This window comes from Heyndrickxia camelliae (assembly GCF_002844575.1).
GTDB classification, from domain to species: domain Bacteria; phylum Bacillota; class Bacilli; order Bacillales; family Bacillaceae_C; genus Margalitia; species Margalitia camelliae.
Genome location: NZ_PIQO01000001.1, coordinates 346,028 through 461,370, shown reverse-complemented (window position 1 = coordinate 461,370; position 115,343 = coordinate 346,028). Strand labels below are relative to the sequence as shown.

The following is a 115,343-nucleotide window of genomic DNA, read 5'->3' as shown; positions in this document are numbered from 1 at the left end:
AAAACAAATTAGAAGAGCATGGTTTATTAAGACAAACCACGCTTCACGAAATACACGAGGATGATGTGATCAAGTTTAGAAAAACATCTGTTACCTTTTTCCGAACAACCCATAGCATCCCCGACTCTTACGGAATTGTTGTAAAAACTCCGCCAGGAAACATTGTGCATACCGGAGATTTCAAATTTGATTTCACTCCAGTTGGTGAGCCGGCAAATTTGACTAAAATGGCGGAAATCGGTAAAGAAGGCGTACTATGCCTATTATCCGATAGTACCAACAGTGAAGTTCCAAATTTTACGATGTCAGAAAGACGTGTTGGAGAAAGTATTCAGGACATTTTTAGGAAGGTAGATGGGCGTATCATATTTGCTACATTTGCTTCTAACATACACCGACTTCAGCAAGTTGCACAGGCAGCAGTAGCCAATGGACGTAAAATTGCTGTTTTTGGACGCAGTATGGAAGCAGCTATCGAAATTGGACATGAACTAGGTTATATTCAATGCCCAAAGGATACGTTCATAGATGCTGGACAAATTAATCGTCTACCTGCAAATAAAGTGACGATTCTTTGTACAGGTAGTCAGGGTGAACCAATGGCTGCCTTATCGAGAATTGCCGGTGGTACACACAGACAAATTCAAATCCAGCCAGGTGACACGGTAGTCTTTTCATCATCGCCTATTCCAGGTAACACTATTAGCGTAAATAGAACGATTAACTTATTATATCGTGCTGGCGCCGATGTAATTTATGGACCATTAAATGATATCCATACTTCTGGTCATGGCGGTCAACAAGAACAAAAATTAATGTTGAGATTAATTAAACCAAAATTCTTTATGCCTATTCACGGAGAATACCGTATGCAAAGAATGCACGCTCAACTTGCTATTGATTGCGGTGTTCCAGAAGAAAATTGCTTTATCATGGATAATGGCGAAGTTCTCGCACTCGGCAATGATGTTGCACAGGTAGCTGGAAAAATACCGTCTGGAAATGTTTATATTGACGGAAACGGTATTGGAGATATCGGTAATATTGTATTGCGCGATCGCAGAATCCTTTCAGAAGAAGGACTTGTAGTAGTTGTTGTTTCCATTAATATGAATGAATTTAAGATTGCATCTGGTCCGGATATCATTTCGAGAGGTTTTGTCTACATGCGTGAATCCGGTGATTTAATTAACGAAGCACAAAGTTTAATTACAAAGCATTTAAATAAAGTGATGGAAAGAAAAACATCGCAGTGGACGGAAATTAAAAATGAAATAACGGATACACTCGCACCGTTCCTATACGAAAAGACAAAACGTCGACCTATGATTATGCCGATTATTATGGAGGTTTAATCAGGCGAAAAAAAATGGCAGCTACACTGCCATTTTTTTATTTATCTAATAATAGATCCTTTTCAAAGCGATTAATATTTTCTATTTCACCAATGACGATTAATACATCATCTCGCTCTATTACATTATGGGCTTGGGGTGAAACTATGACAGAGGCCCCTCTTCTTATAGCTACGATTGTAATCCCATATTTTGCACGAATATTAAGATCAAGAATAGTATTTCCTGCTAGTAAATCATTGGATGCAATTTCCACTATACTATATTTATCGGAAAGCTCAATATAATCTAAAATACTTTTGGAAACAATATTATGTGCGATTCTTTTTCCCATATCTCTCTCTGGGTGCACAACATTATCTGCTCCAATCTTATGCAGAACTTTTGCGTGATAATCATTTTGTGCCTTAGCGGTAACTCTCTTTACCCCTATTTCCTTCAGCATTAAGGTAGTAAGAATACTTGCTTGTATATCTGCACCAATCGCTACAATCACATGATCAAAATTACGGATCCCTAAACTTTTTAGGACTGTTTCATCTGTTGAATCTGCAATAACGGCATGTGTAGCAATTGAAGCAAATTCATCAATTCGTGCTTCATCGCGATCGATTACTAAAACTTCCATTCCCTGTTCTATTAACGCCTTACATATACTTCCCCCGAATCGACCTAAACCAATCACAACAAATTCTTTTTTCACTGCCATTCCCCTTTTCTATTTCTTCTACTATTCTAGCAACCATTATATAAATATAATCGAAATAGTTGGTATTTCATTATTTCTTCCTTTTATTATAATCCGCATCAAATAGAAATAGTTTCATTAATAGGTATAACGCAGGAATAAGTAGGCATAGACTTGCAATAAACGCAAAGACAAGCGCAGTTCCCATTGATGGGTTTGTTACACTAGCATGAATCGTGATGAATGGATAGAGAATGTAAGGCAAATGTGATGCTCCATACCCGAAAAAGGCAAAAAAGAACTGCAGCATAATCATTATAAATGCTGTTCCAAACAGTTTACGTTTATGGATTAAAAAAGAAGCTATCATGAAAAATATAAGCGATAATCCAAACATCCACCATAAATGCATTGCCTTTTCAAAATGTTTGCTATTATGTTCGTTCAAAGCAATAAAAACAAGAAAACTCGCGATAATAGTGGGAGTACTCCAAAATAAAGCAAACTTTCTTAAAATTTCTCTTGCTTCAATATCATTTGCCCGATCTGCATAAAAGGTTAGAAATCCTGCACTAATAAATAATACGGAAACAATAGCAAGAAATACCACACTCCATGAATATGGACTCAAAAACAATTGCTTCGCCAAAAAATCTACATGGACGCCTTTTTGAGAAAGAAAGCCTCCCTCCGATATCGTTAAAGCAGTCGATAGAGATGCAGGTATTAACAGTCCTGTTGCCCCATATACAAATAAATAAGGAAGATTATCTTTTGATCCGTAATTTCCAAATGCATAGAACGAGCCTCTAATCACAATTAACAATAATGCAATACTACCTGGAATCAGTAATGCCGTTCCAAAGTAAAAAGCCGTATCCGGAAAAAATCCAACCAATCCTACTAGGAAAAAGACAAAGAAGACATTTGTTACCTCCCAAACAGGCGATATATACCTTCTAACCAAATGGTTTATAATATGGTCCTGTTTAGTCCATTTCCCATAAAAAGCAAAAAAACCAGCGCCAAAATCAATCGAGGCTACCATTAAATATCCATATAGAAATATCCAAAGGGCTGTGATTCCTAATACTTCTAAACTCATGTCCTCCACCCTTTCCAAAACAACAACACCAAATTGATGAAGAAGGATTTCTTATTTCATTATATCTATTTTATCAAAGAAAATAATCTTTTCCATTTTTGCATACTCATTAATAGGATGGAAAGTTTTCAAATTATTTGAGGTGAAATGACTTGAATGACCTATGCAGAATATTAGAACAAGTGGAGAGATGTGAAAAGGATAAATTAGCACTAGCTACCATTATACGTATTCATGGATCTTCTTATCGAAAAATTGGTGCAAAAATGCTGTTTTGGGAGGATGGGAGGCGTTTTGGAAGCATCAGTGCCGGCTGCTTAGAAGATGATTTGGCTATTCACTCCATTGAGGTTATGAAAACCCAACGCTCCAAAAGAGTCATTTATGATTTGCAGGATGAAGAAGATTTTACATGGGGTGTTGGATGCAATGGGAAAATAGAAATTTTTATTGAGCCGTTTATTTACGATTCCAATATATCTACACTCAAAAAAAATTTATTTAATGGTAAAAGAATCATTACGATTAAGCCTCTTATAAATAAACAGAAGCATGAGACATATCTCTTTACATGGGAGGGCCAGCAGATCACTAATGAAAAAAAGAAATTGGACATCGATATTTCACGACTCCTTTATGCTTTTATACATTCAACTGATAAAGTAAAAATTGCCACAATTTCTGGGGACGACTTTTTACTTGAAAAAAATTATCCCAAAAACCAGTTATATATTTTTGGAGCTGGACCCGATGCAGAGCCTCTTGCAAGGCTTGCTTCCAGCTTGGATTTTTCGGTAATAATGATTGATCCCCGTGAAAGCCGATGTAATCGAGACTTTTTTCCAACTGTTGAAAAGTTAATAAACGATCATCCATCTGTATTTTTTCAACATCATACAATAAATGACTCCGATTTTGTTATTATTATGAACCATCACTTCCAAAGGGATAAACAAATATTAGAGAACTTACCATTTGAGAAAACCGCATATATCGGCATCTTAGGGTCGAAAAAACGGACTGAAAGATTAATAAGTACGTTAAATTCAGCACAGAAAAAGAAAATCCATTTTCCCATTGGATTAAATATTTATGCAGAGGGTCCCGATGAAATTAGTGTAAGCATTATGGCACAAATAATTGAGGTCCGTCATCAATTATTAAGCATATAGCTGTTACGATTCTTTAATTAATTGATGTTTAAATGCGTAGATAACAGCTTGTGTCCGGTCTTGCACCTCAAGCTTGCTTAAAATATTACTTACATGTGTTTTAACTGTCTTTAGCGCTATAAACAATTCATCTGCAATTTCTTGATTGGATTTACCTTCTGCCATTAATAGAAGGATTTCAATTTCGCGATTTGTTAGATCATCATGCAGCGGGCGTTTATTCCCTTGCTTCATTCGCGTCATCATTTTTCCGGTTACCTGCGGTTCCAAAACAGATTGCCCCGCATAAGTTGAACGAACTGCTTCGGCAATTTCACTTGCCTTTGAGGTTTTTAACATGTAACTTGTAGCACCTGCTTCTAAAGCAGGATAAACTTTTTCATCGTCAAGAAAACTAGTTACAATAATTATTTTTGCTTCCGGCCATTCCTTCAGAATCGCTTTCGTTGCTTCAATACCATCCATACCACCCATTACTAAATCCATTAAGATTATATCAGGGCGTAAGGTCAGCGCTAACTCCACGCCCTTTTCCCCGCTATCTGCTTCTCCAACAACTTCAATATCCTGTTGAATGGATAAAAAAGCAGAAACTCCAATTCTAACCATTTCATGATCGTCAACTAATAATACCTTTATCATCTTATCCCATCCTTTCCGCTTCAATGATCGGCACTCTTACTTCAATACTAGTTCCTTTTTGCGGAAAGCTAATCATTTTTACTGTTCCGCCAATTTCCGCTGCCCTTTCACGAATATTTTGCAATCCGTATGAACCTGCTTTTTCCTTACCCATTTCATAACCAATACCATTGTCAATTATTTTAAGCAGTACAAATTGCTGACGATTTATTAAGTGAAGCTCCAGTAATTTTGCCTTTGCGTGACGAAGTGTATTAGAAATTGATTCCTGAACAATTCTGAATAAATGATCTTCCACTCCTTTATCCAAGTGTACATCATCGATATTATATGTTACCTTCATTGGAAGTTTAGCGGTTAATTCAAGAAGCAACTCTTCTATCCCTACTTTTAACGCTTTCCCTTCCAATTGTATTGGTCGTAAATGCAAAAGAAGTGCTCTCATTTCGGATTGAGATTCACTAATGATTTCTTCCACTAAGTTCATTTGCTTTTTTATTACTAGGGAGTCAGGGTTTGGATTTTGATTTATAGCTGACAAAAGCATATTAGCAGCAAACAATTGTTGGCTAACAGAATCATGCAATTCTCTTGCTAGACGATTTCTTTCCTGAGACAACACTTCCTGCTTCATTTTCTCACTCCAATCAGCTTTTTCACTCGCTAATTTTTGTGATGCTTTCACTTGATTCTCGAATCTCTTCTGAATAGCGGATAACCTTTCGTAAAGATAGGAAATCTCCTTTATTTTCTCTTGTGGGAGTCCTGAAGCATGAAAATCCCCTTTTTCCAGCTCCACTAAATTGGAACCTACTTCCTCCAGTTTCTTTTTCACAAAGAATCCTATTACTAATCCAAAAATGCCGCCGACAATTAAACTCGTTAATAGGATAAAAACGACAACTGGAATAAGAAAAATTTGCGTAAAAAAAAGCGCCTGATACCAATCAGTCTGGACGGATATACAATAGATGACTGTCGTGAAGGTAGCAATAATAATGGAAAAGGAACAGAAATAGTATATAAAGGATCTTTGTATACTCATATATGTTTCACCTCAATATCTCCAAAGGAAATTGAAGTGATAATTTTCACTTTTCTAGTTGCATCATTAAAGTTATCAGAGTAGCATATAATATTTTGGTTTAGTAATTTTTCTTGTTTACCGTGCAACTTTATGTTACCTGTAAATGTTGAATGATTGATGGAATACCCCACATCATATGGTATAAGTAATTGAATGTTACCAATGAGCCCTCTTACAATTACAATGGATTCTCCTAATGGAAGCATTGTCATACTTAAGTCGATTACCGTGTCTCCAATCCCTGTTTGAATATTGATATCATCCCATTCAAAGACATGATTAACTACCTTCTGACTGCCGAACAGCTTATTCGTGATAAATGGCTGTTTTCTGTACATTTTTCTTTCAGATAATGGCTCTATCGTTTCAACCTTTATCGTTTTTGCTAGTTTCTTCTTTTTCCTGTACTTAAAAAAATAGAAAATTAGTAAACAAAAAAGGATGAACTTAAAAAAGAAGGTAGATATAACGATAATGACCGCAATGGAGATGCCTACGATGAGACAAATCATTCCTGTGGTAGTCCCGCTCTTTTTGTTTGCGAAATAAATTAAAATTGCGGCAAAAGCGAGTCCAAATAAAGAATCAGTTCGAAACGATATTTCAAATAATATTCCAATAATGGCAACAATGATTATCCAGGAAAGAGATGTATGTTCAAATAGTTTTTTCATTTGCTGCCTCCTTTTGCCTCTTTAAAAGAATACCTTCGATAGAAATAGCGTAATCTCCCTTTATTGTAAAGGGAGATATGATATTCTGAATATACCCGTCTTTAATATTACCATGTACACTCTATTCATTAACAGATATTTCTTGATTTTTTAGTTCCTTTTCTAATTGGCTAATTCGAGCATCCAACACGCTTTTCTCATATCCGGTATTGATACGGGTCTCAAGATGTTCCATATACCTTTCTGTCTCCTCAAATCTTGATGCTGCCTTCCCCATAATGGAGTCATCTAGAACATAATGAATCTTTTCATTCACCTTTATTACATTTTCACGACCCATTAGCTCTAATCTTTTAATGTTCATATCTTTCAATTTGAGCTTCATTTCTCGATGTTTGCGTTCTAAATTTTCTAATTGAGTAACTGCTTGTTCATATGCAAGCTGAAGCCTCTTCGCTTGTTCTCTATATCGGCCCTCTTCCTCTAATGCTACATCATGCAATTCTGGTTCATTTGCTAATTTTGCTATCTCCGCTTGCTTTTTGCGCTTATCTGCTAAGTATTCTGCTTGCTTCCATTCCTTTATAAATTCTTCTTTTAACATATACTGGCGCTCGATTAATCCCGCAACTTTTTTTGTTTCATTTTCGCTTTCCCTTAAATATTGATTTAAGAGTGAGATTGGATTTTTCTGTTCCCTCTTATCTAATACCTCATGTAAGTCAGCCATTACAGTATTTTTAATTCTTTCTAATAGATTTGTCATTTTTATTCTCCTTTGCATTTTTATAGTCTAACTACAGAGCCTTTCGACTAGTAGATTTCATCGCGGTCATAGGGAAGACTTTTCAAATTTAATATTTTTTCTTTAGTTCCTCCCACTGACGATCAAAGTTATCAAATGGGCTTTCACTTGTCTGTACTACATTCGCCTCTTTTTTCCAGTGTTTATATCCAACATAAAGCAGATAGATAGCTAATATCCCGGCTAATGCTGGTAAACTTGCTAAGACTGCAGCTAATCCCACGACTCCAATTAAAGCCCAAAGCAACTTACCCCAAAAAGAATGTGATTTTAAAAATTGTTTAAATGAGATATACACGACAATTAAGCTAATCGCAAGACCAATGATATGGCCTAGACTAGATAAAGCAACAATAGCTAAAATCACCGCCAAACTAAACATCAATACCTTTTTCATGTTATTTCCTCCTTTCGATATACTTATCATAAAAAATATCGACAGAATCCATAACAATCTCAGGCTTTATTTTTTATTAGGACTTAAGACGTATAAGAAAACCGCAGTAGCCTTGCACATCAGAGTTTCCTGGGCTATTGTAATTTAAAGTGCAATAATTTTACCGGACGTTCACTTTTCGTAGGGAGGATAGACGTAGCATTACGCAAGAAGGTAAGCCCTGAGCTAGAAAAATAATTTTAATAACACATAAAAAAAAGGGAACAACCGTGAAGTCGTTCTCCTTGTTTCTTACCTATTTTTCTTCTAATACTTTAAATTGTGCCTTAACTAATCGGAAATATTCCCCTTGATATTTCATTAATTCATCATGATTTCCCTCTTCAATAATGTTTCCGTGATCAAGAACGAAGATCTTATCTGCTTCGCGAATCGTAGAAAGCCGGTGGGCGATAATGACAGATGTTCTTCCTTGTAATAAAGTTTTTAAGGCTAATTGAATTTGAACTTCTGTCTCTGTATCAATACTTGCTGTTGCCTCATCTAAAATAATAATTTTCGGATCTGCGAGTAATGCGCGAGCAAAGGATAATAGCTGACGTTCCCCAACTGAAAGGATATTTCCTCTTTCCTCTACTTGTGTTTCATATCCGTTCGGAAGTTTCTCGATAAAATGATGCGCACCAATTGCTTTTGCAGCATTTATTGCTTCCGCATCTGTTGCATCAGGACGGCCAAACTTTATATTTTCCATAATGGTCCCTGAAAAGATAAATGTATCCTGAAGCACTACACTAATTTGATTTCTCAAACTGCGTAATGTAATATCACGCAAATCATGACCATCTATTTTCACACTTCCGCCGGTCGGATCATAAAAACGGCTGATTAGGTTAGCTATCGTTGTTTTACCAGAACCAGTGTGACCAACAAGCGCTATAGTTTGACCCGCCTTCATTTCAAGATTTATACCATTTAATGCTTTTCGTCTTTCATCGTATGCAAATTCAACATTTTCAAATACAATATGTCCTTTAATATCTGATAATGATTTTGCACTACCTCTTTCATTTACGAGCGGCATTTCATCTAAGTATTCAAAAATTCGTTCCGAAGAAGCCATTGCTTGTAATAACTGGTTATATACTTGCCCCATTCTGGATATTGGCTGCCAAAACATGCCTAAGTAAAAGGCAAAGGAAACAAAAGCACCTAATCCTAGTTGGCCACCTTGAATTAAATGAACCCCATACCAAATTAAAACCGCAGATCCCACGGCGTTTGTTAAGTCTACCATCGGGCGGAACATTGCCGATCTTCTTGTGGCATTTTTCCATGCCTCATAATTCTCGTAATTTACACCATCAAAGAACGCCATGTTCTCTTTTTCTTGTGTAAAAGCTTGGGTCACACGAATTCCTTGAATGCTTTCATTTAAATGCGAATTTAGCTTTGATTGCTTTAATCGCATATATTGCCAACCCATACGAATTTTTTTTCTAAGCTTTGTCGAAATCAAGAACATAATCGGCAAAATAATGATAATGGCCAAGGTCATTTGAGGACTTAAGGTAAATAGAATGACAATAACTCCTACCAGCATTAACATATCCATTAATAAATTGATGACCCCGTTTGTAAACAAATCCTGCAAGGAGCCTGTATCATTCATAATCCGCACGAGAATGGAACCGGCAGATCGTTTGTCGAAAAAATTATGGGATAATCCTTGCACATGTGTGAATAAATCTTTTCGTATATCATAAATAACATTTTGTCCAAGCCTATTTAACCAGCGAATTCGTAATATCCCGGCAATATAAGAGAGTATAAATAGGACCGAAATAATCACAATAATGGTAGTTAAAAACGAACCATCTTTTTTATCAATTCCTTTACCGATTGCGTATACTCCTATTAGGGTAGGAATAATAAGACGGATTATGGTATTCAATAATACTGTTATAAATGATTTTAATACTAATGTTTTTAAGTATGGTTTAACATAACCCAAAAGGCGAAGCATCTGTTTCCAGTTAAATGGTTTATCAATTAGTTGTTCAGATGAATAGTGAAACCTCTCCATCACTTTTGGATTAAGTTTTTTTGTTTTTTCCACCTATTTCACCTCACCCTGTTTGTGCTTGAAGTATTGCTTGTTGGTCTTTGTATTGTATTTTGTAAATTCTTTCATACGGTCCGCCATTTGATAGTAACTCTTCATGTTTTCCTCTTTCGACAATTTTTCCATCTTCAAATACAAGAATTTCATCTGCGTGTTTTAGCGATGAGATTCTATGTGCAATGATAAAGGTAGTTCGATCCTTCATTACTTCGCGAAGTCCTTCTTGTATTTTGAACTCTGTATCCATATCTACGGCACTTGTAGCATCGTCCAAAATAAGAATACTAGGATTTAGACAAATCGCACGGGCAATGGCAATTCTTTGTTTCTGTCCTCCTGATAATCCAAGCCCACGCTCTCCAAGCATAGTGTCATATCCATCAGGCAATTCCATGATAAAATCATGTGCTTGTGCAAGCTTTGCTGCATGAATAATTTCTTCCATCGTTGCATCTGGCCGACCATAAGCAATATTTGATTTTATTGTGGAAGAGAATAAAAAGGATTCTTGCAATACAAATCCAATATTATAGCGCAGGGAATGAAGGGAATAATCTGAAACAGGACGACCATCAATGAGAACCTGACCTTCAACCGGTTCATAAAAGCGTGTCATCAGCTGTGTGATAGTTGTTTTCCCAGAACCTGTCGCTCCAATAAGACCGATTACTTTTCCTTTTTCTGCTTTAAAATTAACATCTTTTATTGCTTCATTGTCATCTCCAAAATATTTAAGCGTAACATGTTGAAATTCAACATCTCCATTCAAATGTTCTACGTTTAATGCATTTTCCTTATCATATATTTCCTCGTCGGCTTCTAAAATCTCTAATAATCGCTCCCCGGATGCTTTTGATTGGGAGAACATATTAATAGTAAAACCAAGATTAATAATTGGCTCAATGACATATCCAACTAAACTATAAAATGCAACAAGCTCTCCTGGCGAAAGCTTATCGTGAATAACTAGGTAACCTCCATAAGCTAAAATAATGATGATGCAGGCATTACCTATTAGTTCCATCAACGGAAAGAACTTAGCCCATATATTGGATGTAGTAATTTGTCTATCTTTATAATCCACATTGGACAGGTTAAATTTCGAATTTTGAAACTCTTCCCGAGATAAAGATTTAACAGTATTGATACCACTAATATTTTCTTGTACATTCGTGTTCAATTTACCAAATGATTTTCTAATTCCTCGAAATGCTGGATGGATTAATTTATCAAAGCGGTAAACAACTGCTGCCAAAAACGGTAAAGAGATCATAGTCATAAATGTTAATGAAACAGAGTAGTAAAACATGACACCAAAGCAGATTGCCAGTGTGAAAATAAACCTTAATAATTCACTGAATCCAAAAGATAAAAAGAAACGAAATCCTTCAACGTCAGATGTTAGCCTTGACATTAAATCTCCTGTTTTTGCGTTATCATAATATTTAAATGGTAAGAATTGCAGCTTTTTATAAAGTTCATTCCGCATACGGTAAACGGAAGTAATTCCAAACATATCACCCGTATATTGCTGAATAAATGTAGCTACCCCTTTCACAATCATGATACCGATGAATCCTAATGCCAAATATGGTATCCAGCTGTATTTTTTTCCTACAACCCCTTCGTCAATGGTTATTTGCAGAATGATTGGATAGACAATTGTAATAGCATTAACAAACAATAGGAAAATCATTGATGTTATAAACAAATGTTTGTAAGGCATATAAAACTGTTTAAGCTTTTTAAATGTCTCCACAAAATTCCCCCCCGATGTAAATTTTTAATTGAACGTAATTATAAATATATCGGGTTTCGAAATATTTTTCCACATTTTTATCCCAATTTTTTAAATTTTTTTAGATATTGATATGTTCCGTTTTTTTAAAAACCAATTTAGTTCTTTTCACTTAGATTTTTTTATTTTCCTTGGTTCATTTCGTAAAGTTTGTTGCTTTATACTTAAAAGAAACACAAGGAAAAAAGAGCTAAAACTTAGCTCTTTTTGGTAATTTGAATCACTTAAAAGCAACTGTTCGGATTTAGTCGATGACTCCAAAAGAACACTTCCTATCCTTATGTCCCTTTTAAGGTAATATGACTAAAAAAAGATAACTGCATTCAGTTATCTTTAAATCTCTTTATATTCCAGCATCCATTTCATCGAGTACACGGTTTACTCGTTTTTCTAGCATCTTCATCCCGCTGCCCCCTGCTTGAAAATGGCGAAGATTTCCCTCTTTATCAAATACATAATAAGCAGGTACATATTGATTTTCAAAAACGTCAGTTAGTTTATGTTCACTGTCTACAAAAATAGGCTGTGTTATTCCATGTTCCTCTGCCACATGCTTAATTTCTTCTATATTTAAATCGTCTTCAGAGCGTGGCATATGCACAGCAAGCACATTTAATGTATCCTTATATTTAACACGAAATTGATTAACATGCGGCATTGCTTCTTTACAAAGATGGCAACTAATAGACCAAAAATGAATTAATGTGGGTTTCTCCCCAACCAGTTCAGAGCGAGTAACTTCCCCATTAATCCAGGCAGTTGCCCCTGTTAATTCTGGCATTGGTTCACGAAGCTTCATTCACCATTCCTCCATGTTAGCATCCCTTTTTATAAGACTCTTTTTGTATATTTGATTACGAACATAATTTAAATCCTATATTAGACTTAGTTTCGAGATATCTTTTTCTAATCTGCAAGTAGGAAATTATATGCTATTCTACACATGTGCAATCAAGTTTATAATAAAGAGCCTTTATGCACCATTAAACATTTAAAGTAGCTTGTCCTGGTTTCCAATTTGCTGGGCAAAGTCCACCAGTCTGCAGCGCCTGAAGGACACGTAATGTTTCTTCTACAGAACGACCAATATTATTATGGTTCACCACTTGGTACATTAATTCACCCTCTGGGTTAATGATAAATAGTCCTCGAAGTGCAACCCCCTCCTCTTCTATAAGAACACCATAATCGCGAGATACCTTATGATTGTGATCTGCAGCGAGCGGATAATTTAAATCACCTAGACCGTTATCTTTACGATCTGTTATGATCCATGCCAAATGAGTATGTATCGTATCAGTAGATACACCAATTACTACTGCATCCAGATCTTCAAATTCATCGTAGCTGTCTGATAATGCAGTTATTTCTGTCGGACAAACAAATGTAAAATCCATTGGATAGAAAAATAACACTGTCCATTTATCATTTTTCATATTTTCTTCTAAACTAACTTTACCAAATTCTTTATTTGGCATTACCGCTTCCATTTCAAAGCGCGGGGCTTGTTTTGCTACCATGCGTTCCGCCATAAAGCATCCCTCCATAGTTAAAGATATTGGAATTACTAGGTAAAATAATAAAATTCTTATTGCTGAAATTTCGCCAACATCACTTTTTGTACCCTTATGTTTTTCCCGTTTTTATTAAAAAATAAACAAATATATTAAATGATAGTTAAAAACCATTTATTCCATAAGTAAATGTTGTATGATAATGTGATGAATATATCCGTTCTCATTAGTAAGAGAATGGACAACAACGGAAATGAGAGAGAGGAAGAAATAGATGGATTTTATAGTACAGAATGTAATGAAATTTGATTGGATGGCACTGTTAGTAAAAGTAGGAACACTCGTACTGAAAGTCATTGTCACTTATATCATCTACATCATTATTAAGGCGATTGGTAGGAAAATTATTCATACAGCTTTTATTAACCATGCGAAAAACCCGCTTGTCTCTACCAGCCGTTCAAAAACATTGGAAAGTTTATGTGAAAATTTATTTTCCTATGTATTGTTTTTTATTTTCTTTGTAACCGTGCTTCAACTATTTGATATAGAAGTTACCGCACTATTAGCAGGTGCAGGCATTGTTGGATTAGCGATAGGTTTTGGCGCACAGGGATTAGTAAGCGATGTGGTTACTGGTTTCTTTTTATTGCTGGAGAGACAAGTAGATGTAGATGACTACGTGACAACGGGAAGCTTTTCAGGAGTCGTCGAACAAGTCGGTCTACGGACTACAAAGTTACGCTCGATGGATGGAACTCTTCATTTTATTCCAAACCGTTTAATAACAAGCTTAAGTAACCATTCTAGGGGTAATATGCAGGCATTAGTAGATATTACGGTTAGTGATAATCCTAATATCGATGATGCAATGAATATAATTCAAAAAGCATGCGACACTTTAAAACTCCATGATGAGGATATTGTAGAAGGACCCAATGTTTTAGGAGTTCAATCCTTTAGCTCATCTGATATTGTCCTCCGTGTTATTGCAAAAACAAAGAACGGAAAACAAGCGGATGTGGAAAGAAAAATAAGGAAGATCATTAAAGAAACATTAGATGAACAAGTAGCAGAAGCATAATATTTTCAAAAAGGACTAGGCATAGAAAAAATGCCCAGTCCTTTTTGCTAAGAGCCCAAACAATTTATTTCCTGCTCCTTATAATAACTAAAAGGAGTGTGTGTCATGGAGATAATAACGATTTATTTATTATTCGGGATTATGATTAGCGGATTTTTTATGATAATTGCTGATTTTCACCCATGGAAGCTTTTTGCCATTGTATGTATCGCATGGCTGCCCTTTTTCTTTATTGGAACAATGATTACTGCATTTATAGATTTAAAAAGAATCTCCAATAAATTAAACAAATAAACGTACAGATCCAAGAAATGAAACCGAAAACAATCACAATCATATTTTCCGACCAGCCGTATTTTAACCCGAAATGAAAATGAATAGGCGTCATTCGGAAGATTCGTTTACGAGTCAACTTAAAATAGCTTACTTGCATAATCACCGATAGTTGTTCTGCAAAATAAACAAAAAACAAAATGGGAATAATGATTTCGACTTTTTCATAAACAGCTAAAAAAGCAAGTGAACCGCCAATTGCTAAAGAACCTGTATCCCCCATAAATGCTTTTGCAGGATATATATTATAGATAAGAAAGGCAAGGACACAAGCGATCATCATCAAACAAAAAATTTGCACTTCGATACTATCCGTGATGATGTAAAAGAAAAAATACGTTGGAATACAAACAACACCTAAAAGTCCGTCCATACCATCTGTAAAATTAATAGCATTTGCTGAACCTATTACAAATAACCCAACAATGATTATATAGACGATCATTGGCAAAGAAATAACTAGATTACTTGTTATTCTGATGTTTGTATCAATGCCTAAAATAGATACTAAATAATAAAGTAATACTCCAGTAAATAAAAATTGAAAGACTAATTTCGTTTTACCAGATATCCCACCAGGATCTTGTCTGGATGCTTTCCAAAAGTCATCCCAAAAACCAACTAAACCAAATAAAAAGTAGGTAATAGCAAGAAATATCATCAATGGAGAATGGTTAAATAATAATGCAATCATTACACCTATGGAAAAAATACTCCCTGTCATTAAGGGGGTTCCCTTTTTTAATTGATGGTCTGCTGGCAGTTCTTTTCTAATTGGCTGCGTTAAGCCTAATTTTTTTAATAAAAGAATGAAAAATGGGCAAAGAATGGATACAGACGCAAAAGATAAAATTGCAGGCATAAATGAACCTACCACTATAGGTCCTCCTTTTTCTATATATTCACATTTATCAGCATACAGTAAATAGTTGGAACTTTCTACTTTTATTTTAAACAACCTCAAATATTATGATAATATGCAATTAACGTTAAAAAAGTTCATTACAATGAAAAAAACGAAGCAATTTCGCTTCGTTTTTTTCTTAAAATAAGCTATTAATTTCTACATTTTCGGGAAGTTTGAAAGGATTTTGCTTATTAATATGATCGTAAAACATGATACCATTCAAATGATCAATTTCATGTTGAGCAACAATAGCCGCAAAACCGCTTAATTTTAAGGAAACTTCCTTCCCTGTCATATCTATTGCCTTGACTTTTATTCGTTCATATCTCGGGACATATCCAGGGACATCTCTGTCTACGGAAAGACAACCTTCTCCATTAGTAATATAAATCATTGAAACAGAGTGGCTGATGATTTTGGGATTCATCAGCCCGTATTCATGAAGATTACCTTTTTCATCATGAAAATAAGCGGCAAACATCTTTTTATTAATACCAATCTGATTGGCGGATAAGCCAACCCCAGATCTTAATTTATATTTTGCTGCTATTTCTGGGTTCTGACTATTTTTCAAAAATTGCAGCATACATTTTAATGTATCCAAATCTTCACTTGTTGGCGGAACGGAAACATCTTCTGTCACCTGACGTAAAATCGGATCCCCTTCCCGCACAATATCCTTCATCGTTATGATATATTCCTCATTAAATTTACTCATAAATAAACAACTCATCTACCTTTACATGTAAGTTCTGGGCTATTTTGAAAGCTAGATCCAAAGTCGGATCATATTTATCATTTTCCACACAATTAATTGTTTGCCTAACGACTCCACAATTATATGCTAAAGTTTCTTGTGTTAAACCAAGCTTTCGTCTTAATTCTTTAATCTTATTTTTCATAGCCGTCACCATTAAAAAGATTTATATAAATTAAAGTACCATGTATTTTTTAAAATGTCCAATCTATTTGACATAAATTTAGAAACGCAATGTTTCCATAATAAAAGAGACTTCCAATAAATCGGAAGTCTGATTTTTGTTAGCGATACATTGTCCATTTCCCAATATCTTCAAATCCCAATCGTTTATAAATTCTTCCTGCTTCAGGATTATCGTAAAATAAACACAATGTTTTTCCTTCTTCCAAAATATCTGCCATTAATTTTTCCATTACGAGGCTTGCATACCCTTGTTTCCGATGTTCTGGAGCTGTACACACTCCAACTATCATGGCTGATATAGAATTTTCAGCAGTTGTAGAGGCCGAAGCAACCATCTCTCCTTCTGCATCTATGTAGTATGTTCTGGCCTTTCCTATTTCCATTCCTTTTATCATCATTTCTTTTGCATGTGGATTTGGAACAAATTCCTGTATCTTCGTCCGTAACTCTAGGATTCTATCAATATCCTCTAAATTAGCTTTCTTTACACTGGAAAGGTTCGCACTTTCACCTTTGAATTGTGCTTTCCTACACTCACAAAAATAGGTTACTTGCTTTCTGCCAAGGTCCCCTTCAATTGCTTCTTCAAATCTGTCTATAATCCTTTCTATACCTGAAAGTTTGAATTCTGGGTCTCTTGTCAAAATATCTACAAATCCATTTAGATCAAAATTGTCTTTTCCATACGGAATATAAGAGTGGTAATAGCGCAGCAACACTCCTCTAAGTTCCCCAGTTTCCGCAAAGTCCCCCCATATATCTTGGAAATCACAATCATATCCGAATGCTTCAATATCTCCGATAATAAATAAATTCAAAGATGGTTCATCCATTAAAAATTTCATTACTTGCTCGTGGTCTAATGTTGTCAATTTTTTAATCATTTAAACTCCTCCAAGTGAATTTATAGACTATCATAAACAATCGCTATTAAAATATCAATCTAAATATTTTGAAAGTAATTTCGTTAGATTAAACCTCTGCTCTATATGTTTTTCCTAACGGTTTCCCTAATCCAAAGTAGTGCCGGAAATTATAGATTAACGGATTCCATTTTTCTGGATCAATATGATGATCTCCTGCCACTAACTCTTTTTGCACATGGACTTTTAATACTTTCGTTTCAATTATGCCAAAAAATGGAGTATGATCTGGTATTCTTATATCTTTAACCTCTACTTCTATTTGAATCGGGCATTCATTAATTCTGGAAGGTTTAACAATATAAGATGCTTGCTCCGTAAAATGCCCTGCACTATATTTATTCTTTTTATAGGAAAATCCAAGTTGTTGTTTTTCCTCCGGAACAGGATTCTTACCTGTAAATGGAGCCAGTGCCTCAACTTGTCTCCAAAGTGAGAAATCCGGGATGTTTAACACACATTCCTTATGTTTTTGAAGATTTTCCATTGCTTTTCCTCCTAAACCAATACCTAAAATAATACAGTCCCCCAATGCCCACGAAGACGAGATCGGCGTTATATTTGTCGTACCGTCCTCATTAAGTGTATTTAACAAGATTACTGGTGTCCCATAGTATAAAATTTTTGGTGTAATAGACATATGATTTACTCGTCTTTTTATTTGATTCATTTCAGTCATCTCAGTCATCTCCTCTTCCTTTATCGTTTTTATTGTAAAGCAGGAATATTTCCATTAACATCGAAATATGAAATACATTAAAAGGAGTTGAAAGAAAATATGAGTATAAGTCCTAATATTGCAAAGGTTGCTTCCCTTGTTAGTGAAACTTCAAGAGCTGCAATTTTAACAACATTACTGGATAACCGCTTCCATACTGCTAGCGAACTCGCTTATCAAGCTGGAATTAAGCAGCAAACAGCAAGCTTTCATTTAGCAAAATTAGCGGAATTAAATATGGTTACTATAGAAAGCCAAGGACGACATCGTTATTATCGGCTTGCAAATTCGGAGATTGCTCAGATTCTAGAGTCATTGCTGGCACTTTCACCCCCCGTAGAAATTAAATCCTTGAGACAATCTACCGAAATGAAAGCCTTAAAAAGTGCTAGAACTTGTTATGATCATCTTGCGGGAAAATTAGGAGTTAACCTTACTAAAAGTTTGCTGAATATGGGATATATCAAAGAAGATTACAAAGAGTTTATAGTTACCGAAAATGGCAAGCAATTTTTTTCTGAATTTCAAATTGATATCGAACAATTAAAACGAAAAAAGCGAAAGTTTTCTTTGAAATGCATTGATTGGAGTGAGCGTCACTATCACTTAGGCGGAGCACTTGGAAATGCAATCTTGGAAAGGATGCTTGAATTAAATTGGATCAAGCGACATCCAACATCACGGGCAATCATTATAACTGAAATTGGCAGTAGGGAATTAGAAGTTGTTTTTCCTTCTATTAATTTTGAAAAGTAACACATAATGAATTAGTCGACTCCAAGGGTCATAAATTCTAGGAAATGACCTTGACCTTGTATTACGACTTTTGCGGAAATAGGTCAAAGTTATTGTTATAAAATCACAGAGAAATGAAATTGCTGCTTTAATGCTATATATAGGAAAAGAAATCCACGAATTTAATAAATTGTCCCCGTTTTGTCACAAATAAGGAACTGAAGTCCACCATCCAACCTCTAAAACTTGGGAAAACCGAGGGAAGTGTGGGAACTGATGAAATCCTGAGTGCGTGTGGAAAAATGGGGGATATCTGAAGAAATATCCGAGGAAAGTGTGGAATTATGTGAGGAAACCGCGGTAAAAATAGCGGGTACTTATGAAATCCTGAGTGTGTGTGAAATAATAGGGGATATCTGAGGAAATACCCGAGGAAAGTGTGGAATTATGTGAGGAAACGTGGAAAAAATAGCGGGAACTGATGAAATCCTGAGTGTGTGTCAAATAGTAGGGGAAATCTAAGGAAATACCCGAGGAAAGTACGGAAAAAGGTTAGGGATCCGCGGTAAAAATAGCGGGAACTGATGAAAACCTGGGTATGTGTGAAATAATAGGGGAAATCTGAGGAAATACCAGAGAAAAGTGTGGAAAAAAGTGAGGAAACCGCAGAAAAAATAGTGGCAATTGATGAAAACCTGAGTGAGAGTAGAAAATGGAGCAAACATGAAAAAGGCACATCCTCCAAAAAGGTTGTGCCTCTTCCCTTTTTATATTTGTGAAATGTATTCCGATACTACATTGATGGCAAATTCAATTGCTTTTTCATCAGGATTTAACATGGAGTGATGCAATCCGTAAGGGGAAGCAACCCCTAGCCAGAACATAAATCCCGGAATTTCTTTAAGCATATAACCAAAATCTTCGCCAGTCATTGCTTCCTTGCAAATAAATACATTTACGCCTTCTTTTTTCTCTAGATATTGTATAAAATCCCTTGTTGGCTCTGCATGATTATATACTTGATGATACATCGCCCCATAGTCAATCACTGCTTCACACTCAAAGCTTGTACTGATTCCTTTTATAATAGCCTCAATTCGCTGCTTGACCTTCTGCATTGCTTCCGGTGACAATGTTCTGATTGTTCCTTCGAGCCTTGCTGTTTCTGCGATAATATTTTGTACGGTGCCACCAGTTATTTTTCCGACTGTAATAACCGCACTATCTAATGGATCGATGTTCCTCGATATAATGGATTGCAGTTGGGTAACCAAGTAAGAAGCTGCTACAACCATATCTCGTGTTTGGTGAGGATATGCTGCATGTCCACCTTTTCCTTTTAAATCGATAAATAATTCAGAGGTATTGGCAAATAACAATCCTTCTCTGATAGCAATTGTTCCGACCGGATATTCAGGAGCAATATGTAGGGCGAAAATTAGCTCAGGTTTCCATTCTTTCATAATGTCGCTTTTTAGCATCGGTTCAGCCCCACCTGGTCCCTCTTCAGCCGGCTGAAATATGAATAATATATCCTCTTGTACAGGATGATGGACAATATGTGTTAACACACCTAATGCTATACTCATATGAAAATCATGACCGCAAGCATGCATTCGACCTTCATGCTGGGATTTAAATGGCAGGCCTGTTTGTTCCTCAATTGGCAGGCCATCAATATCAGTACGATAACCAATCATTCTTTTCGGTGATGTACCATGAACTTTTACAAATAATCCTGTCTTCCATTTTTTTATTTCGAAGCGTTCTTGTGGCAGTGTTTCTAAGTAGCGTAATAAATATGCTTGTGTTTTAAATTCCTGATAACCCAATTCAGGTATTTGATGTAACTCGCGCCGAATTTGTACAAATGGATGTATGTTCTCCATTTTCATTAACTCCTTTTTGAAAAAGCCTGGCTGCAATGTGCCAGGCTTGGAAAAATTTACAGCTTTCTTAACTCTTGTTTAATTTCAATTTTGGACTTTGTTTTCTCATCAATTTCTTTAATTATTTTAGCAGGAACACCAGCAACCACTGTATTTGGCGGAACATCATTAACTACAATAGCACCCGCTGCAACAACAGAACCTTTCCCTACCGTTACACCTTCTAAGATTACAGCATTTGCGCCAACTAGTACATCATCTTCTATGATAACCGGTTTAGCAGAAGGTGGCTCAATCACACCTGCTAAGACAGCACCTGCACCAATATGACAGTTTTTCCCTACAGTAGCTCGTCCACCTAGTACTGCATTTAAATCAATCATCGTTCCTTCACCAATCACGGCACCAATATTGATGACTGCCCCCATCATGATAACTGCATTATTGCCGATTTCTACTTGATCGCGAATAACTGCGCCTGGTTCAATGCGAGCGTTAATTCCTTTAAGATCTAATAATGGTATCGCAGAATTACGGCGATCATTTTCAATCACATAATCTTCAATTTGTTCTTTATATGTATTAAGTACCTCAGATATCTCAGACCATTCTCCAAAAACGACACCTGTATTCCCATTGATGAAAGTTTGAACACTGTCACCAAAAGCTATTCCTTCTAAATTTCCTTTTACATATACCTTAACAGGCGTTGATTTTTTACTGTTTGAAATAAAAGATATAATTTCGTTCGCATCCATCATTTTCATTGTTGTATTCCCCTTTCAAAATTTCCATTTGTATAAATTCTATTTCTCACATTACTTTAACAGACTAAATCATACTGTACAAGTATATTCCACTAGATTGTGTGTGGTTGGGTTTTTAAAAAATCATTCACCACACCGATAAATGCCTGTACTTGTTTTAACTCAAATGCTGACTCGTATCCAAGCAGCCATGTATCACGTTTTAATCTCTGATCACGTCCGCCAATTAAAGGTATTTTCTTCATATTTTTTGCGGATTCATTTAACGTAATAGAAGGTAAAATGGCATAACCAATTCCATTAAAAGTCATCTGTTTGCATGTTTCAATTTGATCAACCACAATGGTATTCTTTGGAGTAGTCTGGAATTCACGGTGCCACCAATCTTGAATTTCTTGATAGTAATTGGAATCACTTTTAAATTGAATAAATGGACGATCCGTTTTTAACACGTCTTCAATTTTATCAATTTCCTTATCAACTAGGTATAATGTGTCCTCAAACAAATGAATTTTTGGTCCTTTCCAATCTGTTGAACCACGCAAAATTCCTATATGTACTTCATCTTCATATAATGATTTTAGGATTTCACTGCTCCAACCCGTTATTAAAGAAATCTTGGCCAACGGATACTGATCAACAAAGCTCTTTAATACCTGGGGAAGCCAATTTTGACCAACAATAGATGCACAGGCAATTTTCAATGTTCCATGAATCTTTGAATCCAAGGACTGCAATTCCTCTCGAACCTTTTCTTCCTTTTCCAATACTTCATTAGCAAAACGAATGACTAATTCACCAGATGGAGTTAAGGTCAGTCCCTTTTGTGTACGAATAAAGAGCTTTGTCCCCCATTGCTTCTCAATATTTTGTAATCGCTGGGAAAGAGCCGGCTGGGAAACAAATAATCGTTCAGCTGCCTTTCTCATATTCATCTCTTGTGCCAGTACTGTTAATAATTGAAATTCAGTCGTTGACATTTTTCAACCTCTATAAGTTTTTCTTATATTATATCTTATTAGTACTAAAATTACATTATAAAGCAAAAAAGCCCCTAAATGGAGCTTTAAAAATGATTCAGTTTGTGTATATGGTGATTCAGTTCTTTCAACAAAGCTCTTCTAGTAAAAATACCTGCAAAATAACCTTCATCATCCTCGACACATAGAAATGGATGGTCAATTAGTAATCCAAGTGCTTTTTCAAATTGATCGTCTAATTTTACGCGAGGAATTCTTTTCGTCATTACATTTTCAACTTTATAATCACTTAATTTTTCAAATTCGATTCTTTCCAATCCAAGAATAGATTCTGTAATCAGAGACGAGCTGATTAAGCCGTGCAATTTAAATTTCGCATCTAAAACTGGAATAGCAGAATAGCCACTCTTTGTTAATACTAATAATGCATGCTCCAGACTATTGCCGACTTGCACATGCGCAACCTTCTCCGATGGGATCATAAAATCACTAATCTTTGGTTCTAAAAATTCATGGCTTTGCAAGGAAATCATTATAAAACTCCCTCATTTATATTTATATTCCCCTACATATTCTATCATATATCATGGAAATAAGAACTAGATTTTCGGCTATAGATCATGTTTATTTCGTCTGTATTTTCTTTTTAACTAAGTCTTTTACATCCGCTATTTCTTTTCTAATGTTCATTAATTCTGCAACCATTAGCAGCATAATAAGTGTTTGAATTCCCAGGATGATGTATAATATCATTTACTTTCTCCTCCACCCTTTGTTATATTGTCCCATCACTCATTATAACCTTTTTGAAACAAAAAAAAGAGCCATATTAGGCTCTAGGATGGATTTCTTTCTTCTTGTACTAAATCAAAGATTTCAATGGATGTGATATCAATATCATCAAATTGGTACTTATTCGTTTTTTTATCATCACCATATACTTCCAATTCAAATGTTTCCGTTGCTGGAAAGTATTTTACTTGGCAAAGTGTTTTTCCATTTACTTCAAAACGACGTTGCTGAATATCACCTGCTTCATTACCTTCCTGCATTGCTTTTAATCTTTGTATAATACCTAACAACTGAGACATATATAAACTCCTTTCAACAATCAAGCATAATCTGCTCGCTCTTGCAATTTACCTATTTAGAGGTACTCACATTTACTTTTCTAATTTTATCATTCCCGAATGTTCATTTCTAACCATCAAAAATCGATATTTATTTACGATTAGCCTAAGCAATTTTTGCAAGCAATAAAAACATTATAAGAGAATATAGATAAGGATTGCAATGAAAAAACTCAAAATAAAAACCTCACAGGTAGATGAGGTTACACTCCAAGCTTCATAATAAACATCTAAAATGGTTGAATATTGGTTGGTAAAATGAAGGACTCATAGGGGTTAGAGATAGTATCTATATTATCCTTTACACTTTTTTCTTTATAAAATAAATTTTGATGTCTCTCTGTTTCATTAGATGGATGTATGATATTTTCCGGAACAGAGTAAAGAATCTCATAAATTCTCCAACAGCCGCCAGCTTTTTTTAAACGTACACCCTGAAAATCACTTTTAAACACAACTGGGCCTTCATCTTATTTGCTCATATTTTCATAAATGTATAATCTATTACCTAATTTCTTCACTTTGGCAGTCTCATTATAAGAAAAGAAAAGAATGTAATATAACGGAAAATCCTTTGATTTCGTATAAAGGTCGTGCTTTTTCGCTAAGTGCAACTTGTGTAACAAAAACCTTCCTTTACAAATGGCTTGTAATCTACATGTTTTCCTTTCGCCATAGCATTGCAATTAAAACTAAATAAAATACACTCATAACAGAGATAATGATTGATTTTTGCAACATTCCTTTCTCCTTTCCGATGCTTGACTCTCTTTTCTCATTGTAACAATAGAAACATGTTGATATGCATAAAATGATTCGCAAAATTTCTTTAGAAACAGACATGCCGTCGGAATTATTGATAATTCTTTCTCCTGCCATTTATATAGGATATTATCAAGATCACTACAAATTGTAGGTTTCTATCTTGCAGCTATTTTTGTTCGACAAACACATGAAAAAATCCTCGCCAATAAATTAGCAAGGATTTTTCATTTAATTATGAAGCAAGTACTTCGGCACATTAATTCTTATTGTTACTAACGGGTTGACCAGTTGGCTAATTTGAATATCACACAATGCACTAAGTAAGCGGTATGCATCATTAAATGTCAAGGATTGCTTTTTTTGAATGGCTTCTACAGCAGCAACCATACCTTTTTCTGAAGCCTTCTCTACGGTTTTTTCTGATGCAATAAACATAAAAGATTCCTTTGTTTCAACAATCGGTAAAGATAGCGGCTGTTTTTCTTTTCTTGTTACTTTTAGGGTAACTTTGCCGCCAATTTCGATACCAGAACCATCTAACTCGCCATCCCCCATTGCTGCATGTAAATCACCTAATGCTAAATAAGCACCATCATGATAAACAGGTAGGTACAACTTATTTCCGGAAGTGATATATTTTGTATCCATGTTCCCTCCATGGTCCCCAGGTGATTCACATAATACCTCCCCATTTAACGGAGCAACCCCAATAACTCCAATCATTGGCTGAACTTGGAATTGAAGATGTTGCGAGAAGTAAGCGGTATTTTCTACAATTGGAATAATCTTTGTATCTTCTACCTTTACTTTATCACCTAAAGTACCCATTCCTGGGTAAAGAACCATTACACCTTGGGAATCTAATTCTATATTTTTCACTTCAATACAAAGGATATCCCCTTTTTTTACATCATTGATATATATGGGACCAGTTGCTGGATTAATATAATCAATGCTCACACTTGTTCTCAATTGGCTTTCATTGGTGAAAGCTCCTCCATAACAATCATGCGTTTCGACCTGAAATGTTTCCCCTAAATCAACAAAGAATTTTGGTTTATTCTTTGCGGAAAAACTTGTAATATAATGCTCTTTTCCAAAAAGCTTCAATATGTACGGCCCCCAATCATTAAAAAGGATACTGATTCAACCATTGACCTCCATCCATTGTTATGCATTCTCCATTTATATAAGAGGATTTTTCTGAAAATAAAAATGCTGCTAAGTTTGCAATTTCCTCCGGGTTCCCTAATCTGCCCAATGGAATGCTATTTATGGTCCTCTTTGCCGCTTCCTCCGATTCCCATAACTTTTCTGCTCCACCTGTTTTATCGATTGGGCCAGGCGCAATCGCATTTACACGAATTCCATATTTTCTTCCCCATTCCACCGCTAAGGTTCTTGTTAAAGCAAGTACACCAGCTTTAGCAGATGCGGAGTGAATGACTCCCGGTCCTGCATTCCATGCATATGTTGCAACCATATTAATGATACTTCCCTTGATGCCTTTATCAATCCAATAGTTACCGACTGCATGGGAACAATAAAATGTTCCATTTAACACAATGTCTATCACGGAATTCCAGCCGTTAATGGACAGTTTTTCTGCAGGACAAATAAAATTCCCGGCAGCATTGTTGACAAGGAAATGAATATTTCCAAAACGGTTATGCGTATCCTCAACCATACGTTGTACATCATCTGGTTTTCTTACATCCATTTGAACAGTAAGAATATTTGAATGTATTTTCTCTAACTCTTCTTTCACCGTTTGCAGTCTTCCAGCATCTCTGCCAGTAATTACAACCTTTGCACCATCCTCTGCAAACCTCTTAGCCATATATTTCCCCATTCCACTTGAACCACCTGTGATAATCACTACTTGATCCTTCATTCATTTCCTCCCCCTTCACTAATGAATGATTAGTCATTCATTTTTTTGATTGTTTATCTCCCTTCATTTTAACATGAAACCGGAAGTTTAAAAATATTCAAATTCTTTAGATGCAAAAAAAGGGCTTCATAACCCTTTTTTGATCTCTACTTATCTCTATTTTTATTAAGCAATGAATCATTTAATCTAGAAATCGATTTAATAATTGCCTTCTTTTGATTATATCCTTTAACAGATACCGTAATATCATTGTATTCAGTAAAAACCTGACCCCATGATTCGCCAGATGAAAAACCGTATGAATAGATTTTTATCATTCCGGACCTTGTCGGTAAAAAGAAAACGTCCATATGCTCATGTTTCTGCATGAAAATAACCCCTTTCCTATCTATTCACGATATTTCTAAAACTTTTCTATCTTATAAATTATTATTCATTTAACATCGCAATATAAATAGAATATACATTTAAATATTTAAGATTTCAATAGATAAGGCGTGAAGGAGAGAAGCATATCGCGATTCAAATGGAAAACTTATCAAATATTTTATGTGGCTTCATGAAAAAAAATGAGTAATCCCATATCCCGAAGACGGTTCTTGTTAAATACAATTAGGTATTTCTTGGCATTAATTGGCTTTAGTTATGGCGGATATTTTTACAGCCGTTATCTCGAACCCCATCGTCTAGAAATAAATCAAGTTACAATACAGCATAAGAACATTCCGAAAAGCTTTCATGGCTGTAAAATCGTTCAATTTAGTGATACACATCTTGGTTTTCAGTATAATTTGGAACAATTAAAAAAACATATAGCAACTATAAATAATTTGCAACCGGATATTATTTTTTTCACAGGCGATTTAATGGACAAACCAAATCAGTATCCCTTCAAAAAAGAACTTTGCAATACATTACAACAATTAAAAGCACCCTATGGAAAGTTTGCGGTTTATGGAAATCACGACCATGGTGGTTATGGTACAGAAATATATTTGCAAATGATGAAAGATGCAAACTTTTACGTCTTAAGAAATCAAACAGCTTCGGTTGAATTAGAGGACGGCAATAAAATTTATATTGCAGGAATTGATGATGCTATGTTAGGAAAACCTGATATTCCAAGAACACTCAAGGGGATACCCACAAATGCTTTTTCTATTCTCCTATCCCATGCACCGGATATGGCAGATGCAGCATCTGCTATTGGTGCAGACATTCAATTAAGCGGACATAGCCATGGCGGACAAGTAAAATTACCGTTTTATGGGCCATTGGTTACTCCTCCATATGGAAGAAGATATATTGAAGGACAATATCTTATAAATAAAAATGCACCCCTTTTTTTATATGTTAATCGTGGTCTAGGAACAACTCGATTACCTTTTCGTTTTTTATCCGTACCCGAAATAACAGTCTTCTTTTTGCAATCAGAACAGAGACAAAAATAACCGCTTCCATTTTTTAGAAGCGGTTATACTATGATTAGGAATGAAATCTATATTATACACATAGTACATTTTTTTCTATTTCATCCGCACTTACCGGACGGCTGAAATAAAAGCCTTGCGCTTTAAGACATTGGGCAGAGATGAGGAATTGTACCTGATCGCTTTCCTCTACACCCTCTGCAATTACCTCCATTCCTAGATTATGGGCAAGATTGATAATTGTTTTGGTAATGGCAGCATCTTTCTCATTTACTTGTATTTCTTTTACAAATGACTGATCTATCTTAATAATATCTATCGGAAATTTTTTCAAATAATTTAATGAAGAATAACCAGTACCAAAATCATCAACAGAAATTACTAGTCCAATATCTTTCAAACGTTTCAACATAGTTAGAGCATTCTTCGTATCTTCCATTGCCCCTTCGGTGACTTCTATTTCAATGGAGGATGGCGGTAAATTATAAAATAACAATGCCTTCTTAATAGCAGATGGCAAGTTTGGATCCAGCAATTGTTTTGGTGAGATATTAATGGCAACACGAATATCTTCAAAACCCTTCTTTCTCCAAATCGACAGTTGTTCGCAAACTGTGTTAATAACCCATTCACCAATCGAGATTATTAAACCTGTTTCCTCTGCTAATGGTATAAATTGCGCAGGAGAGACGAAACCAAATATACGGTTATTCCAACGAATCAAAGCTTCAAAACTCTTAATATTGCCGTCAAGTAAATTGACTTGCGGCTGATAGTGCATAATAAATTCGTTTTTCTCAATTGCTTTTCGTAAATGTGATTCCATTAATATGTAGTTTGGAAATGCTTCACTCATTTCGGTGCGATAAAAACGATAATGTCCCTTCCCTTTTTCTTTCACCTGTATGAGTGCACTGTCAGCATTTTTAATCAAACTTTCAGCGTCGATCCCGTCTTCGGGAAAAAGACTAATTCCAATGGATGGTGTCAAGTAGTAGTCTTGATCATAGATATTAAATGGTTCATGAAACAATGCAAGGATATTCCCTGCAACACGATCCGCTTCCTTCTTCTTTGTTCGCGGCATAATAATGACAAATTCGTCTCCACCTAAACGATATACACGATAATACGGAACATTTAAGGTTAATAATCGGTCGGAAGTTTGCTTTAACAATTCATCCCCTGCTTGGTGTCCTAAAGTATCATTAAAATATTTGAAGCGATCTAAGTCGATATAAAAAATAGCAAATTCCTGTTCTTTAATCATTGATTTCGTAATTTCCGCTTGTAGATGCTCCAATAAAGCAGGACGGTTCCACAATCCAGTTAAATGATCGTGCATCGCCATATAATTCATCTTTTCGTTTGTTCGCCATTGCTCTGTAGTATCACGAATGATGACATATATTCCTTGAATTTCACCATTTATTTCAATAGGAACCGTTTTTAGCTGCGCATATAACTTAACCCCATATTTATTAATAAATGTGCAGTCATTCGTTTCCTGGGGCTCTCCAGATAGCGTGTTAGACATTACTCTGAATATTTCCCGAACACCGCTCTTATCTATTAATTCGTAAATAGATCGATTAATAAGTTCTTCTTCTGTATAACCGATCATCTTCATACTTGCAGGATTTGCACTTACTATTCTACCGTTTTTATTAACAGAAAAAATGGTGTCCATATTATGATCCACTAAGGATTGATATTTTTGTCTTGTTTCAATTAAATCTGTAACATCACGCGTAATGCCAACAATATAGGAAATAGCATTTTGATCATTTATTCCAGTAAGACGGGATTCAAACATTCTGTTTTCATTTTCATTAACTTGAATATAATCGGTAAAAATGACCGTTTCATTTGTTTCTAAAACTTGTTGATAATATATATTTAAATGAGCGGCAGTTTCTTCCGGCAATACTTCTTCCATAAGACAGCCAATATGCTCTTCCTTAAGATTTGCATGATCCAGTCCTTTTTGATTTACAAATACATATCGAAACTTTGGACCAGGTTCTACTTTCATGATAAAAACCATATCTGAAATTTGATGCAAGAAAATATCACGAAGCATTTTTTCTTCATGTGTACTTTCAGGATGTACCAATTCTTTCTTTGTATGTATCCTATTTGTCTGCTTCATATAACCATCCCTTTTTATCCCCAGGTCCTCTTCTATTCAAAAAAATTGTCACTATTTATCTATTTATGTCTATTTTACTAATTATCAGTATAAACGAATAGAACGAAAGATAAAATAATTAATTTTAACTAATTACATCTTGATATCAATGCCTTTTGTTTAAAAAATATAATACCCACAAAAAATGTCAGACTCATCCATTTTATAAGAGTCTGACACTAAAATAAAGGATATATATTATTTTCTATTTATTCGATATAAATGGCCACCAATTTACTTTTCCTATTGCTTTTACCATTACGGGAACAAATAGAGGAAGCACTATGAAGGCATAAAATAATAGCCCAGTTAAAACTAGAGTAGCAATTTGCAATAATGACATTACACCTGATGGAAGCATTGCTGCAAATGTTCCTGCAAGTATAATCGCAGCCGAGATAATAACAGTCCCCATATTTTTCATCGCTATTAAAATACCTTCTCTTACTTGTAAATTTCGATATTCTGTGAACCGATCCATTAAAAAGATAGAGTAATCAATTCCCAATGCCATTAATATAACAAATCCGAAAAATGGAACCGCCCAGCTAATTCCGGAGTATCCAAGAATATGAACAAATACCAACTCTGTCATTGCAATAGAAGAATAATAGGTTAGTAATAAAGATAATATTAAGTAAATCGGCATGATAAGAGACCTCAAAAGAATGATTAGGATAATCCCTATTCCTGCAAGCATGAACATAACTGTTCTACTGTAATCTGCATTAGACATATTATTCAAATCGCGATTCATACTTGTAACACCTGATATCCCTATATGGACATTTTCTAGTTTCGTTCCTTTTAATGAAGTTTTTAACGCTTGATTTATATGCTTAATCGTCCGCATTGCTTCATTTGAATAAGGATTTTGATTCAAGATTAAATCAAAACTTGTCATTTTCCCATCTTTCGAAATATAAGTATTTAATGCCGTTTGATAATCAGTATTGGTTAATAATTCATCTGGAATATATACACCTGATTGATTAGTATCAACTGCCATCTTACTTAAATAGTTACTAGCATCATTTAATCCTGACTCAATTTTCCCTAATCCGTCTGTACTTTGTTGAAGTCCATTTGTCAGCTCTGACAGTTGCCCGTCAATAGACCCAAACCCTTTTTGCAGCTGTGATTGGCCATCTGCAATTTTTTCTAATCCATTTGAAACATCTGGAAGCTTTTGAATAACCTGGGCTTGAGCATCAGCTGCCTTAGTTATACCTGATTCCAATTGGTCTAATCCAGCTATTATTGGATCAAATCCCTTTGCAAATTTGGATATTCCGGATAAAACATCACTTAAGCCTTTATTAGCTTGCTGAAAACCATCATTAATGGTTGACAGATTTTTATTTAATTGAATCATTGCTCCACTGCTTCCCTCAAGGCTCTGAATAGCTCCTTGTACCGTATGCTTAATGGTTTGATAGTCCAGATCCTCTTTCAGTTCACTATATTTGGATTCTAGCTGGACAAAATGGTTGTTTAAATTAACTAGACTATTTTGGATGGAGGTTATTCCATTAGATAATTGGTTATAATTAGTCTGCAATTGCTGAATTCCTCGATGCATCTTTTGATAGTTTATCAGCAGCTGATTTACTCCAGCTTTTAATGTGTAGGTTTGTTGGCGGGCCTTGATAATTCCATTCTTTAAATTATAAGCTCCATTTGATCCACTACGAATCCCATTTTCTATTTGCTCAAGCGCCGTTTGTAAATCTGTGATACCTGACTGTAATGATTTTGTTCCCGACTGAAGATTACCAATACCAGCTGTTACGCTTTTGAGTTTTGGTTCATTTTTGCTTAAAGACTTAGCAGCGGTATCCAAGCCGGATTTTATATCTCCGATGCCCTTCGTTCCTTTCCCAATTCCTTCACTGATAGTACCAGCTTGATTTCTTACATATAATTCTTTCATCACATCTCCAACAGGACGTGTAGCACTGCGCACCTTTTCGATATGATCTACCTTGGATAAATCACGGCTGATATTTTCTATTAATCCCAAATATTCCTTAGATTTCATCGATTCATCATTTTCCAGGAACACGGTAACCGGCATTATTTCCCCAGATCCAAAACTGTCCGAAACAATATTGAATGCCTGAACTGATTCATAGTCATTCCCAAGTTCATCCAAGGAATTAAAAGAAAGTTTTCCATTATAGCTTATTAATAATGGAATTGTAATAATAGCAACAATCCCAAGTGCGATGAAAGGACGTGTAATGGCCAAGTTCCCTGCCCATCCCCACAGCCTACTTTCAGAATGAGAAATATTTCCTTTAAGTGGCCAAAAAATGACCTTTCGAAGCGTTGCCATAAAAAAAGGAACAATGGATAGCAGAGCCAAAAGAAGAAATATTACTCCTACAGCAACTGCAGATGCAGATTGATATAGCTTAAAGCTCGCAAAACCTATAGATGCAAAGCCAATCATAACTGCAATTCCACTAAACAAAACTGTTTTCCCTGCAGTTCTGTAAGTGGTTATAATCGCTGGAACCACTTCGTTTCCCTTTGATAATTCTTCCTTAAAACGACTTAGTAATAAGATGCAGTAATCTGTTCCTATTCCAAATAAAACGGCGACTAAAAAAATCTGTGTGAAATTCGATAATGGAAAATTTACTTTTTCTACCAAAAACGCAACAACCGATTGACTTACTAAATAAGTTAATCCAACCGTTATTAGAGGAATGATTGGAGCTACTATGGATCTAAACACAAGAATAAGAACAATTAGGATAAAGGCTACAGTAATTAATTCCGTCTTCTTAAGTCCTTTTTGCGAACTAATCACAACATCTTCATTAATTAGCCCATTTCCTGTCATCAACGTCTCAACATTAGGAGTAGAGATAGCCTTCTCCAGTTTATCTCTGATGCTGCTAATATCCCTATTTCCTAAATTCACATCGAGTATGGCTAGTATGGTTTTACCATCTTTTGATACTAATTGATTCTTTAACTCTTGTTGGTCAAAATGAGTTGTAACTCCATTTACATTAAATTCTTGTTTTTTATCTTGTATTTTCTGAATGGTTGTATGAATACTTCGGATTTGACTAGAGTTCAATTTTACATTATCGTGAAATACAATAATAAAGGATTCTGATCCACCTTTTTCACTTGTGTGTTGTTTTTTTATTTCAGAAGCTAATTCAGATGGATAACCATCTGGTACAGTAATCTGGCCTTTTTCTCTAACAAGTTTCTCCATATTTGGAGATTGCCAGACGAGAACAGCTGCCATCACCACCCAAAAAACTAACAATAGCCATCTAAACCGAACAACATACTTCATTCATTACTCTACCTCCTTTGATTTCTGAATGATATTGGTTATCTTTTCATAAAGATTGATAAATAGTTCCAAGTCTTCAGTATCAAGCTCTTCTAAGTATTGCTCGACAAACTTTTCTATTTTTAATTCTACTTTTTCACAAATCTTTTTACCTTCTTCTGTAACGGTTATGTATACATTTCTGCGATCGGATTGATCTCTTTCTCTTGAAATAAAGCCCTTACTTTCTAATTTATCTACCTTAGCAGTAATAGCGCTTTTATGAACACATAATTGTTCTGTTAATTCTGCCGCTCGAAGCGGCCCTTGATGATAAATAATTCTAAGCATGGAATACTGTTCAATAGAAAGATCCTCCAACACCATATCAGATATTAGAGAAGATATTCTTTTTGTAGCAAATAAATATACATCTTCATATCTTTTTATTAAAGTTTTTATTTTATCCCTTTCCAAATATAGTTCACCCCCTAAACTGTTAACACCCATAACTATAAATTGGTCATAATTGTCCTGTCAATAAATTGATGATATTTTCACAAAACATTTATTACTTTGGAGAGAGCCTTTCCAATCCCTCGAAATAGTAGTATAATAAAATTAATCAATTTCAAAATTATTTCACAATGGAAAGGAGTTCGTTTTTTTGAATTCACACTCTTCCGCTCCATTACCACCTTCTATATTAAACCTCTCACATGCTATTTTCACTGTAAATCGGCATGCAAAGACAGCCATAAATCCAAAGTTTTTATATAAATTAAAAAGAGAAGCAATTGAGAAAATGGTTCAAGAAGGAAAAGCAAAAAAAGTAGGTCTTCATTTTTCTGATAATCCAAAATATAGTCAGCAGCAATCAGATGTTCTTGTACAATGCGGTGATTATTCGTTTCATATTCCCCCGACAAAAGAAGACTTTAAAACACTTCCTCATCTCGGAAAGTTAGATCGCTATACACGGAATCCAAAATGCCAAATGCCTTTAAATCAGGCTAAGCAATTATTACAGACATATACCGGCTTAAGGGAGATGAATAGTTCCCGTACCCTTAGACGAAAACCGCGTACAGAAAGACCGATTTTTAAAAGGCTTGGAGATAGTTACCATTAATACTTTCAGGATAAAAAAAAGAAGAGCATTTCGATGCTCTTCTTTTTTTGAGCGAACTCAGTTGGTTGCAGCTGGATTCATTTCTGAAATAATACTTTCGTAATCAAGCATTAATATCATATTGTCTGCGTTTTTTATTATACCTATTACTTGCTTTCCACTACTTGCGACCATTTCATCAGGCAATTCTATCTGATCCCTCAAAATTCGATGAATTTTACTAACCTCATGTACATGAAAAATCACTTTTCCTTGCTTAAACTCGGAAACAATATATTTCTCATTTAGCTCATCTTCACTCTGATCTATATTCAGTACCTTTGCTAAGTCAATTACTGGCAAAACCTCTCCCCTCAGTTGAACAATCCCTTCCATGTATGGATGCGCATGAGGTACATACGTAACAGGCAAAGGCTGAATAATTTCCTTTACTTTAATAACGTCAATTCCGAATTTATTGTTTCTTAATTGAAATTCTATTATCTCCATTTCGTCTGTATAACTTTCCAATAAAACATCATTTTCCAATGTCATTATGCTACTTCCCTTCGTAACTATCAATACTGTAAATATAACACGAAAATGAAGAGACGTGTTCTTCTGTTATTAAATTTTTTTAATGCAAAACAGCTTTATAGCAAAAATATAAAAACAAACTTTCAATACGTGGTAATATAGAAGAAAGATTAATTGGAAGGATGGAAAATAAGTGGAACACTTACTTAATAAAAGAGTTTTAAATATAGAGATATCCGGCATTCGGAAATTTTCCAATATGGTCAGTGGTGTGGAAGATATGATTTCTCTTACTATAGGACAACCTGATTTTCAGACACCTCCTCATGTGAAGCAAGCAGGAATAGCAGCCATCGAACAGGATTTTACTACATATACACATAATGCCGGCTATTTAGAATTACGAAATGCGGCAAATAATTTTGTTAAACATAAATATAACTTGGAGTATGATCCCGAAAAAGAAGTCATTGTCACAGTTGGTGCAAGTGAAGCGATAGATGTCTCTTTAAGAACTATACTAGCAGAAGGTAGTGAAGTAATTTTACCAGGCCCCATATATCCTGGATATGAACCCATTATAAGAATGACAGGGGGAGTACCAGTTCATGTAGATACAAGGGACTCCCAATTCAAACTGACTGCAGAAAAAATAGAACCCTATCTAACCGATAAAACTAGATGCATTATTTTACCTTATCCATCCAATCCAACAGGTGTAAGCCTAACAGAACACGATTTAAAGGATATAGCTAAGCTTCTTAAAGGAAAAGATATCTTTGTTATTGCGGATGAAATATATAGTGAATTAGTATATGAAAATAAGCATTATTCTATCGCAACTGATTTAAGGGATCAAACCATTATCATTAACGGATTATCGAAATCACATTCGATGACAGGCTGGAGAATAGGCTTCTTATTTGCTCCTGAAAATATCTCCAAACATATTTTAAAGGTCCATCAATACAATGTTTCATGCGTTTCCTCCATTTCGCAGATGGCAGCACTTGAAGCACTTACAAATGGCTATAATGATGCTGAACCTATGCGCATCGAATATGTAAAAAGACGCGATTTTGTTTGTGAAAGACTAACAAAAATGGGGTTGGAATATGTAAAACCGGATGGAGCTTTTTACTTTTTCGTCAAAATTCCTGAAAAATATCAAATGCCATCATTTGATTTCGCTGTCGATTTGGCGCATACAAACAAAGTCGCCGTGGTGCCAGGAAGTGCTTTCTCCAAGTTTGGGGAAGGATATTTCAGACTTTCCTATGCCTGCTCGATGGAAAAACTTTCGGAAGGATTAAATCGGTTAGAAAACTATTTAAAAAACTAAATAAAAAGTGTCCAATTGGACACTTTTTATTTATTGACCCTTGTACTTGCCATTATTCTTAGCAGCCTTTTCTTTTTTCGCTTTATCCTTATGGATTTTATTGGTTGCAGCACTTCCCATTTCATGAGCAAATTCCTCATTCAGTACTGCAGAATCAAAGCCCTTTTTATTCTTTTGGTCAGCATCGTTTTTCTTCGTACGTTTTGCCATCTATATCTCCTCCTATTCCAGCCATTCATTTCTATTGTTAGGAGGAAAGGAGATTTTATTCAAACTGATCCCAATATTTTATTAAGGCCTGTGTTCCGTTGTTCTCTTCACCTTGCTCTGCTAATTCTTCATACATTTGTTTCGCTAACGCCAGACCTGGCAGTGGCAAGTTCATTTTTTCCGCTTCCTCAAGCGCTATTTTCATATCCTTTATAAAATGCTTAATAAAAAATCCAGGTGAATAGTCGCCCGAAAGAATTCTTGGCACATAATTACTTAAAGACCAGCTCCCTGCAGCACCAGCACTAATAGATTTTAATACGGTTTCCGGATCTAGTCCTGCTTTTTTAGCATAAACCAACGCTTCACAGACACCGATCATATTGGTAGCAATGGCGATTTGGTTACACATTTTTGTGTGTTGACCGCTGCCAGCTGTTCCCTGATATACGATGTTTTGCCCAAAGCAAGATATGATTGGAAGAATATCGGTGAAAGTTTGCTCGTCTCCACCGACCATTATTGTCAAAGTGCCGTTCTTAGCTCCTATATCTCCTCCAGAAACCGGTGCATCCAATGCTTGTATTCCTTTCTTTTTACCTTCTTCGTAAATCTTTTTCGCAAGTGTTGGAGTAGATGTTGTCATATCAATAAAAACACTATTGAATTTCCCATGTGGCAGCAAGCCATCGCTTCCGAAATAGACCTCTTCTACATCATAAGGATAACCGACAATCGTGAAAATAATGTCTGCCTGTTGTGCAACATCCTTGGGGCTTTCACACCAAACAGCTCCATTTTCTATTAAGTCTAGTGCTTTGTCTTTTGATCGATTATATATGTAAACTGAGTGGCTATTGTTGAGCAGGTGCTGAACCATACTTTTTCCCATTACACCGGTTCCGATAAATCCAATTGTTTTTTCCAAAGGAATCCCTCCGCATTTATTATTAAATGGCCTTAATCTTACCTCCATCTACAAGAAAACTACTCCCTGTCATATAGGAATTTGCATCAGAAACTAAAAAGGTAACAACGTTAGCAAATTCTTCCGGTTGCCCATATCTTTGCAATGGAATCAACTGCTTTTCAAATCTTTCCACTTCATCTCGAGATATACCGTTCTTTGATGCATTTATCTCATCTAGATGCTTCACTCGATCCGTGGCAATTCTTCCCGGTCCTACTGTGTTTATCAAAATATTAAAAGGCGCTAATTCAGATGCGAGTGTTTTCGATAATCCAACTATTCCCGTTCTAAAAGTATTAGAAAGAATTAAACCTGGAATCGGTTCCTTTATAGAGGAAGATGCAATATTAATAATTTTTCCACCGTTCACTTTTAATAATGGCAATGCCTCACGAATAATTCTTATGTAAGATAAAAGATTTAATTCAAATGCGTTTTGCCAATGCTCATCTGTCATTTCCTCAAAATTCCCTGCAGGAGGTCCTCCGGCATTATTGATCAAGATATCTAAACGGCCAAATTCATTTTTTGTATACTCCACCATATTGCGAATTTCCACAGGCTTTGTTATATCACAACGAATATGTCTAACTTTACCCTTTCGGAGAGCAGAAAGTTCATGTTCAACACTTTGCAGCTGTTCTTCATTACGACTTGCAAGCATAACATTTACCCCTTCATTCACTAATGAAGCAGCAATTGCTTTCCCCAAGCCTTGACTCGAAGCAACCACGAGAGCCGTCTTCCCTTTTAAACCCAATTCCATGATTAAAACCTCCTTTAAAAATAGTTTGTCTCGATTTCATTATAAATGAACTATCAGATAAGTTTCATTATAAAAGCTCTAAAATAAAAAAATCCGGATGATATCATCCGGAAAAATAAAGGGGGAAAAATAGGAAAGAAATGGTTAACCCAAGCTTGTAACAGTCATACCACTCAACTATGCACAATTACTTGAGATACTTATCTATTCCACCAATTTTCCCTATTCAAACCTAAACTTATATTACAATTTTATGACTAAAGAGTTGCTTTTTTTACAACCTCTAAAACCTCTTCAGTTGTTTGCAGTTGAAGAACTTGCTCAGCAAGCTTTTCCATTTCTGCCTTGGAAAGATTTTTAATTTGTGCTCTTGCTTTAAGAATAGATGAAGCGCTCATGGAGAATTCATCCAATCCAAGACCAAGTAAAATTGGAATAGCAAGTTCATCCCCAGCCATTTCTCCACACATGCCTGTCCATTTTCCTTCTTTATGAGACGCGTCTATTACCATTTTTACCAATCTTAATATTGCAGGGTTATATGGTTGGTATAAATAAGAAACACGCTCATTCATACGGTCAGCTGCCATTGTATACTGAATCAAATCATTTGTACCAATACTGAAGAAATCAACTTCTTTAGCAAATTGATCAGCCATAACCGCAGTAGAAGGAATTTCCACCATGATTCCAAGCTCAATATTATCGGAAACGCTGGTACCACTGTTCACTAACTTCTCCTTCTCGTCCAATAATATTTGTTTTGCTTGACGGAACTCATTAATTGTGGAAATCATCGGGAACATAATTTTCAAATTCCCATAAACACTTGCACGAAGTAAGGCACGGAGCTGTGTACGGAACATATCTTGCTCTTCAAGGCATAATCTTATTGCACGGAAACCTAGGAATGGATTCATTTCTTCTGGAAGATTTAAATACGGTAGTTTTTTGTCCCCACCAATATCAAGGGTACGAACCACTACTGGTTTTCCATTCATTCCTTCTAGTACTGCCTTATATGACTCAAATTGTTCATCTTCGGTAGGAAGCTGATCCCTTCCCATATATAAAAATTCTGTACGGTAAAGACCGATTGCCTCTCCGCCATTAGCAAGAACGCCTTTTAAATCATTTGGAGTACCAATATTTCCACCAAGCTCAACATGTTGACCATCTTTTGACACAGTCTTTTCATTCACAAGTTTAGCCCATTCTGCCTTTTGAGTTTCGTAACGTTCATGTTCTTTTTTATATTGGTCCACAATTTCAGGAGTTGGATTAATATGTACTTCCCCGTTTAGTCCATCAACAATAATTAAATCTCCATTTTGAATATCCTCTGTAGCTGTCTTCGTTCCAACTACCGCTGGAATTTCAAGGGATCTTGCCATTATAGCGGAATGGGAAGTTCGTCCACCAATATTAGTTGTAAAGCCTTTTACAAAGTCACGATTTAATTGGGCAGTATCAGATGGCGTTAAATCCTCTGCTACAATTATTACTTCTTCTGAAATCATACTTGGATTAGGAATTTTCACTCCTAATAAATGAGAAAGCACACGCTTAGTTACATCGCGAATATCTGCAGCGCGTTCTCTCATGTATTCATTATCCATTTGTTCAAACATGGTAATGAACATATCAGTTGTCTCTTTTAATGCACTCTCAGCGTTTAGTTTGTTGTTCTTAACATTATCTTCGATGGGTGCTATAAGTTCTGGATCGTTTAAAACTAATAGATGAGCATCAAATATGGCAGCTTTATCTGCACCTAGTTCAGATCCTGCACGCTCACGAATAACTTCTAATTCTGATTTTGCAGCATCCATAGCTGCTCTAAAGCGGGCAATCTCTCCGTCTGTATCTTCAATTGTTTTCTTAGAAAATGACAGATCGGGCTCAACCAAACGGTATGCCTTTGCAATCGCTATACCGTTTGATGCTGCAATCCCTTTTAAAATGGTTGACATTATTCTGCTAAACCTTCTTTTTTCAATAAATCTTCAAGAGCATTTAATGCATCTTGTTCATCGCTGCCAGTTGCGCTGATTGTAATTTGTGCATCTTTCCCGATACCTAAAGACATTACACCCATAATTGATTTTAGATTTACTTGTTTACCGTTATATCCAAGTTGAATTTCAGAATCAAATTTGCTAGCTGTTTGTACTAATAGTGTTGCTGGACGAGCATGAATTCCTGTTGCATCTACTACTTTAAATTGTTTTTCTACCATTTTAATTTCTCCTTTACATTAATAAATTAAAGTTCTACTTCATAAAAAATAATCTACCTTGCTTCATTCGTCAATCATTTAGCTATAGAAAGACATAAAAAACAAGATTCTGCATTCATAAAATATTCTCTCAGTTTCTTCATAAACTAATCAAATCATTTTTTGAGCACTCATAAAAAGAATATCACCCTAAAAGTTAGAATACAATCCAATTGCTCAAGGTTAATATTTCCTGTTCATTATAAGTTATGACTAATAACTCCATAATTTTATTCTTTATCGTACTTCTTCATCTTATTTTTAATAAGTTCCATTTCCAATTTAAATTGCTCTACTTCATTTTCCGTAACTTGAATGGAACCATATCGAACATTTTCATAAATGGCTAACCATTTTTCTGAAACTTGAATATTTAGACGATTTAACCAACCTCTAACAGATTCCGCCCCACTTCTATCCAATTTTTGCTTAACAGCAAAACGTTCCAATTCAAGGACATATTTTCGGATTTTCTCTGTAGATTTGGAATAATAGCTTGGATAAATTATAGTTTTATTTTGTTTATCCAATAGCTTATGAATAGTATTCTGTGTGCTTTTATTTCCTACCTTCGCATTTTTGACCTTTCTTTTTTTAAAGTGCAAAACAAACGTAAAAACAATAAAAGCTATAATAATAACCCCAAGCATGATATAAAAATTGTAGTGTTCGGTTTGTAAACTTTCAAAAAGCTTCCCTTCATTACTTTCCGGCATTCTGAGTTCGAATCGTTTTTTTGAATAATTTACTAAACGATTATCATATTCAGCATATCCGTTTTCAAAGTATTGATTTATTAAATTTATTAGAGGACTAAATAAAGTAATAATAAACCAAAAAACTTTATCAAAAACTATTGAGAGTCCATCTTTAATGAAACTTGCTATAAATGAAACAGCTACTGAGAGAACAATGGGAATAATAATGAGAAGACAGCTAAAAGTAACAAGTGTTTTTTTCGATAAAGAAGAACTTTGAATAAACCTTTTTAAAAATGTCCCATATGAATAAAGAAATATTTGAAGGATTGGGAATATGATCAATAAAGTACGTGATTTCTGCCCTGATATATATCCTATGAAATACCAGACAATAAAAATTAGAATGGTTGCTAATAGTCGACTGCTCAGTATATTTTCAGAATCCTCATCACCATCTTCGGTAAATAGAACCTTAAGTCTCCAAAGTGAAAAGATAAATAATAGAAATATTTCAAAAGTCGGTATGTCCCCTAACCACGTGCCAATAATGATGATTGGAATGGAGCACAAATAGAAAGCTTTCGAAAATCGTTTTTCAATTCCCTGTGAAAATAGCAAAGTAGTTAAGGATACCATAAATAATATTCCTAAAATACTCCAACTAATTGAACCATTCCCTTTTATTTGTGGAATCGAATATTGAACGAGTGCAAAGATAATAGCGTCACTAAGAAATAGCCTTTTAATTTCAAAAATTTTCAGAACGTTCATTTGAATTTTTGTCGTTAAATTTACTTCCATAGTTCCATCGCCCCTTGATTTCCTATTGATTTCACTGAAAAGACCAAAGACCCCTTTTTACCAAAACCCATTAGGGATTCATATGCAGAAGGTTCTATACTTCCTATATGAATAACATATGGATAAGGAATTCCTCTTTGCATTACATCCTTTATCATTAAATGATATGGAATGGTAAAGGAAGCTAATGATAAAAGAGCTAATAAATCAAAGGCTTGTTGCCGCTGTCCTCTGCCCTCTCCTTCGTTTAAAAAATAATACAAAGATTGTCCAAAAGTCGTAACATTTATTGCTAAGGCAAAGGGAATATTTTCTCTCACTGCATAATCAATGAGATATGCACAATGACTAATACTAGTTTCTATATCTGTTTTCATTCCATCCACATTTAAAAGCAATAACCAAGTTCTTGCTCCAATTGGTGAAAACACTTTTGTTTGCAAATGCTGTGTTCTTGCACTGGCTTTCCAATGAATATACGGAAATGGATCTCCGCTTTGATACTCTCTTGTCCCAATGGGTTGTAGTGGATCAAAATATATAGATGTTTGAGTATATTGATTCCCCTGTAAAAAATTAACTTCTTTTTTGGATGTTTTAACAGGTTTTCTCTCAGGAAGTACCAGTTTTTTTGATCCTAACATCTTTCTATGCTCTAGAATTACTAATCCTGTTCCAAATAAATGTGGTATTCTCACTTCTATATGATGGATTCTAGAAACTCCTCTCCTCATAGCTTTTACTGGGATGATTATATCCACTTGTTCATCACGCCATGCTTTAAAAGGGATATTGACCTCCACTATAGAACGTACATCAATAAATGAATGATTAATTGGTTCTACCTTATTAGTAAAACAAATTCGCAGATTACCTTTTAAAATTGGCATACCTTTATTTACGAGGGAAAATTTCCATTCATCCGTATCTTTTAGATTTAACCGAACAGTAGTCGTTTCATTTTGTAATAGTAAATTATTTCCGACTAGATTTAAGTATAGATAACTCATAAAAAATATGAAGCAACCGAGAATAAACAAAAATAAGATGGGAGTTGAACCAACAAAAAACGATAAGAGCAAAAATAGGATCATTAACTGAGTAATGATTAAGACATTTTTTTCTTGGATAATTTCTTTTTTCCAAATCATTTCGTATACTCCATTTCAACCGGGGCTGAAACAGAGTTAAGTACATCGGCTAGTATATCATCCACGGTCTTTGTTAATGATGCCTCTATTGTGAGATGGATCCTATGTTTGATGATATTGGGTGCTACGGCTTTAACATCATCCGGAACGACAAAATTCCTGCCGTGAACGAAAGCATGGCCTTGGCTTGCTCTGAGCAAGGCGAGGCTTGCTCTTGGGCTCATCCCAAACTCAATGGCTTGATGTTCTCTTGTTGCCTTTGCAATTAAAATGATATATTTCTCAATATCATCATGAACTTGGATATGTTTCACCTCATTTTGCATTTCCTTCAGTTGTTCAGGGTGCAATACAGATTCAAGTTTACTTAAACCATTTTCCACCAAATGTTTTCTTAAAATCTCTCTTTCTTCTTCAAAAGAAGGAAAGCCAATGGACAGCTTCATAAAAAATCGGTCAAGCTGAGCAGCTGGCAATGGAAAAGTTCCTTGCTGTGATTCCACAGGATTTTGTGTAGCTATTACCATAAAAGGCTCTGAAATGGATAATGTTTCTCCATCTATCGTTACCTGCCTTTCCTCCATAGCCTCCAGTAAGCTTGATTGAGTTCTCGGCGTAGCGCGGTTTATCTCATCTGCAAGTAAAATATTGGTCATAACTGGACCAGATTTTAGTTCAAACTCCTGAGATTTTGGATTAAAATAGTGAATTCCAGTAACATCGGTTGGTAACACGTCAGGAGTGAACTGAATGCGTTTAAATTCAACATTTAAACAGTTGGCAAATGCTTTTGCCAATAAAGTTTTTCCCGTTCCTGGAACACTTTCCAGCAATATATGTCCTCCTTGTAATAAAGCAATGATCATTAAATCAACTTCACTATCTCTTCCAATAATAACTTTCGATATCTCACTTTTTAGCTTTCCTATGTATTCATTCACATAGCTTCCCCCTTTGTTTGCAATCAATCTTTACTAAAAATATAACAATTAAAACAAATATTGTCAATTTATTGAATTTTTGAATAAATAAAGAGAAATACTTTTGCAATAAAATATCTTGAATTTTTCTAAAAAATGGTGCAAACTGTTAACTAAGATAATTGAAAATTATAAAATTACCTTTTTGAGTTAGGGGAGATGGCATTGAAAAAAGCCGATGTGGGAAATCTTATTGAATTCCGGGATGGATTACAAGGGATTGTTGAAAAGGTAAATGAAAATTCTGTTATAGTTGATTTAACGTACATGGAAAATTATCGTGACCTAGATTTAGAAGAAAAAACAGTTGTAAATCATAAAAATTATAAAATTATCGCAGCATCCCGAAATTAATCATAAAAAGAACCTAGGAAATGACCGTTCATTTCTTAGGTTCTTTTTATTTATGAAGCGTTTTAGATGGCTTAAACCAAAGAAGAAAGACAAATAATAAGCTAAAATAACCAAACATTGGATACAAATAGGATAACAAAGTACCGTAATGAAAATAGCTCAAACTATAGATAATAATTAAAACACATGTAAATATCCATCCGCGATGAATGGAAATATATTTACTAAATTGTTTTTCCAATCCATAGATATTTCCAATCAATGAAGTGAAAATTTCACCGAAAATGATTAAAACGTAAATAAAGTAAATACCAATAAAAGAGCTTTTTACTACGGCAGCCATTGGAATCTCATAATGCTGCACATTTGGTAACGTTATAAGGGTGAAATGACTAGATACCAAGATAATGGTTAAAAGAATCCCGCCAATAATTCCTCCTGCCTTTACTATTTTTTTATCATTCACTTCCGTAGCAATTGGAACAAGGACAGCTTGTGCTAACGATAAATTAAATGCTGCATAGGAAAAAGGAGAAACTATCGCTTTCCATAAATGGAGTTCCTCTGGAATATTAATAAAATTTTCAGCGAATTCCAGGTGGGTAATTGATTTTGTCATAACGATAAAATTAAATAACAACATAATAGGGACAACGAATGTATTAACTGCAAATATCCCTTTAGTCCCCACAGCCATTACTATAATAGTTAAAGCAATCGTAAAATAAACCCCCACCCATTTATCAATAGCTAATTCTTGCTGAAAAACAGCACCAGCACCAGATAGCATGACAGCACAAACGCCTAACAGCATAATCATCATAAAGAAGTTCATAATTTTTGCTAATATTGGTCCAAACAAATATTCATTTAATTCTTCGTATGAATTTGCTTTTAATTCAATAGATTTTATCATTAATTTTGAACCAAGAAGGATAAATAAATATCCTGCTGCTAATATTGCTAAAAAACCAACAAATCCATACTTAGTAAAAAACTCAACAATTTCTTTGCCTGTTGCAAACCCTGCTCCGATCACTGTTCCAACATAAACAGCTGCAACTTGAAAAGCACCTACCCACTTAGTCACATTGCATCTCCTTTCAATGAACGACACTATTAATAGATATGTACAAGCAACCAAAAATAGACAAGTAATTAATGAAAATCGTATAGATAATAATAAAATCCGCTGAAAAAAATTTGGTCAAAAATAGTCAAAAACAGTTTACAAAATTATTGAGCTGATGTATACTGAGTTCACAAGGTCAAATTTGGTCAAACATTTCCTTGTCTAAAAGTACTATAATGATAAAAAGGTTTTAATATTAAAAGCCTTTCTTTTTTAACCATTTAGTCAAAGTTAGTCAATATCAAAAAGCAAGAAAACTACAATTCTTTCTTTAAGGAGGAGGAATGATTTATATGCTATGTCAAAAATGTCATCAAAATGAATCTAATATACAATTACATGTAAACATTAATGGAAAACAGCAAGATATGTATTTATGTTCAACATGTTTTCAACAAGAAAAAGCAAAGATTGGTAATTCCTTTGGAGGTGTACCTAATATGAATGGATTTGGAGGATTTAATGGATTCGGTTCTATAGACGATCTCTTAAAAGGTTTTGCCGGCCCAGAAAATCAAATGAATTCTGCTGTAAAGACAGAAAACAAAAACGGTGGCGGCGGTTTCTTAGACCAATTTGGCCGTAATTTAACCAATATGGCAAAGGCAGGCCTGATTGACCCAGTTATTGGCCGCGATGAAGAAATTAAACGTGTTATCGAAATTTTAAATCGTCGGAATAAAAATAACCCTGTCTTAATAGGTGAGCCTGGTGTTGGTAAAACAGCCATTGCTGAAGGTCTTGCCTTAAAAATAGCTGAAAATGATGTACCTGCAAAATTAAAAAATAAAGAAGTATATTTATTGGACGTTGCATCTTTAGTAGCTAATACTGGGATACGGGGACAATTTGAACAACGAATGAAACAGCTCATTGCAGAGCTTCAAACTAGAAAAAATATTCTATTATTTATCGATGAGATTCATTTACTTGTCGGTGCAGGATCTGCTGAAGGATCAATGGATGCTGGAAATATTCTAAAACCAGCTCTAGCCCGTGGTGAATTACAAGTAATTGGAGCCACTACCTTAAAAGAATACCGACAAATTGAAAAAGATGCAGCTTTGGAAAGAAGATTTCAACCAGTGCAAGTTAATGAGCCTTCTTTAGATGAAACCGTTCGAATTCTAAATGGCTTAAAAGCAAAATACGAACAATACCATGGGGTTGCTTATACGGATGAAGCGATTGAGGCAGCTGTAAAATTATCACATCGCTATATTCAAGACCGTCACTTACCCGACAAAGCGATTGATCTAATCGATGAGGCAGGTTCGAAATTAAACTTATCCGTTAATGTGTTAAATAAAGATGAAATTCACGCACGATTAAAAGAAATTCATCATGCAAAACAAACTGCACTTGAAAATGAGAAATATGAAGACGCAGCAAAATTACGTGATGAAGAGGCAAATTTAGAAAAACAACTAAATTCAGATGCTGAAAGTGAAAAACCAATTGTTGAAGCAGCTCACATCCAAGAGATTATTGAGAAGAAAACAGGTATCCCTGTTGGTAAGCTTCAAGCTAACGAACAAGAAAAAATGAAATATCTTGAAGACCATTTAGCTGGCAAAGTTATTGGACAAGAAGAAGCTGTTCGCAAAGTTGCAAAAGCCATTCGCAGGAGCCGCGCCGGACTAAAATCAAAAAATCGTCCAATTGGTTCTTTCTTATTTGTTGGTCCAACTGGTGTTGGTAAAACAGAATTAACAAAGACACTTGCCGAAGAATTATTTGGCACAAAGGATGCAATGATCCGGCTCGACATGAGTGAGTACATGGAAAAACACAGTGTCTCTAAATTAATTGGGTCACCTCCTGGCTATGTCGGCCATGAAGAAGCTGGTCAATTAACAGAAAAAGTACGTCATAACCCATATAGCATCATTTTATTAGATGAGATTGAAAAGGCACATCCTGATGTACAGCATATGTTCTTACAAATCTTAGAAGATGGTCGCTTAACAGACAGCCAAGGTAGAACGGTAAGCTTTAAAGATACTGTCATTATTATGACAAGTAATGCAGGTATCGGAGTGAAACCTATCCACGTTGGATTTGGAAATAATGAAGCGATTAAAGAAGCAAGTATTCTTGATTCCCTTGGAAGCTTCTTTAAACCCGAATTCCTGAACAGATTCGATAGTATTATCGAATTTAAACCATTAGAAAATGGTCACCTATTAAAGATAGTTGATATTATGCTTAATGATCTTCAAGAAACATTAAAAGAACAACAATTAACTCTCGAAATTACACAGGAGGTAAAAGAAAAACTTGCAGAAATGGGCTATCATCCCGCTTTCGGTGCTAGACCATTGCGCAGAGTAATTCAAGAACAACTGGAAGATGGCATTACTGATTATATTCTTGAACACCCTTCTCAAAAATCATTAAAGGCTGTAATGAACGAAGATAAAATTAGTGTTATTGCAAAATAATAAAAAGGAGAAAAGCAAATCCGCTTTTCTCCTTTTTTATTACTTATTTAACTTCTATTTACATATTAAAGTTTCTTGTCATCCACTTGTTCAAGCCAGTTTTGAATCGAGTCCACTACTGATTCAACACAGCCATCTTCAAATGGTGAAATAAGATTTGCCTCTGCAACAAGACCTGTGAAAGATTTGCTTCCCCCTTGTTTACATAAATGCAGATAATCTTTCCATGCTTCCTCATGGTTCTCTTGTGATTTCTTCCAGAATTGGAATGCACAAATTTGTGCCAAAGTATAATCAATATAGTAGAAAGGTGAATTATAGATATGACCTTGTCTTTGCCAGAATCCACCGCGATTTAAGTAATCGTTGTCATCATAATCACGATGCGGTAAATATTTTTCTTCGATATTTTTCCATGCTTGTTTTCTTTCAGCAGGTGTAGCACTTGGATTTTCATAAACAAAATGCTGGAATTCATCTACCGCAACACCATAAGGCAAGAATTGAAGTGCACTGCCCAAGTGAGAAAATTTATACTTCTCTGTATCCTCCTTAAAGAATAACTCCATCCACGGCCAAGTAAAGAACTCCATACTCATAGAGTGAATTTCACATGCTTCATATGTCGGCCAATTGTATTCAGGAATCTCGAAGTGACGACTGGAGTATACTTGGAATGCATGTCCAGCCTCATGTGTTAATACATCGATGTCTCCAGATGTACCATTAAAGTTTGAGAAAATGAATGGCGATTGATAATTTTCAATGTACGTACAATAGCCGCCGCCTGCTTTACCCTTTTTCGCTACTAAATCCATCAAATTCTTTTCATTCATAAACGTAAAGAATTCATTCGTTTCCGGGGATAGTTCGGCATACATTTTCTTGCCGTTCTCAATAATCCATTCTGGTGAACCTTTTGGTGTAGCATTTCCCGAGGTAAATTCAAAACCTTCATCATAAAATTTTAAAGAGTCAACCCCAATTCGTTCCTGCTGACGTTTTCTAAGTTTTGTCGTAAGTGGTACAATATAATCTTTCACCTGATCGCGAAATTTAGCGACCATTTCTGCATTATAATCAGTACGAGCCATACGATAATAGCCAAGCTCGACGAAATTTTTATATCCTAAAGTTCTTGCGATTTCATCTCTAACTTTCACTAATTGATCATAAATAGAATCAAATTCTTCCTCATGCTCTGCAAAGAATCCAAATCTTGCATCATTGGCCTTTTTACGCATTTCACGGTCCTTTGATTCCGTAAATGGCTGTAATTGTGCAAGCGTCCTTTCTTCTCCTTCAAACATGATCTTTGCAGATGCTACAAGTTTCGTATATTCCGAAGAAAGCTTATTTTCCCTTTGCAATAATGGAATGATTTCTGGTGAAAATGTTTTTAACTGCGCTTCTGCCAATGCAAACAGCTGAGTTCCCCATTTTTCTTCCAATTCAGAACGGAATTTCGAGGAAACCAGTGCTTGATAATACTTCGAAATAAACCCCTCTACTATAGGAGCTATTTCATCCATATAATCATTTTCTGCCTTGTAAAATTCGTCATTTGTATCTACTGTGTGACGAATAGAGCAAAGGTTGAACATTGTACCAAGGTTGTTGCGAATTTGATTAATGCGATTCATCGCTTCACTTTGTTCTGCAGCACTTGCTGCATTTTCAAACTTTTCAATTTCTGATTGAAAAGCGGCTTCTACTTCAGCCATGTTAGGTCTCTCATATTTATAATCTTCGAATTTCATATGTATGAACACCCCTTGATAATAGAATACTCCCATAATATTCGCTATTCTCGTATAAAAGTCCTTTATTTCTAAAAAAATCTTTATACTATCGCTGTTTAAAAATAGAAAAGGCACCTCTAAACAAGATGCCTTTGATTATTAACGTAATTTCCTTGTATTATATCCTATCTTCTTTAATAGCTCGATTGCTATTTCCTTTTCTTCTGAACTTAAAATCGACATTGATTTTTGAATTCGCTTTTGATGCTCAGGAAAAATAGATGCAATTAATTCCTTGCCTTTTTCCGTAATATGCGCAAATGTTACACGACGATCTTGGGGACATGTAACACGATTCAGTAATTCTCTTTTTTCTAGTTTATCCACTACATATGTAATGCTCCCACTGGCAAGCAGAATTTTTTCACCTATTTGCTGCAAAGGTTGCTCTCCTTTATGGTATAACAATTCCAACACAGCAAATTCAGTAGGGTGAAGCCCACATTTTTGAATATATTGATTAGAATACTCATTTAATCCTCGAAATGCCCGAGATAATACGATAAATAATTTTAGCGCCTGTTGTTCATCTTTTTCCATATAATCATTTCCTTTTCATACACATAAAATTAGTGATATTATAAGGAATATAGAAATTTTTGTCAATTTATTTATTCTACAGTACCAAGATTTAAAATAATAAAAGGTTAACCCAAAAAGTGGGATAACCTTCAAAAAATATGGAAATTTATTGATGGTGGTAAGGAAGTTTTTACATGGTGAGGATTTATTAGTATGATCTCTTTACCGTTAGAGGAATTTTTCGCAAAGTTGTAGAACAATTACCATCTATTAAATTTTATTGAATAAATATGATCTCCAGTCTATTTTAATATAATCTTTTTACCTGTTCTCTCGAAATAGCCTGACCACTTTTACAGTACAATATAAAAGACATTTCTTTGACAACACTTGCCTTGCTTTGGTTATTTCCCTCTTGAAAAAGGTAATGATACTCATTAAGAAGCTCGTCCAATTGCTGACTGCAAGCAACTGTCTTCTTATCCGTTAGGCCATAACATTTTCCAAGGTTAATCATTTCTTCCCGTTTCTTTTGAATTTGATTTAAAAAGCTATATTCTGATACCGTATCACTATACACAATTACTGTCTCCTTCAACCAAAAAGTTATTCAATTAACGAAATAATTATTTCCCTTGAGAATTATCGCAGGTATTGACGAAAAAGTAAATAGATTCGCAATATTAGACAAAGGTTCTAATAAGTTCTTGTTTTTCTACAATCTTCACGCGTATTTTCGACAAATATAGCTTCTTTCGTCATTTTTCACCTATAACAGTAAATACTACAAATGGGAGGAATTAATATGTTCTTTAAAAGACTTTTAGGAAAAATTGCATATAAACTCTTTTATAATGAGGCCAAAAAATATATAGATGATAAAAAAGGGACGGATAAGTTACTTTCTCGCACAGAAAGAAAAGCACGAAATAATAGGGTGAGCTTAGGGAATGTTGGGAGAAAGTTATCATTGCTTATTCAATTATTAAAATCATGGGTGACCGGAGAATATAGAGATATTCCATATAGAACTATAATAATGCTGCTAGTGGGACTCTTATATTTTGTCTCTCCTATTGATGTTATTCCTGATTTTCTATTTGGATTTGGTTTTATTGACGATGCTGCCGTTATTGCCCTGATATTTTCCCAAATCGATAAAGACCTAATAAAATATCTTGAATGGAAGAAAAAACAAAGACCATGAAGGAATATCCTCTTGGTCTTTGTAACTAATCTAATCGCCATTCCTCGATTAAAAAATATTTAATTGTTGTATACGATTAACAGCTTCTAACAATCTAGATTCGGTTGTTAAAAGACCAACCCTTACATATCCTTCACCATATTGACCAAAGCCAATCCCTGGCGCCACTGCAACATGAGCTTGTTCCAGCAACAAATCCGAAAATTCAATCGAGGTATACCCTTTAGGTACCTTTAACCACGCAAAAAAGGAACCGTCTGGTGCCTTAACGTCCCATCCAATATTCTTCAAGCTTTTGATAAAAACATTTCTTCTGCTCTCATACATTGCAGTAATTTCATATACGCAATCTTGTGATTCTAATAACGCCGCAGCCGCTGCTTCTTGTACAGCTCCAAATATACTGACATACAAATGATCTTGAAGTAAATTTATTGCATCAACCACGCTTGCATTTCCAACTGCAAACCCTATTCGCCAACCTGCCATATTATATGTTTTGGATAATGTATAAATTTCTATTCCTGTATTCTTTGCTCCTTCTGCTTGCAGAAAACTTACAGGCTTATTTCCATTATAACCGATTGCACCATAAGCAAAATCATGAACCACACAAATATTATTCTTTTCCGCGTATTGTACGGTCTCTTCAAAGAAAGATACATCTGCACATGCACCAGTTGGGTTATTTGGATAATTTAAAAACATCAGTTTTGCAGCATCTGATATTTCTTGTGGAATGGAATCATATACTGGCAGAAAATGATTTTCCTCAAGTAATGACATATTATACATAACCGCTTGAGCTAATGCCACACCAGACATATAATCTGGGTAACCAGGGTCTGGAACTAAAACCGTATCACCGGGATTCACTAAACATTGTGAGATTTCAACAAGTCCCGCTTTGCCGCCAAATAAAATCGCCACCTCGGATTCCGGATTTAGTGTAACCCCATATTCTCGTTTATAGAACGTTGCTACTGCTTCTTTTAAATAAAGATAGCCTCTAAAAGGAGAATATTTATGATTGATAGGCTTTGCAGCTGCATCCTGCAATCGCTGGACAATATGCTTTGGTGTCGGCTGATCCGGATTGCCCTGTCCTAGATTTATCACATCATGTCCTTTCTTTGTAATTTGTTCAACTTTGGAAACAAGAGAAGCGAAAAATTGCTTCGGTAAGTGGTTAAGGATGTCAGATTTCGGAAAGACCTTCATTGTATTACCCCTTTTTACAAAATTAACGATGCAGAATATTCATTTCTTTAAAATTCTTCTTTCAAAATCTTTTTACAAATGTTATAACGAAAACAATACGATGTAAAGGACTTTTTATGAGGAGTGATAGAAATGAAGCTAAAGATTGCTTGCATACAAATGGATATTGAGTTTGGTAATCCGGATAAAAACTATGCAGAAGCTAAAAAGTGGATTAAAAAAGCTGCGGAGGAAAAATGTGATATTGCCGTACTACCTGAATTGTGGACTACCGGTTATGATTTAGCTCGATTATCCATGATTGGGGATAAAAATGCAGAGGAATCTGTATGTTTCTTACAAAATGCAGCAACAGAATTTGCAATCCATTTGGTTGGAGGATCTGTAGCGAAGATAACACCTGAAGGAATCTTTAATACAACGCTAATTGTAGATCGAAATGGACAATTGATTAAAGAATACGAAAAACTTCACCTGTTTAGGTTAATGGATGAGCACTTATATCTGCAAGGTGGAAAAAAAGACGGGTTATTCCACCTTGAAAACGAAACATTTGGCACAGTTATTTGTTATGATATTCGTTTTCCTGAGTGGATTCGAAGACATGCATTAAGTGGTGCCAAAGCCATCTTTGTTTCAGCGGAATGGCCAAATCCGAGGTTACATCACTGGAAAAGCTTATTAATCGCAAGAGCCATTGAAAACCAATGCTATATTATTGCTTGTAATCGAGTGGGAAGTGATCCTAAAAATCAATTTTTCGGTCACTCTCTCATTATTGATCCTTGGGGAGAAATAGTTGCCGAAGGAATGGAAGGTGAAGAATTAGTAACAGGTGAAATTGATCTAAAAAACGTCTTACATGTACGTAATACCATTCCAGTTTTTGAAGATCGATTACCAAAATTCTACTAAGATATAGTTTTTCAAAATAACCTGAGAAAGAAACTAGCAATGCTAGTTTCTTTTAACAGGAATATAAATATGAAATTTAGTACCTACCCCAACTTCACTTTCAACCTCTACTTTTCCCCTATGTTCCTTGATAATTTTATAACTTACCATTAGTCCTAATCCAGTACCTCGTTCTTTGGTTGTATAGAATGGTTCCCCTAGTCGTTTTATCTTTTTCTCAGGGATTCCTTCCCCTTCATCCTCAATCACTATATGTATAAAATCACTTGGCTTATTATCCATCTTAATGGTTATAAAACCACCTTTTGGCATTACTTCTATCGCATTTTTAATTATATTAATAAATACTTGTTTCATTTGATTCGGTTCACAAAATACATAAGGAAGTTCATTAGCATATTCAACGTTAAACTGGATATTATTCATTAATGCCTGTCCATTTAATAACTCCAATGTTTCATTCATTACCTTTCTCATATCATTATCTTTAAATTGAATTGCCTGTGGTTTTGCTAATATTAAAAACTCGGTAATAGTTGATTCTATTCTTTTTAATTCAGACATAATTACTTTAAAATACATGGAGTGATCTTCTTTCATGCTCAATTCCAATAATTGAATAAATCCTTTTAAAGCAGTCATTGGATTGCGTATTTCATGAGCAATCCCCGCTGCTAATTCTCCCACTACACTGAGAGTATCAGATTTTTGTAATTGCTCCTGCATTCCTATTTTTTCTGTTACGTTTCGAATAACGGTTAAGCTTAGATTAGACGCGACATTTCCTTTAGAGCTTAACTCGAAATACTTATTACCATCTTCCGATGAAATAGTTAGTGTTGAATCGGAGGTACCTAGCCGCTCTAATTCATCTATATGTATTTTAATTTCGTGCTTATAATGGTCTTCAAGGATATCCCAAATACTTTTTCCAATAATGTCGTCTCTTTCAGCTTTCAAGAAATCAGCTGCTACCGGATTTATATCAATTATCTCATAGTGACGATTCCACAGCACCATCCCGTCCAAGGTGCCTTCAAATACTTTACGGAAACGTTCTTCGCTTTCTCGCAATTCCTTTTCCATTTTGTAACGTTCACTAGCATTGCGAAAAATAGTCATATTTGAGCCATCAACAAAATGCTTTTTTGCGGTAAACTCCAGTTGTTTCAACTGCCCATTAGGCATCAGAAATAGCAGTTCGTCTCTTATTTCTCCAAGCTCATAGAATTTCTTTAATAGCGAGTTGAAATGATCGTTTTTCTCTAACACAAAGTCCCAAATATTCCCTTTCAAAAACTCTTCAGAAGTACATTCGAATATTTTTAAAGCAGACTGATTAGCCATTAATACATTCCCTTCATTGTCCCAAAAAACAATACCATCAATTGCTTCTTCGAAAAGGCTTCTGTACAGCTCATCACTTTGCTTGAAATAAAAATTTTTTTGTTTCGCAATTTTTATATTTTCATCTGATATTAGCTCATCACTAATCTCCATTCACATTCTCTCCTATTTACTCTCTCTATACATAATACGGAATAAGGAACCTTCTCCTCTCCTATATCCATTATTTTCGGTACCTTTGCTGAAATTCCTGCGTATTTAACAATTTTTTTATATTATTCCTTAGATTGAGGTTTTTGGATTCTTTCGATAAAATAGAAAAGATGTTCAATCTTTAAAAAATGAGGTAATAAAAAAAATGAATATTATTGTGAGTACACTGAACGCGAAATATATTCATACAAACTTAGCGATTCGTTATTTAAAGGCTTATGCGGCTCCGGAATTTAATATAAAAATTGCAGAGTACACTATTAAAGACCCGATAATGAACATTGTGTCGGATTTATTTTCAAAACAACCTGAAGTACTAGGCTTTAGCTGTTATATATGGAATATTGAAGAAACCATAAAGGTTATTCAAGTGATAAAAAAAATTATGCCTAATTTAAAAATTGTACTTGGCGGTCCAGAGGTAACATATGATTTTACTTATTGGTTAAAACGGATGCCTGAGGTGGACTACATTGTAGTCGGTGAAGGAGAAGAGACTTTCAAACAACTGCTTCTCCAATTAAATGGCCCTATGGATATAGAAAATGTACAGGGCATATCTTATATGAAAGAAGGAAAAGTGGTTATAAATCCTCCTCGGGCTAAAATTGACCTAAAGCAACTCCCTAGCCCATTTCGCTTTGAAGAGGATTTACCGCATCTCTCCAAACGGGTCGTTTACGTAGAAACAAGCCGCGGCTGTCCATTCAATTGTCAATTTTGTTTATCCTCTATTGAATTGGGTGTTCGCTATTTTAATCGCGAAAAAATAAAAGAAGATATTCGGTTTTTAATGGACCATGGTGCAAAAACTATTAAATTTGTTGACAGGACATTTAATATTAGTCGTAGCTACGCAATGGAGATGTTCCAGTTTTTGATCGATGAACATAAGCCGGGCACTGTTTTTCAATTTGAAATAACCGGAGATATTATGCGACCTGAAGTAATTAACTTTTTGAATGAAAACGCTCCAAAGGGATTGTTCCGGTTTGAAATTGGCGTACAATCAACGAATGATTTAACGAATGAGTTGGTTAAGAGAAGACAGAACTTCGAGAAGCTCACAAGAACCGTTACGATGGTAAAGAATGGTGGAAAGATTGACCAGCATCTTGATTTGATAGCAGGTTTACCGGAAGAGGATTACCAATCCTTCCGAAAAACATTTAATGATGTTTTTGCTTTACGTCCTGAGGAATTACAGCTTGGTTTTCTAAAAATGCTAAGAGGGACTGGAGTACGAATAAGGGCGAAGGAACATGAATATGTCTATATGGATCACGCTCCATATGAAATTCTTCAGAATAATGTCTTATCATTTGAAGATGTTGTAAAAATAAAACAAGTGGAAGACGTTTTAGAAAAATATTGGAATGACCACCGAATGGATGAAACTATTGAATACTTGGTGACACAACTATTTGCAACACCTTTTGACTTTTTCCAAGAATTTGGCACCTATTGGGAACAACAAGGTTGGAGCCGGATTGGACATCAATTAGAAGATTTGTTTAAGCGATTGAGTCAATTTCTTAGCAGTATTCATTCATCCCATTTAGAAATAGTTGAAGGTCTAATGAAGTACGATTATTTAAAACATCATAGATATAAACCAAGAAAACCATGGTGGAAACAAAACATAGAAAAAGAAGAAGGTATGCAGGTTTATGAATTAGTAAAAAAACATCCGGAACATCTGGGAAAATCGTTTCTAGAACTTGAGCTTTCGGATAAAGATTTATTGAAGCATACAATCATTGAAAAAGTTCCTTTCGATAGTACTACATTTATAAAGTCAAAATTAATTGTAGAAAATCCATCCTACATATTGGTTTATTTTGATCCAGTTTCGGGGATCTCAAGCATCTTTCCAGTAGTGAAACAATAATGCCAGTTACTCGGCATTATTGTTTCTTTTTTCTTCTTCTTTCTTTTGATTACTATTCCTTGCCGCTTGACTAAGCTCTATAAATTTAGTTGCATTTATATCGCCGAATTCTGAACCTAGTTCTTCACTTGTTGTTATATTTTCTTTCCTACTATCCATTGTTCTTTCCTGCTCTCCCTTTTTTCGAGTTCCGGTTTGCATGTTTTGCCGTTTCTTCTCCGCTCGAATATTCCGTAGCGAATTCTGAATTCGCAAGGTTCTTTATTGGGGTTTTATTATTTTTTATAGCAGCATCACGTTCTGCTTTCCTTTTCACCATTATTACTCCTCCTTCAAATGAAAATGTCGTTATTATGGCTCATTGATATGATAACCGAAAGAGATGGATTTAATCTGGTGAAATCTTGATTTTTAGCTACGATTTGTTCAACATTTTACCACTTATGTTTTTTTCTTTTTATTTCATACTATTATTATTAGCAACAAAATCTTTATTAGAAGGGAGAAAAAATGATGGCTAGAAGCAGTAATAAATTATTAGTTCCCGGTGTGGAGCAATATTTAGACCAAGTAAAATATGAGATTGCCCAAGAATTTGGTGTGAATTTAGGCTCAGATACTGTTTCCAGAGCAAACGGTTCTGTTGGCGGAGAAATTACAAAAAGATTAGTAAAGCAAGCTCAAGCAGAGCTTTCAGGACAAAATAAATAGTAAAGAAATAGATAAAGCGATATTTTCTTAAAAGGTTAATCAAGAGTACTAAAAAGAAGGGAAAATTAATTATTTTCCCTTCCATTTATGTTCTTGTTTATTTTCTTTATGATTAACATAATGATTTTTGTTCTGCTCGATTTTTTTATGTAGATTTTTTTCAAGATTATTTCTGTCTTTTATATGATGATCTTGATGATTGGACATGTGATTTTGATTCCATTTTCCATTATTGCTTGGATTAGTTTTATTTCGATGATGAGCCCACGGAATACTTCTCTTTTCCTCTTTCTCAAGGGTTTTCATTTCATGCTCTAGTCTTTTTTCATTCTTTTTTTGCTGTCCAATATTCTTTTCTGGTTTTACATGCCTATAATTGGTGTTCTTCTTGATTGGCTCATTTTTCTTAGGTAACACTTTATGCGGTTCACTATGAGATTTTTCCGCTTTTTTATTTGCCTTATTTGTTTGATTATTCCCCATATTTTTTGTCTGTTCTTGCTTTGCCTGTTCTGTCTTTATCCTTTTTTCTAGCTTTGTTTGTTCTTTCTTTGTCCTTTTTTCTAGCTTTGTCTGTTCTTTTTTCACTACGTATGTTCCCGTAGAGACACCGCTTTTTAATGCATCCTCTCGCTCATCTATTGTTGCATTTACTACTTTAACATTTGCGTTAAAAATTTTAGCAATTGGAGCTAATTTTTGAACTTTTTCCTCTAACCTTTTATTTTTTTGTTTATGTTGATCTTTAATCACAGATGCAATAATGACATTTGCGTTTTTATCCAGATAACCCAATGACTTACTTTTGGATAACACTTGTTTTGCTATGTATTCAAAATCTTGATTGTCAGCGACATTCACTTTTGATAAAACTTTTTGACCATCTTGATTCAATGCTTTCGCACGAATAACCTGTAAATTTTTATTTAAGACAAGTTCAACACTTGGATTAGCATCAATGGAAACATAGGCATATGCCTTATTTTGATTTGATACATTAAAAACTAGTGCACATATTATTAGGGCACTTACTAATGCTAAACCTCCAATTTTAGCGGGTACAGGTACCAGGGGGAAATGAAGTTTTTTTACATATGGATTAAAAACTATTTCTTCTCCTATCTGCAAGTTATCATGAGGTTTCGCACCCTTTACAAATTCTCCTTCTGCGGTAAGCATGACAAGATATCTCTTTTTTATTTCAAGTATTACTCCTTTTCTCATCCCTCTAACCTGCCTTTTATATACTCCTTTAAATAAAGGAAATCACCCGCTAAAATTAAAACAACTGCAATGATATATTTCCGATTTCGTTCCAGTGTTTTTCGACTTACACTTACTCTTTTTTCCAGTAATTTCATAGGCAGCTTTTTATTTTCCATTAATTGGGCCAGCAACACACGATCCTCTACAATCGCTTTTGCTGCCATGAAAGCATTGATTCTTGCGTCTTCATGCTTTGGAGATTGTTTTACTAAATCGCTAAAAGACAACTTATACGTTTTTAATAATTCTTGAAAGCGAATAATCTCTTCTCTTCTTTTTTCGTCATCTTTTTTTATATGAAAACTTTCAATGGATAAATTGTCCTCCAATGATTGCAGTTTACCGTTATTTTCTCCATCGTTAGTTACTAATTGCATGCTTAGTTCTTTGTATTTGGAATTACTGCGAATATAATCAATAACTTTCCGTTTGATAATTACCTCTGCAAATGCGAGTAAGGATGAACCTTTATTATGATCAAATTTCATTATAGCCTCATGAAAAGCAATAAGACCAATGCTGAATTCATCATCACTCTCATCAATATAATGCTTGCATACCGAAGAAACTGTTTTCTTGATAAAAGGCTTATATTTTGAAAGCAATTCTTGTAATGCTGCTTCATCTCCGTTTTGGATAGACACAGCAATTTCTTCTAATGATTTATTCTTTTCTTTAAAAAGCAAATTGAGCATAGAACTCACCCCATCCTACTATTATAGCATGGATAGGACAATAGACTCGTTTTCTATGTAATTACAAAATTATTTCAATCAATATAAAACTACGACAACGATTACTAATTTGTGAGGGTGGAAAATAAATAAAAAAACTGCTAGTAGCAGTTTTTCCCATTACATTCCTTGACTTATCTCTGTATTGTTTTTCCTTGCGGTCAAGTACCCAGATAAAACAATTATTATGAGAACAGACCAAAATGCTAGTTTCCAGAAAACAGATTCCGGAAAATGTTCGTCTAGTATTCTTATTTTTTCATGCGCTAATGTTAAGACTGTAAGCTTTACTCCAACCCAGCCTACAATGAGAAACGCTGCTGTTTCTAAGCTAGGATATTTTTGCAGCAATTTCACAAAACTGTTTGCTGCAAATCGTATAATTACTAGGCCAATAATTCCTCCAAGCAGCATCACCGTAAATTGTGCTCCATCGATACCACCGATATGAAACCAACCGGCTGGTTTTAGTGTGATGGCAAGGGCAACGGAAGCAAGCATAGAGTCTATGGCAAAAGCTATATCTGCAATTTCTACCTTTAATACCGTCATCCAAAAGGAGGAATGCTTTTGCTTTTGGGTATGTTTTTGGCGTTCCTTCCCTAATATTTTCTTGTTTTTTAAAAGGTGATTAGCCGAAATAAATAGCAAATATAATGCACCAATTGCTTGTAACTGCCATACATTTACTAAGAAGGAAATTAGGAATAAAGCCAGAAAACGAAACAGGAATGCACCGATTAACCCGTAAAATAGTGCTTTCTGTTGTTTGTCTTGTGGTAAGTGTTTGACCATAACCGCCATTACAATGGCATTGTCAGCCGCTAATATTCCTTCTAATCCAACTAGCACAAGCAAAACCCAACCATACTCCATCATCAACGAAATGTCCAAAATAATTTTGCCTCCCTTATGTTTTACTTCTAACAACATTAACCTATAAAGGACGCAAAAAAGACCTTTGCCCCTTATAGGCAAAGGTCTTGCTAGACATATGTATAATGCCAACAAAGCCGATGAATTTCTTCATGTAATGACGACTTTGTTTAGACGCTTTCGCATCTAAAGCTACTCCCCTTTGACATTGTCAAAGTATTATTATTTTTCTTTATTATACTGTACAAATTATCGTTTGGCAATAATTATTTTACCTGTCTTCTATTAGATTTATATCTCTTTGGATTTCTTTTTTAATATCAAGCCAATTACATGCCCAATGATTAAACCAGGAATGAGGAAAATCATAGGTAGAAATATAGGCCCAATAAAAATATTATGGATCTTAATTAGCGGTGAATACATGAGGCCAATAGTCACAAAATAAGCACCAAATGCGAATGGAAGATAACTATATTTTTTTACCTTTTCAAGTGCAGACTTATACGCATCCCACATTGCATACATATATAAACATGGATAGAACATTAACCATTGGTAGTTAATAATTTTACTTGCTGTGTCCGTTTTCCCTAAAAAACTAAGCATAATCCCTTCATTAAAATTGCTTTTCACATTAATCAAAAACTCTAATAAAATGAACAATATTCCTTTTACAAGCGACCCAGATAAAACTTGCGCAAAGCCTGGTAAGGCAATGCTCCATAAAATAGCCTCTAGCGGCTCCATCTTCTTCATGGTTTACCCTTTAAATGTAGTGGATTGTTGATCTTCAAATATTTTAGGATTTTCGTCCATTTCATTAAAGTCAATATTATCAGCCTTACCAGGTCCATTTAAAAAGGCAATCCAAAAATCAGTAATATCAAATGCTGAATTATCTTTTGCGCTCATAACCATTTCCTCCGTCGTCATAAAAGAAGTCCTCCATAATTTTCCCATGCATAGTAAGATTTATACAGTAATTTAAAAGAAAGAGGCTGGGACATAAGTAAAAAAATCATTGAATTGGTTAAATTTACGAAAGCAAAAACGCATGAAATCAAAGTTTTTAAATTTGATTTCATGCGTTTTTTAATATTCACTGCGTTTTGTCCCAGCATCTTTCTTTTAAATTGCTGTGGTTCTTCTTAGATAAGTCAACATCAGTTCGTGTACTACCTCTATGTGATTCCTTTATCTCAGTCGAAGACTGCGAAGGTGAAATTTAAAGTGCTAATTTCACTCATCCAAACGCCGATGAACATGTCGCTTCCGTTTTTCTATTTATTCCATTGGATTGCTTAGTTTAATATCTGGATGTTTATCTTGAAACCATCTTAACGCAAAATCATTCTCAAATAAGAATAATGGTTTATCATATCGATCCTTAACGAGGAGACTGCGTGAGCTAGATAACGACTCATCCACTTGTGATTCGTCAATCCAACGAGGTATTTTGGAACCGATATGCTCCATAATGACCTCCGAATTATACTCATTTTTCATACGGTGTTCAAACACTTCAAATTGTAATTGTCCGACTGCTCCTAAAATATAATCCTCCATTCTATAGGTTTTATATAACTGGATAGCTCCCTCTTGGACAAGCTGAAGAACACCTTTATGGAAATGTTTTTGCTTTAATACATTTTTGGCTGAAACCTTTACAAATAACTCAGGAGTAAATTGCGGTAGTTTTTCGTATTGAAGTTTTCCTTTACCAATTGATAATGTATCGCCAATTTGATAGGTACCTGTGTCATAAATTCCAATGATATCTCCACTTACAGCATTATTTACGGTACTTCGATCATCCGCCAAAAATTGAGTGGATTGAGAAAGCTTAATGGATTTCCCTGTTCTTGTTAAAGTAACATTCATCCCTCTTTCAAATTCACCGGAACATATACGTAAAAATGCAATCCGATCGCGATGAGCCGGATTCATGTTTGCCTGAATCTTAAATATAAATCCGGAAAAATCCTCAGAAGTTGGTTCAATATAACCCTCATTAGAATTACGCGGTTGCGGCGATGGTGCGAATTGCAGATATGTTTCTAAAAAGGTTTGTACGCCAAAATTCGTTAAAGCACTGCCGAAGAATACTGGAGTTAAAGTTCCATCAGCAATTTTCTCACGAGAAAATTCATTACCTGCTTCATTTAAAAGCAGGATTTCTTCCAATGCTTGCTCGTATAGGCCAGATTGTTTCAATTTAGAAGAATCATCACTAATCTCCCCGTCTTCATTAAGAGAGATAAATCTTTCATTATCTTCCACACGAAATTGCTCAATCCGGTTGTAATATCGATCATAAATCCCAAGAAATTCTTTCCCCATTCCAATTGGCCAATTCATTGGATATGATTCAATTCCCAATACTTCCTCAAGTTCAGCTAGCAACTCTAGAGGATTTTTCCCTTGGCGATCAAGTTTGTTGATGAAGGTGAAAATTGGTATCCCTCTCATGCGGCAAACTTTAAATAATTTAATCGTCTGATCCTCTATCCCTTTTGCAGAGTCAATGATCATTACAGCACTGTCAACCGCCATTAATGTTCGATAAGTATCTTCACTAAAATCTTGGTGTCCAGGCGTATCTAAAATATTTACACGGTAACCGCTGTATTCAAATTGCATTACAGACGACGTAACGGAAATTCCTCTTTGTTTTTCAATCTCCATCCAATCGGATGTTGCGAATTTCCCGGATTTCTTCCCTTTTACTGTTCCGGCAGCACGAATTGCACCACCGAACAATAGCAATTGCTCCGTTAAAGTAGTTTTTCCGGCATCCGGATGCGAAATAATTGCAAAGGTTCTTCGTGATAAAACCTCATCTTTAAATGTCATGATGTAATTTCCTTTCATTCCTAAAATTCTTAGCCAGTACAAGATTCCGCTGCTGTACAACAGCAGTACTGAGTTTTAATCTTTGTTCCGCTCTCTTCAATTTTTGAAGCGAAAAGCCTAACTGTTTAAAGTTTCATGTAACAATTATCGGTTATTACATTTCCCTTGTCCACCCATATATTTTGATTGCCAATTCTATTGCAGCAGCCTCCCCGCCAACCTTGCCTTGCAAGCTTTTTGATATTCGTTCTAAAAGCTCCTCTTTATTCTCATCGTATGTAAAATACGTGGACCATTCCAATACCGGAACGGCAATAACAAAATAATCGTCTTTTTTATTTTCATATATATAAAGATCTTCTTGCTTATCTAAAATGGTAGTTTTCCTAATTTTCATCTAGTTTTACCTCCAGTAATAAAAAAGATGCTTAGTGAAAAATATCAAGCTTGTTTTAAAGAATGTATAATGGTATCCGGAATTTTCTCTGCTACCCGGCCCTTTCTTCCATTTGTCCTTTCCGCCTGCAGCAATGAATTTAAAATTGCTTCCTCTGTAGCCTCTGCTACCGCTTGGAAAAGTAAATTCATGACTGGATGATCCTCTCGTAATATATCGATGGTTTCTATCCCTTCTTTTTGATTATGAGAGAAAGTTACAGCATTAGAAAAAGCAATCACAATATCGCCGCTCCCATGATGAATATGGCTTCCAATTCTGCTAAGACCAACAGGACATCTTTTCGCTAAGCGCTTCAGTTGTCGATCAGATAGTGGTGCATCTGTTGCAAGAACCATCATGATTGATCCATCGGGTCGTTCCATTTTATCTTCCTGTTTGATTATATCAAAATATAATTCATCTTTCTTTCCAAAATTACTTTGAACAAGCACTCCAACCGTGTATGCTGTATTCTCTTTATATGGAACGATTCGAGAAGCACTACCTATACCGCCTTTATAACCGAAGCAAATAGTTCCTGTACCAGCACCAACTGCTCCTTCTTCTGCACGATCTACCGATGCAGTTCTAATTGCTTCCATTGCATGTTCTGGTTTTACACTTAGTAAACGTGCAGAATTTAAATAGCTGTCATTGCATTCCCCTACCACTATATTAATAGAACTGGTGGAATCCCCGATTTCCGGATTTTCTTTCAACATATATTGCAACCCTCCTTGCAATACACTTCCGACACAAAAAGTATTTGTAAGTAAAATGGGAGATTCCAGAAGCCCTAGTTCTTCTATTTGAATCAATCCTGTTGTCTTTCCAAAACCATTTACAACATAGCTTGCAGCAGCAACTTTCTCTTTGAATGTATTAGCACCATGAGGTAATATCGCTGTTACACCAGTCCGTATACACTCTTCCCTGCTTAAATCTTCCTTTATTGTGACATGTCCTACACGAACACCGCTGACATCTGTAATACAATTCTTTTCCCCATGTTGTAATGATCCAATTTTTATTCCTGCTTCCATCGCTTTCATCGTTACTCCTCCTTACTGTAAAAAAATAAAAGATTTTTTTCCGTATGAACATTATTTAATTAATTTTTATTTAGAACATCTGATTGAATTTCATATAATAGAAGTTTTTTCGCATCAATATTATTTTCCTCTATCCATGATCTCAAATGGTCAATATCATTCGTATTCTCAGATTTGATTTTCACATTGAACTCACACAAATCGACAATATTAATGATGTTGGCAACAGTATCATCACAAATGTCCCATCTCTTATCAAAAGAAAGAAATAATTCCTTTAACGCTTGTTGAAAGCAATGTGACAATTGCTTCTTTTTCATTTTTAGATAATTCCAGCGTGCATTTTTTGGAACGTACTTCGATTTGTAGTACGATGGATCCTCTATTAACCCATCCACTTCCTTTTCACATATACCCCTAACTAAAAAATCATTGCGAATTTCTATTCTTTCTTTTTCAAATTGATCGGAAATTAGCTTAAGTGAAATCATATCGATCACGAAGTCTAATTGGTGACGGTCCAGTATTAACTTACACTTTTCGAGAATATGTTTCATTTCAATCATTTCCCCACCCCAATAGAAGAAATGTCCCTAAATTAGACATTAGGGACACCATTTTTATTATATATTATTCTGTTACCATTCTTGATTGCACATAGGCAAATAATAGTTTTTCAGTATTCGCAATAGATGTTTCATGGGTTCTTTCAAATGCATGGGATGATTCAATCCCTGGACCAACTAAACCATGAACAATGTCAAAGCCAGAACGAATAGCTGCAGAGGCGTCTGAGCCATAGAAAGGATAAATATCAACCTTATAATCAATATCATTAGCCTTTGCTAAATTGACTAAGTGCTTTCTTAGCCCGTAGTGATAAGGACCCGTTGAATCTTTAGCACAAATTGATACAGTATATTCATCCGATGCTTGGCCATCGCCTAGTGCCCCCATATCAACCGCCAAATACTCAACAGTCTCAGGAGTAATATTGGAATTACCGCCATATCCAATTTCTTCATTATTAGAAATCAGAAAATGTGTTGTGTATGGCAGTTCCAAGTTATTTTCTTGGATATATTTTATTAATCTTAATAAAATGGCAGTACTTGCTTTGTCGTCTAAATGTCGTGATTTTATATAACCGCTTTCGGTAATTTCAACACGCGGATTAAATGAAACGAAGTCACCTTCTTCAATGCCTAAAGCGCGTACCTCTTCTTCATTTTTCACCTTTTCATCTATACGAACTTCAATGTTTTCCTCATTTCTTTCCGCCTTTCCGGCATCTTTATAGACATGAACTGATTGTTGATGCATTAAAATAGTTCCTGTATAGATATCTCCCGCTGATGTTTCAATTTCACAATATTCCCCTTCAACAGAATTCCAGCGGAACCCCCCAATCATCGTCAGCTTTAAACGTCCATTAGATTTTACTTCTTTTACCATTGCCCCAAGCGTATCGACGTGTGCTGTTAGCATCCGGTGTTTTTGATTGTTTTTTCCAGGTATTGTAATAAGAAGTCCGCCTTTTCGATTTCTTTCCATTTTAACCCCTAAGTCTTTTAAATAGTTTTCACAAAACTCAATTGCCTTTTTCGTATTCCCTGAAGGACTTGGAATCGAAACAAGTTCTTTAATTAGCTGCATGGTTTCTCTTGCATTTCCATATGTATTCATATCATACATCTCCTTATATCTCTCCATTTATTGGCCTCATATTTCGATAATTGCAAGTTTTACTTATGAACTTATTATATTAGAAGATTCGGAAACAATACAGACCAAAAGCTTATTTGTATGAATTGTTTTTATTCTATAATATAATTTAGAAAACAAAAGGAGGAACGACTATGGCAGAACATCACTTTCACTTAAAAGCCATTTGGCCAGGAGGCAGAAATAGCGTAGGAGATATAGAAGCAGGAAATTTAAAAACAAAGATTTCTATTCCTCCTGAAATGGATGGACCCGGCGTTGGCACAAACCCTGATGAAATGCTTTTGGGTGCAGCTGCAACATGCTATATTATTACACTCGCTGCTATGTTTGAAAGAAGACAAATAGAAGTAAGTAGCCTTACTATGGAATCAGAAGGTATCGTTGAAGTAGTAAAGGGTATTATTACATATAAGAAAATTATTCATCGTCCTCATATAGTACTTAAAAAAGGAACTCTAAGAGAACTAGAGGGGAAAGTCAACCAGCTTGCGGAAAAAGCAGAGAAAAGCTGTATGATATCACGCGCTATCCAAGGAAATGTGGAAATTGCCTTGGAACCAAACATCGAAGAAGAGAAATAATCATTCCTCCATTTCATCGTATAGACATTATTATAAAAAAAATAATGGGTAAACTAATTACAATACGATGGTTAGGAGGTTGTTCTATTCATGAAAAAAAGAAATCACGATCAGGAACCAACAATCGCACCCGGTATGGATGATGCGGAGGAGCTTGACCGTGAAGCTACGAATGAGGAAATAGAGAATGGTGAATATACCAGTGTTACCACTCTATCTTGGGATGAAGTGGAATCAAATGATGACTGACATATGTCAGTCATTATTTATTTTAAATGGAACCGATTCGAAGGAAGATGGGGAATCAATTTGATCTCTGTCATCCACCATACTTCTTGTTCCTAATATCGGAGAATCGTCACCCATAAGCTGACCAAACCCCTGATTTTTCTTATCAGAATTATGCCAATCCGCTAATAAGTTTTGACCAATATTTACCGCAGAACAATTTTCAAAGGAATTAATTTTTAAAACAAAAATATTAATGTTAATAGAAGGTGCAGCCAAAATAATATCCCTCCTCTTTATGAGTATGTATATGAATAAGGAAAGAAGTTTATGAAATTTACTTATCAGCCATAAGAAGCTAATCATAAAAGACCGTAAGTATCATAATACTTTCTTCTTTATCATTTTTGGTAAATACATTATGGAATAAAGTATTTACGCTATCGGAAACCTCCAAACATCTAAAAAATGTTGAGAGGTTTGAAATGGGGGTGTCTTGTAGTGGATGTGGATAAAATAAGGCAGTGGTTACAATTTGCCCAACAGATTCAGGGCAGCGGTGACTTTTGGAATTCTATTTTTGATAAAGATTTTGTAAATTCTAATGGTCAACAACAGCAACAGCAACAACATTATCAGATGAATAATCAAACTCCCCATCCTTTTACCATGGAACAACCAACAGCGCCAAAAGATCCTTTTCCATTAGTAGATATTCTGGCAGATGAACAGTTTCTGTATATCATTGCAGCATTGCCTGGGGTTGCAAAGGAAGATTTAAACCTAGCTGTTACAAATGATACTGTCATATTAAAAGGAATTATAAAGCCACTGATACCAAATACACATACGATTACAGCCGAAAGGAAATACGGTCCCTTTGAAAGAGCCATCAAGCTTACGGAATCAATAGACGCATCGAAAATAAAAGCAAAATATATGAATGGATTACTCATTGTTTCCTTTGAAAGGATTATTAGAAATGCAGAACCAATTGATATTGAATAAAACAGTTAAGGTGTGGGATCGACATGTCTCTAAAACAATTGTTCCACTATTTCATTAAAAACGACTCTTCGCTGAAGCAACTGAAGAAAAAAGTCATATATTTAGAAAAGAAACTAGAAAAATACAAAGAGATGGAAAGTGCGGTGCAAGAACTGCACAAGCAAAAAAAAGAGGAAGTACTTCAACCCCCAATTGTTGTAGAAAGGCTAAATGTTGAAAAGTTAATAGTCGATAAGGTTGAGTTAAATAACAATTTTGGTCAACTAGGAATTAAAGAATTAAAAGGCCGGTTAAACATTGGGGCAACATATGGAGAAGGGGCAGTCTATGAACATTTGAAAAAGGAAAATAAGGAAAAAAACGAGGAAAGTTCATCTGCAGAGAGGTCAATTAGAAAAAAAAATGTCCAAGCTCCCAAAGTAAATGTTAGGGCAAGGTAAATGAATTTAAACAGTGACGAACCATCTCGTTTTAGGTAAAATATAGATTATCTTTACAAATAATTTAACCTAAGGAGATGCATAGTATGAAATTAGCAACAATTGGGACTAGCTGGATTACGTCTTCTTTTATTAATGCCGCAATCAGTTCCGGCAAACTGACCTTACATTCTACCTTTTCCCGCTCCATTGAAAAGGCAAAGGAATTTGCTGAAAAGCATCAAGCAAGTCATGCCTATTCTAATTTAGAAGAAATGCTTAAAGATGAAGAAATAGATGTAATTTATATTGCTTCACCTAATTCGCATCATTTTAACCATGTCATACAATGCTTAAAGGCGAAAAAGCATGTTATTTGTGAAAAACCTATTTTCTCCAACACAAAGGAGCTTAGCGCAGCTTACCAATGTGCTGAAGAAAACAATGTATTCTTATTTGAAGCAATTCGCAATATCCATACCCCAAATTTTCACTTGCTACAGAAGGAATTACATAAAGTCGGCCAACTGCGGAGTGCTTCCTTACATTATTTGCAATATTCATCAAGGTATGATGCATTTTTAAATGGTGAGGAACCAAATGTTTTTTCACCTGCTTTTTCTGGGGGAGCGCTAGTTGATCTTGGTGTCTATCCATTATTTATTGCAGTTTCCTTATTTGGACAACCAGAGAAGGTTGATTATTATCCCGTTAAGCTACGGACCGGTATCGATGGCAACGGTACCTTAATACTTCAATATGCAGATTTTACATGTACCATAATGTGCTCTAAGATTTCTCATTCTTATCTTCCCTCCGAAATTCATGGGGAAAAAGGAACCATTATTCTTGATCAAACGTCATGTATAAGCAAACTGGAATATAAAGAAATTAAGTCAAACATTTCCACCACTTTTTCTGTCAATCAAGATGAAAATGATATGAAATACGAAATCCTCCACTTCATAAATGTGATGGATACAAACAATTTGGAAGAATATAGCCGGCTTAAAAATCTAAGCCGTACAGTATTAGAAATTACGGAAATGGCGCGTAAACAGAATAGCATTATATTTGGCTCAGAACGAGAAGCATAAAATTATTTTCTAATACAAATCTTATTATAATTTCATTTTCTTTTTGTTTTTATTACGTACAATGGATTCGCTAGATAAGCAGCTAGCAATAACCTCCTTATTAAAATATTTCCTCGTTAAAACCCGGCAATTGCCGGGTTTTTTCGTGCAAACACTTAATTTTACATCTAGATCTATATACAAATACTTTTCTCCGAAACCTTGTGGCATTTATAAAAGAAAACGGAATAAGTATTTTATTCATCTTCAAGTCTGAATCCGCTTTTAGACAAAATACTCCCTTCGTTACAGCTAATTTGATGACGCTAGATTATGACAGATAGCGATAATTTATATCAAAACAGTTCTCTGTATGATGTATATTGTTAAAACTTAAAGTAAAAATTATAAATGGGTTACGCTTCACATATTTTGAAAAAAGGGGTTACTAAAATAATGAAACGCTTATTATCTATCGGTATAAAAGGTCTAGGTGCTTTTATTCTTTTATACGCTATCCTGGGCCTTGGTTATAATATGTCTTTTGGCAGAGTATTGCTCATTACAATTGTACTTGGAACTATATCTTATATTATTGGTGACCTCATAATATTGCCACGGTCCAATAATATAGTTGCAACCGGAGTTGATTTAGCTACAGCATTTGCTGTGATTTGGGGTCTAAATGCATACAGCCTGGATTATCATACGCTTCTTCTCTATTACAGCTCGTTAATTGGTGCCATCGCAATCGCTGCATTTGAATTTTTTTACCACATGTATTTATTAAAAACATTTATACATGAAAAACAAACGTATTACTATACTCCTTCGCGGACAAGATTTCAAACCGAGTCTTCAGAAGAGCTTCATCCGAATATAAAAAAGAATAAGGATACCGAGGAAAAATAAAAGAAAGGCTGACTCCTTTAAACTAGGTAGTCAGCCTTTCTTTTAAATGTATTCTAAATTATTTATTACTGTGATTATAGTTATATTTTGAACGATCTACTGGTGTAAAGCCATCTGGTGTATAGAATCTCAATAAATCTCCGTAAACTACCTTATCAGATAGCTGCAGCTTTGTTTGAACCATTTGTTCATCTTTTTTAATTTCATCATTTTTTTCGATACGTAAGCCAGTTTTTGTATCGTAGTACTTTCCATTAACCGAGGTTACAGTTGGTGTTATAAAGCTTCCATTGCGGAAAGGTACGACTTGCGAATGATCCTTTGAAAATAGGTCTGTACCAAATTGAATATAGTCCTTTGTATCAATTCCTAATATATGCTCAAGTGTAGGTAAGAGGTCGATTTCTCCCCCGTATTGATGCATAACTCCACCTTTTGCACCTGGTACGTGAATAATCAATGGGACACGTTGTAACTGAGCATTTTCGAATTCATTAATTTTCTTGCCCATAACTTGTGACATGGCTTTATTATGATTTTCTGAAATTCCATAATGGTCACCATACATAATAATAATGGAATTATCATATAAACCAGATTGCTTCAGGTAATCGATAAATCCTTTGACTGCTTCATCTAGATATCTCGCAGTTTGGAAATATCTATCGACCGAACTATCACCAGTATTATCTGGTCCAATTGTTGCTTCATTGCTCGCTATTGGATAAGGGAAATGGTTCGATAAAGTAATAAATTTAGCATAAAACGGCTGCTTTAATGTTTCTAACAATGGAATAGATTCCTTAAAGAATGGTTTATCCTTCAATCCATAGTTCAAAACATCATTATCATTCATATCATAGTAGCTTGCATCAAAGAACTTGTCGTAACCAAATGATTTATATGCCTCATCACGGTTCCAAAATGTTTTATAGTTTCCATGGAATACAGCTGTTGTGTATCCTCTTTGGTCCATAATAGCAGGCATTGCTTGGAACGTGTTTAACGCTTTGGTTGTAAGTACCGATCCTTGAGGTAGACCGAATAACGAGTTTTCTAACATAAACTCAGCATCGGATGTCTTACCTTGTCCTGTTTGATGAAAGAAGTTATCAAAGTAAAATGTATTTTTGTCTTTAGTAAAAGAATTGATGAATGGGGTAACTTCTTCCCCATTTAACTTATAATTAATTAAAAAGTTTTGGAAAGACTCAAGATGTATATAGATAACATTCATGCCTTTCCCCTTACCAAATAATTTGGGATTTGGTTCAGCATATTCAGCTTTCACATAATTGCGTACCTCGGTCATATCACTGCTGTCAGCAAATGCTTTTTGCGCAGATGTTTTTGTATTTTGAATAGCATCATAAATAGTAAAGTTATACGTTCCTAAATATTTCACTAAGTAATTTCTATCAAATGTTCTGGAAAGCAGTTCTGGACGATCCTTTTCAGCAAGCCCTAAATTCACACAAAAAGCCAAGATAGCAAGTGCAAATACAGACAATACTTTTCTGCGTCCTAAGCGAATTGGCTCAGGCTTAACTAATTTAAATGCTACAAGAACAATTAAAATGATCGTATCAAGGAAATAAATTGGGTCGTGCGGTCTTAACAGTGCTAGCACACTCCCACCTAAATCACCAAAGTTTTTTGTTTGTGTAAGCGTTGGAATGGTAATAAAGTCACTAAAAAATCGGTAATATACGATATTTGCATATAATAAGAACGACATTAAAAAGTTCAAAATAATAATCCAAATATATGCTCTTCTTCCCTTAGCAAATAATGCAAGTCCCAAAAAGAATACAGCTGAACTAATTGGATTAATAAACAATAGAAACTTTTGCAGTGAATTACTAATTCCTAAATGAAATTCATTAACATATCCTACATAGGTTTTTAACCAAAATAATATTACGGCTAAAAAGAAAAAACCAAGATGTTTATTTAATACACTTTGGCATTTTAATAGCAAGTTTTTCATTTTTGCACCTCTTTTTAATACAAATCTAAGGTAATTACACTAATTCAAAAACCAATTTTAGTGTAACCCTAACCGCCTGCAATGACAGAAAATTACAGGAATAAATACGGCATATAAATACTATAAACATGTTACATTTTTTTTTCAATTAATAAACAAAGAAAAAACAAAAAGAAAATCTTTTGTTTTTCGACAAAGCGCTACAACAGAAATTGTAGTATGAAACTTTATAACCATATCATTTTAATCTGAAAAATGGTATTCGGCAATAGAAAATTGAGGTATTTTCTAAAATAAATGATATCATTTCCTAAAATGTGCTGTTTCTGAAACAATTTATTCTAAGTATTTTATCCATTTTTCATTTATGGAGTATTTGTCCACGCAATTTAAAACACTCATCATACCGTATATTAAAGCTGTAAGGAGGTGAAGGTTATGTCAAATTATGGCGGCGGAATGGGTGCAGGCTTCGCGTTAATTGTAGTTTTGTTTATCCTATTAATTATTGTGGGTACCTCATATGTTGGTGGAGGAATGTACTAAAACTCACCTCATGTTTTAGCTCCTTACCTTTATTTAATAGGAAGCATTCATAATGCTTCCTATTATTTTGTAACAATTTACCTATCGTACTTGTTTGAAATAAAATTTTCTTATTTTCTCCCAATTTCTGTGAATAATATTTTTGATTTGAACCAAACTATTGCATCAGGGAGGATGAATAAGAATGAAACATTTAATATTTGAAATTTCCAATACCATTAATCAGTTCTTTCTGAGCAATAAATTAATTATGTCCTATATAGGCTTCGGAATTTCTATCAGTATTTACCTTTTGTTTTTATCTATCGATATAATAAAAAAATTAAAAGGGAATAAAAAAAATAGTAAATTGAACTAAACTCATTTTTCGTTATGAAATAAAAAGTTAATTTTATTATCCTTCCATTCTAATTTTGCTGTAAATTCCTTCCCATCTTTTTTAAAACCTTTAATAAAATCAGTACTGCCTTCACTTAACAGTTTCTTTATATTTGTTTGGGAGATAGATCTACCTAATATTTTTTTAGAAATGGTAAAATCGCATTTCGTGGAATTGTAATTGGAGCATCCGAAAAACTTGCCCTTATCAACGACATCACCATTGCATTTCTTACATTTACCCAATTTTGTTCCAATCTTTTTTCCGTTTCTAGCGGATTTACTTTTTTGAAATTTCGTCAAATCAACATGACTAAAGTCCCAATCTTCACTATTCACTTTTGCATCATGTATTAATTTCAATGATAACTTCTTTGCTTGTTCAAGAAAATGTTGCGGTGAAGCTTTTCCCTCACCAATTTCATGCAGTCTTTGTTCCCATTTGGCTGTCATTTCCGGTGAAGCTAATAAACTATTTCCCATTGATTCAATCAACAGAATTCCTTTACTCGTTGCAAAAACTTGGTTCTTCTTTACCTCTATATATTTTCTGTCTTTTAAAACACCAATAATTCCCGCACGAGTTGCTTCTGTTCCTAAGCCTTCTGTCTTATTCAATACCTTTATAAGTTCCTCGTTTTCCAAATATTTTCCAGCTGTTTTCATTAGTGTAATCAATTGTCCTTCTGTATATCTCTTAGGTGGCTGCGTTTTTCCGCTCTTTACTTTAATAGATTTGACAATCCCTTTTTCACCTTGCTGCAAAGGTGGTAAATCCTGTTCCTCTTCATTAATATCCGCTTTCTGGTTAGAATTCCTTTTATAAATAACCGCTCTCCAGCCTTCCTGAATCTGTTCTTTTCCTTTTGATATAAAAGTTGCTCTATTTTCCACCAATGTGTGTATCGTAGTATAATCAAAGATTGCTTTTTCATAATGTGCTGCAATGAGACGCTCTACGATAAGCGAGTATATTTTTTCTTCCTCCGCAGACATTTTCGATGGATTTACTACTTGTTCGGTTGGAATAATCGCATAGTGATCCGTCACCTTTTTAGCATTTACATATCGAGAATTATTGATGATAGATGATTTTGGCAATGGGAAATAGTCTTTGAATTGTTCGAACTTACTTATCTTTTGCAGTATTTCCGGAAAGCTTGCTGCCTCTTCTTTTGTAACGAAACTTGAATCACTGCGCGGATAAGAAATGATCCCCTTTACATACAACTTCTGGGCGATATCAAGGGTTTGTTTCGGAGAGAATTTAAACAGCTTATTAGCGGTTGCTTGCAATGCTGATAAATTAAAGAATAACGGTGGCTGAAATTCTTTTCTTTCCTTTTCAATAGCTGAAATAATTGCTTCCTTCCCTTTACAAAAATCAGCAATTTTATTTGCCATGGATTCATCATGTAAGCGAAATTCCCCATCTTTATGCCATTTTCCACTGTATTTTTTCCCATCAAAATGAAAGGTGGCAAGAACTTCCCAAAATGGTTCTGATTTAAAATTTTCTATTTCCTGTTCTCTTTTTACAATTAATGCAAGTGTAGGTGTTTGCACTCGTCCAGTTGAAAATACATCGGATATCCCCTTTTTTTGCAGTAAAAGCGTATAAGCTCTCGATGCATTCATCCCAACTAACCAATCGGCACATGCCCTGCTGAGCGCTTCATAATAAATGCTCCTGGTCTCTGATTCATCTAATAAATTCTCAAATCCCTGTATGACCGATTTAGGGGTTAGGGATGAAATCCAAAGACGTTTCATTTTCTTTCGATTGTTGCATTTTTCTAAAATGATACGAACAATGGCTTCCCCCTCCCGCTCTGCATCACCAGCAATAATGACTTCATCAATGTCTTTTCTCTGCACAAATCCTTTTATAATGTTAAATTGTTTCCATTTTGATTTTGTAACCCGATGTTGAAAATGATTTGGAATTATAGGTAAGGTTTCGAGGGACCATTTCTTCCACTTTGGATCATATTCCTCAGGAGGCACTAATTCACAAAGGTGACCAATTGCCCAAGTCAATAATGCCCCTTCTGGAAACCATTGATTAGGAGGAATTTCCACATACCCATCCTTTTTTGTATAGGAAAACGGGGCTGCCAACTTTAAGCCTTGGTCAGGTTTTTCTGCAATGATTAATTTCATAATTAACTCCTCACAATAGTACTAAAACATAATTCTATTATACTATGAGCGAATATCAAAATGCATTTGAATAATAGGTATTTGAAAGGTCTTACGTGCCGCCTGACTCCAAATAACAAATTAGGACAGTCCCCCCCACTAGAAGTGGTTTTGAGAACTGTCCTCTTGTTTTTAAAATAATTGAATGATGCCGTAGATACAGCCAGCAAGTAATGCTGATATTGGGAGGGTGATAATCCAAGTGATCACAATTCGTTGTGCGGTTCCCCATTTAACACCTTTAATGCGATGGGCAGATCCGACTCCGAGTATGGATGATGAAATAACATGAGTTGAACTTACTGGTAAGTGGATATAAGTAGCACCAAAAATAATAAGTGCAGATGATAAATCAGCAGCAACTCCATTTACCGGACGAATCTTCATGATTTTTCCGCCAACTGTTTTAATAATTTTCCACCCACCGACAGATGTTCCTAGTCCCATTGCAGCAGCACAGGATAACTGTACCCAAAAAGGGATATCATTAGATGTCACATACTGATTTGCCATTAGGGCCATCGTGATAATCCCCATAGATTTCTGAGCATCGTTGGTACCATGGGAATAGGATTGAATAGCTGCAGTAACTATTTGAATCCACCGAAATTGTTTATTCGTCTTTGCAAGATTACGATTTTTCAAAGTTACTTTAAAGATAGTATAGATAATATAGCCTATGACAAAAGCAATAATAGGCGAAATAATCAACCCTTCAATAATCTTGAAAAAACCATGGTATTTGATTGCGCCAAATCCTGCAGCAGCAATGGATGCCCCGGCTATTGATCCAATAATGGCATGGGAGGAACTGCTTGGAATTCCATAATACCAAGTGATTAAATTCCATATAATTGCAGAAAATAATGCAGCAAGGATGACTGCACCACCATTTGGAAGCTGGAATGGATCAACGATATCACTTGTAATGGTTTTGGCTACTCCTGTAAAGGTAAGAGCACCCACAAAATTCATCACCGCCGCAAGTACAATTGCTTGTCTTGGTTTCAACGCTTTCGTAGAAACAGAGGTTGCGATGGTATTAGCAGTATCATGAAATCCGTTGATAAAATCAAACACAAGTGCACCTATAACAATAAGTATAGTTAATATTAAAATTGAATTCATTCGCCTAGTTTCCCCTTAAGCATTTTTCATGATTATGGTTTCAAGTATATTTGCAACATCTTGACAGTAGTCAGAAATAAGCTCTAAATTTTCATAAATCTCCTTATATTGGATGATAGTAATCGGGTTCTTTTCTTTCTCAAATAATTCTTTCACGGATGCCCGCAAAATATCATCACATTTTGATTCATAATCCTTTATTCTAATAGCATGAGGACGTATATCCAAAAGCTTTTTCTTTGATAAAAGTTGAATGGATGCAGATATTTCTTGACAGCTTCCATATAACTCCATCACAAAGTCTTTTATATAAACAGTAGGTCGTATAATAGAATACAACTCCATTAAAGATGCTGTATGATCAAGTCCATCTAATACATCGTCTAACCGCATAGCAAGTTGAAGTATATCTTCGCGGTCAATTGGAGTAATAAAAGCATTATGCAGCTCTACGATTATATCGTGAATAAGGGTATCCCCTTTCGATTCGTAATGCTTCATCGTTGTGGAGAGCGTTTTTAAATCGTCTGCATTTTGAATTGTAAAATCTGTTAAAAATTTTGCACTATCTTCTAGATTAGTTGTTATGTTCCCCAACATAAGTGAAAATTTATCCTTTTTCTCGATAATCGGCATTCATATTCCTCCAAAAATGTATTCTTTTAAAAACATCACCTTCACCATTTTAAATGATTTTTTTCAGTTGGGAATATATTTAGACAAAAATTTACGAAATCTTTACAAAAGAAATGTCGAATTTTCAAATAAATTTAATATTTTTGTGGAATACTTGTATAATTTAACATCTTCATACTTGCAATTTTATCACGTTTCTTCTATTAAATTAGTGATCGTTTTAATACATGACATTCAATAATTACTATCTATCTCGTAAAAACATCTGCTAATCTCGCAAATTATATTGTAGAACTATAGTGGAAACAAAAAAGCCACAGATTAAATTCTGTGACTTTTTTCTCGACAATTTCTTATATTATGAATTTGTTTTTCATTCCACTACCTTTTTCTTCAATAAACCTACTAAAATTGCTGTGATAAAAGCACCGATAATAACGGATAATGCATACAATAATGGATTTCCATCTACTAAAGGAATAACAAAGATTCCTCCATGTGGCGCACGTAATCCAATATGGAAAAACATCGTTAATGCTCCAGCAACAGCGGAACCAACTACTGCAGATGGGATGACACGAACCGGATCTGCTGCAGCAAATGGAATTGCTCCCTCTGTTATAAAAGTTGCTCCCATGATATAGCAAGTAATACCTGCATCTTTTTCACTCTTAGTAAACTTATTTCTAAAAATCGTGGTTGCAAGAGCCATTCCAAGTGGCGGAACCATACCTCCTGCCATAACTGCTGCATGTGGTGCGTATTGGCCAGCGTCAATCATGGCAATTCCAAATGTAAATGCCGCTTTATTAAGTGGACCACCCATGTCAATCGCCATCATACCACCAAGGATAATACCCAATAGCATGAGATTTCCAGTTCCTAAGCTATTTAATACATGAGATAGATACTGATTAAATATACTGCATGGCTTGTTAATCACAAAAAACATAATGAGGCCAGTAATTAATATACCAAATAAAGGATAAAGCAATACTGGTTTTATACCTTCAAGTGATTGCGGCAATTTAGAAAACACTTTTTTCAATAATACGACAACATAACCTGCTAGAAATCCGGCAATTAAGCCTCCCAGGAACCCAGCACCTCCTTGTGCAGCCATAAAACCGCCTACCATACCCGGTGCAAGACCTGGTCTATCTGCAATACTCATGGCAATAAAGCCAGCTAAAACAGGAATCATTAAACCAAAGGCATTTCCGCCGCCTATTGTATTTAACGCTTCCGCAAACCTATTATAGCTTGGATCGTGAGGATCAGCTGAATGAATCCCAAACATGAATGATATAGCAATTAATATACCTCCACCGACTACAAATGGCAGCATGTTTGAAACACCATTCATTAAATGCTTATAAAATCCATTTCTGCTTTTTCCTTTTTGTGATGATTCACTTTCCTTACTTCCACCCGTACTTCTGTAAATAGGTGCATCTTGCCTTACTGCTTGTTCAAGCAGTTCTTTTGGTCTGCGAATTCCATCTGCAACTGGAACTTCTATCACATGCTTACCGTTAAAACGTTCCATCTCTACTTGCTTATCAGCTGCTACAATAATCGCTGCAGCACTCTCGATTTCCTCAGAAGTTAATATATTTTTAGCACCGCCAGAACCATTCGTTTCTACCTTAAACGGAATTCCTAATTCCTTTGCTTTTTCCTTTAAGGAATCTGCCGCCATATATGTGTGTGCAATACCAGTAGGACACGCTGTTACAGCTAAAACCAATCCTTTTTCATTTCCAGAAACAGCAGTTTCTTCTGCTTCTTCCTCTTCACTATTATTAAAAACTTGTAAAATATCTTCTGCTGTTTCCGCTGCCAATAATTGTTCGCGAATTTCATTTCTCATTAATAGTGTGGATAGCTTTGATAACGCCTCTAAATGAGTGTTATTCGCTCCTTCACTTGCAGCAATCATAAAAAATAAATGGCTATCTTGTCCATCGAATGACTCATAGTCAATACCTGCTTTTGAACGACCGAAGGCAATAGCCGGAGTTTTTACTGCTGCTGTTTTCGCATGTGGAATCGCTATTCCTTCCCCAACCCCTGTTGTGCTTTGCTCTTCACGTGCCAAAACTGCCTTTTCATATTCTTCTTTATTATATAATTTCTGTGCATCATCTAAGACGGTTACTAATTCATGAATAATTTCACTTTTTGTTTTGGATTGAACATCTAATTTTATCGTTGCAGATGTTAATAATTCAGTTATTTTCATGTTGTACCCTCACCTCGTATTATCCTTCAAGAGTTTGCAATTTAACTTGATTCAATAGACCCATGACTTCATCCTTGGTGCAAAGGCCCTGTGAAAATGCGGTTGCACTTCCTGACGCAACACCTATTTTAAAAGCCTCTTCTAAAGATTTTCCCGTTGTATAGGCACTTAAGAACCCGGCAACTAGGGAATCACCAGCTCCTATAGAGTTTTGCAATTCACCCTTTGGTGCGCTTGCCTGAAAAGCAAAGTCCTTATTAATAAAGAGTGCTCCCTTCTCAGCCATAGAAACAATGATATTCTCTATGCCTTTTTCCACTAATTTTTTCCCATACATAAATGCATCTTGAATCGTGTTAATTTCCGTTTGGAACAACTCTCCCAATTCATGATGATTCGGCTTAATAAGAAATGGCTTTTCTGCTAAAATACTTTCAAGTGCATCTCCAGAAACATCTGCTACAAAACGAATTCCTTTATCCTTACACTTCTTGATTAAATCTACATAGATAGTGGAAGGTAATGAGCTTGGTATACTTCCAGAAAAAACCACTATATCTTCTGAAGTCAGGGTCGAAAGTAGGGCAAATAATTCCTCCAAGTGCTCTTTAGTAATATTAGGTCCCGCCCCATTGATCTCTGTTTCTTCTTCCGACTTTAGTTTAATATTAATTCTTGTATCTTGATTTACCTCAATAAACTCCATTTGTATTTGCTCTTTTTTCAAAAATTCCTGAATATATACTCCAGTGAAACCACCAATAAAACCTAGTGCCTTTGATGGTACTCCTAATCTTTTTAGCACCCTTGAAACATTGATTCCCTTTCCACCTGGAACCTTATAATCTGACTTCGTACGGTTTAATTTCCCAGCTTGAAAATCATCAACCACAACATGATAATCCACGGAAGGGTTTAGTGTAATGGTGTAAATCATGATGTCACAACCTTTATTTTCGTTTTTTGTTTGTATAATTCATGTGTTTCCTTATTTAAGTTATCGGTAATAATACTTGCTTTTGATAAAGGGGCAATTTCCGAAAAGGCAATTTCTCCAAACTTCGAAGAGTCACCCAATACGAAGGCTTCCCTTGAAAGGTGAAGTGCTTTTTGTTTGATAAATGCCTCTTCTGGGTCTGGAGTCGTATATCCAAAAGAGGAATGGATTCCATTTACACCTAGAAAACATTTATCAAATCGATAGTTTTCAATCCCTTTCAAGGCGCCCATACCAATCATGGCACCTGTCTTTGGTTTGATAGAACCACCGATTAAATAAGTTTTGATTCCTTTACTTAACAGTGGTTGAATATTCGTTAATCCGTTCGTAACCACAACAATACTGCTTTCATCAGGTAAGTAAGGAATCATCTGGAGAGTCGTTGTACCAGCATCAATATATATACAATCACCATCCTCCACCAGCATAGCTGCATATCTGGCTATGCGATCCTTTGCTTGAAGGTTTTTGGTTGATTTTTCAAGAATATCCGGTTCCTCAAGTTTTCCATGGAGGCGTGCCGCCCCTCCATGTACTCTCTTTAAAGCATGTTTCTTTTCAAGTTCTATAAGATCTCTCCGTATAGTGGATTCCGACGTATTCGTCTCAGATATGAGCTCTTGCAAACTTACAATATCCTTTTTCTTTAACATTTCCAGTATGATTCGGTGTCTTTCAGCTGTTAACAAATTGTTTCACCTACACTTTATTGATACCGCATACAATTTTGATACAAATTTATTGTACATCCAACTTCGACAAAAAACAACCAAAATCATTCATTTTCATTCATATACAATCATTTTATATTGTAAACCATAAATACCTCACAAAAAAAAGCAGTACTACAAAGGTAGTACTGCCCGGTTTCAGTGCCATTGTCTAATGTAATTATAATAGCCCAACCATTTGAAGACCGTAATGAATCCCATTGTCTTCGACCGATTTTGTAACATATTTTGCAACTTTTTGAACTCTTTCTTCTGCATTACCCATCGCTACACTGTTTTTTACCATAGAGAGCATAGCTGTATCATTAAGTCCATCTCCAAATGCATAAACATTTTCTTCAGATAAGCCCAATTCCTTTACTATCTTTTGAATTCCGATGGCTTTGGATCCTCCCTTTGGAACAATATCAACAGAAACAGGATGCCATCTTACAAAATCAAAATCCTTAAATTCCTGTTCATATTGTTTTTCTTCTCCTTCCGGACAAAATAGAAGAGATTGATACAATGCACGTCCTTTATAATATAGTGGATCATGGGCAGGAAAACGGTCTATCTTTAATGTTGCTATGCTTTCTTTAATATATTCATGTTCAGGAACATTTGCTTTCATATCTAGATGGTCCATATAAACAATAGGATGATTGCGATGAAGAGCTGTTTTTGCTAATTTTTCAAGAGATAAGGAATTTAATGGATTGGTATACAACACTTCCCCATTTAATACAACATATTGTCCGTTATAACTAACAAATGTATCAATTCCTAATTCCTTGCGTAATCCTTCAAACATAAAAGGGGCACGTCCAGTTGCAATTGCCACCAAATGTCCCTGTTCTTTCAAATTAAAAATAGCCTCTTTTGTTAAAGGAGGTAGTTTCTTATCATGTGTAAGCAACGTTCCATCTATATCAAAAAAAATCACACTTTGGTTTTTCATGTACATTCCTACTTTCCGTATTAGTATCTGCACCTCTTTTTTGATTGTAAGGGATGAAACGGGTTTCATGTCAAATCCATTTACAAAAATAACAAAAAGCACTTGAATAGCAAATTTTTCAAGTGCTTTTCTAACCATACTAATGAAGTTAATTCCTTTTATATTTCGATTAGAGTTGTAATGATTTTAAAGTATCTGTTAATACTGGAACGATTTGCTTTTTGCGCGAAACTACACCTTTTAAGACCGCTGTGTTGTTTTGAAGTTCCACATTATACGCTTGTTCTACGGCTTTTGCACCACGTCCTAATGCGATAGCAGTGGAATCATTGCTTAAAATATCTGTTACAACAAATAAGAATAAATCTAGTTGTTTTTCTTCTATAACATTAGTCAAAGCACTTTCCACTTCACCTTGACGAGAGAAAACATCATTAATATCAACCGCATTCACCTGCGCGATTTCAACTTTGTAATCGCCCATTTGAAATTCCTTTGCATCTAATGAGATAAGCTGTTCAACTGTTTTATCACTTAAATCTGCACCTGCTTTTAGCATTGCTAATCCGTAAGTTTCAGCATCTACTCCTGCAATTGATGCTAATTCTTTTGCTGCTTCTACATCTTCATCTGTACATGTTGGGGATTTGAATAATAATGAATCAGAAATAATCGCAGAAAGCATTAAACCTGCAATTTCTTTGCGAATTTGCACACCGTTTTCTTTATATAATTTATTTAAGATAGTTGCTGTACATCCAACAGGCTCAGCTCTATAGTATAATGGATCACTTGTTTCAAAGTTTGCAATACGGTGATGATCAATAACTTCAAGAACACGTACATCATTAATGTCATCAGCACTTTGCTGACGCTCATTATGATCTACCAAAATAACGTTTTTTACTTCGCCTGCAACCTTTTGAACGAAACGAGGTGCTTCCACCTTGAAATAATCTAAGGCATATTTTGTTTCACCATTCATTTCTCCAAGTCTTACAGGTTCTACTTCCATTCCAAGCTTAGATTTTAATTCCGCATATGCAATTGCAGAACAAATTGTATCTGTGTCTGGATTTTTGTGTCCGAAAATAAGTACTTTTTCCATTGTTCTTCTCCTTCTATTATATATGTAAAGTTCAATAATAACGCCCACAAACATGTGGACGTTATTTATAGTTTTTATTTTATCACATACTATATCTATTTTACTAAAATGTTCTAAAATTATCCTCTATGGAATAACCCCATGACCTCGGCCGTTTCTGTTATATTAACAAATGCTTCTCTATCTGTTTCATTAATTAATTTTTTTACATCTGTCAACTGATATCGTGTTATTACAGTCATCAGAATCTTACGGTTTTCTCCAGTATATGCACCTTCCCCGTTCAATACCGTTACACCACGATATAAATTCGCCAACAGCTTTTCTTTCATTTCTTCCCCTTTTTTTGTCACAATCATTAATGTCAATTTAATATGTTTGGTATGGATTGTATCAATTACTTTACCGGTTGCATATATAGCCACTAATGTATTGAGGGCAGCATCCCACGTGAAAATAAATCCTGAAATGATCACAATAATCCCATTCATGGCAGTAATAATGGAACCAAGAGGAAAATCCTTTTTCTTTGTTAATAACATCGCAATAATGTCGAATCCACCTGACGAACCAGATGCCCTAAATATCAGACCAATCCCAACACCGGTCAATACCCCTCCTGCTAAAGAAGCAAGCAAAGGCTCTGTGGTAATTTTGATAACGGGAAATACATACAAACCTACTGAAAGGACCACAACAGAAATTATGGTATAGATAATAAATCGTTTCCCCAGTTTAATAAATCCCAAAACTAAAAGCGGAAAATTCAAAAGAAAATTAAAGACACCGGTATTAATTGGTGTTATAAACCCTAGCATAATGGCAATTCCGCTTAATCCGCTACTCAAAATATGGTGTGGAATCAGAAATAAATTGTAGGCAACAGCTACGAGTAATGAACCAATAATAATGGAAAAAATATTGCGCATTACTATTCCCCTCTTATTCTCTATAAAATGTTTTAGTTTATTATAGTAGAGAAATAAAGAATGTTTAAGATAATAGTTTTTTCAGAAATGTTAAGTACTATAATCTTTATTTTAAAATGGCATAATCTCTTATAGACAAGCATAAAAAAAGAGATAAGAGGTGAATATCTTTGAATGCGATAAAATCTAAAAAAACTGCTTTTTTTGTTATTCTTTTTTGCTTAGTATTCATTGCATATCTTTCTACAATTTCTAACAGGGATCTTGATCAGATTACAACGGATGTCCCAGCATTTTCTGGTATTAAAACGACTGATGTTTCATCTCCTACTTTGGAGGAAAAATTGGTGGGAACAGAAGAAATAGAAGGGTATACGGTCGAAACTTATCAAGAATTTGAGATTTATAAAGATAAGGATGGAAATATTAAAAAAGTTGTACCAACATCCAATTTTAATTATCTAAAGTATAAATCAGATGAATAAACTGCTTGACCCATTATGTTTATACATAGTGGTTTTTTTTTGATTTTATTTTATAAAACAAGTAATGGAAAATTGGTAGGTTGCTGTTATACTATTAATATTAAGGAAAGGGGAAGTTGCATGGGTGAGATTGTTTGGTCTTTTATCAAAAGACATTATAAAACGATTATTGATATCGTATTATTAATTGCGGTCATTTGGCTTTCCTTGAAATTTGCGAATTGGATTTTCGGAGTCGCTACTCCAATCGTATTCGGGGCTATTATATATATGTTAATCAAGCCAATGGTAAAATTGCTGGTTGCCATAAAAATAAAGCGAGGAGCAGCAATTGCCATTTCGCTAGTCTTTTATTTAATTCTAGCACTTGCTGTCATCTTTTTCGGAGGAATGATTGCGGTCAATCAAGTCCATAATTTAATTACGAAAATGCCTCATTACATTGACGCATTAAAGAGTAATTTTGGAGGAGAATTTCATCATCTCCAACGCCAATATTTTGACCTTCCATATGGAATACCAGAGAAAGTGAATGAAAAGATTGGTTCCATCGGTCAGAAATTTATGGTCTATTTTTCAAAATTTTTATGGGCACTGGTTGGAACGGTCAATACAAGTATTGTTTTTATCGGAAATTTACTTCTTGGGATTATTCTTGCCTATTTCTTAGGGAAGGATGCTGAAAAAGTAAGAGCAAAATTCAATGATAAAGCCCCAAGCTGGATGAAGGAAGGCTGGGATTTTTTACGAGTTAATGTTATCAGTGGGATTACTAAATATATTACGGCGCAATTAAAATTAATGACCATTACATTCGTGATTATCTTTGTCTCATTGTTAATATTTCATGTAAATAATGCATTTATTATCTCTATATTATCAGCAGTATTTGATATACTGCCGCTTTTGGGAGTTGCCACTATTTTTGTTCCTTGGATTATCTATTTATTTATCGTTGGCAACACAGCTTTAGCAATTAAACTATTAATTGTTTACGGGATTGTCTTCCTTGTAAGACAGCTGTTGGAACCTAAGATTGTCGGAGAATCACTGGGGGTTTCAGCCTTTCTAATGCTGTCATTAATGGTGATTTTTCTCGGTTTGTTTGGATTTTGGGGAATGCTTTTAACGCCAATTCTAACTATCTTATTAAAAGAACTGTATAGTCAGGGCTATTTTAAAAGGTGGATTAGAACAAATAACGAATAAAAAAAGCGCAAGCGCCTTGCTCATCGGTGTATGGATGAGTGAAATTCGGTTTCAAAATTTCACCTTCGGAGTCTTTGACTTATGGTAAGGAGAAGACGGAGAAATCTACTAGCCGATAGGTGCTGTAGCTAGACAAAACTCTACATTAATTAAGCAATTTGTAGGATTAAAATTTTTTACTTCCTTATCTAAAAAAAGACTCAGTTGTTGTGCACCCAAAAGTTAGACCAGCTCTAACCTTTGAGGTGCAGTCCAATTTAGTCTTTTTTTAGTCTATCCATTCCAATTTCTTTACGAGCTGCCATCTAAAAAGTGCGGCTAGTAAAACAGCATAGGAATCATCACGAACAATGATTTGAAACTTTTTATCTTCCAATGTATAAAAAAGAACATCCGTATATACCTTATCTCTTTCAAAGAAATTACGCACCTCATGTAAACGTTTAATAGCAGCATCATTTTTTATTTTAAACGTTAGTTCTATACCATCTTCTCGTTCATGATTTTCATTTATGATAACCACATTTTCATTCATTTCATATCTTATTTTCTCCATTTCAACACCTCCGTGTTAAAGTAAGTATCTTAAATAGATATACGCCATTGAAATTAATATAGAGATCAACATTAGGGGAAACCCAATAAATAAATATTTTACAAAGGTAATCTTATATCCTTCTTTTCCGGCTAGACCTGCAACAACGAGGTTGGCGCTTGCACCAATTAATGTTCCATTTCCGCCAAGACAGGCACCAAGTGATAATGACCACCACAAAGGCTCAAGGTTGTGGATGCCTAAATGACCCATTTGTTGAATAAGTGGAATCATGGTTGCTACAAATGGGATATTATCTATAAATGCTGAGGCTATTGCACTAAGCCAAAGAATTAGAAAGGAACTGGATGTAACATGACCGCCTGTTAACTCAATCGCATAGGAAGCAATTTTTTCAATTACTCCTGTCTCCACTAAGCCTGACACAAGAACGAATAACCCAACAAAGAAGAATATTGTTGTCCATTCTACTTTTCCGAGAGCACTTTCTAAATAACTCTCACCAGAAAGAAGCAATAGGATAAATGCCCCCGCCAACGCAACGGTCGCAGTATCTACGTGAATCCATTCATGTAGGAAGAAACCAATAATGGTTAGTCCCATCATCGTAAGAGATTTAATCATGAGTAGTTTATCTGTGATTTCATCTTTTTCATTAAGGCTCATAATCCTTTTTCGAGTCTCATCTGATGTTTTAAACTCTTTTCGGTAGATTAACATAAGCAAAAGTACCGTTACTACCATTATTATTAAAATGATTGGAGTTAAATTTGTAATAAATCTCATAAAGGTTAGTTCTGGAACTGCACTGCCAATCATAATATTTGGCGGATCTCCAATCATTGTTGCAGTACCACCAATATTTGACATTAATATTTCCGAAATAAGAAAAGGAATTGGTGATATGTTTAATTGTCGAGTAATGCTGAACGTCACTGGAACCATTAGCAAAACGGTTGTAACATTATCCAGAAAAGCAGACCCAATACCGGTAATAAGTGATAAAACAAGCAGAATGGCAATCGGTCTTCCTTTTACTTTTTTTGCAGACCAGATCGCAACAAATTTAAAAACACCCGTTTCACCTGTAATCGAAACCATTACCATCATACCAATCAATAAGCCAATCGTATTAAAATCAATATGTTGCAGCGCAGTTTCCTGTGTAACGATTTTAAAAACAATCATTAATGCCGCGCCTAGCATCGCGATAATGGTGCGGTGTATTTTTTCAGAAATAATAAGACCATATGTTAGCAAAAAAATAATAATTGCTATAATAGCTTCATTCATCAACCCAAAATCATCCCTTTTTATGTATTTCAATTATTATTCCCAATACTTTATTGAAAATAATGGAAGTGAATAAAAAAATGGAGCCTTCATTGACAGACTCCACCTTTTTAAATCAAATATTATTTTATATGAATATATTAACAAACAAAAATATTCCATACAACCCTGCCAGCTTTAGCCTAATTAATTTTTTTGTCTAAACTGCATTTTGTGTATAATAAAACAGTAAATAAAAAAACAGGGAGTTTGAAACAGTGACAACGAAGATGAACTTCATAAGAAAATTCGGATTTCTACTATTATTTATTTTTGTATTATTAGGAGCTTGCTCACAATCGTCAGTACACCAAAATAAAAAACAATCAGATACACCACAAGGATTAGTTGCTGGTACGATCATCAGAACCGTTGATGGCGATACTGTTCACGTTAACATTAATGGTAAAGAAGAAAATATACGTTTACTGCTGATTGATACTCCTGAAACACATAAACCAGGAACACCAGTACAACCATATGGTCCAGAAGCCAGCGACTATGCTAAGAAAGAATTGGCTGTCGGCACGAAAGTAATGGTAGAAGAAGGTGTGAAAGGACATGAGCGCGACAAGTATGGAAGATTACTAGCTTATATCTATTTGCCAAACGGAAAAATGTATAATGAAGAAGTTGTGAAAAAAGGGCTGGCACGTGTTGCCTATATATATGAACCAAATACAATGCATTTAAGTGACTTAAAGAAAGATGAAAGTTATGCAAAGAAACACAAATTAGGTATATGGTCTATTACCGGCTATGTAACCGAAAAAGGATATGACATCAGTAAAGCAACACTAAAATCATCTGGAACTGAATCTAATAAAAATAGCTCTGATACAGCTACTAAATATAATACTGGCTGCAAAGGGCAAATTAAAGGTAATGTAAATAGTAAAATATATCACGTTCCGGGCGGAGAAAACTATGATAGTAAAATGAACCATATCGTCTGGTTTTGTTCAGAAGTGGAAGCACAAAAAGCCGGTTATCGAAAAGCTAAAAGATAAAAAACAAATGCTATCTTGTTTTTCAAGCCTATTTAAAGACATCCATTCATTGGAGGTCTTATTTTCGTTTTCTCATAAATATTCTAAAAAAGGTAATTATATAAATAAAAAGTCGTTTGGAGTGAGATTATGGATTGGATTTTTAAATGGATAACCTATGGCATGTACCTACCTCTTACAGTTATTCCAATTTATGTAGCAATAAAAGGAGCGTTTGAAGAAAAATCATTATTAAAGGAAGCAATGAACACCGTTAAGCAGAAAATGAAATAGCGCTTCGTTGAAGTGCTATTTTATTTTTATTACTTAACCCTTGTTTCGAAGGATTTAAGCGTTACCTCCTGTTTCTTGAATATCTTTTACATATTTTTTTTACAAACTTAAATATTTTACTATTGTTTTGAATAAAGACCTTAAAAGAATTACCATGTTTTGCTAGAATGGATAAGTGAAAGGAGCATTAAATGTGAAAATTTGGATACCCACCATCTTATCCACTATTTTAATATTATCTTTATCTGCTTGTGGGAATTCGTCTGAAGTGTCGATAAAGAAAAATTCTTCTCAGCCTGACACATCCAGCAAAACAGAAAATAGTCCAAAAACCAATCATTTATCCAGAACAGAACAACCTAAATCGTATAATAATAATTCTTATACAAAAGGAGCTCATCCCTCAAATACGGAAACTAATAGTTCCAGCGAAAATAATGGTAGTGAAGAAGCATTCTATGGTCATTGGCAAATAAAAAAAGTAATTGCATATGCCCCTGTTGGAACCTATAGCAGCGACGACATCCATGCTTTAACAGGTAAACAATTAACGCTGGCAAAAGACAAAGCAACATGCTTTGGAGACAAAATTGCAGATATGCATAATACGGTAACTTATCCTGTTTATAAAAAAACAGTTATCAGTAAAAACGATCTCCTATCATCTTATCGAGTTACACATAATCAACTAGGGCTTAATGACGATTCTATTACTAAGGTTGAAGCGACGGGCACGAATGGATTTCACACTATTTTCTTTTTTACTCCAGACAAAAATAGACTTATTTTATATGGAGGTGGCACTTTTTTTCAATTAGACAAGTTTTTGGAACAAAATAATTACATTTCTGCAAAGGAAGGTATCAAAAATCCATCAACAATTCAAGAAACCAAACAAAATAAAGCTGTATCCTTGGTAAAAGATTATATACGAGATAAGAACGAGTTGATAGAAGATAAGAACCATTTTGTGTTATTTGATGGAGTTATGAATAATTACTATATTGTAAGGTATTCCACCCTAATCTCCGGCCATTCCTCTACCAATGGGCGTTATGCGGTAGATATAAATACTGGAAAAATTGTAGATATTTCTGTTAACCCAAGTATAATTAGCAAATAAAATAGATTTGATTCTTTTCCTTTTTTCAAATGTTAATTATTAAAATAGCCACAGCCAATACATATTTCTATTGGCTATGGCTGAATAATTTCTGTAGCTAGGTTTATATCACACCACAGTTTTTTATCTATTGTTCAAAAACTCTGCATAAATTCGCCATTTCAATGGCAGATACTGCGGCATCCCAGCCTTTATTGCCCGCTTTAGTTCCCGCACGTTCGATTGCTTGCTCAATAGAATCCGTTGTAAGAATTCCAAATATAACAGGGATATTAGAAGTTAATGCTGTATTGGAAATTCCCTTTGCCGCTTCATTGCAAACATAGTCAAAATGTGGTGTGGATCCGCGTATAACCGTTCCTAATGTGATAACCGCATCGTACTTTTTCCTATTCGCCATTTTTTGTGCAATGAGTGGAATTTCGAACGCCCCAGGTACCCACGCAACATCTACATTTTCTGCTTCTACACCATGTCTTTTTAAAGCATCTTGTGCACCACCTAATAGCTTACTTGTAATAAATTCATTAAAACGACCTACAACGATTCCGATTTTCAAACCAGTTCCTACTAAGTTTCCTTCAAATAATTGTCCCATTTTCAATTCCTCCAAGATTAAGATTTTCCTGTTTTTTCTTTATATAACGTACCAAATCTTCAATACTGACCATTGAGATTGAAAACTTTTCTGCTATCCTATTAAGCTGTGGAACACGTGCCATTGTCCCATCTTCATTCATTATTTCACAAATGACCCCTGCAGGTTTTGCGCCACAGAGGGTTGCTAAATCCACTGCCGCCTCTGTATGTCCACGTCTCTGTAGCACGCCTCCGTCTCTAGCTATTAATGGAAATACGTGGCCGGGTCTTTTAAAATCAGAAGCTGTCGATTCGTTATTAATGAGTGCTTGTATCGTAGCCGAGCGTTCATACGCAGATATTCCAGTAGTAGAAAGTTTATGATCAACACTTACCGTAAACGCTGTTTCATGTGAATCAGTATTTTTAGACACCATAGGAGATAATTCGAGCCTTTGTGCCATTGCTTTTTTTATTGGCGCACATACAAGTCCCCTTCCATGTGTCACCATGAAATTAATAATCTCAGGTGTGGCTTGTTCAGCTAGCGCGATGAAGTCTCCCTCATTCTCTCTATTTTCATCATCACAAACAATAATAACTTTGCCATTTTTCAAATCTTGAATAGCTTCATCAATAGTATTAAACATGAAAGCATCTCCTTATTTAAATCCGTTCTCTTCCAAAAAGCTTTCTGTAATTCCCGTACTCTTTTGTAGTTCCTCTACTGTGTTCCTATTTAGAAAATGACCTACATATTTACCAAGCATATCGCATTCTATATTTACGACATCTCCTTTTCCCTTCATTCCTAAAATTGTTTCAGAGAGAGTGTGTGGAATTATAGAGAGCGTAAAACTATTTTCGCTAACACCAAAAACCGTTAAGCTTATTCCATCTACTGCCACAGATCCTCGTAAGATAATATATTTTAGTAATTTATCCATCGTTTCAATTTCATAATAAACGGCGTTCTCTACTTTTTTTTTCGCAACAATAGTGCCTGTTCCATCGACATGACCAGTTACAAAATGTCCGCCAAATCTTCCGCCAGCAGCCATTGCCCTCTCTAAATTCACTCTCGATCCCTGTGTAACAGTTGCTAAGCTTGTTGCTTTTACAGTTTCAGGCATAACATCTACCGAAAATGTAGTAGTTGAATAGGTTGTTACAGTTAAGCACACTCCATTAATAGCAATGCTATCTCCTAGATTTATATCATTCATTATTTTGTTTGCAAGAATAGTAAGTACAAATGATTCACCTGTACGCTTTATGGATTGAACAATTCCTACTTCTTCAATAATTCCAGTAAACATATTCTCATGTCACCTCCGTAGGCACTGCAATAATTTTAATGTCATCACCAATTTTGTCTATTTGTGTAAATCGAAGTAAGGGAACTTCATTGATGTGTTTTATTCCCATACCACCAAAAGTAGCAGGAGCTTGATCTCCGCCTATGAGTTTAGGTGCAATATAGGTGATTATCTCTTGAAATGCTTTTTCTTCTAAGAAGCTTCCTTGTATTTTCCCACCTCCTTCAACGAAAATGGAAGTAATATCGTGCTTACCTAAAACTTTAAGCATTTCTTTAATTGAAATAGAGGATTGCTCCATTTTAATAATTTTTACTCCTAGGCTTGTTAAATTATCCGCTTTATCAGGATTTGCACGATTTCCTGTTACGATATAAGTCTTAGCTGATTTATCTGTTACTACATTCGCATCCAAGGGAATCCTTAAGTTTGTATCCAATATGACTCTTATTGGATTTTTTCCTCCGTTTTTTAATCTGGTGGTGAGAAATGGATTATCATGTATAACCGTATTAACCCCCACTAGGATGGCATCATGCATATGACGATATTGATGAACATCCTCTCTTGCTTTCTCACCGGTAATCCATTTACTTTCCCCCATTACGGTGGCAATTTTTCCATCCATACTGATTGCAGTTTTCATTGTGACAAAAGGAAGACCGGTCCTGGTATAATGAAAAAACACTTTGTTAAGTGTGTTTGCTTCGTCCTGAAGTAAGCCAACCTTTACCTGTATTCCTGCCTTTTCTGTTTTTGAATACCATTCCCGCAAACTTTTGGGTTTGGATCAACTGCGGCAACGAAAACTTTTTTCACCCCGGATTGAATGATTAGGTCGGTACAAGGAGGGGTTTTACCATAATGACTGCAAGGCTCCAGGGTTACATAAAGCGTTGCACCCTTCGCCTTCTCACCTGCCATTTGAATTGCATGAACCTCAGCGTGAGGGCCGCCTGCTTTTACATGTATACCAACCCCAACAATCTCATGATTTTTCACAAGTACTGCCCCTACCATCGGATTTGGCGACGTTTGTCCTCTTGTTGCCTTCGCCATATTTAAAGCTAACTTCATGTAGTCGTAGTCATCCATATAAATTCTCCTTTGCAAACATAAAAAGGACCCTTGAATAAAAAATTCAGGGTCCTTTGGTTTAAAGGCAATCTCAAATAAAGGTTAAAAAAGGGTATACGTATCCCTATAAATAACCTATCTTTTCCTTCTCCCATCCAGACTATACTGTCGGTGCTGGATTTACACCAGCTCCACCGTTTAACAAATGTTAACCGGGTCACGGACTTAGAAACTTCTCATTTCATCACCGCCGGTAGGGAATTTCACCCGACCCCGAAGGATAATATATATAATTGTCATAACTATTAATGTCGTTTGATGATGATCACATATACACTTTACATTCAAATTGAAAGTTTGCTTTTTGAAAAACTCTTAAATAAAGCCATTTCTGTTCATCATCTTCCTAATCTTATCTAATAGGATTGCTTTGAATATATCACTAAAAAAATAAAAAGACAAGAATCTAATCTCATGTAGGTAGATATGCCCCCACGGTTTTCTATATAAAATTGACATTTGAAAAGGATGCCTTCCCTAAAAAATAGTATAAAGTAACTTCCAAAGATTCAATTTATACCTTTACTTTCTCTTTTAATGTCGTTACCTATTATACTTAATATGGAGGTCCGTAATATCCAATCCTCTATACTTTTAAAGCAAACTTTTTAAAAATATATATCTATAAAAATCTCATGATAATGGACAGAAATTTTTATAACAAATAAACCATTTTCCTTTTATAACTAATTTACGACATAGAAAAAGGCGAGTAACTGATACTCGCCTTTAATTTATTCGTCCTGTTAGTTATTAATTACTTTCATCATATGGTGGTTCTTGATTTTCATCCGGATCATCATGGGTAGGATGGGAACCAGGAAATTCTCTGGGTAAATCTTGGTGAAAAGATTTGAATTCATAATTAAAGTTGCTATAGGATCTTTGACCTTCTCTCCAAGGTGTAGATTTCCCTTGAACAGGCGTATCAACACCACGTGGAGCACCATACGATCCATCAGGTAAATCTTCTGGGTGAATAAAGTTTTTTCTTGTTTCTACAGTTGAAAAATCTGTATAAGATATTTCTTCCTTATCCGTATTTTTAGATTTCCCTTTCATTCTCCCACATCCTTTTTACTTTATTTTGAGAACCATCCATTATAAAAATATTATTTGTGAACGATCATATATTTATACTTAATCAAAGAATTTGGAAAGAATGAATAGAACAGTATACCATTTGTCTAGTGTTTTTTCAGCGGGTGCTATACATCGAATTAGAGACTTCTAAAAGAAGTCTCTAATTTAACAACTATTATCTTATGATCCATTCATTACTTACATCTAATATTTTTACTTTTCCTCATTATTGGAGCGATTATCTACATCATCCACATTTTCACCAGCTTTGTTCCCCATCGCACCACCTGCGACAGCTCCCGCAACGGTACCAAGCGGACCGAAGACAGATCCAACTGCTGCACCTGCGACAGCACCTGCGCCAGTTCCAACTGCCTCACTTGTATCGATATCATCACGATTTCTTCTTTCTTCCGCCATTTCATATTCACCCCCTTATTAACCTACAAAGGTATTTTGCCCAACTTTGTTGGCTTTAATCGGCTTCCTCATCAGTAAGCTTATTATGTCAAATAACAATGGTCATTCCATCACGTATTAAGGTTAAAAAGAAGAAGCCTTCCTGCAAGTTAATTCCAATAAAGTTACATATTTTATCATAATTCATTATTTCATCGTCTTGTTAAAGGTGTAAAAGTGATTGGTTAAGGGAAAATTAAGGTATATTTTAATAAAATAATTTGGAGGAAACATCATGATGCAGTCTGTTGAATCTGGACATCATTTAATAAATGGGGTTAATATTTATTATGAATTTTATCCTAATCAGAATGCTAAAACTGTAGTATTATTACATGGTTTTTTATCCTCCACTTTCACCTTCCGACATCTTATACCTTTACTAAGCAAGGATTTTCAAATTCTTTCTGTGGATTTACCTCCGTTTGGGAAAAGTGACAAATCCAAGCGGTTTGTTTACTCCTATAAAAATATGGCACAAACGGTCATCCAAATAATAGATCATTTTGGTATAAAAGAACCGGTGTTAATTGGTCATTCAATGGGGGGGCAAGTGGTATTAAATATTCTGCATTTAGTTCCAGATATCGCAAATAAGGTAGTGTTATTATCCAGTTCTTCATATTTAAAACGATCCAAATGGACACTTAGAATGTTCAGCTATATCCCTTTCTCCTCTTTTTTCGTAAAGCGTTGGCTTGCAAGGATTGGTGTAGTCAAAAATCTTCAAGAAACAATTTATAATCATTCAATAATCAATAAAGAAATGGTAGATGGCTATTTACAGCCTTTTTTACAAAACAAAATATTCTCCGCACTGACAAGAATGATTCGTGATTGGGAAGGTGATTTACCTTCTAAAGTATTAAACCAGATTAAAGCAAATTGTCTACTAATTTGGGGCGAGCACGACAAGTCACAGCCACTGCATATTGGAGAGCGATTAAAAGAGGATCTCACCCATTCCAAACTCATTGTCTTAAATGAAACCGGCCATGCCATTCCTGAAGAACGGCCTTACGAAATTTATGAGCATATTAAACGATTTGTCAAAGAAAGTTAAAGGCTGTTGTTAGCGATGTCAGTACAAAAAGCATTTCACCTCTGGAAATGCTTTTTGTAGTTCTATTTAATGTATTTTTTTATCAATGTATTTCCCGTATTCTGGTACAGCAATGCTGTCAAAGTTCTGTACTAATTTTTCTAGACTACTGGCTAATAAATCACCTGTGATTGGTAATCCATGACCGGTAACCGCAACTGAAGGCTTCAGTTTAGCTAATTTTATCACTGATTCTTTTGCAGCTTGCCAATCAGTAGTTAGATATCTTGGCGGTCCACTAATTTCCAGCTCTTGCGTAAATACTTTGTAGAGATATTCTTGTTTGACTGTGATAAATGCGTCACCCGCAATCAGCGTGCCATCTTCTTCCCTAAAAAACGACACATGTCCTGGTGAGTGACCAGGTGTATGTATCCAGCGAAAGCCAGACATATACGGGATACTACCGTCAGATGGAAGTATTTCCACATGATTTCCAATATTGATTGGTTCATTTGGAAAAAGAGGAGATAACTTTGAGACTATCCCTCCCTCTACAGTAGGATCTGGTTCAGGATAACTCCTCTTCCCAGTCAAATAAGGCAGTTCGAGTTCATGTGCGTAGACAGGAACATCCCAATGATCTATCAGCTCTATAATTCCTCCAACATGATCAAAATGTCCATGTGTTAATATGATTGCTTTCGGTCGACTATTTGTTCCAAACCTCTCCTCGGTAACAGCAATAATTTCATCGGCAGAATTCGGCATTCCCGCATCCACTAGTACAAAATCCTTGCTGTTTGGACTTCCTACTAATTGAATGTTTACAATTTGAATCGTATGATTTAGCAAATCCGGTAGCACATTAACACTCACACCGCTACCGATCGAAGTTGCCGGAATAAATTTATAATCACTTCCATAATTCATCTCTTTTTCCATATACTATGTCTCCTTGAGTCATTCAAATATCGGAAATAGTATTCACACTACGGAAAATATTATGTGGTTTTTCTAACGAAACATATTATTATGCAAATCACAGTAATGTTATGAAGCCCATAAATAGAAAATCTTGTTCCATATTCAAAAATGCAAAAAATACTTAAATGGAAATTATAGTTATGACGCATTTTCACAGTGAATACGATATCTAGATTTTAATTATCGCGCCCACCCAACTTTCCATTACTTTGAATAGGATAGATAAAAAAACCAAAGGGGATGGTAGGGTATGCCAGCGTTTATAAGAAATACTCAAATATTAAATATTGGCGGAACAGCGGATGTTAATTTTGGAGATACGGAGTGGCTTTCTCCTAAAATAGTTGTAAAGGATACATTCGGTGCAAACGGAGGAAATATGGCGGGATATAACATAGACAATAATTTAGTGAATATAAATAATGCTGTAAACAAAAGTGTTTTGGACCAGGAAATAAGTAGAAATAATTAGACCCGTTTTAAAGGCTATTCATTTTACCGATATTAAATATTAACCTAATAATCCACATTATCTAATATGTATCTACCTCCTTTCGCCTCTTTCATATTTAGATGGTTTACGCCTATTCTAAATTTATTCAATTGAATAGCATATAAAAAAGCAATAAAGGACTGATATAATTGCCAGCATTCCTAGGTGCAACACAAATAATGAATATCGGTGGTACTGCTAATGTTCATTTTGGGGATTTAGCGTGGCTTTCCCCGAAATCAGCGACAAAAGAAGCTATTGGTGGTAGCGGTGGTACTACTGCGGCATTTAACATTAGTACTAATATTGTAAGTGTAAACAATGCATTAAATACAAGTGTAGTCGATCAAACAAAAACGGCAAATGCGTGATGACATTATTAGATAGCTTTTGAAATAACAAAAAAAATTGGAAAAGGATTGATTCATATGCCTGCATTTTTAGGTACTTTACAAATATTAGATATTGGTGGTACTGCTAATGTTCAATTTGGAGATTTGGCTTGGCTATCTCCAAAATCAACTTTAAAGGAAGCTATTGGTGGCAGCGGTGGTACTACTGCAGCATTTAACATACACACGAATGCTATAAGTATTAATAACGCACTCGATACAAGTGTTGTTGAACAGCCAATAGTAGGGAATGCTTAATCACAAAGTTAATAACACTATATTTACAAAAAGGAAACTCCTCCATTTTAAGATAAGGAGGAGTTTTAATTTTTACCACATTTACAAATCGAATAAAAGCTTCCTTTTCCATCATAAGTTATTTCTTCGGCATGATGTTAATATTCGGGTGAAACACTTCTCTTGAAATTACTCTTGTTGTAGAGGAATATCTTCTCCTTCAACATTTTCCATAACGCCGTCCACTGTACCTTCCATATACACATCACTCACCTGTTCATGAGTCATCGCCAAACCTTTAGATAAGTCCGAATTACTCAGGTAATCACTTGGACTATATGTTTTCCCGGCAATCTGAGTGCTATGATGACCTTGGGTATTTTTGTTTTTGGACATCTTATTTCCTCCAGAATTATTAAAATGTGGATTTGAAGTACACTAATGATTTGATCATTGACGTAAATTAGTATGCATGATTTATTGCTGGAAACAATTATGTTGGTATTGATTATAATTTAATGCAGCTGTTGGAAAGCTATTATTGAAAGTAGATTGATCCCACTTAATTCAGCTGCATTTGATTACACGTATTAATTAATTGCTGACATTGTTGTATAGCCATATCATGACCGCGTAATGACTGTTGGATTGTCTGTAAAGCTTGCTGTTCATGTGAAAGTATTTGTTTTAACATTTGAATATTTTGGTTTTCATTTTCAAGCATTTGCCGATATTGATGGCTGCTTTATTGTGTTTGTTGAATTAATTGCTGAGCAATTTGACAACAACCGTTTAGTTGTTGCATAGTATTGTGGACATTATTCATTTTTTTATCCTCCAAAAAATAGTTTAACTAACCTGGCAAGTGAACATCACATTATAGAGTTCAATTATATTTTGGATATTCCCTTGTAGTTTATCCTTAACAGTAATTTCCCCCTTTTCCAGCTGGTTGGTGCATCCTCTGCAGTATTCCAGAATATACGATACCCCTCTGTTGATAACACAAATTTAAGTTTGTTCAATACAAAGCAATTTTTCTCTTCATTCTTCTTAGGAGCAAATGGTATGAAAAAATACAATTAAATTATTTTAAATGACAAGATTCCTTTTTTTAAAGGTAGACGTAAAATGAAATGGTGATAGCCCATTTTTCATCTATACCTTTACATTGGAGGTAAACAATGAAAGTAGAGAAACTTATTGCGGACGAATTACAATGCATGTTTTTAGAGGGACAGTTACAAGATTTTAAAGAGGATTACATTAATTTTCTTACCAGAAAATTATGGATTGGGGAAATTAGTGTTAATGATCTAATAAAAGAGGAACCTAAAATTAAGGATAAAGTATCAGATGCAGTATCCCGAATTTCATTTTCTAGTATAAAAAGAGACACTATTATAGAATAAGTCGTCTTCTTAATGAGACCATCAATAATTCCCACAAAAAAGAGCTAAAAACCATATAATAATAAGGCTTTTAGCTCTTACGGTATTCTGAATGGGCTCGAACAAGCGACTATGATAGCTTGTGCTTAGTTTTTTTATTAGGCTTTGTTAAAGTTTAATGTTGATTATCTATAGAAAAAAACAGAACTTCCATAAAATTGGAGGTTCTGTTTAGTTTTTTTGTCTTATTGAACGAACCCAGTAGTTCCATAAGACGCAGGACTTCGCATTAATTTGATGGCCCAATTACTTCAAGGCACCTTCCATTATACGCGTCCATCCTAACGGTTAGCTCTTCTCCATTTTTAGCTTTTAACATTACACTTAACTCACTTTGATTAGTGATTTGATAAAAAAAGCTACTCTTTTTATCAATAGAAAATTTCTTTGGTTTAATGTCATCGCATTCATATCCACGGCTTTTATTCCCATTCTTTTTAGTGGAGATTAATAAAACACCAAACTCATAACCCGTGGCTTTCCCAGCTGTCAATATTGCTTTTGGTATGCATATGCAAAACATATAATAAGTAAAATGCTAAAAACTTCTTTCTTTTAATTTTTGCCCTTTAACACGTTTCAAACACCCTATTAGCTGGTTTAATGAAACAGGAAAAGAGCGGCCGCAACTCTTTGATAGTCGATGAGGAAACATTATACAAAAAGGTTTCTTCGAAGGAAAATAGTAATGAAAGCCCGACTCCCGTTGCATAAAAGCTTTATCACACCGTAAACCAGGCTTCCATTATCATAATGCCAAAAATAAAATGTTTGGAACTGCTCTAAAGTAAATCATGGCTACCTTATTCCACATAACAACACAAGCCATACATTACGATAAAATCACTTCTTTAAACTTACATTTATACTTCCATTGTCGGTTGTTAGATGAATAACATGCTCCCCATTGCCAATAACAGCATTATCCTTGTATTTATTAAAAATATTAATTCTTCCATTGTCTACATGCACATCAAATCGTACATTAGTTGGCTCTTTTTCCGTTTCAACATCAATTCTTCCGTTATTAGAGGTTAAATCAATCGGTCGGTCCATATCCTTCGTTACCACTGAAATTTTACCATTGTCCGTTTCCCCTTTAAGTTGACCTTCCACATGGTATAATGACACTCTACCGTTGTTCGTTTTTACATGAACTTTTTTACTCGCAATATTTTTTAATTCCATCATACCATTATCTGTCGTTGCAAAGACATCCGTACTAGTAATCCCTTCTAAATAAACTTTCCCATTATTATTCACGGTGTTAATATATTCATATTGTTTTTCTGGCAAAAACACTTTTAAATGGAGTGTTCGGTCTGTAAATTCAAAATGAAAGAAGTTGGACTGTTTATCTTTTAATTCTATCTTGAGTGTCTTCCCTTCCACATTTGTGTTGAAAATTATATTTGTATTTTTTGCTTTTTTTCCCGACAGTTCTACTTTTGCTGCCTTATCTGTCGTAGGGAGTATCTCAACCCGAGTGTTATCGGAAATTACCTTTACGATAGAAAATTCTTTCTTTATCACTTTATCCTTAGATATTGTTTCTGTTTGATTCATGTAACGGAATGTTAAGAGGCTCCCTACTACCCCAACAATCACTAATCCTAGTGCAATGAACAATATTCCTTTTATCTTATTCATGCTTCAAACCCCCTCTAACAAGTGAGACATTGAATTTCAAATAACGAATGAAACCTTTTGTAAACACTTTTGTAACAAAAAACATACCTAAGCCAAGCAATATCCCAAGACCGCATAATCCAATGGATACAAACAAATTAAAGAACTCGAAAGTGCCCGGGTGAACGAGAAAATCAAATATCACAAGCAGCGGTGCCAGTGTAAATCCTAAGCTAGCCACCCAAAGAGTGAATATGACCCCAACTATTGCTATGAAAGGTCCCAAGACAATTATTAAATTGAAGAAGCCTAATCCAATCACAGCCCAAATCGCCCGTATAATATTACCTGCTGTAAAGGACTGTTCCACCCTTTCAATATGGTAGGATGCCAATAATTCCTTTGCTATTGAATTTGGTGAACCAAGCCTTTCAGCAATCTCTGCTTCCGTCTTTCCTTCTTCCAAACCAATTACAAAATGTTCTTGATAGTCCTGCAATATATCCTGACGCTCATTTAAAGACAATCCTCTTAAAGCTTCATTCAATTTATTTAAAAATTCGTCTTTAGTCACTGTTAACACCCTCTTTTATTAATTGATTTACAGCATTTGAAAATTCTCGCCATTCATTCACAAGATCGTTCAAATACTCTCTCCCTTTCTCTGTTAACTTATAATACTTACGCGATGGTCCTTCCGTTGATTCCTTTAAATATGTGGTGAAATATTCTTCCTTTGTCAACCTTCTTAAGAGCGGATAGACAGACCCTTCTGATATTTCAATTCGATCGGAAATTTTCTGTACTAGCTCATACCCGTACCGATCTCGTTTATCCAACAAGACCAACACACACAGCTCTAAAACTCCTTTTTTAAATTGTACATTCAATTTTTTAGCCACCTTATTATTATTTAGTACTACACAGTAAACAGTACCAACCTTTAATTAATACTATGTAAAATAATATATCACTTAGTATTATTTATTGCAAGGTAGTGTATAAAAAAAATTATAAATGGGCTAAGAGGAAAACTTTTTTTTGTAATTTGGGGGTAGATTCTGCTTATATTCCATAAAAGGGGACACAACGTTATTAGCTGTGCCCCTTTTTATTCATCAATAAATAGCAAACGTTAAACTTGCCGCTGTTTTGCATTTGTATTTTTATAAAAAAGATTGATCAATTAAAACAAAGTTCGATTATTTAGAGTTTCATTTAAAATACGTACTGAATAACAATATTGCTTAAAAACAGAACGGCAATCATATATAGTGCGGGGTGTATTTCCTTTCCCTTTCCCATAAAGAGCTTTATCAGTGGATATAGAATAAAGCCGACTGCCATACCATCGGCAATGCTATAAGTTAGTGGAATTAATACAATAATTAAAAGTGCTGGAAAGCTCTCTGTAAAGTCGTCCGTTGAGATATGAACAATATTTTGCAACATTAGAAGCCCTATTAATATTAGAATTGGCGAAACCGCACTTGCCGGAACTATTTTAATAACTGGTATAAACAGGATAGAAATAAGAAACATAAATCCAGTAACAATGCTCGTTAACCCTGTCCTTCCACCAGCTGTAATTCCTGCAGCTGCTTCAACTGATGCTACAGTTGGACTCGAACCCAAAATTCCAGAAGTAAGAACGGAAACAGCAGTAGCCTGAAGAGATCTCTTGCTGCTTTCCGTTCGATTTAGCATTTTACTATGCCCATGTATCAATCCGATATTTTCAAACACAATTACCATCGTGAAAGAGAGGGATGTCAGCCAAAAAATAATGTTTCCTGCTTGTCCCCACGATATTTGACCAAACACTCCAAGGTATTCATGAAAAGATGGCATGGAAAAGGATCCCTTTTCAAAAGTAGCTCCTCCTTGCCAAATTGTTAAACATGTCGTAATGATTATGCTTAATAATAGGTTTCCTGGGACCTTTTTTATAAATAATAAAATGGTAATAATTAAACCAATAAATGTTATGATTACTGTGGGATTACTTAAATCCCCAATTGCAAGAAGCGTGTGATCAGAACTTGTAATAATACCAGCATTTTCAAAACCAATTAAAATCAGCAGTATTCCAATTCCAATAGTAATAGCTTCTTTTAAAGAATTAGGAATAGAGGAAGTAATCACGTTTGCCAACGGTGTAAAGGCAATAACAACAAATATCAGTCCAGAAACTAAAACCATTGCCAACGCTTCCTGCCACGAAAATCCTCCAGATTGAACAATTGTATAGGTGAACATCGCATTAAGTCCCATTCCAGGAATAATTAGAAGCGGGGTATTGCTCCAGATACCCATAACTAAACATCCAATAAAGCTGGTTAAAATAGTTGCAATGATACCTGCCTCCATCGGGATTCCTGCTATAGCTAAAATCGTCGCATTAACTATAATGATATAGGCAACTGTTATATAGGAAATAAAACCAGCAGAAATTTCTTTTCCAATCGTCGTATCATAAAGATTGAATTTAAAAAAACGCTCCAGATTAATCACCTTCCTACTGTGAATATCAAATGAATATGAAAGTAATCATAACATGGACTTAATCATTCAAAAAATATATATTTTAAATGGAAACTATATATTTTTCGAATACAAGGAGAAATCTTTATGGATATAAAGCAATTACGGTATTTTATAGCAATCGCTGAGGAAAAGAATATAACAGCTGCTGCCACTAGGCTGCATATGTCACAGCCACCTCTAAGCATGCAGTTAAAACAAATAGAAAATGAGCTTGGTGTTAAATTGTTTGAACGAAGTGGTAAGAGTATGGAATTAACGGATAAAGGCAACGTACTCTACCAAAGAGCATTACAATTGGTGAACAGTGTAGAAGAAATAAAAAATGAATTACGGGAAACGGACGAAGGAAAAAGAGGTGTAATTGCAGTAGGGATTAACACCTTATCTCTTTCAGGTTTTTCAGAAGTACTCCAATCCTTCCACAAAAAGTATCCATTTGTTTCGTTAAAAATTGTGCAAAATGACTCTTTTTATTTAGCAGAAATGATAAAAACAAGGGCTATTGAAATAGCATTTGTACGCCTTCCACTGGAGCAGCGTGGACTAACTTACCATCATCTAATAAACGAGCCATTTTTTTTCGTAACAAATAAAGAAATTCATACTATTTCATTAGAGGAGATTTCCCATACCCCGCTTATCATTCCAAGTACAGAGGGTTTGGGTATATATAGTACGATTCTTGAGGCATTTACAAGGCAAAACCTCCAACTAAACAAAATGGCTGAGTGCTCCGATATGCATACATTAATGGAATTAGTTAATGGGGGAGTAGGAGCAACGATTGTTCCAAAATCTGTTTTAGATGTCTATAGGGACAAAGTTCTTTACTCCATAAAGATAAATAACGCTGATCTTATGTCTTCTTTAGGAGTCATTTGGCTTGAAAATCACTATGTCTCTACACCTGCCAAAAACCTTATAGAACTAATAAAGGAATACAATAGAAGTTCCCAAAAATATGATTAAATAATAAGACCGAGAGGCATCCTCAAGTAGTAACTAAAAAAACCGATTTTAGTCAACCGGCAAAGAACACTGGACATTAGCAAACAACTCCGTTATGGCATTGTTTGAGAGTCTATAATTAATAGATCACATAATTTTTAGTGCGCAGTTCTGCGAAAGCGACTTGTGATATGGTTGGTTCAACATATCTACCATCTGTAACAAGTTTAATGGCTTTTGCATCTTCCACATTATTTTTTGTCGGTTTTTCCAATTAATTTAAAGCTAATATCAAATATGTTATTAACACTAGTATGCGCTATATTTTCTGCATCTGCTTAACCTTGTTCCAAACTTTTATAGATATCATAGCGATCAAAACAAATGAGATGATAACTAAAATGATTCCTACTAAAGACTCTCTAAGGCTGATTCCAATTATGCTATATAATATCATTAAGGGGATATTCGCAAAAATTATAGTTAAAATGTAGGTAGAATATTTTAACCTTACTGCTGCAGCTAAAAAACATATTACATCGGATGGTGCTATTGGACAAATGATTCCCAGTACTAAAAACTTATAAGTGTAAGTTTCTAATAAAGTTTTTAATTGTGGATGCTTACTCTCCAAATACTGATTGATTCTTGTACTGGAACAACCTCTTGAGAAAATATAAACGATGGTTTCACTTAAAACCATCCCGATCATGGATAATATGAATCCAAGTAATGGATGGAAGCATATTCCCCCTAAAAACATAAGTGTTGCACCTGGAATCAACATAAAAAGCCTAACTATCCACAGAGCAATAAATAGTAACATTGCATATTTGGTATTTTCAGATATAAATTCTTTTAACACACTTATATCCAGTGATAGTAAATGAAATTGCTTTAATATATATAATGCTACAATCCATAAAGCTATAATGAAAATTTTCTTTTTCAATTTCTCACTCTCCTCGCTTTCCATACGTTCATGATAAGCAATGAGAATTAAGAAACACTCCATAAAATTCTTAAGGATTCTTAAGTTTATACTCCAAGAAAAAAGCTTATCCCATAAGCCATTATATATGTATTGATTGTTCAACAATAAAGCTCATCCAACCATTTCTATATTCCTTACTTCCTTTTCTCGAAACCACACTAGTCGTGTATCTGTATTTATGGTCAAATCACCAATTTCAATGATATTTTTGGTGTTGATTGTTTCCGTATTGTATTTTTTATACCTTCTTAATTGGGATTTTACCCTGGCAATTAATTCTAATGGATTAAATGGTTTGGATAAATAATCGTCAGCACCAGAAGCAAGCCCCTGAATTTTATCTATATCTTCTGATTTTGCAGAAAGCATGATAATGGGCATATTTCGTTCTTGCCTAATCTACATACACGCTTCAATTCCATCCATGTTAGGCATCATAATATCCAAAATAATAAGACCAAACCCTTTCTCTTCCATTAGTTTTAAAGCTTCAATTGCATTCTCAACCTTTTAAGTGTGCATACCTTCATTTTCCAAATAAACGGAAATAAGATTTCTAATATCCTTGTCGTCATCCACAATAAGAATTTTAGACTCCATATTTTCTCCCCCTATTAATTTGCGGACTAGAACAGTTAAAAACATATGCTGGTGGCAAATTTCTAATTTCTCTTTTCACATCAATTTTAGTAAAAAACTGTTCAATAAATACCTTCTTAAATTTAGTGTATTGGAAAGTAATGAATTCTCCATCCTTTTTTAAGATTTTGGTGGTATTTATTAAAATTTGTATAGAAACGTTTTTTGGCAAACTTGCAAAAGGAAGACCAGAAATTACATAGTCTGCATAGGGAATACGATAGTCCTTTAAATACTTACCAATATTTTCTGCAGATCCATTTACAATGAATAAATTCTTTTCCTCTTTAAATTTTTCTTTCAATAATAAATAAAACTCTTTATTGTTTTCGACTAATAAAATAATGGTCATTGGATTTCGCTTTTCAAGTAACCTTTCAGTGAATACACCAGTACCTGGTCCATACTCGACAATATATTTAGCATTCTTAAAGTTGATTTTTTCTACCATTTTACTTCCAAGAAACTTTGAACTAGGAAGTATTGCACCAACTGTTCTTGGATTAACTATATATTGAAAAAAGAATAACCATCGCTTCATATTTGATCACTCCAATGATTTGAATTTATATTTATACTTTAGAATCCAAATCTGAAGAAAATGGAGCAAAATTCCTTAAGAATTCTTAACTTTTGAATATGCTCTTAAAAAACAGTTTATCCTAAGGACAGAAGAGCATTCTTAAACGGATTAAGTTTATAAATAAAACCCAACATCAATATCGAATATCATATACACATTCTATAAACCTGAATAATGTACAAACAGATTAAATATGAACTGTTTAACATTTAAGTTTTTCTTTTTTAATACAATCTGCTGTTTATGGTAGATTTAACCTTTCTTTCAGAAAAAAATACCCACTTTAATAGCAGGTATTTACATTTTTTAAGTATTATTAAAACTATGGGGAGGTGATAAAAATAAAAATACAAAACACTTATGAATCAGAGCAAACCGTTAAATGGAAACGAATCCTTTTTATTCACTTTTATTTAAAATTCAAATCATAGATAAGGATTTTCCATATCATCTAATTTTGCTTCCACTGTAGCTTTGTGCAAAATAAACCTTAGGAGCATCCACTTCGCCGCAAAAAAATTTTTCATTATTCCCCTAGTAAAAATAAGAAACTCGTCGCTTCACCATCAATTAGAAGATCACACCTGGTGATGAAAGCTGCTACTTGAAAAAGACACATCCACTTTCCTAAACTATTTTATTGGAATATAGACAAAGTGAATATTTAAAGCAGTGAACCCAATCAATACTCAATCTCTTTAATATTAAGGCAAAAAGACCACTATAAGTGGCCTCATTCTTCTTATTATTTTACTACTAAATGTTTTTTAATCGTTTCTCCATTGACGCTAATCATAACATTATAAGTTCCGGGTTTTGTTCTTGTACCAACTTCCCAAATCCAACGGATATTACCTTTATTATCTGAGGTTTTCGGCTCTAAACCTGATGCATGACTAGGACCGGAGGAGTAATCTACTTCAATAGTACCCTGTACATTCGGTTTTGTTTTAACTGACACAGTTGCTTTATCCCCAGGATATACTGTTAATCCACTCGTAGAAACACTGGTAGTGTTATTATTTGAACTACTAGTGTCTCTATTGATTGTACTTGAAGTTGTCTTATTATTTATTGTTGCAGTAGATTGTACGCTTGAAGAACCATCAGTGTAATTTATGGTTACACCTTGCTCAACATTAAAAATATAAACATTAAATTCCACCTCATTATCTTCTATACTCTTTGCTTGCATATGTACGCCTCTAGCTACCAGTTCATTTCCCCTAAATATAGGCTCTACCTGATAACGGATATGATGGTTTGTTCTTTTTAAATAAGAAGCAACCTTGTTTTCATAAATAAGCATGTCAGGATCATTAAGGCTTCTTGTTCCTGTCATTAAATTTTTAGGATTATTATTTTCACCTGTCAGTTGAAAACCAATAAGGTGAGAACGATTATATAGCCATTCCGTTTTTCCATTAACCTTAATTTTTTTATTCTTCCATCCTGTAGGATTAACATAAAGTGGCTCTCTATCTTCTGTAGGCATAAGAGATTTAGATAACATTGCGTTCGCTACACCGACTCGATTTAAGGAATCTACATTAGAAAAGGATTGCCAACTGCCTTTAGATAAGCTTAAGTCGCTTTTAGAAAAAGTAGTGCGATTGTTATTTAAGATAATAACTTGCTTTCCCTTATATTCTAAATCAGCAAGTGTTTTATAGCGATTTCCTATACTAGCTTTATTGGTTGCAGCAGTATCCTTTTTTGCATTTGCTGAACCTTTCATTTGCGAAATTGAATTTTCACTAGAGCTTTGTGTAGTGTCTGTTTTCATATGTGCGGTAGCTGTTGTTTTTTGATCAATAGGTTTTGATTGGTTATTCATATCACTACAAGCACTAACCGTTGAAAACATAAGAGCAAATAATAACACAAAAAAAGCTTTTCTTAATTTGAAAATTTTCATAATTATCCCCTTATTAATTGGTATATTTTGCAAAACAGAGTTTGCAATTCTATTTGTCTATCATTATACAAAATTATGTTACCAAGAGGCTTGAAGGTTGACAAACAATTATAATATCTGAAAATAGTAAATAAAAAGACTCCTTATATAAGTAGAGTGCTTCTAGAAACGCGGACGTTCTAATAAAATGGAGGAAATAAAGTGATGGCACCTGAAAATGGTCAATTAATAATAATATATAGGAATTAATATGTAAAAAAAATCCGATCTGAATTTAAATTCTTTAATTAGATTAATTATTGTATTAGGTCTTTGTTCTTGCTATTTTTTTGAATTGTATAGGCTTACATCCTTTTTCATTTTCAATCAATTGTTAATAAGACAACTATTATTTAACTGTCAATGTTTTATCAACGGTTTCATCATCCTCAACTTTCCACTTGCCTAAGTTTGTCTTGGATACAGCAGGGGTTCGAGTTGCCTTAGAAATAATTCACATGTAACAGTGAATTTCAAATAGACTCGTGAAAGCCAATGTAATTTGCCCAGTAATAATTAAGAATATGCAATGAATCGTTCGAAAGTTTATTTCGAATCGAATGAGATAAAAAACAAAAATCTCTTAACTTTTCTATGTTATCCCAATAATGTCCACATTTGTAATTTACATTTTTTAAAGCATTTCGTATAATTATGGAAATATGAGAGGTGAATTATGCAAAAAAGTTTATTTATTCGAATACTGTGTGTGTTTATTTCTTCACTGATTTTTTCAGTTTTATTGTTTGTTATAGGCTATATTAATGAACCAAGTCCAGTTCCTCCTGAGCCAGGAGTAGTAGATATGACCCCGCCTGTTTTAAGTACATTCTTGGTTATACAACTTTATGCCATTCCTATATTTTTGATTTTAGGTATTCCGGTATCATATTTAATTGACTCTATTTGCAAACTAATAAATTTAAAGACAAATATACTCATATATTTGTTTAAACTTCTTTTATATTGTATTGCTGCAACTATAATTTATAAAACGTTATTTAATGATTTCTTTCTTAGTTTTCTACCAGTTCTTACATACTTTCACGTTTTGCTTTTCTTAGAAAAGTTTCTTACCCGTAAATCATTACAGTAGGGAAAACGTCCTTAGTGTTAATTTTTTTCGGCGGACTAGCATCGTTCCCATATATAAGACTATATTTCTTGTTTGTTTAGGCAGTTTTTACGCTAATTCGTTGCCTTTCGCAAAATTTTTCCTCGTCGTAATAACGGTCTAGTCCGCGTTCCATAGTTGTCCCTCGTTACATTATAAACATTGTATTTGAGGGCTCGTGCTGTCTATTACTCCTCGTGAAAGAGGCGCTCCATGGTTTGCGAGGCATATGACTTTCTATCGAAATTGATTTTATTTTCGGGTACTAGTTCTTTAATCTGTTCAATAGTGAAGCTTTAAACTGTGGAATGCTCACCTTTCCATTCTTATCTATTGGCTCCGGTATTCTTACTGATTTCATATGAAAATAGAAGTCGTTTAACAGTTCCACGCCTTACCCATTCACATCTTTCCGTCGATTAATTAATTCATTCATACGAAATCACGAAAATTCTAAGTAATATAGATGGTTGCATTGATTGCTTTATTCCGTGCCAATAGAGGTATTCTATAAAATGATGTAGTTTTCTTCGTACTGATTAAGCGTTCGCGGCGCACCTCCCTCCGACTTTTTAATTACCATCAATTGCAGGAATAAGACATTTAGTTTGCTAACGATACCTTACCAGTTAACCTTTTGTTTTTAATCTTTTTCTTCGACATTGTTCAAGGTCCTTTCGTTTCAGTCACTCGGCATTAATTACCTCCACCTTGACGTTAATAGGATCGTTCCCTGCGTTTAATCCAAGGTTATGTCAACAGGAATTAAAAACGCTAGAAATGCCGTCGTAACAGCGTTTCTAGCGTGGTATGATTCTGACTTGGGGACCCCATTGGGGGCTCGAACCAGCCTATAAATGCTCATGTAGTTTTTCATCATGTTAAAATAACGCGCGTTGCTAAATTCATTATAGATTTTCTTTGTTTTTAGTCATAATATTCACCTATGTATTATTATTCTCTTGAATTTCACTACCTCTTTTGATGCTCATAACAATAAACATTTCCATTAAATCGATTTTCATTTGATAAGCAGAACTGCTTCACTTTTTCTGATACTTCTTTACCACAAGTTTTACAAACTGCTCCTGTCTTTTTATTTTCAGATTTATCTACATCACGGTTCTTCTTTAACAATTGAACATGTTTCTGTCTTATCTCTGAATCTGTTATATTAGCCTGAGATAATTCATTGTACATATATAGAATCTCTCGTTCAGTATATATTTCCGATTTATGTTGAAGCTTGAGTACATTAATTTTCCTATTAATAAATTCCGATAACTCGATATCATAAACAATCAAATCATTCGATTGTATTTTTCTTAGCTCCTCGTTAACTTTAAAAGTACTTCTTCTCGTAAAGGAAACTATTGACACAACATTACTGTCATCAAGTTCATTTATAATGGATTTAATAGCTAGTATGTGTCCGTAATTTTGATTAAAAGGATTTAACATCGGAAACTTACCATTTACAGACCATTTCGCTCTCATCCTATCTCCGTAAATTGTTCCAGCGTAATTCTTTGTTTCAATAACAAAGACTGCAAATGGAGTAAAAACAACATGGTCAATTTGGGAGTAGCCCGACTTTGCTTTGGGATTTGGAATAAGTATGTCGCTTAAGTATTTACTATTTTTAGGTAGCTGGTCTAATTGAATATTTATTTTGTATTCTCCTAAGTCTCCGATTCTATTAGATGTTATCTTTGTTTTTTCTGTATGAACATTTTTATTGTTGACTTGCCTTTTTGACTTATCACTTTCTTTTTGCGAAAACTTAGAAAATAATTTAGATAGCATTTTATATTTACCCCTTCATAATGATTGTTTCATATTATATATCGGATAAATTTTCCAAAACTAAAATAGTACATAGCTCTATATATATTTAATAGAAAAACTATGTACTATTATTAATTTATACACTCCTCCACTTTGCTTATATAACGATTTTAGAATGGTTTAAAGAAGATATTCTACCATTTTTTCATGACTTGTATCATACACATGCTAGTTTAATGCTTCAACAAGGAGAAAATATTTAGGTAATATCAGAGCAACTCTGGACACATTTTCACACATTTCCTAACAAGCAAAAAGAAGCATCCTTTCCGTTTGTAAATCAACTATTTAATATATATTTAGTTGGCTTTGTGACCCAGTGTGTAAATAGTGAATTCTTTCATAAAATTAAAAGAGCTATAAACCTATTATATCAAGGCTTATAGCTCTTTGGTTGGTATGATTCTGACTGGGCTCGAACCAGCGACCCCCACCCTGTCAAGGTGGTGCTCTCCCAGCTGAGCTACAGAATCATCATATTAGTGCTGGGTAATAATTAATATATAATGGTTATGAAAAATTGTCAACAATTATAAGATAATTTCCCATTAATCATTTTCATTAAAATCATTTTCATTAAAATTATTTTCATTAAAATTATTTTATTAATAAATAAAAACACCTTGATTTTCAACATAAAAATAGAAAAAATCAAGGTTTTTATTGGAACAAGTATGGATCACAATTAAAACTACCCATTATATAACAAATCTCCATTTGATTTAAACTGTCTTTTGGCCGAATTTACTTTCTAATAAACTTTTGTTATACAGAATTCTTTGATCTTCAGGTCTATATTTTCTAGCACTTTCATTGTGAAAATATGCGCTTTCAAAATCTCCAATATTATAATAACAAACACACATTTGAAGATGTGGATACCATGTATAATAGGCTGGATAGCTAAAACTCCACTGTCCTGAATCTGGGATTTGCTGAGTAGCTAAATTGTACCAAAATATAGCAGTTTTATAATCTCTTTTGAGCTGATAGTAATATCCTATTCTACTACAAGCTTCTGGGCGAGGAGTTTTAGAAAATTCAATGGATTTTAATAATGATTTCAATTCATTTTCAACATCTCCTAGAAAACGATGGCAATCAGCTTTATTTATACATGCATATACTTTATCCTCAATCCACCCGTCAGTCATTCCTATATTTTGTTCGTATGCTTCAATTGCTTTTTGATAATGTCCATTTTCTCTTAATTCATTCCCATAGTAAAAATAATCTCTAGCCGAAAATTTATCACCTCTATCGATTCTATTTTGATAAATATTTAAGGCACGACCCACTGAATGTCTAATTTTTTTATGCGTTACAGAGATATCAGATTCGATAATTTTCCCGAACACTTCCAAATATTGATGGCAATCACCTTTCCATTTAAAATTTTTTTCTCTTTTAACAAGTCTATTTCTCCTATATCGTAATGTTACATTGCCAAATTCATCAGTTCCTGCATCGTAATACATTGAAACAGAATCCACAGATGGATCTAGTGTCTCCTTCAATAATTTCAACTTTTTTTGATCCTCTTCAAGTAAGATATCATCTGCATCAAGATATAAAATATAATCTTTTGTCGCATATTTAAATGATTCATTTCTTGCTGCCGCAAAATTACCAATCCATTCAAAAAAATACACACGATCTGTATACTGTTTTGCTATTTCAACCGTTCTATCTGTGGATCCAGTATCAATAATATTAATTTCATCTACAATATCTTTAACCGTATCTAAACATCGCGCTAAAACCTCTTCTTCATTTTTTACAATCATGCAAAGGCTGATTTCAACCAAATTATTTCTCTCCTTTCTTCTAAATTCTGCAAGTTAAAACAAAAAAGTGTGCTTGACTAATAAAAATGGGGGAAACTATCCCCCATCTAAAACTTCCCTTATGGTGTTTCATTAAGGGCCTGTTGGTCCGGTTGGGCCTGTTGCTCCCGCTGGGCCGGTCGCTCCCGTTACTCCCGCTGGACCAGTTGCTCCTGTTGCTCCCGCTGGGCCAGTCGCTCCCGTTGCTCCCGCTGGGCCAGTCGCTCCCGTTACTCCCGCCGGGCCGGTCGCTCCCGTNTTACTCCTGCTGGGCCAGTTGCTCCTGTTACTCCTGCTGGGCCGGTCGCTCCCGTTACTCCCGCTGGACCAGTTGCTCCCGTTGCTCCCGCTGGACCGGTTGCTCCTGTTACTCCTGCTGGGCCGGTCGCTCCCGTTACTCCCGCTGGACCAGTTGCTCCTGTCGCTCCGGTTGGGCCGGTTGCTCCCGTTACTCCCGCTGGGCCGGTTGCTCCCGTTGCTCCCGCTGGACCAGTTGCTCCCGTTGCTCCCGCTGGGCCGGTCGCTCCCGTTGCTCCCGCTGGACCGGTTGCTCCTGTTGCTCCCGCTGGGCCGGTTGCTCCTGTTGCTCCCGCTGGGCCAGTGGCTCCTGTTGCTCCTGCTGGGCCAGTTGCTCCTGTTACTCCCGCTGGGCCTGTTGCTCCCGCTGGGCCGGTCGCTCCTGTTGGACCCACTATACCTGTACCTGCTACATTTAATAAATCAATATCATCTACTAATACATTTGAAGTTCCTGGCTCAGGCAATACATTTATCAACACTAATGCTTGAGTGGCAGTAGGTGGAGCAGGTGATGTTGTTTCATAGATTTCTAACCAAGTATTATTCTCGGCATTTGGTAATCGGTTAGATGGAATAATAGTAATTAGACCATCTTCGAGAAAATTAAAAGATGCATCTAAATACACTACTACAATCACTATTGTAGGACTTGGTGCAGCTCCAATTTTAGAAAACGAAGATAAAAATTTAAAGCTTTGTCCTGGTTCTACAGTAACATATTGAAAAATAAAAGAATTTGATCCTCCACCGGTTAATTCAGCACTAAAGAAGCCTGAATGGGAAAATTGTGAGTTTATCGTAGCATTCATTCCAATAAATGGTGCA

Annotated in this window: 119 protein-coding genes, 1 tRNA gene, 5 pseudogenes and 2 riboswitches (2 of these 127 running past the window's edge); of the genes and pseudogenes, 33 read left to right on the top strand and 92 right to left on the bottom strand. The window is 34.8% G+C overall.

Features of this window, described 5'->3' with window-relative positions:
• Positions 1-1,355, top strand: partial view of a ribonuclease J1 gene (gene rnjA, locus CWO92_RS02305; RefSeq protein WP_101352552.1) — the 3' portion only. Its footprint begins 313 nt before the window's first position; only the last 1,355 of its 1,668 coding nucleotides appear in the window; the start codon falls outside the window, past its left edge; it ends in the stop codon at positions 1,353-1,355.
• A gap of 37 nt (positions 1,356-1,392) precedes the next feature.
• On the opposite strand, the gene CWO92_RS02300 is transcribed toward rnjA, so the two are convergent.
• Together CWO92_RS02300 and CWO92_RS02295 are read right to left on the bottom strand one after the other, a co-directional pair.
• On the bottom strand, positions 1,393-2,058 hold the full coding sequence (locus CWO92_RS02300) for a potassium channel family protein (protein WP_101352551.1): 666 nt from the start codon (positions 2,056-2,058) through the stop codon (positions 1,393-1,395).
• 76 nt (positions 2,059-2,134) lie between these two features.
• Positions 2,135-3,148, bottom strand: coding sequence for a cytochrome d ubiquinol oxidase subunit II (locus CWO92_RS02295; protein ID WP_101352550.1), 1,014 nt, complete (start codon positions 3,146-3,148; stop codon positions 2,135-2,137).
• Between the two features lie 152 nt (positions 3,149-3,300).
• Here CWO92_RS02295 and CWO92_RS02290 point away from each other — a divergent pair, with 152 nt between their 5' ends.
• Positions 3,301-4,320: an XdhC family protein gene (locus tag CWO92_RS02290; protein WP_101352549.1), complete on the top strand. Its 1,020-nt coding sequence runs from the start codon at positions 3,301-3,303 to the stop codon at positions 4,318-4,320.
• A 3-nt stretch (positions 4,321-4,323) separates the two neighbouring features.
• Here CWO92_RS02290 and CWO92_RS02285 read toward each other — a convergent pair whose 3' ends face one another.
• The 9 genes from CWO92_RS02285 to CWO92_RS02245 all read right to left on the bottom strand — a co-directional run bounded on the left by CWO92_RS02285 (position 4,324) and on the right by CWO92_RS02245 (position 13,380).
• Positions 4,324-4,962 carry a response regulator gene (locus CWO92_RS02285; protein ID WP_101352548.1) on the bottom strand — a complete coding sequence of 213 codons (639 nt, stop codon included), beginning with the start codon at positions 4,960-4,962 and terminating at the stop codon, positions 4,324-4,326.
• A 1-nt stretch (position 4,963) separates the two neighbouring features.
• Complete coding sequence (locus CWO92_RS02280; RefSeq protein WP_101352547.1) at positions 4,964-6,007, bottom strand: sensor histidine kinase; 1,044 nt, start codon at positions 6,005-6,007, stop codon at positions 4,964-4,966.
• A complete protein-coding gene (gene liaF, locus CWO92_RS02275; protein ID WP_101352546.1) occupies positions 6,004-6,723 on the bottom strand; it encodes a cell wall-active antibiotics response protein LiaF in 720 nt (239 codons plus the stop codon). Before liaF ends, CWO92_RS02280 begins: the two co-directional genes overlap by 4 nt.
• 121 nt (positions 6,724-6,844) lie before the next feature.
• Positions 6,845-7,489 (bottom strand): PspA/IM30 family protein, encoded by a 645-nt coding sequence (locus tag CWO92_RS02270; protein WP_101352545.1) that lies wholly within the window; start codon positions 7,487-7,489, stop codon positions 6,845-6,847.
• A gap of 88 nt (positions 7,490-7,577) precedes the next feature.
• Positions 7,578-7,925, bottom strand: coding sequence for a lmo0954 family membrane protein (locus CWO92_RS02265; RefSeq protein ID WP_101352544.1), 348 nt, complete (start codon positions 7,923-7,925; stop codon positions 7,578-7,580).
• A gap of 295 nt (positions 7,926-8,220) precedes the next feature.
• On the bottom strand, positions 8,221-10,011 hold the full coding sequence (locus CWO92_RS02260; RefSeq protein WP_437177502.1) for an ABC transporter ATP-binding protein: 1,791 nt from the start codon (positions 10,009-10,011) through the stop codon (positions 8,221-8,223).
• A 43-nt stretch (positions 10,012-10,054) separates the two neighbouring features.
• Positions 10,055-11,809: an ABC transporter ATP-binding protein gene (locus CWO92_RS02255; protein ID WP_101352542.1), complete on the bottom strand. Its 1,755-nt coding sequence runs from the start codon at positions 11,807-11,809 to the stop codon at positions 10,055-10,057.
• Between the two features lie 382 nt (positions 11,810-12,191).
• A complete protein-coding gene (locus tag CWO92_RS02250) occupies positions 12,192-12,647 on the bottom strand; it encodes a TlpA family protein disulfide reductase (protein ID WP_101352541.1) in 456 nt (151 codons plus the stop codon).
• 184 nt (positions 12,648-12,831) lie between these two features.
• Positions 12,832-13,380 carry a peroxiredoxin gene (locus CWO92_RS02245; protein ID WP_101352540.1) on the bottom strand — a complete coding sequence of 183 codons (549 nt, stop codon included), beginning with the start codon at positions 13,378-13,380 and terminating at the stop codon, positions 12,832-12,834.
• Between the two features lie 256 nt (positions 13,381-13,636).
• Here CWO92_RS02245 and CWO92_RS02240 point away from each other — a divergent pair, with 256 nt between their 5' ends.
• Both CWO92_RS02240 and CWO92_RS02235 read left to right on the top strand, forming a co-directional pair.
• Positions 13,637-14,446 carry a mechanosensitive ion channel family protein gene (locus CWO92_RS02240; protein ID WP_101352539.1) on the top strand — a complete coding sequence of 270 codons (810 nt, stop codon included), beginning with the start codon at positions 13,637-13,639 and terminating at the stop codon, positions 14,444-14,446.
• Positions 14,447-14,551: 105 nt separating this feature from the next.
• Entirely contained in the window at positions 14,552-14,740 is a 189-nt protein-coding gene (locus CWO92_RS02235) for a hypothetical protein (protein WP_101352538.1), read from the top strand.
• On the opposite strand, the gene mraY is transcribed toward CWO92_RS02235, so the two are convergent.
• From mraY to CWO92_RS02210, 5 genes are all read right to left on the bottom strand, one after another.
• Positions 14,700-15,656 (bottom strand): phospho-N-acetylmuramoyl-pentapeptide-transferase, encoded by a 957-nt coding sequence (gene mraY / locus CWO92_RS02230; RefSeq protein ID WP_437177495.1) that lies wholly within the window; start codon positions 15,654-15,656, stop codon positions 14,700-14,702. The two genes, CWO92_RS02235 and mraY, sit on opposite strands and share 41 nt — an antisense overlap.
• 166 nt (positions 15,657-15,822) lie before the next feature.
• The gene (gene def, locus CWO92_RS02225; RefSeq protein WP_101352537.1) at positions 15,823-16,404 is read right to left on the bottom strand and encodes a peptide deformylase; all 582 of its coding nucleotides are present in this window, start codon (positions 16,402-16,404) and stop codon (positions 15,823-15,825) included.
• Positions 16,397-16,588, bottom strand: a complete 192-nt coding sequence (locus CWO92_RS02220) for a helix-turn-helix transcriptional regulator (protein WP_101352536.1) — start codon at positions 16,586-16,588, stop codon at positions 16,397-16,399. Before CWO92_RS02220 ends, def begins: the two co-directional genes overlap by 8 nt.
• Positions 16,589-16,727: 139 nt before the next feature.
• Positions 16,728-17,513 (bottom strand): GNAT family N-acetyltransferase, encoded by a 786-nt coding sequence (locus CWO92_RS02215; protein ID WP_101352535.1) that lies wholly within the window; start codon positions 17,511-17,513, stop codon positions 16,728-16,730.
• Positions 17,514-17,601: 88 nt separating this feature from the next.
• Positions 17,602-18,222: a flavin reductase family protein gene (locus CWO92_RS02210; protein WP_101352788.1), complete on the bottom strand. Its 621-nt coding sequence runs from the start codon at positions 18,220-18,222 to the stop codon at positions 17,602-17,604.
• Between the two features lie 108 nt (positions 18,223-18,330).
• Here CWO92_RS02210 and CWO92_RS02205 point away from each other — a divergent pair, with 108 nt between their 5' ends.
• Positions 18,331-19,026, top strand: coding sequence for an ArsR/SmtB family transcription factor (locus CWO92_RS02205; RefSeq protein WP_101352534.1), 696 nt, complete (start codon positions 18,331-18,333; stop codon positions 19,024-19,026).
• Positions 19,027-19,772: 746 nt separating this feature from the next.
• On the opposite strand, the gene CWO92_RS02200 is transcribed toward CWO92_RS02205, so the two are convergent.
• The 11 genes from CWO92_RS02200 to CWO92_RS02160 form a co-directional block, all read right to left on the bottom strand.
• Positions 19,773-20,894 (bottom strand): N-acetyldiaminopimelate deacetylase, encoded by a 1,122-nt coding sequence (locus CWO92_RS02200; protein WP_101352533.1) that lies wholly within the window; start codon positions 20,892-20,894, stop codon positions 19,773-19,775.
• Positions 20,895-20,950: 56 nt separating this feature from the next.
• Positions 20,951-21,661 carry a 2,3,4,5-tetrahydropyridine-2,6-dicarboxylate N-acetyltransferase gene (gene dapD, locus CWO92_RS02195; RefSeq protein ID WP_101352532.1) on the bottom strand — a complete coding sequence of 237 codons (711 nt, stop codon included), beginning with the start codon at positions 21,659-21,661 and terminating at the stop codon, positions 20,951-20,953.
• 92 nt (positions 21,662-21,753) lie between these two features.
• Entirely contained in the window at positions 21,754-22,641 is an 888-nt protein-coding gene (gene ccpC, locus CWO92_RS02190; protein ID WP_101352531.1) for a transcriptional regulator CcpC, read from the bottom strand.
• A gap of 86 nt (positions 22,642-22,727) precedes the next feature.
• On the bottom strand, positions 22,728-23,174 hold the full coding sequence (cbpB, locus tag CWO92_RS02185; protein WP_101352530.1) for a cyclic-di-AMP-binding protein CbpB: 447 nt from the start codon (positions 23,172-23,174) through the stop codon (positions 22,728-22,730).
• A gap of 91 nt (positions 23,175-23,265) precedes the next feature.
• Positions 23,266-23,394 carry a hypothetical protein gene (locus CWO92_RS26245; RefSeq protein WP_268877574.1) on the bottom strand — a complete coding sequence of 43 codons (129 nt, stop codon included), beginning with the start codon at positions 23,392-23,394 and terminating at the stop codon, positions 23,266-23,268.
• Positions 23,395-23,477: 83 nt separating this feature from the next.
• The gene (locus CWO92_RS02180) at positions 23,478-23,732 is read right to left on the bottom strand and encodes a YkuJ family protein (RefSeq protein ID WP_101352529.1); all 255 of its coding nucleotides are present in this window, start codon (positions 23,730-23,732) and stop codon (positions 23,478-23,480) included.
• Positions 23,733-24,001: 269 nt separating this feature from the next.
• On the bottom strand, positions 24,002-24,226 hold the full coding sequence (locus tag CWO92_RS02175) for a hypothetical protein (RefSeq protein ID WP_101352528.1): 225 nt from the start codon (positions 24,224-24,226) through the stop codon (positions 24,002-24,004).
• 15 nt (positions 24,227-24,241) lie between these two features.
• Complete coding sequence (locus tag CWO92_RS26735) at positions 24,242-24,385, bottom strand: DUF3993 domain-containing protein (RefSeq protein ID WP_496197107.1); 144 nt, start codon at positions 24,383-24,385, stop codon at positions 24,242-24,244.
• Positions 24,386-24,764: 379 nt separating this feature from the next.
• Positions 24,765-25,646, bottom strand: coding sequence for an acetamidase/formamidase family protein (locus CWO92_RS02170; protein ID WP_101352527.1), 882 nt, complete (start codon positions 25,644-25,646; stop codon positions 24,765-24,767).
• 19 nt (positions 25,647-25,665) lie between these two features.
• Positions 25,666-26,430 carry a 2,4-dienoyl-CoA reductase gene (fadH, locus tag CWO92_RS02165; protein ID WP_101352526.1) on the bottom strand — a complete coding sequence of 255 codons (765 nt, stop codon included), beginning with the start codon at positions 26,428-26,430 and terminating at the stop codon, positions 25,666-25,668.
• A gap of 146 nt (positions 26,431-26,576) precedes the next feature.
• Positions 26,577-26,798, bottom strand: coding sequence for a hypothetical protein (locus CWO92_RS02160; protein WP_101352525.1), 222 nt, complete (start codon positions 26,796-26,798; stop codon positions 26,577-26,579).
• A gap of 231 nt (positions 26,799-27,029) precedes the next feature.
• On the opposite strand from CWO92_RS02160, the gene CWO92_RS02155 reads away from it, so the two are divergent.
• Positions 27,030-27,881 carry a metallophosphoesterase gene (locus CWO92_RS02155; RefSeq protein WP_321207750.1) on the top strand — a complete coding sequence of 284 codons (852 nt, stop codon included), beginning with the start codon at positions 27,030-27,032 and terminating at the stop codon, positions 27,879-27,881.
• Between the two features lie 52 nt (positions 27,882-27,933).
• Here CWO92_RS02155 and CWO92_RS02150 read toward each other — a convergent pair whose 3' ends face one another.
• From CWO92_RS02150 to CWO92_RS02140, 3 genes are all read right to left on the bottom strand, one after another.
• Positions 27,934-30,012: a bifunctional diguanylate cyclase/phosphodiesterase gene (locus CWO92_RS02150; RefSeq protein WP_233269753.1), complete on the bottom strand. Its 2,079-nt coding sequence runs from the start codon at positions 30,010-30,012 to the stop codon at positions 27,934-27,936.
• Positions 30,013-30,256: 244 nt separating this feature from the next.
• Positions 30,257-33,373, bottom strand: a complete 3,117-nt coding sequence (locus CWO92_RS02145) for an MMPL family transporter (RefSeq protein WP_101352523.1) — start codon at positions 33,371-33,373, stop codon at positions 30,257-30,259.
• Between the two features lie 3 nt (positions 33,374-33,376).
• Positions 33,377-33,829: a MarR family winged helix-turn-helix transcriptional regulator gene (locus CWO92_RS02140; RefSeq protein WP_158175580.1), complete on the bottom strand. Its 453-nt coding sequence runs from the start codon at positions 33,827-33,829 to the stop codon at positions 33,377-33,379.
• Positions 33,830-34,019: 190 nt separating this feature from the next.
• On the opposite strand from CWO92_RS02140, the gene CWO92_RS02135 reads away from it, so the two are divergent.
• A complete protein-coding gene (locus tag CWO92_RS02135; RefSeq protein ID WP_101352521.1) occupies positions 34,020-34,484 on the top strand; it encodes a YkyB family protein in 465 nt (154 codons plus the stop codon).
• Positions 34,485-34,541: 57 nt separating this feature from the next.
• Here CWO92_RS02135 and CWO92_RS02130 read toward each other — a convergent pair whose 3' ends face one another.
• A complete protein-coding gene (locus CWO92_RS02130; RefSeq protein WP_101352520.1) occupies positions 34,542-35,018 on the bottom strand; it encodes a chemotaxis protein CheW in 477 nt (158 codons plus the stop codon).
• 175 nt (positions 35,019-35,193) lie between these two features.
• Between CWO92_RS02130 and CWO92_RS02125 the strand changes: the two genes are divergently transcribed.
• Complete coding sequence (locus CWO92_RS02125) at positions 35,194-36,342, top strand: aminotransferase A (protein ID WP_101352519.1); 1,149 nt, start codon at positions 35,194-35,196, stop codon at positions 36,340-36,342.
• 30 nt (positions 36,343-36,372) lie between these two features.
• Here the strand turns inward: CWO92_RS02125 and CWO92_RS02120 are convergent, their stop codons facing one another.
• The 8 genes from CWO92_RS02120 to CWO92_RS02085 all read right to left on the bottom strand — a co-directional run bounded on the left by CWO92_RS02120 (position 36,373) and on the right by CWO92_RS02085 (position 44,160).
• Positions 36,373-36,552: a hypothetical protein gene (locus CWO92_RS02120; protein ID WP_101352518.1), complete on the bottom strand. Its 180-nt coding sequence runs from the start codon at positions 36,550-36,552 to the stop codon at positions 36,373-36,375.
• A 55-nt stretch (positions 36,553-36,607) separates the two neighbouring features.
• Positions 36,608-37,528: an NAD(P)-dependent oxidoreductase gene (locus tag CWO92_RS02115; protein WP_101352517.1), complete on the bottom strand. Its 921-nt coding sequence runs from the start codon at positions 37,526-37,528 to the stop codon at positions 36,608-36,610.
• Positions 37,503-38,288, bottom strand: coding sequence for an SDR family oxidoreductase (locus tag CWO92_RS02110; protein WP_101352516.1), 786 nt, complete (start codon positions 38,286-38,288; stop codon positions 37,503-37,505). The genes CWO92_RS02115 and CWO92_RS02110 overlap by 26 nt, the downstream gene beginning before the upstream one ends.
• Positions 38,289-38,545: 257 nt before the next feature.
• Complete coding sequence (ptsP, locus tag CWO92_RS02105) at positions 38,546-40,261, bottom strand: phosphoenolpyruvate--protein phosphotransferase (protein WP_101352515.1); 1,716 nt, start codon at positions 40,259-40,261, stop codon at positions 38,546-38,548.
• Positions 40,261-40,527 carry a phosphocarrier protein HPr gene (locus CWO92_RS02100; protein WP_101352514.1) on the bottom strand — a complete coding sequence of 89 codons (267 nt, stop codon included), beginning with the start codon at positions 40,525-40,527 and terminating at the stop codon, positions 40,261-40,263. Before CWO92_RS02100 ends, ptsP begins: the two co-directional genes overlap by 1 nt.
• Positions 40,528-40,796: 269 nt before the next feature.
• Positions 40,797-42,068: a hypothetical protein gene (locus CWO92_RS02095; RefSeq protein ID WP_101352513.1), complete on the bottom strand. Its 1,272-nt coding sequence runs from the start codon at positions 42,066-42,068 to the stop codon at positions 40,797-40,799.
• Positions 42,059-43,219 (bottom strand): DUF58 domain-containing protein, encoded by a 1,161-nt coding sequence (locus tag CWO92_RS02090; RefSeq protein WP_101352512.1) that lies wholly within the window; start codon positions 43,217-43,219, stop codon positions 42,059-42,061. The genes CWO92_RS02095 and CWO92_RS02090 overlap by 10 nt, the downstream gene beginning before the upstream one ends.
• Entirely contained in the window at positions 43,216-44,160 is a 945-nt protein-coding gene (locus tag CWO92_RS02085; protein ID WP_233269752.1) for an AAA family ATPase, read from the bottom strand. Before CWO92_RS02085 ends, CWO92_RS02090 begins: the two co-directional genes overlap by 4 nt.
• A 204-nt stretch (positions 44,161-44,364) precedes the next feature.
• On the opposite strand from CWO92_RS02085, the gene CWO92_RS02080 reads away from it, so the two are divergent.
• Positions 44,365-44,553 carry a YkvS family protein gene (locus CWO92_RS02080; protein WP_101352511.1) on the top strand — a complete coding sequence of 63 codons (189 nt, stop codon included), beginning with the start codon at positions 44,365-44,367 and terminating at the stop codon, positions 44,551-44,553.
• A 46-nt stretch (positions 44,554-44,599) separates the two neighbouring features.
• Here CWO92_RS02080 and CWO92_RS02075 read toward each other — a convergent pair whose 3' ends face one another.
• On the bottom strand, positions 44,600-45,643 hold the full coding sequence (locus tag CWO92_RS02075; protein WP_101352510.1) for a YkvI family membrane protein: 1,044 nt from the start codon (positions 45,641-45,643) through the stop codon (positions 44,600-44,602).
• A gap of 335 nt (positions 45,644-45,978) precedes the next feature.
• Between CWO92_RS02075 and CWO92_RS02070 the strand changes: the two genes are divergently transcribed.
• A complete protein-coding gene (locus tag CWO92_RS02070; protein ID WP_101352785.1) occupies positions 45,979-48,129 on the top strand; it encodes an ATP-dependent Clp protease ATP-binding subunit in 2,151 nt (716 codons plus the stop codon).
• A 65-nt stretch (positions 48,130-48,194) separates the two neighbouring features.
• Here the strand turns inward: CWO92_RS02070 and CWO92_RS02065 are convergent, their stop codons facing one another.
• From CWO92_RS02065 to CWO92_RS02055, 3 genes are all read right to left on the bottom strand, one after another.
• Entirely contained in the window at positions 48,195-49,889 is a 1,695-nt protein-coding gene (locus tag CWO92_RS02065; protein ID WP_101352509.1) for a M3 family oligoendopeptidase, read from the bottom strand.
• Positions 49,890-50,030: 141 nt separating this feature from the next.
• Positions 50,031-50,471 carry a MarR family winged helix-turn-helix transcriptional regulator gene (locus CWO92_RS02060; protein WP_101352508.1) on the bottom strand — a complete coding sequence of 147 codons (441 nt, stop codon included), beginning with the start codon at positions 50,469-50,471 and terminating at the stop codon, positions 50,031-50,033.
• A gap of 289 nt (positions 50,472-50,760) precedes the next feature.
• Positions 50,761-51,033 carry an aspartyl-phosphate phosphatase Spo0E family protein gene (locus tag CWO92_RS02055; RefSeq protein ID WP_233270134.1) on the bottom strand — a complete coding sequence of 91 codons (273 nt, stop codon included), beginning with the start codon at positions 51,031-51,033 and terminating at the stop codon, positions 50,761-50,763.
• Between the two features lie 225 nt (positions 51,034-51,258).
• On the opposite strand from CWO92_RS02055, the gene CWO92_RS02050 reads away from it, so the two are divergent.
• Positions 51,259-51,660 carry a YkvA family protein gene (locus CWO92_RS02050; protein ID WP_235851547.1) on the top strand — a complete coding sequence of 134 codons (402 nt, stop codon included), beginning with the start codon at positions 51,259-51,261 and terminating at the stop codon, positions 51,658-51,660.
• A gap of 48 nt (positions 51,661-51,708) precedes the next feature.
• On the opposite strand, the gene CWO92_RS02045 is transcribed toward CWO92_RS02050, so the two are convergent.
• Positions 51,709-52,881 (bottom strand): pyridoxal phosphate-dependent aminotransferase, encoded by a 1,173-nt coding sequence (locus tag CWO92_RS02045; RefSeq protein WP_101352506.1) that lies wholly within the window; start codon positions 52,879-52,881, stop codon positions 51,709-51,711.
• Positions 52,882-53,013: 132 nt separating this feature from the next.
• Between CWO92_RS02045 and CWO92_RS02040 the strand changes: the two genes are divergently transcribed.
• Positions 53,014-53,796 (top strand): carbon-nitrogen family hydrolase, encoded by a 783-nt coding sequence (locus CWO92_RS02040; protein WP_101352505.1) that lies wholly within the window; start codon positions 53,014-53,016, stop codon positions 53,794-53,796.
• Between the two features lie 42 nt (positions 53,797-53,838).
• On the opposite strand, the gene CWO92_RS02035 is transcribed toward CWO92_RS02040, so the two are convergent.
• Positions 53,839-55,296, bottom strand: coding sequence for a PAS domain-containing sensor histidine kinase (locus CWO92_RS02035; RefSeq protein ID WP_101352504.1), 1,458 nt, complete (start codon positions 55,294-55,296; stop codon positions 53,839-53,841).
• Between the two features lie 205 nt (positions 55,297-55,501).
• Between CWO92_RS02035 and CWO92_RS02030 the strand changes: the two genes are divergently transcribed.
• Positions 55,502-57,247, top strand: a complete 1,746-nt coding sequence (locus CWO92_RS02030) for a B12-binding domain-containing radical SAM protein (protein WP_101352503.1) — start codon at positions 55,502-55,504, stop codon at positions 57,245-57,247.
• A gap of 6 nt (positions 57,248-57,253) precedes the next feature.
• Here the strand turns inward: CWO92_RS02030 and ykzE are convergent, their stop codons facing one another.
• Positions 57,254-57,406 (bottom strand): protein YkzE, encoded by a 153-nt coding sequence (gene ykzE, locus CWO92_RS25220; RefSeq protein ID WP_165786592.1) that lies wholly within the window; start codon positions 57,404-57,406, stop codon positions 57,254-57,256.
• Positions 57,399-57,566, bottom strand: coding sequence for a protein YkzP (gene ykzP / locus CWO92_RS25215; RefSeq protein ID WP_165786591.1), 168 nt, complete (start codon positions 57,564-57,566; stop codon positions 57,399-57,401). Before ykzP ends, ykzE begins: the two co-directional genes overlap by 8 nt.
• Before the next feature lie 194 nt (positions 57,567-57,760).
• On the opposite strand from ykzP, the gene CWO92_RS02025 reads away from it, so the two are divergent.
• Positions 57,761-57,958 (top strand): alpha/beta-type small acid-soluble spore protein, encoded by a 198-nt coding sequence (locus CWO92_RS02025; protein WP_101352502.1) that lies wholly within the window; start codon positions 57,761-57,763, stop codon positions 57,956-57,958.
• A gap of 69 nt (positions 57,959-58,027) precedes the next feature.
• On the opposite strand, the gene CWO92_RS02020 is transcribed toward CWO92_RS02025, so the two are convergent.
• The 10 genes from CWO92_RS02020 to CWO92_RS01975 all read right to left on the bottom strand — a co-directional run bounded on the left by CWO92_RS02020 (position 58,028) and on the right by CWO92_RS01975 (position 66,867).
• Positions 58,028-59,182, bottom strand: coding sequence for an anti-sigma factor domain-containing protein (locus CWO92_RS02020; RefSeq protein WP_101352501.1), 1,155 nt, complete (start codon positions 59,180-59,182; stop codon positions 58,028-58,030).
• Positions 59,179-59,919: an RNA polymerase sigma-I factor gene (gene sigI, locus CWO92_RS02015; RefSeq protein WP_101352500.1), complete on the bottom strand. Its 741-nt coding sequence runs from the start codon at positions 59,917-59,919 to the stop codon at positions 59,179-59,181. Before sigI ends, CWO92_RS02020 begins: the two co-directional genes overlap by 4 nt.
• 159 nt (positions 59,920-60,078) lie before the next feature.
• Positions 60,079-60,852 (bottom strand): TerC family protein, encoded by a 774-nt coding sequence (locus CWO92_RS02010; RefSeq protein WP_101352783.1) that lies wholly within the window; start codon positions 60,850-60,852, stop codon positions 60,079-60,081.
• A 34-nt stretch (positions 60,853-60,886) separates the two neighbouring features.
• Positions 60,887-61,047, bottom strand: a riboswitch (yybP-ykoY riboswitch).
• A gap of 78 nt (positions 61,048-61,125) precedes the next feature.
• Positions 61,126-61,593, bottom strand: coding sequence for a hypothetical protein (locus tag CWO92_RS02005; RefSeq protein WP_101352499.1), 468 nt, complete (start codon positions 61,591-61,593; stop codon positions 61,126-61,128).
• 3 nt (positions 61,594-61,596) lie between these two features.
• Entirely contained in the window at positions 61,597-61,770 is a 174-nt protein-coding gene (locus CWO92_RS25210) for a hypothetical protein (protein ID WP_158177090.1), read from the bottom strand.
• A 351-nt stretch (positions 61,771-62,121) separates the two neighbouring features.
• Positions 62,122-63,690, bottom strand: a complete 1,569-nt coding sequence (locus CWO92_RS01995; protein ID WP_233270136.1) for a peptide chain release factor 3 — start codon at positions 63,688-63,690, stop codon at positions 62,122-62,124.
• 154 nt (positions 63,691-63,844) lie between these two features.
• Complete coding sequence (locus CWO92_RS01990; protein WP_101352496.1) at positions 63,845-64,087, bottom strand: YueH family protein; 243 nt, start codon at positions 64,085-64,087, stop codon at positions 63,845-63,847.
• Positions 64,088-64,131: 44 nt separating this feature from the next.
• A complete protein-coding gene (locus CWO92_RS01985; RefSeq protein WP_101352495.1) occupies positions 64,132-65,181 on the bottom strand; it encodes a DmpA family aminopeptidase in 1,050 nt (349 codons plus the stop codon).
• Between the two features lie 59 nt (positions 65,182-65,240).
• Positions 65,241-65,747: a type I restriction-modification system subunit M N-terminal domain-containing protein gene (locus CWO92_RS01980; protein WP_101352494.1), complete on the bottom strand. Its 507-nt coding sequence runs from the start codon at positions 65,745-65,747 to the stop codon at positions 65,241-65,243.
• A 64-nt stretch (positions 65,748-65,811) separates the two neighbouring features.
• Positions 65,812-66,867, bottom strand: a complete 1,056-nt coding sequence (locus CWO92_RS01975) for a M42 family metallopeptidase (protein WP_101352493.1) — start codon at positions 66,865-66,867, stop codon at positions 65,812-65,814.
• Between the two features lie 173 nt (positions 66,868-67,040).
• Between CWO92_RS01975 and CWO92_RS01970 the strand changes: the two genes are divergently transcribed.
• Together CWO92_RS01970 and CWO92_RS25205 are read left to right on the top strand one after the other, a co-directional pair.
• Complete coding sequence (locus CWO92_RS01970) at positions 67,041-67,490, top strand: OsmC family protein (RefSeq protein ID WP_101352492.1); 450 nt, start codon at positions 67,041-67,043, stop codon at positions 67,488-67,490.
• Between the two features lie 90 nt (positions 67,491-67,580).
• Positions 67,581-67,739 (top strand): hypothetical protein, encoded by a 159-nt coding sequence (locus CWO92_RS25205; RefSeq protein ID WP_165786590.1) that lies wholly within the window; start codon positions 67,581-67,583, stop codon positions 67,737-67,739.
• 6 nt (positions 67,740-67,745) lie between these two features.
• On the opposite strand, the gene CWO92_RS01965 is transcribed toward CWO92_RS25205, so the two are convergent.
• Complete coding sequence (locus tag CWO92_RS01965) at positions 67,746-68,003, bottom strand: hypothetical protein (protein ID WP_101352782.1); 258 nt, start codon at positions 68,001-68,003, stop codon at positions 67,746-67,748.
• A 216-nt stretch (positions 68,004-68,219) separates the two neighbouring features.
• Here CWO92_RS01965 and CWO92_RS01960 point away from each other — a divergent pair, with 216 nt between their 5' ends.
• From CWO92_RS01960 to CWO92_RS01945, 4 genes are all read left to right on the top strand, one after another.
• Positions 68,220-68,726, top strand: a complete 507-nt coding sequence (locus CWO92_RS01960) for an Hsp20/alpha crystallin family protein (RefSeq protein WP_158177093.1) — start codon at positions 68,220-68,222, stop codon at positions 68,724-68,726.
• 23 nt (positions 68,727-68,749) lie between these two features.
• Positions 68,750-69,166, top strand: a complete 417-nt coding sequence (locus CWO92_RS01955) for a hypothetical protein (RefSeq protein WP_101352490.1) — start codon at positions 68,750-68,752, stop codon at positions 69,164-69,166.
• Between the two features lie 86 nt (positions 69,167-69,252).
• Positions 69,253-70,242 carry a Gfo/Idh/MocA family protein gene (locus CWO92_RS01950; protein WP_101352489.1) on the top strand — a complete coding sequence of 330 codons (990 nt, stop codon included), beginning with the start codon at positions 69,253-69,255 and terminating at the stop codon, positions 70,240-70,242.
• A 435-nt stretch (positions 70,243-70,677) separates the two neighbouring features.
• Positions 70,678-71,133, top strand: a complete 456-nt coding sequence (locus CWO92_RS01945; RefSeq protein WP_158177096.1) for a YndM family protein — start codon at positions 70,678-70,680, stop codon at positions 71,131-71,133.
• 58 nt (positions 71,134-71,191) lie between these two features.
• Here CWO92_RS01945 and ltaS read toward each other — a convergent pair whose 3' ends face one another.
• A complete protein-coding gene (ltaS, locus tag CWO92_RS01940) occupies positions 71,192-73,123 on the bottom strand; it encodes a lipoteichoic acid synthase (RefSeq protein WP_101352487.1) in 1,932 nt (643 codons plus the stop codon).
• A 459-nt stretch (positions 73,124-73,582) separates the two neighbouring features.
• Here ltaS and CWO92_RS01935 point away from each other — a divergent pair, with 459 nt between their 5' ends.
• The gene (locus tag CWO92_RS01935; protein ID WP_161809286.1) at positions 73,583-73,669 is read left to right on the top strand and encodes a YjcZ family sporulation protein; all 87 of its coding nucleotides are present in this window, start codon (positions 73,583-73,585) and stop codon (positions 73,667-73,669) included.
• Between the two features lie 360 nt (positions 73,670-74,029).
• Here CWO92_RS01935 and CWO92_RS01930 read toward each other — a convergent pair whose 3' ends face one another.
• From CWO92_RS01930 to CWO92_RS01890, 9 genes are all read right to left on the bottom strand, one after another.
• Entirely contained in the window at positions 74,030-76,210 is a 2,181-nt protein-coding gene (locus tag CWO92_RS01930; protein ID WP_101352485.1) for a DNA topoisomerase III, read from the bottom strand.
• A gap of 171 nt (positions 76,211-76,381) precedes the next feature.
• The gene (locus CWO92_RS01925) at positions 76,382-77,377 is read right to left on the bottom strand and encodes an inorganic phosphate transporter (RefSeq protein ID WP_101352484.1); all 996 of its coding nucleotides are present in this window, start codon (positions 77,375-77,377) and stop codon (positions 76,382-76,384) included.
• Positions 77,378-77,392: 15 nt separating this feature from the next.
• On the bottom strand, positions 77,393-78,013 hold the full coding sequence (locus tag CWO92_RS01920) for a DUF47 domain-containing protein (RefSeq protein ID WP_101352483.1): 621 nt from the start codon (positions 78,011-78,013) through the stop codon (positions 77,393-77,395).
• A gap of 373 nt (positions 78,014-78,386) precedes the next feature.
• Positions 78,387-80,258, bottom strand: coding sequence for a PTS fructose transporter subunit IIABC (locus tag CWO92_RS01915; protein ID WP_101352482.1), 1,872 nt, complete (start codon positions 80,256-80,258; stop codon positions 78,387-78,389).
• A gap of 19 nt (positions 80,259-80,277) precedes the next feature.
• Complete coding sequence (pfkB, locus tag CWO92_RS01910) at positions 80,278-81,195, bottom strand: 1-phosphofructokinase (protein ID WP_101352481.1); 918 nt, start codon at positions 81,193-81,195, stop codon at positions 80,278-80,280.
• Entirely contained in the window at positions 81,192-81,947 is a 756-nt protein-coding gene (locus CWO92_RS01905; RefSeq protein ID WP_101352480.1) for a DeoR/GlpR family DNA-binding transcription regulator, read from the bottom strand. The genes pfkB and CWO92_RS01905 overlap by 4 nt, the downstream gene beginning before the upstream one ends.
• A 202-nt stretch (positions 81,948-82,149) precedes the next feature.
• Positions 82,150-82,929, bottom strand: a complete 780-nt coding sequence (locus tag CWO92_RS01900) for a Cof-type HAD-IIB family hydrolase (RefSeq protein ID WP_101352781.1) — start codon at positions 82,927-82,929, stop codon at positions 82,150-82,152.
• A gap of 169 nt (positions 82,930-83,098) precedes the next feature.
• The gene (locus CWO92_RS01895) at positions 83,099-84,037 is read right to left on the bottom strand and encodes a manganese-dependent inorganic pyrophosphatase (protein WP_101352479.1); all 939 of its coding nucleotides are present in this window, start codon (positions 84,035-84,037) and stop codon (positions 83,099-83,101) included.
• 119 nt (positions 84,038-84,156) lie between these two features.
• A complete protein-coding gene (locus CWO92_RS01890; RefSeq protein WP_101352478.1) occupies positions 84,157-84,966 on the bottom strand; it encodes a YitT family protein in 810 nt (269 codons plus the stop codon).
• A gap of 170 nt (positions 84,967-85,136) precedes the next feature.
• Here CWO92_RS01890 and CWO92_RS01885 point away from each other — a divergent pair, with 170 nt between their 5' ends.
• Positions 85,137-85,451, top strand: a complete 315-nt coding sequence (locus CWO92_RS01885; RefSeq protein WP_101352477.1) for a hypothetical protein — start codon at positions 85,137-85,139, stop codon at positions 85,449-85,451.
• A 120-nt stretch (positions 85,452-85,571) separates the two neighbouring features.
• Complete coding sequence (ytvI, locus tag CWO92_RS01880; RefSeq protein ID WP_158177101.1) at positions 85,572-86,660, top strand: sporulation integral membrane protein YtvI; 1,089 nt, start codon at positions 85,572-85,574, stop codon at positions 86,658-86,660.
• A gap of 268 nt (positions 86,661-86,928) precedes the next feature.
• On the opposite strand, the gene CWO92_RS01875 is transcribed toward ytvI, so the two are convergent.
• Positions 86,929-87,216, bottom strand: a complete 288-nt coding sequence (locus CWO92_RS01875; RefSeq protein ID WP_101352475.1) for a hypothetical protein — start codon at positions 87,214-87,216, stop codon at positions 86,929-86,931.
• A 15-nt stretch (positions 87,217-87,231) separates the two neighbouring features.
• Positions 87,232-88,512, bottom strand: coding sequence for an ArsB/NhaD family transporter (locus CWO92_RS01870; RefSeq protein ID WP_101352780.1), 1,281 nt, complete (start codon positions 88,510-88,512; stop codon positions 87,232-87,234).
• A 254-nt stretch (positions 88,513-88,766) separates the two neighbouring features.
• Here CWO92_RS01870 and CWO92_RS01865 point away from each other — a divergent pair, with 254 nt between their 5' ends.
• The 3 genes from CWO92_RS01865 (at position 88,767) to CWO92_RS01860 (ending at position 90,954) form a co-directional block, all read left to right on the top strand.
• A complete protein-coding gene (locus tag CWO92_RS01865; RefSeq protein WP_235851546.1) occupies positions 88,767-89,558 on the top strand; it encodes a thermonuclease family protein in 792 nt (263 codons plus the stop codon).
• Positions 89,559-89,687: 129 nt separating this feature from the next.
• Entirely contained in the window at positions 89,688-89,831 is a 144-nt protein-coding gene (locus CWO92_RS25200) for a hypothetical protein (RefSeq protein ID WP_158177104.1), read from the top strand.
• Between the two features lie 193 nt (positions 89,832-90,024).
• Positions 90,025-90,954, top strand: a complete 930-nt coding sequence (locus tag CWO92_RS01860; protein ID WP_101352474.1) for a hypothetical protein — start codon at positions 90,025-90,027, stop codon at positions 90,952-90,954.
• A 127-nt stretch (positions 90,955-91,081) separates the two neighbouring features.
• Here the strand turns inward: CWO92_RS01860 and ribH are convergent, their stop codons facing one another.
• The 6 genes and pseudogenes from ribH to CWO92_RS01830 all read right to left on the bottom strand — a co-directional run bounded on the left by ribH (position 91,082) and on the right by CWO92_RS01830 (position 95,492).
• Complete coding sequence (ribH, locus tag CWO92_RS01855; protein WP_101352778.1) at positions 91,082-91,552, bottom strand: 6,7-dimethyl-8-ribityllumazine synthase; 471 nt, start codon at positions 91,550-91,552, stop codon at positions 91,082-91,084.
• 25 nt (positions 91,553-91,577) lie between these two features.
• Positions 91,578-92,183: pseudogene (gene ribB / locus CWO92_RS01850) on the bottom strand (3,4-dihydroxy-2-butanone-4-phosphate synthase); the annotation flags it as partial.
• Positions 92,184-92,195: 12 nt separating this feature from the next.
• Positions 92,196-92,852, bottom strand: a complete 657-nt coding sequence (gene ribE, locus CWO92_RS01845; protein WP_101352473.1) for a riboflavin synthase — start codon at positions 92,850-92,852, stop codon at positions 92,196-92,198.
• Between the two features lie 4 nt (positions 92,853-92,856).
• A pseudogene (ribD, locus tag CWO92_RS01840) lies at positions 92,857-93,947 on the bottom strand (bifunctional diaminohydroxyphosphoribosylaminopyrimidine deaminase/5-amino-6-(5-phosphoribosylamino)uracil reductase RibD).
• A 121-nt stretch (positions 93,948-94,068) separates the two neighbouring features.
• Positions 94,069-94,214, bottom strand: a riboswitch (FMN riboswitch).
• A 528-nt stretch (positions 94,215-94,742) separates the two neighbouring features.
• Positions 94,743-95,051, bottom strand: a complete 309-nt coding sequence (locus CWO92_RS01835; RefSeq protein WP_101352472.1) for a cytosolic protein — start codon at positions 95,049-95,051, stop codon at positions 94,743-94,745.
• A gap of 234 nt (positions 95,052-95,285) precedes the next feature.
• Positions 95,286-95,492, bottom strand: coding sequence for a glycine zipper domain-containing protein (locus CWO92_RS01830; protein ID WP_101352471.1), 207 nt, complete (start codon positions 95,490-95,492; stop codon positions 95,286-95,288).
• Between the two features lie 274 nt (positions 95,493-95,766).
• On the opposite strand from CWO92_RS01830, the gene CWO92_RS01825 reads away from it, so the two are divergent.
• Positions 95,767-96,594, top strand: a complete 828-nt coding sequence (locus CWO92_RS01825; RefSeq protein ID WP_101352470.1) for an alpha/beta fold hydrolase — start codon at positions 95,767-95,769, stop codon at positions 96,592-96,594.
• Positions 96,595-96,660: 66 nt separating this feature from the next.
• Here CWO92_RS01825 and CWO92_RS01820 read toward each other — a convergent pair whose 3' ends face one another.
• Positions 96,661-97,518 (bottom strand): MBL fold metallo-hydrolase, encoded by an 858-nt coding sequence (locus CWO92_RS01820; RefSeq protein WP_101352469.1) that lies wholly within the window; start codon positions 97,516-97,518, stop codon positions 96,661-96,663.
• Positions 97,519-97,810: 292 nt separating this feature from the next.
• On the opposite strand from CWO92_RS01820, the gene CWO92_RS01815 reads away from it, so the two are divergent.
• From CWO92_RS01815 to CWO92_RS01805, 3 genes are all read left to right on the top strand, one after another.
• The gene (locus CWO92_RS01815) at positions 97,811-98,032 is read left to right on the top strand and encodes a spore germination protein (protein WP_101352468.1); all 222 of its coding nucleotides are present in this window, start codon (positions 97,811-97,813) and stop codon (positions 98,030-98,032) included.
• 170 nt (positions 98,033-98,202) lie between these two features.
• Positions 98,203-98,424 carry a spore germination protein gene (locus tag CWO92_RS01810; protein ID WP_133120515.1) on the top strand — a complete coding sequence of 74 codons (222 nt, stop codon included), beginning with the start codon at positions 98,203-98,205 and terminating at the stop codon, positions 98,422-98,424.
• Between the two features lie 57 nt (positions 98,425-98,481).
• Positions 98,482-98,703 (top strand): spore germination protein, encoded by a 222-nt coding sequence (locus tag CWO92_RS01805; RefSeq protein ID WP_101352466.1) that lies wholly within the window; start codon positions 98,482-98,484, stop codon positions 98,701-98,703.
• Positions 98,704-98,871: 168 nt separating this feature from the next.
• On the opposite strand, the gene CWO92_RS01800 is transcribed toward CWO92_RS01805, so the two are convergent.
• The gene (locus CWO92_RS01800; protein WP_101352465.1) at positions 98,872-99,078 is read right to left on the bottom strand and encodes a YozQ family protein; all 207 of its coding nucleotides are present in this window, start codon (positions 99,076-99,078) and stop codon (positions 98,872-98,874) included.
• A 175-nt stretch (positions 99,079-99,253) separates the two neighbouring features.
• Positions 99,254-99,508 (bottom strand): annotated as a pseudogene (locus tag CWO92_RS25910) (hypothetical protein); the annotation flags it as partial.
• Between the two features lie 358 nt (positions 99,509-99,866).
• Between CWO92_RS25910 and CWO92_RS01790 the strand changes: the two are divergent.
• Positions 99,867-100,094, top strand: a complete 228-nt coding sequence (locus tag CWO92_RS01790; RefSeq protein ID WP_101352464.1) for a hypothetical protein — start codon at positions 99,867-99,869, stop codon at positions 100,092-100,094.
• Between the two features lie 268 nt (positions 100,095-100,362).
• Here CWO92_RS01790 and CWO92_RS01785 read toward each other — a convergent pair whose 3' ends face one another.
• The 5 genes from CWO92_RS01785 to CWO92_RS01765 form a co-directional block, all read right to left on the bottom strand.
• The gene (locus tag CWO92_RS01785) at positions 100,363-100,626 is read right to left on the bottom strand and encodes a hypothetical protein (protein ID WP_133120514.1); all 264 of its coding nucleotides are present in this window, start codon (positions 100,624-100,626) and stop codon (positions 100,363-100,365) included.
• A 350-nt stretch (positions 100,627-100,976) separates the two neighbouring features.
• Positions 100,977-101,783 carry a DUF4097 family beta strand repeat-containing protein gene (locus CWO92_RS01780; protein ID WP_101352462.1) on the bottom strand — a complete coding sequence of 269 codons (807 nt, stop codon included), beginning with the start codon at positions 101,781-101,783 and terminating at the stop codon, positions 100,977-100,979.
• Positions 101,776-102,336 (bottom strand): HAAS signaling domain-containing protein, encoded by a 561-nt coding sequence (locus CWO92_RS01775; protein ID WP_101352461.1) that lies wholly within the window; start codon positions 102,334-102,336, stop codon positions 101,776-101,778. Before CWO92_RS01775 ends, CWO92_RS01780 begins: the two co-directional genes overlap by 8 nt.
• Positions 102,329-102,652, bottom strand: coding sequence for a PadR family transcriptional regulator (locus CWO92_RS01770; protein ID WP_101352460.1), 324 nt, complete (start codon positions 102,650-102,652; stop codon positions 102,329-102,331). Before CWO92_RS01770 ends, CWO92_RS01775 begins: the two co-directional genes overlap by 8 nt.
• Before the next feature lie 328 nt (positions 102,653-102,980).
• Complete coding sequence (locus CWO92_RS01765; protein ID WP_207767780.1) at positions 102,981-104,267, bottom strand: NCS2 family permease; 1,287 nt, start codon at positions 104,265-104,267, stop codon at positions 102,981-102,983.
• Positions 104,268-104,393: 126 nt separating this feature from the next.
• Between CWO92_RS01765 and CWO92_RS01760 the strand changes: the two genes are divergently transcribed.
• Complete coding sequence (locus tag CWO92_RS01760) at positions 104,394-105,278, top strand: LysR family transcriptional regulator (RefSeq protein ID WP_101352458.1); 885 nt, start codon at positions 104,394-104,396, stop codon at positions 105,276-105,278.
• A 298-nt stretch (positions 105,279-105,576) separates the two neighbouring features.
• Here CWO92_RS01760 and CWO92_RS01755 read toward each other — a convergent pair whose 3' ends face one another.
• The 4 genes and pseudogenes from CWO92_RS01755 to CWO92_RS01740 all read right to left on the bottom strand — a co-directional run bounded on the left by CWO92_RS01755 (position 105,577) and on the right by CWO92_RS01740 (position 109,391).
• Complete coding sequence (locus CWO92_RS01755) at positions 105,577-106,209, bottom strand: TVP38/TMEM64 family protein (RefSeq protein ID WP_101352777.1); 633 nt, start codon at positions 106,207-106,209, stop codon at positions 105,577-105,579.
• A gap of 174 nt (positions 106,210-106,383) precedes the next feature.
• Positions 106,384-106,851, bottom strand: a pseudogene (locus CWO92_RS01750) (response regulator transcription factor); the annotation flags it as partial.
• The gene (locus CWO92_RS01745) at positions 106,841-107,431 is read right to left on the bottom strand and encodes a class I SAM-dependent methyltransferase (RefSeq protein ID WP_101352457.1); all 591 of its coding nucleotides are present in this window, start codon (positions 107,429-107,431) and stop codon (positions 106,841-106,843) included. The pseudogene CWO92_RS01750 and the gene CWO92_RS01745, both read right to left, overlap by 11 nt.
• A gap of 787 nt (positions 107,432-108,218) precedes the next feature.
• Positions 108,219-109,391 carry a DNA/RNA non-specific endonuclease gene (locus tag CWO92_RS01740; RefSeq protein ID WP_235851545.1) on the bottom strand — a complete coding sequence of 391 codons (1,173 nt, stop codon included), beginning with the start codon at positions 109,389-109,391 and terminating at the stop codon, positions 108,219-108,221.
• 715 nt (positions 109,392-110,106) lie between these two features.
• Between CWO92_RS01740 and CWO92_RS25820 the strand changes: the two genes are divergently transcribed.
• Positions 110,107-110,526 carry a hypothetical protein gene (locus tag CWO92_RS25820; protein WP_101352456.1) on the top strand — a complete coding sequence of 140 codons (420 nt, stop codon included), beginning with the start codon at positions 110,107-110,109 and terminating at the stop codon, positions 110,524-110,526.
• A gap of 990 nt (positions 110,527-111,516) precedes the next feature.
• On the opposite strand, the gene CWO92_RS01730 is transcribed toward CWO92_RS25820, so the two are convergent.
• The 4 genes and pseudogenes from CWO92_RS01730 to CWO92_RS01715 form a co-directional block, all read right to left on the bottom strand.
• Positions 111,517-112,350, bottom strand: a complete 834-nt coding sequence (locus CWO92_RS01730; RefSeq protein ID WP_101352455.1) for a nuclease-related domain-containing protein — start codon at positions 112,348-112,350, stop codon at positions 111,517-111,519.
• A 442-nt stretch (positions 112,351-112,792) separates the two neighbouring features.
• Positions 112,793-112,865 (bottom strand) — tRNA-Val (locus CWO92_RS01725).
• A 249-nt stretch (positions 112,866-113,114) separates the two neighbouring features.
• Entirely contained in the window at positions 113,115-114,200 is a 1,086-nt protein-coding gene (locus tag CWO92_RS01720) for a glycosyltransferase (protein WP_101352454.1), read from the bottom strand.
• Positions 114,201-114,317: 117 nt separating this feature from the next.
• Positions 114,318-115,343: pseudogene (locus tag CWO92_RS01715) on the bottom strand (NTTRR-F1 domain); its annotated part runs 50 nt beyond the window's last position; the annotation flags it as partial.

Coding starts and splice junctions, on each gene's coding strand:
- CWO92_RS02040 (WP_101352505.1), top strand. CDS start 53,014: ATGAAGCTAAAGATTGCTTGCATACAAATGGATATTGAGTTTGGTAAT.
- CWO92_RS01895 (WP_101352479.1), bottom strand. CDS start 84,037: ATGGAAAAAGTACTTATTTTCGGACACAAAAATCCAGACACAGATACA.
- CWO92_RS02060 (WP_101352508.1), bottom strand. CDS start 50,471: ATGGAAAAAGATGAACAACAGGCGCTAAAATTATTTATCGTATTATCT.
- CWO92_RS01935 (WP_161809286.1), top strand. CDS start 73,583: ATGGGTGCAGGCTTCGCGTTAATTGTAGTTTTGTTTATCCTATTAATT.
- CWO92_RS01890 (WP_101352478.1), bottom strand. CDS start 84,966: ATGCGCAATATTTTTTCCATTATTATTGGTTCATTACTCGTAGCTGTT.
- CWO92_RS02220 (WP_101352536.1), bottom strand. CDS start 16,588: ATGAAAAATAAGATTAAAGAATTAAGACGAAAGCTTGGTTTAACACAA.
- CWO92_RS02035 (WP_101352504.1), bottom strand. CDS start 55,296: ATGGAGATTAGTGATGAGCTAATATCAGATGAAAATATAAAAATTGCG.
- CWO92_RS01820 (WP_101352469.1), bottom strand. CDS start 97,518: ATGGAAAAAGAGATGAATTATGGAAGTGATTATAAATTTATTCCGGCA.
- ribE (WP_101352473.1), bottom strand. CDS start 92,852: ATGTTTACTGGAATTATTGAAGAAGTAGGAATTGTTCAATCCATAAAG.
- CWO92_RS02130 (WP_101352520.1), bottom strand. CDS start 35,018: ATGACATTGGAAAATGATGTTTTATTGGAAAGTTATACAGACGAAATG.
- CWO92_RS01990 (WP_101352496.1), bottom strand. CDS start 64,087: ATGAAAATTAGGAAAACTACCATTTTAGATAAGCAAGAAGATCTTTAT.
- pfkB (WP_101352481.1), bottom strand. CDS start 81,195: ATGATTTACACCATTACACTAAACCCTTCCGTGGATTATCATGTTGTG.
- CWO92_RS02280 (WP_101352547.1), bottom strand. CDS start 6,007: ATGAGTATACAAAGATCCTTTATATACTATTTCTGTTCCTTTTCCATT.
- ykzP (WP_165786591.1), bottom strand. CDS start 57,566: ATGGTGAAAAGGAAAGCAGAACGTGATGCTGCTATAAAAAATAATAAA.
- CWO92_RS02090 (WP_101352512.1), bottom strand. CDS start 43,219: ATGATTTGGAAAAAAGAAATTATCCAAGAAAAAAATGTCTTAATCATT.
- CWO92_RS01900 (WP_101352781.1), bottom strand. CDS start 82,929: ATGAAAAACCAAAGTGTGATTTTTTTTGATATAGATGGAACGTTGCTT.
- CWO92_RS01930 (WP_101352485.1), bottom strand. CDS start 76,210: ATGAAATTAATCATTGCAGAAAAACCTGACCAAGGCTTAAAGTTGGCA.
- def (WP_101352537.1), bottom strand. CDS start 16,404: ATGAGTAAATTTAATGAGGAATATATCATAACGATGAAGGATATTGTG.
- CWO92_RS02265 (WP_101352544.1), bottom strand. CDS start 7,925: ATGAAAAAGGTATTGATGTTTAGTTTGGCGGTGATTTTAGCTATTGTT.
- ccpC (WP_101352531.1), bottom strand. CDS start 22,641: ATGTCAACGACTGAATTTCAATTATTAACAGTACTGGCACAAGAGATG.
- CWO92_RS01975 (WP_101352493.1), bottom strand. CDS start 66,867: ATGAATACATATGGAAATGCAAGAGAAACCATGCAGCTAATTAAAGAA.
- CWO92_RS02005 (WP_101352499.1), bottom strand. CDS start 61,593: ATGAAGAAGATGGAGCCGCTAGAGGCTATTTTATGGAGCATTGCCTTA.
- ptsP (WP_101352515.1), bottom strand. CDS start 40,261: ATGTCAACCATTTTAAAAGGGATTGCAGCATCAAACGGTATAGCGATT.
- CWO92_RS02180 (WP_101352529.1), bottom strand. CDS start 23,732: ATGTCTCAGTTGTTAGGTATTATACAAAGATTAAAAGCAATGCAGGAA.
- ytvI (WP_158177101.1), top strand. CDS start 85,572: ATGGGTGAGATTGTTTGGTCTTTTATCAAAAGACATTATAAAACGATT.
- CWO92_RS02065 (WP_101352509.1), bottom strand. CDS start 49,889: ATGAAATTCGAAGATTATAAATATGAGAGACCTAACATGGCTGAAGTA.
- CWO92_RS02270 (WP_101352545.1), bottom strand. CDS start 7,489: ATGACAAATCTATTAGAAAGAATTAAAAATACTGTAATGGCTGACTTA.
- CWO92_RS02235 (WP_101352538.1), top strand. CDS start 14,552: ATGGAGATAATAACGATTTATTTATTATTCGGGATTATGATTAGCGGA.
- CWO92_RS25210 (WP_158177090.1), bottom strand. CDS start 61,770: ATGACGACGGAGGAAATGGTTATGAGCGCAAAAGATAATTCAGCATTT.
- CWO92_RS25820 (WP_101352456.1), top strand. CDS start 110,107: ATGCAAAAAAGTTTATTTATTCGAATACTGTGTGTGTTTATTTCTTCA.
- CWO92_RS01825 (WP_101352470.1), top strand. CDS start 95,767: ATGATGCAGTCTGTTGAATCTGGACATCATTTAATAAATGGGGTTAAT.
- CWO92_RS02050 (WP_235851547.1), top strand. CDS start 51,259: ATGTTCTTTAAAAGACTTTTAGGAAAAATTGCATATAAACTCTTTTAT.
- CWO92_RS01980 (WP_101352494.1), bottom strand. CDS start 65,747: ATGATTGAAATGAAACATATTCTCGAAAAGTGTAAGTTAATACTGGAC.
- CWO92_RS01805 (WP_101352466.1), top strand. CDS start 98,482: ATGCCTGCATTTTTAGGTACTTTACAAATATTAGATATTGGTGGTACT.
- CWO92_RS02120 (WP_101352518.1), bottom strand. CDS start 36,552: ATGGCAAAACGTACGAAGAAAAACGATGCTGACCAAAAGAATAAAAAG.
- dapD (WP_101352532.1), bottom strand. CDS start 21,661: ATGAAAATGATGGATGCGAACGAAATTATATCTTTTATTTCAAACAGT.
- CWO92_RS01800 (WP_101352465.1), bottom strand. CDS start 99,078: ATGTCCAAAAACAAAAATACCCAAGGTCATCATAGCACTCAGATTGCC.
- CWO92_RS01830 (WP_101352471.1), bottom strand. CDS start 95,492: ATGGCGGAAGAAAGAAGAAATCGTGATGATATCGATACAAGTGAGGCA.
- liaF (WP_101352546.1), bottom strand. CDS start 6,723: ATGAAAAAACTATTTGAACATACATCTCTTTCCTGGATAATCATTGTT.
- CWO92_RS01780 (WP_101352462.1), bottom strand. CDS start 101,783: ATGAATAAGATAAAAGGAATATTGTTCATTGCACTAGGATTAGTGATT.
- CWO92_RS01970 (WP_101352492.1), top strand. CDS start 67,041: ATGGCAGAACATCACTTTCACTTAAAAGCCATTTGGCCAGGAGGCAGA.
- CWO92_RS01790 (WP_101352464.1), top strand. CDS start 99,867: ATGAAAGTAGAGAAACTTATTGCGGACGAATTACAATGCATGTTTTTA.
- cbpB (WP_101352530.1), bottom strand. CDS start 23,174: ATGATTTCCTTGCAAAGCCATGAATTTTTAGAACCAAAGATTAGTGAT.
- CWO92_RS02285 (WP_101352548.1), bottom strand. CDS start 4,962: ATGATAAAGGTATTATTAGTTGACGATCATGAAATGGTTAGAATTGGA.
- CWO92_RS01760 (WP_101352458.1), top strand. CDS start 104,394: ATGGATATAAAGCAATTACGGTATTTTATAGCAATCGCTGAGGAAAAG.
- CWO92_RS02245 (WP_101352540.1), bottom strand. CDS start 13,380: ATGGCGGAACGCATGGTAGCAAAACAAGCCCCGCGCTTTGAAATGGAA.
- CWO92_RS02095 (WP_101352513.1), bottom strand. CDS start 42,068: ATGGAAGTAAATTTAACGACAAAAATTCAAATGAACGTTCTGAAAATT.
- CWO92_RS01745 (WP_101352457.1), bottom strand. CDS start 107,431: ATGAAGCGATGGTTATTCTTTTTTCAATATATAGTTAATCCAAGAACA.
- CWO92_RS02210 (WP_101352788.1), bottom strand. CDS start 18,222: ATGAATCAAATAAAAAGACGAGTAAATCATATGTCTATTACACCAAAA.
- CWO92_RS01995 (WP_233270136.1), bottom strand. CDS start 63,690: ATGACATTTAAAGATGAGGTTTTATCACGAAGAACCTTTGCAATTATT.
- CWO92_RS02025 (WP_101352502.1), top strand. CDS start 57,761: ATGGCTAGAAGCAGTAATAAATTATTAGTTCCCGGTGTGGAGCAATAT.
- CWO92_RS02240 (WP_101352539.1), top strand. CDS start 13,637: ATGGATTTTATAGTACAGAATGTAATGAAATTTGATTGGATGGCACTG.
- sigI (WP_101352500.1), bottom strand. CDS start 59,919: ATGCTCAATTTGCTTTTTAAAGAAAAGAATAAATCATTAGAAGAAATT.
- CWO92_RS02215 (WP_101352535.1), bottom strand. CDS start 17,513: ATGATTAAAAAATTGACAACATTAGACCACGAGCAAGTAATGAAATTT.
- CWO92_RS02145 (WP_101352523.1), bottom strand. CDS start 33,373: ATGAAGTATGTTGTTCGGTTTAGATGGCTATTGTTAGTTTTTTGGGTG.
- CWO92_RS01945 (WP_158177096.1), top strand. CDS start 70,678: ATGAAACGCTTATTATCTATCGGTATAAAAGGTCTAGGTGCTTTTATT.
- CWO92_RS02030 (WP_101352503.1), top strand. CDS start 55,502: ATGAATATTATTGTGAGTACACTGAACGCGAAATATATTCATACAAAC.
- CWO92_RS01920 (WP_101352483.1), bottom strand. CDS start 78,013: ATGCCGATTATCGAGAAAAAGGATAAATTTTCACTTATGTTGGGGAAC.
- CWO92_RS02160 (WP_101352525.1), bottom strand. CDS start 26,798: ATGCAGAAACATGAGCATATGGACGTTTTCTTTTTACCGACAAGGTCC.
- CWO92_RS02200 (WP_101352533.1), bottom strand. CDS start 20,894: ATGGAGAACATACATCCATTTGTACAAATTCGGCGCGAGTTACATCAA.
- CWO92_RS01815 (WP_101352468.1), top strand. CDS start 97,811: ATGCCAGCGTTTATAAGAAATACTCAAATATTAAATATTGGCGGAACA.
- CWO92_RS02295 (WP_101352550.1), bottom strand. CDS start 3,148: ATGAGTTTAGAAGTATTAGGAATCACAGCCCTTTGGATATTTCTATAT.
- CWO92_RS02110 (WP_101352516.1), bottom strand. CDS start 38,288: ATGGAATTGGGTTTAAAAGGGAAGACGGCTCTCGTGGTTGCTTCGAGT.
- CWO92_RS02045 (WP_101352506.1), bottom strand. CDS start 52,881: ATGAAGGTCTTTCCGAAATCTGACATCCTTAACCACTTACCGAAGCAA.
- CWO92_RS01985 (WP_101352495.1), bottom strand. CDS start 65,181: ATGAAAGCGATGGAAGCAGGAATAAAAATTGGATCATTACAACATGGG.
- CWO92_RS01915 (WP_101352482.1), bottom strand. CDS start 80,258: ATGAAAATAACTGAATTATTAACATCTGCAACGATAAAATTAGATGTT.
- ykzE (WP_165786592.1), bottom strand. CDS start 57,406: ATGGATAGTAGGAAAGAAAATATAACAACAAGTGAAGAACTAGGTTCA.
- ribH (WP_101352778.1), bottom strand. CDS start 91,552: ATGGGACAATTATTTGAAGGAAACTTAGTAGGAACTGGTTTGAAAATC.
- CWO92_RS01950 (WP_101352489.1), top strand. CDS start 69,253: ATGAAATTAGCAACAATTGGGACTAGCTGGATTACGTCTTCTTTTATT.
- CWO92_RS01955 (WP_101352490.1), top strand. CDS start 68,750: ATGTCTCTAAAACAATTGTTCCACTATTTCATTAAAAACGACTCTTCG.
- CWO92_RS02100 (WP_101352514.1), bottom strand. CDS start 40,527: ATGGTAGAAAAACAATTTAAAGTAGTAGATGCAACAGGAATTCATGCT.
- CWO92_RS01925 (WP_101352484.1), bottom strand. CDS start 77,377: ATGAATTCAATTTTAATATTAACTATACTTATTGTTATAGGTGCACTT.
- ltaS (WP_101352487.1), bottom strand. CDS start 73,123: ATGAAAAACTTGCTATTAAAATGCCAAAGTGTATTAAATAAACATCTT.
- CWO92_RS02250 (WP_101352541.1), bottom strand. CDS start 12,647: ATGAAGCTTCGTGAACCAATGCCAGAATTAACAGGGGCAACTGCCTGG.
- CWO92_RS01875 (WP_101352475.1), bottom strand. CDS start 87,216: ATGGAGAAAATAAGATATGAAATGAATGAAAATGTGGTTATCATAAAT.
- CWO92_RS02020 (WP_101352501.1), bottom strand. CDS start 59,182: ATGAGAAAAGGAGTAATACTTGAAATAAAAAAGAGATATCTTGTCATG.
- CWO92_RS02070 (WP_101352785.1), top strand. CDS start 45,979: ATGCTATGTCAAAAATGTCATCAAAATGAATCTAATATACAATTACAT.
- CWO92_RS26245 (WP_268877574.1), bottom strand. CDS start 23,394: ATGATATTATACATCATCCTGGGAATTCAAACACTTATTATGCTGCTA.
- fadH (WP_101352526.1), bottom strand. CDS start 26,430: ATGAAGGATCAAGTAGTGATTATCACAGGTGGTTCAAGTGGAATGGGG.
- CWO92_RS02205 (WP_101352534.1), top strand. CDS start 18,331: ATGAGTATAAGTCCTAATATTGCAAAGGTTGCTTCCCTTGTTAGTGAA.
- CWO92_RS01730 (WP_101352455.1), bottom strand. CDS start 112,350: ATGCTATCTAAATTATTTTCTAAGTTTTCGCAAAAAGAAAGTGATAAG.
- CWO92_RS25205 (WP_165786590.1), top strand. CDS start 67,581: ATGAAAAAAAGAAATCACGATCAGGAACCAACAATCGCACCCGGTATG.
- CWO92_RS01740 (WP_235851545.1), bottom strand. CDS start 109,391: ATGAAAATTTTCAAATTAAGAAAAGCTTTTTTTGTGTTATTATTTGCT.
- CWO92_RS25200 (WP_158177104.1), top strand. CDS start 89,688: ATGGATTGGATTTTTAAATGGATAACCTATGGCATGTACCTACCTCTT.
- CWO92_RS02260 (WP_437177502.1), bottom strand. CDS start 10,011: ATGGAGAGGTTTCACTATTCATCTGAACAACTAATTGATAAACCATTT.
- CWO92_RS02150 (WP_233269753.1), bottom strand. CDS start 30,012: ATGAAGCAGACAAATAGGATACATACAAAGAAAGAATTGGTACATCCT.
- CWO92_RS02115 (WP_101352517.1), bottom strand. CDS start 37,528: ATGGAGGTAAGATTAAGGCCATTTAATAATAAATGCGGAGGGATTCCT.
- CWO92_RS01835 (WP_101352472.1), bottom strand. CDS start 95,051: ATGAAAGGGAAATCTAAAAATACGGATAAGGAAGAAATATCTTATACA.